A 114,835-nucleotide genomic window follows, 5' to 3' on the forward strand; every position below is an offset into this window, starting at 1 on the left:
TCGCGGGTCATCCGCCGTCCAGGCCGCACCCCTACCGCCTCGGTGCTGGCTGAACCTGTGCATCGGGCCCCTTCAGATCCATTTGTTGTGCCGGAAGGTCAGGTAGAGGGCCGCCCCCATCACCAGCATCAGCCCCAGGGCCATGGGATAGCCGAAGATCCAGTCGAGTTCCGGTATCAGGCGGAAGTTCATGCCGTAGATCGACGCGATCAGGGTTGGTGCGAAGAGGATGGCGGCCCAGGACGAAATCCGTTTGGTCTGTTCGTTCTGGGCGATGCTGGATTCCGTGAGGAGCCGCATTTCGTCGTTCTGCCGCTGGGCCACGAGGGCGGCGTTGACGGCGAGCGCGTTTTGCAGCAGGGCGCGGAAGGCGGCGATCCGTTCACTTAGGCGCAGGACATGGTCCAGGACGTCGCGGAAATGGTCCTGCAGTTCGGGGCCGGGCACGTGGTTGGGCCGGCCGGCCCGGAGCGTCTGGAGGATGCCCGTCAGCGGCGCCGTCGCCCGCTGGAACATGATCACCTGGCGGGAGAGCTCGTAGATCCGGCGGGAGACGCCCGGGTCGGCGGCGAAAAGCTCGTCCTCGATCTCGTCGACGTCGTTCTCCAGGCCGGCGGCCACGGGCTCATACTCGTCCACCACCTGGTCCAGGATGGCGTACAGCACGGCGTCCGGCCCAAGGGCGAGGAACCCGGGCTGGGACTCCATCCGCCGCCGCACCCGCGCCAGGTCCGGGGATTCGGCATGCCGGACGGTGACCACGAAATCGGGGCCGGTGAAGATGTGGATCTCGCCGAACTGGACCTTCTCCGCTTCGTCCAGGTACCGGGCCGGACGCAGCACCAGGAAGTGGGTGTCGCCGTAGTGTTCGAGTTTGGCGCGCTGATGGCCTGCGAGGGCGTCCTCCACCGCCAGATGGTTCAGGTCGAACTCCTCGGCCACCGAGCGCAGTTCCGCTGCGTCCGGACGGTAGAGCCCGATCCACGCCATGCCCTGCCGTTGCCGCAGCACGAAGTAGGTCTCGTCCAGGTCCTCAGGGTCCGCGGTCCGGTACCCGTCCACATACACTGCGTTGTCGACGATTGTCACGGCTGTGCCTCCTCGGCTGAACCGCCCTCTGCAGGCGCCCTTTGACTGTGACGCTATACCGTCCCCCGCCCGCTGCCAACGGCCCGCCCGCTCCGGTGTCCGCAGCTGCGAATGAGGCCACAACGCGCCATCAACCGGCGCTTCCGTCCGCCCTAAGCACGCTTACTATGAAGATGACAGACGGGGCGCCAGGGAAAGCCTGCACGGCCCGCCCGCAAACGAAAGGCACGGCAGCCATGACCCAGACACCACGCGGATTCGATCCCCAGGATCCCAACGACGCCCTGCCCGCGCAGTACCCGACGGCGGGTGCCTCCTCCGAGCCCGTCGAGGAGGGCTACCCCGCCAGCGGGCCGGCGAGCGGCACCGGCCTGGCTACCGGGGCTCCGGCGGACGCCGTCGCGACCCCGGGCGCGGAAACCTCCGGCACCGCGGCCCCCGGAACGTCCGCGCCCGAGCCTGCTGCGGAACCCCGCCAGGTCACCCGCGCGGGGATGGTGTGGGCGGCCGTCGCCAGCGCCCTGGTGGTGCTGGTCCTGCTCATTGTCTTTATCCTGCAGAACCAGGTCTACGTCCAAGTGAAGTACTTCGGCCTTGAAGGCTCGGTCCCGCTCGGCGTCGCGCTCTTCATCGCCGCGGTCGGCGGCGGCATTCTGGTGGCCATCGCCGGAGCGGCACGCATCATCCAGTTGCGCCTCGCCGCGCACCGCCAGCGCGCCCGGCTCGCCGGCCAGCCGGCACGCACGCGCTAGGACGAACGACGCCGGCCGACGCCGACGCTGCCCGGTTGACAGGGCGGTGCCGGCGCCGGCGGGCTGCCCTAGGGCAGCGTGAGGATGACCGGCCCGTCCGCGGTGATCGCCACCGTGTGCTCGCTGTGGGCCGCCCGGCGCCCGTTGGCCGAGCGGAGGGTCCACTCGTCCGCGTCGTGGTAGTAGTCGTCCTTGCCGCCGAGGATCAGCATGGGTTCGATCGCGATGACGAGTCCTTCGGTCAGCTTGATGCCCCGGCCCGGCCGGCCGTCGTTGGGCACATGCGGCTCGGCGTGCATGGTCCGGCCGATGCCGTGGCCGCCGTGGTCGGCGAGCAGCCCGTAGCCGGCGCGGCGGGCGGCCCCGCCGATTGCGTACGCGACGTCGCCCATCTTGTTGCCGATCCGTGCCGCCTCAATGCCGCGGGCCAGGGCATCGTCGGTGGCGGCGATCAGCGCCTGGTCCACCGGGTCCGCGGTCCCCACGATGAAGCTGACCGCGGCGTCCCCGCACCAGCCGGCCAGGAAAGCGCCGCAGTCCACGCTCAGCAGGTCGCCGTCGGCCAGGCGGTAGTCGTTCGGGATGCCGTGCACCACCGCGTCGTTGACGGACGTGCAGATCACGCCGGGGAAGGGCACCGAGGCCCACCGGGGACGGTAGTCAAGGAACGCCGGGGTGGCGCCCGCGTCGGCAATCACCTTCGCTGCCTCGGCGTCGAGCTCCCTGAGGGAGACGCCGACGGCGGCAACCTCGCGCACCCGCGCCAGCGCGTTCGCGACCACCCGCCCGGCCTCGCGCATCAGGGCGATCTCTTCGGGGCTCTTGATCATGGACACGGGGGCTTCCTTCCGGCGCAGGGGCGGGTGGCTGCGGACGCTTAGATGACCGGCCGGGTGGTAACCGGTTCCGTCGGTTTGCTGAACAACTGCTTGGTTTTCGGATCGAGGAAGATCAGGTACAGGGCGAACAGCAGCGCGATGATGGCGGCGGCGTTGCGGGCCAGCGCGAGGGCGAGGCCAAGGTCCTCGGTCTGCAGGTAGGGGAAGACCTCGAGCTGGTCCGAAATGGCGTAGACCATAAAGAAGGACACCATGAAGTACACCGCCTTGACCTGCCAGTCGTCCCGGATGCCGGTGACGGCAAACAGCGGGATCAGCCAGACGACGTACCAGGACTGGATCATCGGCGCCAGGAAGACGACGGCGGCGAAGGCCAGCGTGAGCCGGCGCATCAGACGGTCGTAGTCGCCGCGGAAGATCTGCCAGCCGACGATGCCGAGCGCCAGCAGTTTCCCGGCGTCGTACACCCATTTGGCCATCCCCCAGCCGTCCAGGCTGAACGCGTTGAAGATAGAGGCGACGATCAGCCCCAGCAGGCCCACAGGCGCGTACCAGATCCAGATGCTGCCCGGGGCGGAGAGCCCGTTGATCCAGCCGAAACCGAATCCGTTGACCAGGCTCATGGCGTAGAGCAAGGCCAGGCTGATGCCGGCGGTGAGCGCCCAGAAGACGAATTTGCGCGGCCAGCCGGCGTTCTTGCCGGCCCACAGCAGGCCGATGAACGGCAGGAACACGATCGTGATGGGTTTGACCGAGATGGAAAGTGTGACCAGCACCAGGCCAAGCAGCACCCGCCTGGTGGCGCAGTAGTAGAGGCCGGCGAGGGCCAGGCCAAGCATCAGCGCGTCGTTGTGCACGCTGGCGATGAAGTTGGTCAGGAACAACGGATTGGCCGCGGTGAGCCAGAGGGCGCGGTGCGGATTGACGCCGTGGAGCTCGGCCAGTTTGGGCACATAGATCACGCAGAGCACGATGCCGACGAGGGCGGCGAGCCGGAACAGCATGATGCTCGCTTCCGGGTGCACGTTCGTGGACCAGACCACGAACTGCTCGATCCAGAGGAACAGCTGCCCGTACGGTACCGGGGCCTCGGTCCACATTTTGTCCGCGCCCAGCTGGAAGTAGTTCGACAGCGCCGAGATGCCGTTCTCGTACGGGTTGAAACCCTCCACCATCAGGCGACCCTGGCCGATGTAGGCGTAGACGTCGCGGCTGAAAAGGGGCACGGAGAACATCATCGGCAGCCCCCACGCCGCCACCGCCAGCAGGGTCGCCTTGCGGGCACCGGCGCCCCAGGTGCGCACCCGCTGCCCCAGCCGGAGCCAGGCGCGGACCAGCAGCATTCCGCCGACGGCCAGGAGCACTATGCTCAGCCCGACCCCGACGGCTTCGGTCCGCATCCAGATGAACAGGGGCAGGCGCCGCAGTTCGGAGACCGGGGCGAGCCAGCCGACGCCGAGCGAACCGACCGCCATGAACATGGAACCGACGAACCCGGCAAGAATCGGCGACCTCGCGTTGTCCACATCCGCAACAACCGCCTTGGGGGCGGGGCGGGACGTACCGGCAGCCGTTTCCCCCGCCGCAGGTACAGGGGCCGTCATCTCAGGATCGTCCTATCTGTTGTGGGGCTGGTTCGGCCCGCAACGGGCCGGTCAGCCGGCCATGGGGGCACGCCGCGATGACGAAAATCTTCGACGGCCGCGTACCAAAATCCTAGCACCGGACCGCTCAGCGGCGGCGGAACGGTAGGCTGGGCGGGTGCCTATATCTAATGAACGCATCGTGTGGATCGACTGCGAAATGACCGGCCTGGACTCCAAGAATGACGCCCTCATCGAGGTGGCGGCCCTGGTGACGGACTCGGAACTGAACATCCTCGGCGACGGCGTCGACGTCGTCATCAAACCGGACGACGCCGCGCTGGCCCAAATGAACGACTTCGTCCGCGACATGCACACCCGGTCCGGGCTGCTGGCCGAACTCCCCCACGGCAAGACCATGGCCGAAGCCCAGGACGTCGTGCTGGAGTACATCAAGAAGTGGGTCCCGGATCCGAAGAAGGCGCCGCTGGGCGGCAACTCGGTCGGCACCGACCGCGTGTTCCTGGTCCGTGACATGCCGGAGCTGGTGGAACACCTGCACTACCGCGTGATCGATGTCAGCACCATCAAGGAACTCTCGCGGCGCTGGTACGCCCGGGCGTACTTCCAGTCGCCGGCCAAGCTGGGCGGCCACCGCGCCCTGGGCGACATCAAGGATTCGATCGACGAGCTCCGCTACTACCGGGAGGCGGTCTTTGTGCCCGCACCCGGTCCGGACAGCGCCACGGCGCAGCGGATCGCGAAGTCGATCATGGCCCCCGCCGACGCTCCGGCAGAAGCACCCGCGGAGTAATCTCCACCACGTTTAGGGAAAATTTCGTCGAATTCGACGAAAGTGGCAAAACCACCCCCGAACAGCAGGTAAGCTATTTGTCGTTGCCTTTTCAGCCAGCCGGTTCGCCGGAAGGCATGGCGGGGCACATGGTGGGCGTAGCTCAGTTGGCAGAGCGCCTGGTTGTGGTCCAGGAGGTCGCGGGTTCAACCCCCGTCGCTCACCCTCACAAAGGACGGCAGAATTGTCCGACCTTTTCCAAAGGCCGCACCGGATATCCGGTGCGGCCTTTGTTGTCTGTCCAGTTGTTGCCTGTCCAGTCTTGTCCGTGCGTGGAAGGAACCGCGATGAAGCGCCAGCTCTTTGAAGAAGACCACGAGATGTTCCGTGAGATGGCTGCGGAGTTCAACGCGCGGGCGGTGGCTCCGCACTACGGCCAGTGGGACCAGGACCACATGATGCCCCGCTCGCTCTGGACCGCGGCCGGCGAGCAGGGTCTGCTGGGGCTCGCGGTGCCCGAAGAGTTCGGCGGCATGGGAATGGGCGACTACCGCTTCCGGGCCGTGCTGGACGAGGAATTCGCCAAAAGCAACCACCTGGCCGTGGGCCTGGCCTTCCACCTGCACGATGACATGGTCCTCCCCCACCTGCTGGCTTACGGCTCCGAGGACCTCAAAGCGCGCTGGCTGCCCGGTATGGTCTCCGGCGAGACGGTCACATCGGTCGCCTGGACCGAACCGGGAGCCGGTTCGGACCTGCGCGGTATCCGCACCAAGGCCGTCCGCGACGGCGACGACTGGCTGATCACCGGTCAGAAGACCTTCATCGGCAACGGCATCTCCGGCGACGCATCCCTGGTCCTGGCCCGCACCGACGGCAGCGCCGGCCGCGGCGGCCGCGACTCCTTCTCCCTCTTTATGGTGCGCAAGTCCGAGGGCTACAACACCGGCAATCAGCTGGACAAGATGGGGCTGAAAGCCTCGGACACCGCCGAGCTGTTCTTCGACAACGTCCGGGTGCCGCACGCTGACCTCGTCGGCGAGGAAGGCAAGGGCCTGCAGTACGCCGCCGAGCAGCTCCCCCAGGGCCGGCTCGCGATCGCCGTGGCGAGCTCCGCCGTCGTCCGCGCCGTCTACGAGGCGACCGTGGCCTACACGAAGGACCGCAACGCGTTCGGCGAGCGGATCATCGATTTCCAGCACAGCCGCTTCGAATTGGCCGACATCCTCACCGAGGTCGAGGTCACCGAAACCTACGTTGACCGGGCCATCCAGGCGTTCAACGCGGGCGAGCTCGACGCCGCCGCGGCGGCCCGGGCCAAGCTGTGGGCCTCCGAGCGCGCCAAGTCCGTCACCGACCGCTGCCTGCAGCTGCACGGCGGCTACGGCTACATTTTGGAGTACCCGGTGGCGCAGGCGTACCTCGCCGCCCGGCTGCTGACCATCTTCGGCGGCACGAACGAAATCATGCGCGACGTCGTCGGCCGCAGCATCGCCGGCTGAGCCTCGCCGCAACAACCCTCAGTACCAAAGGAACCCGCCGACATGACAGTCCTGCCCATCACGATCTGGGGCGAACCCGTGCTGCACCGCCGGGCCGCCGAGGTCGAAGTCTTCGACGACGAACTCCGCACCCTGATCGCGGACATGTTCGAGACCAACGACGCCGCCAACGGCGTCGGACTCGCCGCGCCCCAGGTCGGTGTGGGCAAGCGGCTCTTTGTGTACAAATACGTAAACGACGACGGCGCCCCGCCGGCCGGCGTCGTCGTCAACCCGGTGCTGACCCTCTCGAAGGTCTCCGGCGCGCTGCCTGACCCGGACGAGGAAGAGGAAGGCTGCCTGTCCTTTCCGGGCGGCCAGTACCCGCTCAAGCGCGCCGAGTGGGCCCGCGTGCAGGGCTTCGACGGGGACGGTAAGCCCGTTGAATTTGAGGCGACGGGCTGGTTCGCCCGGGTGATCCAGCACGAATACGACCACCTGGACGGCAAGCTGTACGTCAACCGGCTGATCGACCGCTATGCCCGCAAGGCGATGAAGCAGGCCAGGAAGAACGGCTGGGGCGTCCCCGGGCTGACCTGGATGCCGGGCGTTGACCCGGACCCGTTCGGCCACTGAGGACCCGCCGCGGAGTTAGACCCGGTCGACGGCGGCCAGGATGGCGGCGCCCAGCTCGGCCGGTTTGGTGAACTGGGGCCAGTGGCCGGTGGGCAGGTCCACGTAGTCCACGTCGCGGATCCGTGCCAGCTCCGCCACGTACGGGTGGCCGCCGGCAATCATTTCCCGCAGCATCGAGGACGGGAATTCGCAGGCGATCACGGTGGCCGGGACCTCGAAACGGCGTTCGTCCTTGAGCTGCTGCGGGTCCTGGGCCACGCCTCGGGGCTGCGGGAAGGCGCGGGAGCGGAACATGGCGCGCAGCTCGTCGGTCATGTCGGTGAGGTCCGCGTCTTCGAAGAGCTCCCATGGCGGCAACGGCACGTCGTCGCCGTCCGCCGGGAGTTCATCGTTGATGACACCACCGTCGGCGAGAGGTCCGCTGTCCACATAGACGGCCCGGGCCACCCGGTCCGGCCGGGCATCGACGACGCCGTGGATGATGGCTCCGCCGCCGGAGTGGCCCACCAGCACCACCGGTGCATCGAAGGAATCGACCATTGCGACGACGGCGTCGATGTGGGTGCGCAGGCCAATGCCGGCGCGCGGAGCCTCGGCCGATTCGAGGCCCGGAAGCGTCAACGGATACACCCTGTGTCCGGCCGCGGTGAGCGGCGGGGTGACACCCTCCCACGACGAGGCATCCAACCAGAATCCGGGTACAAGGATGATGTCCATGCCGGTACCCTACAGTTCGAGCACCGGCTCCACCACCTGCCCCTAATCCTCCGCCGGCTTCTGCAGCAGCGCGGCGTGGTCCGGGACGTAGCGGAACAGGTCCCGCGGCGGCCGCGTGTAATTGACGGCGCGCGGCCGTTCCGGCAGGGTCACCGGCTCCGTCCGGACTTCGGTGTAGTCGATGCTCGAAAGCAGGTGGGCGATCATGTTGATCCGGGCCCGGCGTTTGTCTTCCGCCTCGACGACAAACCAGGGCGACTCGGCGGTATCGGTCTGCATGAACATGTCGTCTTTGGCCCGCGAGTAGTCCTCCCAGCGCAGGATCGCCTCCCGGTCCATCGGTGAGAGTTTCCACTGCCGCAGCGGGTCCTCCAGCCGGGACTTGAAACGCCGTTCCTGTTCCGCGTGGCTGATCGAGAACCAGTACTTGAACAGCAGGATGCCGTCCTGGATCAGCAGGCGCTCAAAGACCGGGCACTGGGCCATAAAGCGTTTGTGTTCTGCGGGCGTGCAGAACCCCATGACCCGTTCGACGCCGGCACGGTTGTACCAGGAGCGGTCCATCAGGACGATCTCCCCGGCCGCCGGGAGGTGTTCCACGTAGCGCTGGAAGTACCATTCGCCGCGTTCCCGTTCGGTCGGGGCCGGCAACGCGACGATGCGGGCGACGCGCGGATTCAGGTACTCGGTGACGCGCTTGATGGCGCTGCCCTTGCCGGCGGCGTCGCGCCCCTCGAAGATCACCAGGACGCGCGCACCGGTGCTGCGGACCCATTCCTGCAACGCGACCAGCTCCGCCTGCAGCCGGGCGAGTTCGGCTTCATAGACGCCGAGCGGCAACCGCCCCACGGCCTGGCCCCCTGACGCCTTCCGGCGCGCCAAGGCCTTGCCAGCGCCTCCTTTGCCGGCGTCTCCCTTGCCGGTCCCGCTCTTGCCATGTGCCATGGTTCCCGCTTCAGTCGTCGCGACGGACGGGCCGCCGCCCGTGCGGGCGCTCTGTCCTGCCGCGCCCATTCTTGCCGAGCGCCTGATGGCCCACAAGGGGACGTCGGCCCGGGGACACCGGCATCCCGGCGCTCCTATGCTTGGGCTCATGGAAGCCACCCTGCCGGCGCCGGCGCAGCCCATCCTCACCGTCACCGTGAACCCCGCCCTGGATGTCAGCACCACAACCGAGCTGGTGACCAGCGGCCACAAACTGCGCTGCGGCCCCAGCCGGCTGGATCCGGGCGGCGGCGGCGTGAACGTGGCCCGGGTCATCCAGCGGCTCGGCGGCCGTCCGCTGGCCGTCTACACCGCGGGCGGCCCCACGGGCGAGGCTTACCGGCGGCTGATCGAGGCAGAGCGGCTGCCCACCCTGGTGGTCCCGATCCAGGGCAGCACGCGGCAGGACTTTACGGTCGATGAGACGTCCACCGGGAAGCAGTTCCGCTTTGTGCTCCAGGGGCCCGAATTGAGTGAGCCCGAATGGCGGCTGTGCCTGGCCCTCGTGGCCGACTCCATCCAGCCGGGCGGCTACGTGGTGGCCAGCGGCAGCCTCCCTCCCGGGGTACCGGAGAACTTTTACGCGGAGGTGGCCCGGCTGGCCCGGGAGCAGAATGCGCGCTGCGTGGTGGATGCTTCCGGGCCGGCCCTGGCCGCTGCCCTGTCCGAGGGCGTGTTCCTGGTCAAACCCAGCCGGCGGGAACTCGGGCTGCACTTCGGCACCACGCTGGACAGCGAACGAAGCGAGCTCGACGCCGCCATGGCCCTGGTGTCCGACGGATCGGCCGAACATGTGGCCCTGACCCTTGGCGGGCAAGGAGCTGTCCTCGCTTCCAAGGACGGCACGCTCCGCCTGGCCGTGCCGCAGGTTCAGGTGCAAAGCACCGTGGGTGCGGGCGACAGCTTCCTGGCAGCCTTCGTGCTCCGGCTGGCGCAGGGGCGCACGCTGGCCGACGCGTTCCGCTCGGCCGTCGCTGCCGGAAGCGCCACCGTCACGACGCACGCCACCGAACTGTGCCACCGGGTCGACGTCGAACGGTTGGAAGCTGAACTCGCCGGACAGGCGGTCGGGGCTTAGCCCGAAACCTGCACACCGCTGGCATGATGGGCCGCATGGGGGAAACCAGAACACGCTCGCAACCGAAGCCGCGTACTTTCAAGGAGGCATCCAGCAGGGTGGTGTCGCTGCTGGTCTGGGCCGGCGGCGCCACCGCCGTCGGCTGGCTGCTGCTCACGGGCAGGGGCGGCGCCGCCGCAGCGGCCGCGCCGTGGCTGGCTGCAGCGTCGTTGCTGGTCTACCTGACGCAGTGGCAGCCGCGGCTGATCGTGGGAGCCGACGGCTTTGAGCTGGTCAACGGCCTGCGCCGGCACCGGATCCCGTTCGCCGCGGTGGACGACGTCGAGGTCCGGCACTCCGTGACGGTGAAGGCTGCCGGGAAGAGGTATGTCAGCTGGGGCGCCCCGACGCCGCCCAGCGCTTTTGGCGCCGGGTTCGAGCACGCCCGGGACTGGAAACAACGCCCCTTAGGGGTCCTTCCGTCCAATGAGCGCATGGCCCAGTCGCCGACGCCGGGCGGACGGGATGCGATTGTCAGGGCCTGGCAGGATGCCAGGACGGCGAAGGGGGACGCCCGCGGCGCGGCCGTCAAGGCCCCCGGCGGCGCGGTCGTCTCCGAGTGGAACTTCCCCCTGCTGGTTCTCGTGTTGCTCCTTGCCGGCTGGTGCCTGGTCTCGGTGCTCTTCTGACTGGTTCGGCTCCGGCCCGCGTCAGTGTGCCCCCGTCAGCGCGGCCCTTGTCAGCGCGGCACGATGGTCTGCTGCCCCGGACAGGCGCCGAGGACCCGCTTCATCGCATCCTTCTCGGCCGGCGTCACCCAGAGCCCGTAGGCGGCTTTGACCGAAATTTGCCGGGCGACGTAGTGGCAGCGGAACGCCTTGTTCGGCGGCAGCCAGGTGGCGGCGTCGGAGGCGCTCTTGTCCTGGTTGGCTTGACCGTCGACGGCGATCAGGTTCAGCGGATCGTTGGCGAGGTGCTGGCGCTGCACGGCGGTCAGCTGCTGGGCCCCCTTCTGCCAAGCATCGCCCAGCGCCACGACGTGGTCGATTTGCACCGCTTTGCTGGACTCTGCGCCACGCTGGAAAGCGATGGTCTGCCCGGTGTAGGGCTCCTGGAAGGTTCCGGCTCCGATCCGGCAGCGGGAGCCTTCGGTGAACCGGGCGCCGGCGAGGTCACGGCGGAGGATGTCGTTGCGGGTGTCGCAGCCGTTGCGGTCAACGTCGAGCCAGGCCTGGCCAAAGGCGCCGCGGTTGTAGTTACTGCCGGCTGCCCGGCCTTTGACCGGCAGCGCCTCCAGGGCGTCCGCGGCGGTTCCCGGCGGGACGGCGTACACCGGGTTGACGGGTTTCATCCAGCCGGCCGCGAACACGGGAGCCTCGCGGGGCCCGTTGGCCTGCGGTTCGGCCAGGGCGAACTGGCCCACGGTGAAGAACCAGGCCAGACCGCCGGCGAGGGCAAGCAGCGCGGCGGCCAGCAGGGCCCACGCTTGGCGGGACCGGCGTCGGGCCCGCCTGAAGTCGCTCCAGGTGATGCTCACGGAAGCGCCGGGGATGGGTGGGGTTGCTGCACCCCGCCAGCCTAGGCGGCCCCACGGACGTCGGGGCGGTTGTCCACAGTGTGCAGGACAAGTCAAGCACCCGGGTCCGCGGCTGCCGGCGGATCAGCGACGTGCATTCAGCTGGAGTGAAGTGCACTCAGCGTCGTGCAGTTACTGCTCCTTGGTGACCCGACGGAGGTCCTCCTCGGCGAGATTCAGCAGCGCTTCCAGCTGGCTGACCCGCGCGTCGTCGATCTCGCCGGCCTCGCGTTTGGCGCGGGCGTCGTCGAGGAGGCGCTTGGCTTCCTTGGCGTTCCGCCGGGCGACGTCGAGGGCATGTTCCAGGGTGGTTTCGTGCTCCACAGCCGAGTTCTGTTCCATGGCTCCATTGTGGTGCCCTTTCCCGGCCGATTCCAGAGACCCGGCCGGGAAAGGTCGCCAGTGAAGGGCTACCCGACCTCGACCGGCAGCCCGGCAGCCTCGAGGGTCGCGGCAGCGTCCTTGGCCGGGAACGACGGCGGGTTCACGCCGGCCATTTCCTCCATCACGCGGACCACCTGGCAGCTGTAACCGAATTCGTTGTCGTACCAGACATAGAGGACAAGGTTTTTGTCGTTGCTGATGGTGGCCAGTCCGTCGACAATGCCTGCGCGGCGCGAACCCACGAAGTCGGTGGAGACAACCTCGGGCGAATCGATGTAGTCCACCTGCTTGCGCAGTTCCGAGTGCAGCGACATCTCCCGCAGGTAATCGTTGACCTCGTCCTTGGTGGTGCCGTTTTCCAGGCTCAGGTTCAGGATGGCCAGGGACACGTCCGGGGTGGGGACGCGGATGGAGCTGCCGGTCAGTTTACCGAGGAGCTCGGGCAGCGCCTTGGCGACGGCCTTGGCGGCTCCGGTTTCGGTGATGACCATGTTCAACGCGGCGGAGCGGCCGCGGCGGTCACCCTTGTGGAAGTTGTCGATCAGGTTCTGGTCGTTGGTGAAGGAGTGCACCGTCTCGACGTGGCCGTGCACGACTCCGTAGCGGTCGTTGATGGCCTTCAGGACCGGCGTGATGGCGTTGGTGGTGCAGGATGCCGCGGAGACGATCTTGTCCGAGTCCGTGATGCTTGCGTGGTTGATGCCGTGCACGATGTTCTTCAGCTCGCCCTTGCCCGGGGCGGTCAGGAGCACGCGGGAGACACCCTTGCTCTGCAGGTGCTGGGAGAGGCCTTCGGCGTCGCGCCAGCGGCCGGTGTTGTCCACGACCAGGGCGTCGTGGATGCCGTAGGCGGTGTAGTCCACCGTGGCCGGGTTGTCCGAGTAGATGACCTGGATCTGGACGCCGTTGGCGGTGATGGTGTCGTTCTCGAGGTCCACCTTGATGGTGCCTTCGAAGGAGCCGTGCACCGAGTCGCGGCGCAGCAGGCTGGCGCGTTTGGTGAGGTCGTTGTCCGAGCCGCGGCGCACCACGATCGCGCGCAGCCGCAGGCCGTGGCCGCCGCCGGCCTTCTCGATCAGGAGGCGGGCCAGGAGCCGGCCGATGCGGCCGAAGCCGTAGAGGACGACGTCGGTGCTGGTGCGGTCGTCGCCGCCGCGCTTGCCGACAACTTCGGCCAGTTCTTCGCGCAGGAAGTCATCCAGGCTGAGGCCCTCGCCTTCTGCACGGTACTTCTCTGTCAGCCGGGCAATGTCGATGGCCGCCGCGCCGAGATCCAGCTTGGTGAGCGCGTCCAGCAGGGGTGCGGTCTCTTCGAGGCGCAGCTCTTCCTTGCTCATCCGGCGGGCGAAGCGGTGCGCCTTGAGGATGTTCATGGTGGACTTGTTGATCAGGCTCCGGCCGTGGATTGACGTCACCACATTGTTTTCGCGGTACAGCCGGCCGATCACCGGGATCATGGCCTCGGCGAGCGCCTCCCGGCCCATCCACGTATCAAGACAAGAATCTGACGTCTGGCTCACAGAACTACCTTCCTAAAATCCACCACATACGTCCTCGTATGCGGAAGTCGGTTCCCGGCGGATCTCCGGAACCTGGACGCGGCGGGGATTCGGTCCACCCCGGGCGCCTGCATGGAGCGCAAAGAAAAAGCCACCGGCTGCGAACGCAGACCCGGTGGCAGAACATCTACGTTCGCTATCCAGTCTAAAGCGGCGGGCCGGTCCCCGGGGGTCCGGGACGGCGTGAAATCACTCACACGCGGCCAGGGCGCCCGATGTCGTAGGATGTCCGGATGGGACTCATCGTTGCACTACTTGTCATCTGGCTCATTCTTTCGATCCTCGGCTTCGTCGTGAAGGGCCTGCTGTGGCTGGCCGTCATCGGCCTGGTCCTGTTTGTCGCGACGGCGGCATGGGGCTGGGTGAAGCGGAAGGCCAAGGCCTGATCCGAAACCTACGTCTTAAACGCGGGGGCTGGCACCACACGGTGCCGGCCCCTTTTGTGTGAGTGGATGGGTTGACCGATACGCCGGGTTCTGTGTTCCCGCGCTGTTGCCGGCGCGGGAGTAGCGGCCATCCATCTACGGACGCCGTTGCCGACGCCCTGCAGCGGCCTACCCGGACACTCGGGCGGGCAGCCCTCAAACGTGTCCTGTCTGGCCTTGCTCCGGGTGGGGTTTACCTAGCCTCCCCGGTCACCCGGGAAGCTGGTGGTCTCTTACACCGCCGTTTCACCCTTACCTGCTCCCCTGAACGTGCAAGCACGTCCCTGAGGCAGGCGGTCTATTCTCTGTGGCACTGGCCTGCGGGTTACCCCGAGTGGGCGTTACCCACCACCCTGCCCTGCGGAGCCCGGACGTTCCTCGAGCCACTTGCGTGACGCGCGGCCGCCTGGTCAACCCATCCGCTGACCATTCTACGGTCTCCCCCGGCAGCCGGGGCACCGGCGCCTTTTTGGCCCGACGGTGGGAGAATGAAACCAGCAACCCCGCCACGCAAGGAAGCGATTCGGATGGATTTCACCGCCGTCGTCATTTGGCTGCTCATCGCGGCCCTGCTCCTCATTGTGGCCCGGATGTCGATCCGGATTGTGCGCCAGTATGAGCAGGGCGTGCTGTTCCGGCTGGGCCGGGTGATCGGCGTCCGGATGCCCGGCCTGCGCTTCATCATCCCCGTGATCGACCGGCTGCAGCTGGTCAGCCTGCGGATCGTGACCATGCCGATCCAGTCGCAGGGCATCATCACCCAGGACAACGTCAGCGTGGATATCTCAGCGGTGGCCTACTACCGGGTGGTCGACGCCGTGAAGTCGGTCGTGGCGATCGAAAACGTGGCCGCCGCGATCAACCAGATCGCGCAGACCACGCTGCGGAAAGTGGTCGGCCGGCACAGCCTGGACCAGACCCTGTCCGAGACGGAACGCATCAACAGCGATATCCGCGAAATCCTCGACGCCCTCACATTGGAGTGGGGCGTCGAGGTTACGCTCGTGGAGCTCAAGGACATCCAGCTGCCCGACAGCATGAAGCGTGCCATGGCCCGGCAGGCCGAGGCCGAGCGGGAGAAGCGGGCCAAGATCATCGCCGCCGAGGGCGAGTCGATCGCAGCGGCTGCGCTCGGTGAGGCTTCTGACATCATGATGGCGCACCCGCTGGCCCTGCAGCTGCGGAACCTGCAGTCCCTCGTCGAGATTGCGGTGGACAAGAATTCGACCGTGGTCTTCCCGGCGCCGCTGATGAGCACCATTGGGGAGCTGTCCGCGTTCCTGGCCCGGGAGACCCAGGCCGCGGCGGCAACATCCCAAGCGGTAGCGGCCCAGCCGCAGCCCGCCGTTCCGGCACCCGTGGCACCCTCATCCATTCAGGCGGCTTAGTCCGGGCACCGGCGCCAGCCCGGCGTCCGGCGCCGCGCGGCAGGAGCCGCCGGCCCGCCGGTAGGATCGTACGGTGCTGATTCTGCTGCCGCCATCCGAAGGCAAGACCCCCGCGACCGGCGGCGACGCCGTCGACCCGGCATCGCTCAGCTTTCCAGGCCTCAACACCTACCGCGCAAAGGTGCTCGAAGCGCTCGGCACCGTCAGCGCCCACGAGGACGCCCTGGCGCTGCTCGGCGTCGGCGCCTCGCTGAAGGCCGACGTGGAGCGCAACACGCGCCTGCACGCCGAGCCTGCCGCGCCCGCCAACCAGGTGTATTCCGGTGTGCTGTACGACGCCCTGGGCTACCGTTCGCTGAATCCGGCGCAGCGGAAGAAGGCCGACGCGTCTGTGCTGGTGATCTCCGCCCTCTGGGGTGCCATCCGGTTCGCGGACCGGGTACCCGCGTACCGGCTGTCGATGGGCACGGCCCTGCCCGACGTCGGACGGCTGGCCTCCTTCTGGAAACCGCAACTGACCGCTGCCCTGGCCGCCGAAACGGCGGGCGAGCTGCTGGTTGATTGCCGCTCCAGCACCTACGCCGCGGCCTGGGCTCCGCCGCCGGAACAGACCGTGGCGGTGAATGTCTTCACCGAGGTCAACGGGGTACGCAAGGTGGTGAGCCACTTCGCCAAGCACACCCGCGGCGAGCTGGCCCGGCACCTGCTGACCCGGCGCGGCAAGGCCCCGCAGACCCCGGCGCAGCTACGGCAGGCCGCCGCGGAGAAGTGGGCCGCAGAGCTGGTGGAGGGCACGGCGCGGAAGCCGCACACCCTCAACCTCCTCCTGCCCAACTAGCTGGGAGGAGGGTGGCTAGGCCCACTCGGCGGAGCGGACCAGGATGCAGCCGGAGTCGGGGCAAAAGACGATGTCGTCCTCGGCGGCGGCCTTGATCTCGGCGAGGTCGCCGGGGCTCAGCTGCATGCCGGAACCCTCGGAGGTGCCGTGGAAGAGCCGGGCCGCGCCGACGCCGCGCTTGGCAAGCGTCTTCTCGTAGACGGCGAGCATGCCCGCGTCCAGTCCCTCGGCGAACTCGGCACGCTGGCCGCGCACTACGGTCATCTCGGCGGCCACTTCGGCCAGCTGTTCGTCCAGTTCGGCGCGGATGGTGCCGAAGGAGCCCTGGATGTCGTCAACGATCTGCTGCTGCGTGGCCTGGCGCAGGCGCAGCGAGTCCAGCCGTTCCAGGACCTCAAGCTCCACGTCTTCCAGGTCCGAGCGGCGCTTGTTCAGGGACGCGATGTCACGCTGCAGGGCCACGAGGTCCTTGGACAGACCGGTGCCGCTGTTGAGCTTGGCCTCGTCGCGTTCGATCCGGGAGGCGACCTGCTCGACGTCGGCCTCGGCGCGTTTGAGTTCGAGCTCGGCGTCGTGCACCGCCACCTTCGCGGCCCCGAGTTCGCCGTTGGCGACGCTGAGGGCAGCCTCCAGGTCGGTGATCCGGGAGTCGCTTTCAAGGCCGCGGCGGCGGTTGGACAGGGACTTGAGCCTGGCATCGAGTCCCTGCAATTCGAGCAACTTCAACTGTTCCGCCGGTGCTGCCTTGGCCACTATTTCCTCCGCTTTGTTCACTTACCGGCTTAGGCCGGGCACCGTACCGGCGCTCCCTAGACTCTAGCGCCTAGCGTGCTCCCCGGCCTCGCTACGCCCACCCGGAGCCCCTCCCCGCACGCCGGGCTTAGCCCGGAGTCAGAATGAAGTCCCAGGGGTCGCTGTTGGTACTGCTGACCCGGATCTCGATGTCGTGCCCTTGGTCGGTCAGCACATTTCCCAGGGCCTCGGCGGCCGCCGGCAGCCACAGCCACTCGCTGGCGAAGTGCGAGACGTCGATCAGGTAGGGCCGGTCATTGACGGCGGCCTCGCGCGCCTCCGACGCCGGATGGTGGCGCAGGTCCGCGGTGAGGTAGACGTCGGCGTTGCTCGCGCGGACCTCGTTGAAGAGTGAATCGCCGGCGCCGCCGCACAGCGCCACCCGGCGCACCAGGCCGTCCCGGTCGCCGGACACCCGGACACCGCCGGCCACGGACGGCAGGATGCCGAACACCCGCGCGGCGAAGTCACCCAGCGTCTGGACGTCGGCGAGGTCGCCGACCCGGCCGATGCCCTCCTCCGGAAGGCCGTTCGCGGCCGGCGTCAACGGCACCACGTCCTGCAGGCCTAGCGCGTCGGCCAGCACATCGGAAACGCCGCCGACGGCGGAATCACCGTTGGTGTGCACCGTCAGCAGGGCGGTCCCGGACTCGATCAGACGGTGCACGGCCTTGCCCTTGGGCGTGTTGGCCGCGACGGAGGTGACGCCCTTGAGCAGCAGGGGGTGGTGGGTGATCAGCAGTTCGGCGCCCCAGGCGACGGCTTCCTCGATGACCTCGAGGGTGGGGTCGACGGCGAAGAGGATCCTGTGCACCTCGGCGGACGGGTGCCCCGCCACGAGGCCCACCTCGTCCCACCCCTCCGCCAGCGATTCGGGCCAGAGCTCCTCGACGGCCAGCAGGATCATGCCCAGCGTGGCGGCTTCGCCGGGGACGTCGGCTTCGGCGGGCTGTTCTGAAACGTCGGTGTTCGCAGCTTCCATACCCTTATTTTTACCCTATCCGCGGCCCCGGCCACCGTGCCGGGAGTCCCGGATGCGCGTTGAATGCCGGCTTCGGGAATGATCCGGGGCGTTCGTCCATTGAACAGGACATGAGAACTTTCGTCCTCGGCGGGGGCTGCTTTTGGTGCCTCGACGCCGTCTACCAGAAGACCAAGGGTGTCAGCTCCGTCGTTTCGGGCTACACCGGCGGCCATGACCGCAACCCCGACTACTACTCCGTGTGCTCCGGAACCACCGGGCACGCCGAGGTGGTGGCGGTGACGTTCGACGAGGAGGTGATCCCGGCCGACGTCATCCTGGACATGTTCTTCGCCCTGCACGATCCCACCACGCTGAACCGCCAGGGCTACGACGTCGGCACCCAGTACCGCTCGTCGATGTTCTACGAGACCACCGAAGAAAAGATCCTCTTCGAGGAAGCGATCGACCGGAACCAGGGGTTGTGGGCGCAGCCGATCGTCACCGAGGTGAGCCGGCTGCCGGTCTTCCACGTGGCGGAGGATTTCCACCAGGACTACTACGCGAAATACCCCGAGCAGGGCTACTGCCAAGTGATCATCAACCCGAAGCTGGCGAAGGCCAGGAAATATTACTCTGCATGGCTTAATGCTTAGCTAGGGCCTGAGCGCCATCGTTAGGCTGACCTTAGAATTCCCTCTTCACAGATAGGCACATATACCCATGGCACGGATCTATGACGATGTTACCCAGCTGGTCGGCGGCACGCCGCTGGTCCGCCTCAACCGGCTGAGCGAAGGCCTGGACGCCACGGTGGCGGTCAAGCTGGAGTTCTACAACCCGGCCAACAGCGTCAAGGACCGGATCGGCGTCGCCATCATCGATGCCGCGGAGAAGTCCGGTGCCCTTAAGCCCGGCGGCACCATCGTCGAGGGAACCTCCGGCAACACCGGCATCGCCCTGGCCATGGTCGGCGCCGCCCGCGGTTACAAGGTCATCCTCACCATGCCGGAGACCATGTCCACGGAACGCCGCGTGATGCTCCGCGCCTACGGTGCCGAAATTGTGCTGACCCCCGGTTCCGAAGGCATGCGCGGCGCCGTGGAGAAGGCCCAGGAGATCGTCGCCAACACGGAGAACTCCATCTGGGCCCAGCAGTTCGCCAACGAGGCCAACCCCGAGGTGCACCGCCGGACCACGGCCGAGGAAATCTGGACCGACACCGACGGCAAGGTGGACATCTTCGTCGCCGGCGTCGGCACCGGCGGAACCGTCACCGGCGTCGGCCAGGTGCTCAAGGAGCGCAAGCCCGACGTGCAGATCGTCGCCGTCGAGCCCAAGGACTCCCCCATCCTCAACGGCGGCAACGCCGGCCCGCACAAGATCCAGGGCCTCGGCGCGAACTTCGTGCCGGACATCCTGGACACCAACGTCTACGACGAGGTCCTCGACGCCACCCTGGAGGACTCCGTGCGCGTGGCACGCGACCTCGGCGTGAAGGAAGGCATCCTCGGCGGCATCTCTTCCGGCGCGATCGTCTGGGCGGCCCTGGAGCTCGCCAAGCGGCCGGAGAACGCCGGTAAGCTGATTGTTGCCATCGTCTGCGACTTCGGGGAGCGCTACATCTCCACCGTGCTGTACGACGACATCCGCGGCTGATTCCGGCCCGCCACAATTTCGTAGAAAGGTCTTTGTGAGCTTCTTCGCAAGGCTGAAGGAAGACCTCGACGCCGCCAGGTCCCACGATCCGGCGGCGCGGGGTTCTTTCGAAAACTTCTTTGCCTACTCCGGCCTGCACGCGATCTGGGCGCACCGCCTGACGCACCGGCTGTGGCAGAACCCGTCGCTGCGCTTTCCGGCGCGGCTGATCTCCCAGCTGGCCCGTTTCCTGACCGGCATCGAGATCCACCCCGGCGCCACGATCGGCCGCCGCTTCTTCATTGACCACGGCATGGGCGTAGTGATCGGCGAGACCGCCGAGATCGGCGAGGACGTCATGATCTACCACGGCGTCACGCTGGGCGGCCGTTCGCTCGCCAAGATCAAGCGGCACCCCACCATCGAGGACCGTGTGGTCATCGGCGCCGGCGCCAAGGTCCTGGGCCCCATCACCATCGGCCGGGACAGCGCCATCGGCGCCAACGCCGTCGTGGTCAAGGACGCGCCGGCCGAGTCGATCCTGACCGGCGTGCCGGCCACCTGGCGGCACCGCGACGCCCAGCGCGAGACCAAGCCCGCCGTCGACCCGGCCGAGTACCTGATCGAATACCGGATCTAAGGCACGCAGTTATAAGACAGCGGCCGGCGCCCCCAAAGCGGGGGCGCCGGCCGCTGTCGCTTAACCGATACCGGTCCGGACTAGTGCGTGTCCACCGCGGCGATTTCGGACTTGTCCTCGCCCCAGAGGGTGTGGAAGGTGCCCTCGGTGTCGATGCGGCCGTAGGTGTGCGCACCGAAGAGGTCACGCTGGCCCTGGATCACGGCGGCCGGCAGGCGCTTGCGGCGCAGGCCGTCATAGTAGGCGAGCGAGGAGGAGAACACCGGCACCGGGATGCCGAGCTGCACGGCGGTGGCCACCACGCGGCGCCACGCCGGCAGGACGTCGGCGATCGCCTTGGTGAAGGCCGGGGCGAACAGCAGGTTCGCGGGCTTCTCCGCCGCGGCGTAGGCCTTGGTGATTTCCTTGAGCAGCTCGGCGCGGATGATGCACCCGCCGCGCCACAGCGAAGCGATCTCGTCCAGCTTGAGGTCCCAGCCGTATTCCTTGGCGGCGGAGGTGAGCATGTCCAGGCCCTGCGCGTAGGAAACCAGCTTGGACGCGTACAGCGCCTGCCGGACGTCCTCGACGAAGGTTTCGGGGACCTCGACGGCGGCCTCGCCGCCGGCGAGCAGCTCCTGGGCCAGCTTGCGCTGCTCCGCCTGGGAGGACAGCGCCCGGGCGAACACGGATTCGGCGATGCCCGAGGTCGGGGAACCGAGTTCGAGGGCGGAGATGACCGTCCAGCGGCCGGTGCCCTTCTGGCCGGCGGCGTCCACGACGATGTCGACAAACGGTTTGCCGGTCTTGGCGTCAACGTGGCCGAGGACCTCGGCGGAGATCTCGATCAGGAAGGAGGCCAGCTCGCCCTTGTTCCATTCGGCGAAGATTTTGGACTGTTCGGCCGGCTCGATGCCGGCGCCGGAGCGGAGCAGGTCGAAGGCCTCGCCGATGACCTGCATGTCGGCGTATTCGATGCCGTTGTGCACCATCTTGACGAAGTGGCCGGCGCCGTCGGTGCCGATCCAGGCGCAGCAGGGCTGGCCGTCGACGTGCGCGGCGATCTTTTCCAGCAGCGGGCCGAGCGCCTTGTAGGACTCCTTGGAACCGCCGGGCATGATCGAGGGGCCGTTGAGGGCCCCTTCTTCGCCGCCGGAGACGCCGATGCCGACGAAGTGCAGGTCCTTTTCGGCGAGGGCGGCTTCGCGGCGGCGGGTGTCCTCGTAGTGCGAGTTGCCGGCGTCGATGATGATGTCGCCGGGCTCCAGCAGCGGTTCGAGCTGCTCAATCACGGAGTCCACCGGCTTGCCGGCCTTGACCATGATCAGCACGCGGCGCGGCTTCTCCAGTGAGTCAACGAGTTCCTGCAGCGTCTCGGTACGGACGAAGTCGCCGTCCTGGCCGTGCTTTTCGAGGAGCGCGTCGGTTTTCTCCACCGACCGGTTGTGCAAAGCAACGGTGAAGCCGTTACGGGCCAGGTTCCGGGCCAGGTTGGCCCCCATCACCGCAAGGCCGGTGACACCGATGTGTGCTGACATCAAAACTCCAATTCATTCTGTGCATCGAGTGCAATTCGTCCCGCACTTACTGCGGAACACGCTTCTTGGGATCAGTGGCTGTCAATAAACCATATGTATTTCCGCGGCCTGCCGGAAAGCAGCGCCCACGTGGCGGAATACGACGCGTCACAAACAGTCTATGATTTTCCGCGGCCACCGTGCCCGCAGCCGCGGGGATCGCGGTTGGCGCCATTATGCTTACGACTATGTCGACCAGCCTCCATCACCGCGCCATCGAGCATCTGGGCGCCCGCATCGTCGCCGGCGACCTCCCCGCCGGCCACGTCATGCTGGCCGAGCACCTCGAGGACGAGCTGAAAGTCTCCCGCTCGGTGGTCCGCGAGGCGGTCCGCGTCCTGCAGTCGCTGGGGCTGGTGGAGACGATCAAACGCGTCGGCATCCGGGTGCTCCCGGCCAGCCGGTGGAACCCCTTCGATCCGCTCGTGATCCGCTGGCGCCTGGCCGGCGAAGGCCGCGGCGCCCAGCTGCGCTCCCTGGCCGAGCTACGCACCGCGGTGGAGCCGGTGGCGGCGGAACTGGCGGCCGGCAACGCCCCGGACGACCTCCGCAGCGAACTGGTGGAAGTCTCGCACGCCATGCGGGAGGCCGGCGTGGCCGGCGACGTGCCGCGGTTCCTGGACCTGGACATCCGCTTCCATTCGCTGCTGCTGGCCGGCTCGGGCAACGAGATGTTCGCCAACATGGTGGGCCAGGTTGCCGAGACCCTGACCGGCCGCACGGTGCACGGCCTGATGCCGGACCATCCGAGGGCCTCCGCGCTGCAGTGGCACGTGGACGTGGCGGAGGCGATTGCGGCCGGCAACGGCGCGGCCGCCCGCGAGGCCTCCAGCAAGATCATGCGCGAGACGATCGCCGACATGGAGCCCAGCTGGAAAGACCAGCCCCGCGTCTTCGTCCCGGTCCAGCGCCGCTAGGGCTGCCGCGCCGGCGGACCCCGAATTAGTCCCGACGATGGCCAAATTCAACCGCTAGGCGTTTCACATTTGGACGCATTCACGGTATATTTCTTACAAGCCTTCCACCGCGGCATCCCCCAATAGTCGCGGTGGAAGGCTTTTCCATTGCCAGCAGGCTTTTCCATGTGGTCTTCACGCGGCGTCCGCCACGGCTTCCCGGAGCCGCCAGCCCCCGCCCAGGCCGTCCCGGATGATTTCCATTGTGGTCAGGGCCGATCCGGGGTTTTTGCCCAGCCGGGCCTGGACCTGCCACACCTCGACGTCGACCCGGCTCAGGCCCCTGGGCATCCGGCGCTCGGCCTCCCACCAGCTCACCCGCTCAAACCAGCGCACCGGCTCCGCGCCAACCACCCATTCGCGGCCGCTGCGGACCACCGCCAGCGGGTGCCCGTCCGGGCCGGTCTTCACCATCACATGTTCCATGCCCGGAACTGTACGGGCGGCCACCGACATCCTGGGCGGCCGTGAGGGCCGTAGAAAAAGGCGCAGCAAAAAACCCCGCCGCGGCTGGCGTTTAGGCCTGCCGCGACGGGGTTCTCTTTGGTGGGTCCTACCGGGATCGAACCGATGACATCCACGGTGTAAACGTGGCGCTCTACCAGCTGAGCTAAAGACCCAAGGTGTTGTTTCCGCACTTCAGTGCGTCAACCAACGAACAATGACTCTACCGGAAACGGCGGCGGAAACGCCAATCGTCCGCCGCTCCCGCCTGCGGCCTTCAGAGGCCCGGGAGTTCCGCGGCGAGCCAGGTCAGCGATTCGCTGACGCCCGCCTCCAGCTTGATCGTCGCCAGGTCGTCGCCGCGGGTCTGTCCCCGGTTGATGATGACCACGGGCTTGCCCTGCTTGGCCGCGTGCCGGACAAACCGCAGTCCGCTCATCACGGTCAGGGAGGACCCCACCACCAGCAGGGCCGCGGCGGCGTCCACCATGGCGTAGGAGCGTTCCACCCGGTCTTTGGGGACGTTTTCGCCGAAATAGACGAAGTCCGGTTTCAGTGTGCCGCCGCAGGCGGGACAGTTCGCGACGACGAAGCCTGCGATCAGGTCCGAATCCTCCACGGTCGCGTCGGCGTCGGGCGCCATTTCCACCACGCCGGCCGCGAGTGCTTCCGTCAGGAAGTCGGGGTTGAGCTCCTCCAGCACACCGGCCAGCAGCGAACGGCTGTAGCGGCGCTGGCAGGCCAGGCAGACCACCTGGTCGAACCGGCCGTGCAGGTCCACCACGTTGACGCTTCCGGCGTCCTCGTGCAGGCGGTCGACGTTCTGCGTGATCAGGCCGGTGAGGAGCCCGCGGTGCTCCAGGCGGGCGGCGGCCGCGTGGCCGTCATTGGGGTCGGCCCGGCGCAGATGCGACCAGCCGATGTGGTTCCGGGCCCAGTAGCGCCGGCGGTTTTCGGGTTCGCCGATGAATTCCTGGTAGGTCATCGGCGCTCGGGGGGCCGCTCCGGGGCCGCGGTAGTCCGGGATGCCCGAGTCCGTGCTGAGCCCCGCGCCGGTGAGCAGCGCAAACGGCTCCCCCGCGAGCACGCCGTGGATGTCCTGCAGGACCTCGAGGTCGCTCCGCGCCGGTTCGGCGGCAGAGACCGGCGGCAGACTGGCAAAACCAGTCATGCCTACCCCGGGCCGCCGCTGCCTCACGCTGTCTCCCCTGTCAGTTCCCTGCGAGGCCCGCCAGCGCGGCGCGGTACTCGGTAAAATCCCGGGCCTGGCCGCGGGGGTTCACGACGACGTAGCGTACCGTTCCGTGCGCGTCGATGATGAAGGTGCCGCGCTTGGCCATGCCGCTGTCGGGATCAAAAACGCCGTACCGCTGGGCCACGGCTCCGTGCGGCCAGAAGTCCGCGAGGAGGTCGAAGGAGTAGCCTTCCTTTTCCGCGTAGGCGCGCTGCGCGAACTTGCTGTCCACCGAGATCCCCAGCACGGCGGCGTCGGCGTCCTCGAAGAGCGCAAGGTTGTCGCGGATTTCGCAGAGCTCACCGGTGCAAATCCCGGAGAACGCGAACGGGAAGAACACGAGGACCACATTGCGTCCGCGCAGTTCCGAAAGCCGGACCGGCTCGCCAAACTGGTTGGCGAGCTCAAAGTCGGGGGCGGCCTCGCCGATGGCGGGCACGGCGGCCGGCAGCGTCAGCGTTTCCACGCCGGTTGGGGTCATTTGTTCTTCCGCGTGACCAGCCGGGTGGCGCTCCAGTCGCGGGAAACACCCGCGGACGTGGTGCAGTGCAGCCCGGCGGTGGGGGCGGCGTCCTGGATATCCGACGGGGACACGTAACCGTCCCGGCCGTTCTTCGGGGTCAGTACCCAGACCACCCCGCCCTCAGTCAAGGAGGTGAGCGAGTCGACGAGGGTGTCCACGAGGTCTCCGTCGCCGTCGCGCCACCAGAGAATGGCGGCGTCTACTACCTCGTGGTCGTCCTCATCGAAGAGTTCCGAGCCGGTGAGGTCCTCGATGTCGTCACGCAAGTCGAAGTCGACGTCGTCGTCATAACCGAATTCCTGAATCAGATCTCCATTTTTGAAACCCAATTTTTCCGCCACATTTACCGAAGTGGCGGCGTCGGCCTCGCTCACGTGTTACTCCTATGCTGTTGGTGCGTCTGCTGTTTGCATCTGCCGGTGTACTGCCTGGTGGTGCTAGTGATTTCCATTACTACAAGCCAACACCCTTTGAGCCTTTGCTTCAAGCTGCGGACCCCGCGATCCGCCATATTCTGCGTCACACCGGCCGTTCCGGGGATCCCGGAGGGGTCCCGCGTCACAGAACCAGTATGCCCGTGAAATACGGCGGCGGCCCCATGCGGCGGCTACGCATCCGCGGACTCACACGGCTAGAGTGGCTGATGACGACCATGCCTGCGCGGACATCCGCCCGCTGATACAGGCGGGCATGGTTGTGATTGGACCTAGCCCGGCGTACAGGACCGGGCTGCTGTTACCGATATGTCGCACACGTCGCGTTCACGCCAGGCAGTTACCCTGCCGGAGCTGAGGGTGCCGATGAATGCGCTCAAAGAGAGGTTGGACGTGGCTGCAGGAGAAGATACCTCCCATATCCTCAGCGGGTTGACTAACCAGCTGCCTGATCGTGATCCGGAAGAGACCGCCGAATGGCTGGAGTCCCTGGACACACTGATTCAGGAACAGGGCACCGAGCGTGCCCAGTACATCATGCGCAGCTTGCTCCAGCGGGCCGGCGCACAGAGCGTGGGCGTACCGATGGTGACCACCACGGACTACGTCAACACCATCCCGGTGGACCAGGAAGCGCCGTTCCCCGGCGATGAGGAGATCGAACGCAAGTACCGCGCATGGCTGCGCTGGAACGCTGCCGTGATGGTGCACCGCTCCCAGCGGCCCGAAATCGGCGTCGGCGGGCACATCTCCACCTACGCCGGCGCGGCGACCCTCTACGAGGTCGGCTTCAACCACTTCTTCCGCGGCAAGGACCACCCCGGCGGCGGCGACCAGGTCTTCTTCCAGGGCCACGCCTCCCCCGGCATGTACGCCCGCGCCTTCATGGAAGGCCGGCTGACCGAGGAGGACCTGGACGGCTTCCGCCAGGAGAAGTCCAAGGAGGGCCACGCCCTCTCCAGCTACCCGCACCCGCGGCTGATGCCGGAGTTCTGGGAGTTCCCCACCGTGTCGATGGGCATCGGCCCGATGAACGCCATCTACCAGGCGCAGTCGAACCGCTACCTGCACAACCGCGGCATCAAGGACACCTCCGACCAGCAGGTCTGGGCGTTCCTGGGCGACGGCGAAATGGACGAGCCGGAATCCCGCGGCCTGCTCCAGCTCGCCGCGAACGACAAGCTGGATAACCTCAACTTCGTCATCAACTGCAACCTGCAGCGCCTCGACGGCCCGGTCCGCGGCAACGGCAAGATCATGCAGGAGCTCGAAGCGTTCTTCCGCGGCGCCGGCTGGAACGTCATCAAGGTGGTCTGGGGCCGCGAGTGGGACAACCTGCTCGCCAAGGACGAAGACGGCTCGCTCGTGAAGATCATGAACGAGACCGTCGACGGCGACTACCAGACCTACAAGGCCGAATCCGGCGGATTCGTCCGCGAGCACTTCTTCGGCAAGACCCCGCAGACCAAGGACATGGTCGCGGACATGACGGACCAGGAGATCTGGAACCTCAAGCGCGGCGGCCACGACTACAACAAGGTCTACGCCGCGTACAAGGCCGCCACCGAGTTCAAGGGCAAGCCGACGGTCATCCTGGCCCACACGGTCAAGGGCTACGGCCTGGGCACCCACTTCGAGGGCCGCAACGCCACCCACCAGATGAAGAAGCTCACGCTTGCCGACCTGAAGGCCTTCCGCGACCACCTGCGCATCCCGATCACGGACGAGCAGCTCGAAGCGGACCCGTACCAGCCGCCGTACTACCACCCCGGCGCCGACGCCCCGGAGATCCAGTACCTGATGGAGCGCCGCCGCGCCCTCGGCGGGTTCGTCCCCGAACGCCGCTCCAAGCACACCGACGTCACCCTCCCGGGCGACAAGGCGTACGAGGTCGCCAACCGGGGCTCCGGCAAGCAGCAGGCCGCCACCACCATGGCGTTCGTCCGCCTGCTCAAGGACCTGATGCGGGACAAGGACTTCGGCTCCCGGATCGTGCCGATCATCCCCGATGAGGCACGCACCTTCGGTATGGACGCGTTCTTCCCGACGGCCAAGATCTACAACCCGAACGGCCAGAACTACCTGTCCGTGGACCGCGACCTCGTCCTGGCCTACAAGGAATCCATTGCCGGCCAGATCGTGCACGCGGGCATCAACGAGGCCGGTTCGGTCGCCGCCTTCACCGCCGCGGGCACCTCCTACGCCACGCACGGCGAACCGCTGATCCCGATCTACGTCTTCTACTCGATGTTCGGCTTCCAGCGCACCGGGGACTCCTTCTGGGCCGCCGCGGACCAGATGACCCGCGGGTTCATCATCGGCGCCACCGCCGGACGGACCACGCTGACCGGCGAAGGGCTGCAGCACGCTGACGGCCACTCCCCGATCCTCGCCTCGACCAACCCGGCCGTCGTCACCTACGACCCGGCCTACGGTTACGAGATCGGCGTCATCATGCGCGACGGCCTGAACCGGATGTACGGTCCCGGCCCCGCGGACAACGATCCGTCGCGGAACCTGATGTACTACATCACGGTGTACAACGAGCCGATCGTCCAGCCCCCGGCACCGGCCGAGCTCGACACCGAGGGCATCATCAAGGGCATCTACCTGCTGGCACCGGCCAAGATCGACGGCCCTCGCACGCAGATCCTGGCCTCCGGCGTGTCCGTCCCCTGGGCCCTTGAGGCCCAGCGGATCCTCGCCGAGGACTGGGGTGTTTCCGCCGATGTCTGGTCCGTGACCTCCTGGACCGAGCTGCGCCGCGACGCCATGGCCGCCGAGGAAGACGCCTTCCTCAACCCGGGCCAGCCCGCCCGCGTCCCGTTCGTCACCGAACAGCTCGCAGGCGCCACCGGACCGATCGTGGCGGTCTCGGACTACATGAAGGCCGTTCCGGACCAGATCCGGCAGTTCGTCCCGAACGAGTTCGCCTCGCTCGGTGCTGACGGTTTCGGCTTCTCGGACACCCGCGCCGCCGCGCGCCGCTTCTTCAAGAACGACATCCACTCGATCGTGGTCCGTTCGCTGCAGATGCTGGCCCGCCGCGGCGAGGTCGACGCCCAGGCCCCGGCCCAGGCTATCGAGAAGTACCGCCTGCTCAACGTCAACGCCGGCACCACCGGCAACGCGGGCGGCGAGTCCTGACCGAGCGCCGGTAACAGCAGCGCACAGCAGCGCCCGACGGCGGTTCCCACCTGGGTGGGGGCCGCCGTCGGGCGTTTAACCCCGCGGCCCGGCTCCGCACGGGGCCCGGCGCGCCCGCCGCGGCTGTGATGCAGCCCAAAGCGACTTGTAGCCTTTGCACAAATGGAGCTTGGACGACGCGCACCGTATGCTCGATGCATGGCAGAGCCCACCACCACTCCCGCAAAACGCAAACCGTCCGTGCGGGCGCTCACCCCGGAGAAGGCGGAGACGCTGAAGAAGCTCCGCGCCAGCGTGGGCCAGCTCTCCACCACCACGCTGCGCCAGCTGGAAAAGTCGCTGCCCTGGTACAGCCGGCTGAACTCCGACGAGCGCTCCGCCCTGGGCATGGTGGCGCAGAACGGCATCGCCGCCTTCGTCACCTGGTTCGAGCGGCCCAGCTCGCCCTCGTGGATCCTCTCCGATGTCTTCGGCACCGCCCCGACCGAACTCACCCGCTCGATCAGCCTGCAGAAAGCGCTGCAGCTGATCCGGATCGTGGTCGAGGTGGTCGAAGACCAGGTGCCGATCATCGCGCCCGAAGCGGATCAGTCCGCCCTGCGCGAGGCCGTGCTGCGCTACTCCCGCGAGGTGGCCTTCGCCGCGGCCGACGTCTACGCGCGCGCCGCAGAGACCCGCGGGTCCTGGGACACCCGGCTGGAGGCGCTCATTGTCGACGCGATCCTGCGCGGCGAGAACACCGACGCGCTGCGCTCCCGGATCGCCGCGCTGGGCTGGAAAGCACAGGAACGCTTCACCGTGATGGTGGGAAATTCCCCGTCCGAACCCAGCGCCAGCTACGTCAGCGAGCTGCGCCGCACCGCCGGGCGCTTCGCCGAGGACGCGCTCGTGGGCATCCAGGGCGACCGGCTGATCCTGATCCTGGGCGGCGTCCAGGACCGCGAAACGGCCTGCCAGAAGCTCAGTGAACTTTTCGCCCCCGGCCCGGTGGTCTACGGCGCCGAGGCCGGCTCGCTGCTGGAGGCCAGCAGCTCCGCCCAGTCCGCGTTCGCCGGCCTGACCGCCGCCCGGGCCTGGCCCTCCGCGCCGCGTCCCGTGGCGGCCGACGACCTGCTGCCCGAACGGGTGATCTCCGGTGACGACGCGGCCCGCCGCTCGCTGGTTAAGAACATCTACCGGCCCCTGGTCGCGGCGTCCAACGGCCTGGTTGAGACGCTCGGGACCTACCTGGAACTTGGCCATTCGCTTGAGGCGACGGCCCGCGAGCTCTTCGTCCACGCCAACACCGTCCGGTACCGGCTCAAGCGCGTCTGCGACGTCACGGGCTGGGATCCGCTGATCCCCCGCGAGGCGTTTGTGCTCCAGGCAGCGCTCGTGGTGGGCCGGCTTTCGGCCCCGCCCAGGCCCGCCCCGGAACGCCAGCCGTCGCGTAACAACTCCTGACCCGTTGTAGACTTCCTACAATCTGACCCAGTGAGCTTGGTGCATGAAAGTACCGATGAATCACGCGGCAATTTGGAAAGCTGGATACGTGCTTGCAATCGTTTGCCCTGGACAGGGCTCCCAGACCCCTGGTTTTCTGGCCCCCTGGCTGGAACTGCCACCCGTCGCAGGCCACCTGGCCTCCCTTAGCGAAATAGCAGGTATCGACCTCACCGCCCACGGAACCACCTCCGATGAGGAGACCATCAAGGACACCGCTGTCGCGCAGCCCCTGATTGTCGCCGCCGGACTCGTGGCCGCGAAGTCCCTGTTCGACGTCGAACTGGGCACCCTCCCGGTCATCCTCGCCGGACACTCGGTCGGCGAAATCACCGCCTCGGCTCTGGCCGGCGTCCTGACCGAGACCGAAGCCATGACCTTCGTGCGCGAACGCGCCAACGGCATGGCCGCCGCCGCCGCGGCCACCCCCACCGGCATGAGCGCCGTCGTGGGCGGGGAACCCGCGGAGGTCCTGGCCGCGATCGAGGCCTGCGGACTCACCCCGGCCAACGTCAACGGCGCCGGCCAGACCGTGGCCGCGGGCACCCTGGAACAGCTCAAGGCCCTCGCCGACAATCCGCCGGCCAAGGCCCGCGTGATCCCGCTGAAGGTCGCCGGCGCGTTCCACACCTCGCACATGTCCCCCGCCGTCGCCGCGCTGCAGGCCCTCAGGCCCTCGCTGCACCCGCGCAACCCGCAGGTTCCGCTGCTCTCCAACTTCGACGGCGCCGAGGTCACCGACGGCGCGGCCGCCGTCGACAGCCTGATCGCCCAGGTCTCCCGCCCGGTCCGCTGGGATCTGTGCATGGAGACCATGGTGAAGCGCGGTGTGACCGGCGTGATCGAACTGGCCCCGGCCGGGACGCTGGCCGGCCTGGCCAAACGCGGCATGCCCGGCGTGAAGACCGTCACCGTCAAGACCCCGGATGACCTTTCCGCCGCCTTGGCCCTATTCGCAGAACTGGAGGGAGGGGAATGAGCGCTCCTACTCTGAAGCAGGCTCCCCTGCAGGAAAACACCCGCGTGATGGGCGTCGGCGCGTACCGGCCCAGCGTCATCGTCACCAATGAGGATGTCTGCCAGTGGATCGATTCCTCGGATGAGTGGATCCGCCAGCGCACCGGCATCATCACGCGGCACCGGGCCCCGGCCGACGTCAGCGTCATCGACATGGCCGAGGGTGCGTCCCGCGAGGCCCTGCAGAAGGCCGGCATTGACGCCTCCGAACTGGGCGCCGTGATCGTCTCCACCGTAACCCACCCCTACGCGACGCCCTCCGCCGCGGCAAGCCTGGCCGACCGCCTCGGCGCCACCCCGGCGCCGGCGTTCGACATCTCCGCCGCCTGCGCCGGCTACTGCTACGGAATCGCCCAGGCCGACGCCCTGGTCCGCTCTGGCGCGGCCAAGTACGTGCTCGTCGTCGGCGCGGAGAAGCTCTCCGACGTCATCGACAACACCGAGCGCACCATCTCCTTCCTGCTCGGCGATGGCGCGGGCGCCGTCGTCGTCGGACCTTCCGACACTCCGGGCATCGGCCCGTCGGTGTGGGGATCGGACGGCAGCAAGTGGGACGCCATCGGCATGACCCACTCGATGCTGGACGTCCGGGACTTCGAAGCCGCCGGCAAGCGCGGCACCGCCCTCAGCGAGGGCGAGGCCGCGGTGACGGAAGCGGCCCTGTGGCCCACGCTGCGCCAGGACGGCCAGACGGTCTTCCGCTGGGCGGTCTGGGAAATGGCCAAGGTGGCCCAGCAGGCCCTCGATGCCGCGGGTATTCGCGCCGAGGACCTCGCGGCGTTCATCCCGCACCAGGCCAACATGCGGATCATCGACGAGATGGCCAAGAAGCTCAAGCTTCCGGAGACCGTCAAGGTCGCCCGGGATATCGCCGAAGCAGGCAACACCTCGGCAGCCTCCATCCCCCTCGCCACCCACCGCTTGCTGCAGGAAAATCCTGAACTGAGCGGCGGACTGGCCCTGCAGATCGGGTTCGGGGCCGGACTTGTCTTCGGCGCCCAGGTGATTGTGCTTCCGTAGGCGGCCACCGCACTTCCTGAGCCGTTGGTATCCCCAACAGCACTGAATCCCACACCAAGCCGAACCCTCGGTTTGAATCATTTCGCCAGAAGTTCCCGGAACAACCCCCGGACGCCGACGGCAATAACAAGAAAAGGAGCCATCAATGGCTAGCAACGAAGAGATCCTGGCCGGCCTGGCTGAAATCGTCAACGAAGAGACCGGCCTGGCCCCCGAGGCTGTCGAGCTGGACAAGTCCTTCACCGAGGACCTGGACATCGACTCCATCTCCATGATGACCATCGTGGTCAACGCCGAGGAAAAGTTCGGCGTACGCATCCCGGACGAAGAGGTCAAGAACCTCAAGACCGTCGGCGACGCCGTCAGCTTCATCGCCAACGCGCAGGCCTAATCTTCCGCCTGCACCTGGCCCGGCCGGCAACGGCCGCCCCGGTGTCCGGTCCGGGACGCTTCATCGGCGTCCCGGACCGGAACACCACCGCTGGACCCCCAAGTTTTCATGACCACCGAGTTTTCCCTACGCAGGCCCCGGCCGCCTTCACCAGGTTCCGGATACGGCAGGCGCACCGACAGAGAGTGATCCCATGGCACGCAAAGTAGTCATTACCGGTCTGGGTGCCACCACACCCATCGGCGGCGATGTCCCCACGATGTGGAAGAACGCGCTCAAGGGCGTCTCCGGCGCGCACACGCTCGAGGACGACTGGGTGGCCAAGTACGAGCTGCCGGTGCACTTCGCGGCCCGCGCCACCAACCCCGCCACCGAGGTCCTCAGCCGGGTTGAGGCCAAGCGCATGGACCCGTCCACGCAGTTCGCCGTGGTCGCCTCCCGCGAGGCCTGGGCCGACGCCGGCATCACCGACATCGACCACGACCGCCTCGCCGTGGCCTTCGCCACCGGCATCGGCGGCGTCTGGACCCTCCTGGACGCCTGGGACACCCTGCGCGAAAAGGGCCCCCGCCGCGTCCTGCCCATGACCGTGCCGATGCTGATGCCCAACGGCCCGGCCGCGGCGGTCAGCCTGGACCTCGGCGCCCGCGCCGGCGCCCACACCCCGGTCTCCGCCTGCGCGTCCGGCACCGAAGCCGTGCACATGGGCCTGGACCTGATCCGCTCCGGCAAGGCCGACGTCGTCGTCTGCGGCGGCGCGGAAGCCGCCATCCACCCGATGCCGATCGCCGCGTTCGCGTCGATGCAGGCGCTGTCCCGCCGCAACGACGATCCCGAGCACGCCTCGCGCCCGTACGACCGCGACCGTGACGGCTTCGTCATGGGTGAAGGCGCCGGCGCCCTGGTCCTCGAGGCCGAGGAGCACGCCCTCGCCCGCGGCGCCCGGATCTACGCCGAACTCGCCGGCACCTCGGTGACCGCCGACGCCTACCACATCACCGCCCCGGACCCGGAGGGCCTCGGCGCCACCCGCGCGCTGAAGGCGGCCATGTTCGACGGCCGGATCCAGGCCGAGGACGTGGTGCACGTCAACGCGCACGCCACCTCCACCCCGGTGGGCGACAAGCCCGAGTACGCCGCCCTCAAGGCCGCCCTCGGCAAGCACGTGGACGACGTGGCCGTCTCCGCCACCAAGTCGCAGATGGGCCACCTGCTGGGCGCCTCCGGCGCCGTGGAAGCCGTACTGACCGTCATGGCCGTGTACGACCGCAAGGCACCCGTCACGATCAACCTCGAGAACCAGGATCCGGAGATCCCGCTCGACGTCGTCACCTCCGAGCGCGCCCTGACCGGCGGCAGCATCGTGGCGCTGAGCAACTCGTTCGGCTTCGGCGGGCACAACGCCGTCATCGCCGTCCGCAGCGTCTAACCCGCCTGGGCTCAGTCCCGGACTACGCCGAAACGACAGATGGCGGCAATGTTTCTCGTGAACATTGCCGCCATCTGTCATTTGGCGTTGCTATGGAGTGAGTGTTGCGGTGGGCCCAGGCTCCCGCGCCGGGGCCAGCGGGTGCTTAGCCGACCTGGTGCAGCCAGCGCACGGGGGCGCCTTCGGCGGCGTGCCGGAAGGGTTCGAGTTCCTCGTCCCAGGCCTCGCCGAGGGCCAGGGAGAGTTCGTGGTAGACCGCGGAGGGGTCGCCGGCGCCGGATTCGTAGGCGTAGCGGATCCGGTCCTCGGAGACCATGATGTTGCCGTGCACGTCCGTGACGGCGTGGAAGATACCCAATTCGGGGGTGTGCGACCAGCGGCCGCCGTCGACGCCCTGGCTGGGCTCCTCGGTGACCTCGTAGCGCAGGTGCGCCCAGCCGCGGAGCGCAGACGCCAATTGAGCCCCCGTGCCCGGCGTTCCGGTCCACGACAGCTCGGCCCGGAACATCCCGGGCGCAGCAGGCTGGGCAGTCCACTCAAGGTCCGTGCGCTTGTCCACGACAGACCCAATGGCCCACTCAACGTGGGGGCACAGGGCGGTCGGGGCCGAGTGTACGAACAGGACACCGCGGGTTAGTGCAACAGACATTCCATCCTCCATAGCTATAGGTACGTCTTCCCCAACGACCTCTGCCTGGATGCCTGTCTGCTGCGTCAATCCGCGTGCGGGGCGGTTGCCCCTGCCAGACTATTCAGTTTCTTCAAAACTACAGTATGCAAAAAATAGGTCCGGACCTCAGGTGGTAAACCATGCTTTATCGGTTCAAGCACCACTTGAAAGTTGCCGGGCGTGAGTCTCATTGTGCCGTACCCCGACTAATTACGCCAGTGCAATTCGGCGCGTCGCTCCCGGCGAGTCGTGGCGGCTTCCGGCCGGCCGGGTCCCCGCGATGGGGCGCTGGAAGGACGCCTATGGCGGGCCTCATTGGCACTGTGCCGGGCGGTGGGTGGATCCGGTGCCGGGCGCGCCGTGGCACTGTGCCAGGCCCGCGTCGGCGGAGTGCCGGGCGGGGACCGGTCAGGCGCGCGGATGCGCCTGCTGGTAACTTTTCCGCAGCCGGTCGACCGAGACATGGGTGTAGATCTGGGTGGTGGCCAGGCTGCTGTGCCCGAGGATTTCCTGCACAGCCCGCAGGTCCGCACCGCCGTCGAGCAGGTGGGTCGCCGCCGAATGCCGCAGGGCGTGCGGGCCGGTCGCCGAGGTGTCCCCCAGTCCGTCCAACAGGTCCTTCACAACGCTACGGACCTGGCGCTGGTCCACGCGTTTGCCGCGCGCGCCGAGGAAAAGGGCCGGGCCCGAGCCTTCCGCTACCAGGGCCGGGCGACCGCGGCGCAGCCAGTCGTCCACGGCGATGGCCGCCGGGAGGCCGTAGGGCACTGTCCGTTCCTTGTTACCTTTGCCGAGCACCCGCAGGGTCCTTCGGTCCGGGTCGAGGTCGTCGATGTCGAGGCCGGACAGCTCGCCGACGCGGACGCCGGTGGCGTAGAGCAGCTCAAACATGGCGCGGTTGCGCAGGGCCAGCGGTTCTCCTTCAGCGGCGGCCGACTCGGCTCCGGCCACCAGCCGCTGCACCTGCCCCTGGTGCAGCACGCCGGGCAGGGACTTTTCCCGTTTGGGAGCCTTCAGCCTGAGGGCGGGGTCGACGGCGATGAGTTCCTCGCGGACTGCCCAGGCGGTGAAGGCCCGCGCGGTGGCGGCGCGGCGGGCCAACGTCGCGCGGGACATCCCTGCTTCGCTCTGGGCTCCGAGCCAGCGGCGCAGGGTGCCCAGTTCCAGGTCGGCAAGCTCCCCGGCGCTTTCGGTGGCAGCATGCTCCAGCAGGCTCCTGACATCGGAGAGGTAGGCGCGCACGGTGTGGGCGGAGCGCCCCCGTTCGGCCTCCAGGTAGCGTCCGAAGCGGTGGGCGGCCTCGGCGAGCGCTCCGGGCAGTTGCTGTGTTGACACCGTCCCAGTGTCCCAGCATTGGGACCGTCAGCGGCGCAGCCCCACGGTGCGCCGTCACCGCCCGAGTTCGCACCGCCATACCGGCGACCGGAGGGCGGTGTGGCGGGGTGCCACAGCTCGGCGGGCCGCGGGGCCGTGCCGGTGCATCGCTCAGCCCGCCGTCGCGGAGCGTTTCCAGCCGCCGCGGTGGGACTCAGCCAGGCCCATCAGTCCGAGCCGTCCGAGTCCTGCCCTGACGGATTCCGGACTCAGGCCGGCGACCGCGGCGAGCTTCTCGACGGTGCTGGTGATCCGCAGCGGAAGGGCGTCCAGCAGGATCAGGTCCTCGAGGGTGAGCCCGTCGTGGGCCTCCGCCCGGCCGGATTTGGCCTCGGGCAGCGAATCGCCGCTCGGCGAGGCCAGTTCCGCGATCTCGCCGGCGTCCGTGACGCACACCGCACCGCCTTCGCGGAGCAGCCGGTGGCAACCGGCCGAGTTGGCACTGTGCACCGACCCGGGAACCGCGCCGACGGCCCGGCCCAGGGTTTCGGCGTGGTGGGCGGTATTGAGCGCCCCGGACCTCCACCGCGCCTCGACCACTACCGTCACGGAGGCCAGCGCCGCGATCAGCCTGTTCCGTTGCAGGAACCGGTAGCGTGTGGGCGCCGAGCCCGGCGGGACCTCGGCCAGCACGGCACCCTGGTTGGCGACCGCACGGAGCAGGTCCTCGTTGCCGGCGGGGTAGAAGCGGTCGACTCCCCCGGCCATGACGGCGATGGTGGGCAGGCCCCCGGCGGCGCCGGCCAGGGCGGCCCGATGGGCGTGGGCGTCGATGCCGTACGCTCCGCCGGAGATGATCGTGAATCCCCGCTGGGCTAGGGAATAGGCGAGGTCTCCCGTCACCGCCGAGCCGTAGGAGGTGCTGTCCCGGGAGCCCACCAGGGCGATTGCTTTGTTCGCCGGCGGCAGCTCCTGTTCCACACCGCGCCACCAGAGGCACAGCGGCTCCTGCAGTCCCAGGTCCGCGAGTTGGCGGGGCCACAGCTCCTCCGCGGGGATGAGCATGCGGCCGCCCAGGCGTTGGATGGTCGCCAGGTCTCGTTCCGGGGCCAGGTCGGGGACCCGCGGCGCCCAGCGCTTGAGGGCCATGCCCAGGCCGCTCCAGCCGCCTCCTGCGCCGTGTTCCTCCAGCAGCTGTGAGAGTTCCTGTTCCAGCCCGGCGCCGGCCGCCAGTTGCCCGGTCGCGATCCGTAGCGCGTCCTCGCCGCCAACGGCCCGGACGAGGGCCAGGCCGGCGGCGTCCTGCGGTTCCAGGAGCCTGGACAGCGCGGCGCGGGCGGTCCTTTCGTTCTCTGTCATGGTCCTGCTGGTCTCCTCATGCTGTAGGTCTCTTCACGGAATGGAACCGTCGGCCCCGTCAGGCGGCTGCCGCGGTGGTCTGCCGAAGGCTGAGCGCCTGGCCAATGTCATCCGCGCCGGGGGCCTCACGCACATCGAGATCCGCCAGCGTCCAGGCCAGGCGCAGCACACGGTCGTAGCCACGGGCGGTCAGGGCGCCGCGTTCCAGCGCGTGGTCAAGGATGCGGGTGGCAGGTCCGGGCAGCCGCAGCGGTCCGCGGAGCACCCGCCCGGGTACCTGCGCGTTGGTTTCCAGGCCGAGCGGCCGGAGCCTGTCGAGTTGGCGTTCCCGGGCGGCACACACCCGTGCCGCGATCTCTGCTGTACCTTCTTCGGCGCGAGGTTGGCCGAAGTCGGCCAGTGCCACGCGTTCGACCTCCAGCTGGATATCGACCCGGTCCAGCAACGGGCCGGACAAGCGGGCCAAATAGCGGCGCCGCATCGTAGGGGTGCAGGTGCAGTCCACGCCTTTGCCGGACGCCTTGCCGCAGGGGCAGGGGTTGGCGGCGAGGACCAGCTGGAACCGGGCCGGGTAGGCTGCTGTTCCTGCTGCCCTGTGGATGACCAGTTCGCCGCTCTCCAGCGGCTGCCGAAGGGCGTCAAGCACGCGTCGTTCGTATTCCGGAGCCTCATCCAGGAAGAGCACCCCGCGGTGCGCCCGGGAAGCCGAGCCGGGCCGCGGCAGCCCGGATCCGCCGCCGATGATGGCGACGGCGGTGGCGGTGTGGTGCGGGTTCTCGTAGGGCGGCCGGCGGAGCAGGGTGACGGACGCGGACGTGAGCGAGCTGAGCGAATGGATGGCTGTCACTTCCATGGCTTCCCTGTCGCCGAGGTCCGGGAGCAGGCCCGGCAGGCGCTCGGCCAGCATGGTCTTGCCGGCCCCGGGCGGACCGGTCAGCAGCACGTGGTGCGCCCCGGCGGCCGCCACCTCCAAGGCGCGGCGGCCCTCGGCCTGGCCGGAGACATCGCACATGTCCGGGGCCAGGCCGGCCGAAGCGGTCCCGCCGGCGTCGTCCGGTTCCTCTTCCACCGGCTCGAAATCAAGTGCCAGGTCCTGCGGGTCGGCGCCGAAGTCGAACGCCAGCCGGGCCAGGGTCCGGTAACCGCGGACCCTGGCCCCGGGCACCAGCTCGGCCTCGGCGGCGTTGGCCTGCGCGACGACCACGTCCGGGTACCCGGCCTGGACCGCGGCCATCACAGCCGGGAGGATGCCCCGGACGGCGCGCAGCCGCCCGTCCAGGCCAAGCTCCGCGATAAAGACGGTCCGCCCAGTGGGGCGCACGTCGTTGGCGGCGATCAGGACCGCCATGGCGATGGAAAGGTCGAATCCGGAGCCGCGCTTGGGCAGGGATGCCGGGATAAGGTTCGCGGTGATTTTCCGGCGGCTGAGCGGGATGCCGGAGTTCTGCGCGGCGGAGCGGATCCGTTCCTTCGCCTCGTTGAGCGAGGCGTCCGGCAGGCCGAGGATCACGAAGGCGGGCAGCGTCTGCCCGATGTCGGCCTCGACTTCGACGATGTAGCCGTTCAGCCCCACCAGCGCAACGGAATAGGTCCGGCCCAGCGCCACCTACCCCACCCCTTTGAGGTGTTCGATGGCCGGGGCGCCGGTGCCGTCGTCGAGCACGGCGATAACGTCCACACGGCGCAGCGGCATCCGCAGCTCATGGTCGCGGCACCACGCGGAGGCCAGCCGGTGCAGCCGGGCAAGCTTGTCCACACCGACGGCTTCGAAGGGGTGCCCGTAGGCGAGTGATGTGCGGGTTTTGACCTCGGCGATGACCAGCGCGTCGCCGTCGAGCGCCACAATATCGATTTCACCCTCGGGGCAGCGCCAGTTGCGGTCCACAACCCGCATCCCCTGGGCCTCGAGGAAGCCGGCGGCGAGTTCTTCACCGCGCCGGCCCAGCAAGTCCTTAGCTCTCATGCCTCCAGCCTGGGATGCCGCGGCGTCGCAGCACAGGCCCCACGGTTCTCATGTGGAAAAAGTCCGGCTAACTCGCCTGGCCAGCGTCGCCAATTGGAAAGCCGCTTCTTGCCCCCGCAAAAGCACGACGGCCGCCCCGCATGTATTCGAGAACCCAAGAATTTGTCGCCCCACTCCTCTGTCCCTAGGCTTGCAGCAGACAAGCGACCTTTTGACGATCGCCAGGGCGGCAAAGCCTGAGCCACTGGCCCCAGAGCGGGCCACCGTCAAAGCGTGCAACGTAAATGATGCCCCAGGAACCTCCCTTGGCCGACAGAAAGCAGCAACAGTGCTGACAGTGGACTTGACACACGTACCCCCTTCTCCGGACAGCCGCTACATACTGCGGCTCAGGGATCGGGTTTCCCACGCCGGTCAGGCCCTGGGGGTGGTGGCCGGAAAGCGGCTCGAAGTATCCAGTGATGCCCTGCCCGGCCCCATGAACCAGACTGTGGCTTGGGTTGATGAGGTCACCAGTGACGGGGAAACCAGCCCCTTGACACCACGAGTAAGAGCCGATGGTTTGAAGCACGTTGCGCACTTGGAAGTGTGGCTTCGCCAGCCGGCAAAGACCACGACGCACGAAGAAGCAGAAAAGATGCTGCAGACTCTCGTGGCGTGGAAGTACTTCGGTGATTCGGAGTGGGAAAGCAGGGTCATGCGCATCGCAAAGGACGTCCTACGAAAACTCCGACGGATACGACGTCTTCCAGCCAACAGCCGACTGGCGGTCCTTTGCGACCTCTACTCTGCACATGGCGACTTTTCCGATTCGGTGACCGGCAACGTGATGGCGAGCCTCACCGGCATGACCGCATTGCACGGGCTCTTGGAAAGACACGTAGCCCCGGTCCGGAGAGACATTTTCCACGTCACGTCGCCAACAGACAGCGCCGCCTCCGACTCGGTAAAATCCGACTTGCGTCATCTCCTGGCCACTTCGTCCGCCTTCAACGGTTCGAGCACAACCTCCAGCCTGCTCCGCGGCCAGCTTCTCAGCGTCCTCGAAGGCAGGAACGCAGCGCGACGAGAGTTCCAGTCGGCTCTTGCGTCCAACCGCGACCTCGTCAAGTCCCTGTATCTCGACATGGGTAGCTTTACTTACGGGTCGCCGGAAAGCGTCGTCGCTCAAGGTGCGTCGATCACCTGGCACGGAGCCGAGTACTCGCCGGAAAGCACGGCCACCATTCTCTACTCGGCCAATACAGACTTTCTCCGTCGGTTCTTGGCCAGAATTCTTTTCTATGCCATTGCAGAGCCCGAACTCCATCTGCATTTCCACCTCGTAGCGTCGGAAAATGAAGCACTGGCGTTCATCGGCGAAGCCGAAGAACTCTTGAGCACGATTCACACGTTTAGCGGACGACCGTCCACGCCGCCGAAACTCTCTTGGTCGTCTTCGGAAGTGCCGGCAGGCGTGGGCAACCCGATTACTTATTTCGCATGTGCGCGGTATTTGGTCGCAGAGGCTGTCATGGACAAGTTCGGAACCGACGTATGGATCCAGGACGTCGATCTCTACCCGACTGCGCCGATTTCCCAAGCTCACACGCTTATGACCGGGTTCGACGCCGTCGTGGCGGCCTCCTCCGGTATTGATTTGCTCGCGCCGTGGCGACGCTACATTGCCAATAGCGTCTACATCTCGCGGTCCGAAAACGGCAGGACCTTCGCCTCGAACGCGGCAGCATACATTTCGAGCTTCCTCCACGAACCCGATTCGTGGATGCTGGACCAAAACGCGCTGGACTGGGCCGTTGAGATGGCCGCGGCGGGCACCTCAATCGGTAACATGCGCGCCTTGGATGTTCAACTTACCCAGTCGGTCATGAACGGCCCCATCGAATCCTGATCCGCCCGGGGTCAGTTCCCCAGGCCCTCCACCTTGGGCAGGGCGAGCTCCTCGCTGCGCGGCAGCTCCTCGACGTTGACGTCCTTGAAGGTGATAACGCGGACGCTCTTGACGAACCGGGCGGAGCGGTAGACGTCCCACACCCAGGCGTCCTGCAGCGTCAGGTCGAAGTAGACCTCGCCGTCGGCGCTGCGGGCCTGCAGGTCAACGTGGTTGGCAAGGTAGAATCGCCGCTCGGTCTCGACCACGTAGCTGAACAGCCCGACGACGTCGCGGTATTCGCGGTAGAGCTGCAGCTCCATGTCGGTTTCATAGTTTTCAAGGTCCTCGGCACTCATGCTTCCATCTTGCACCATCGGGAGACGGGTGTGCGCCACCTGCCCGCCGGCCGGGCACCGGGCGGCCGCCGGCCGGCCGCCGGGCGCGCGCCACGGCTCAGTCGCCGAGCAGCTGCCAGCTGACGCGGTGGTACGGGGTGGGGCCCTTCGCGCGGAGCGCATCCTTGTGCGCCGCCGTGCCGTAGCCCTTGTTCTCGTTCCAGCCGAAGTCCGGGTATTCGGTGTGCAGGGCGGCCATCTGGCGGTCGCGTTCGACCTTGGCTAGCACGGACGCGGCGGCGACGCTGAGGCACTGCATGTCGGCTTTGACCAGGGTGTGGACCGGCGCGTCGCAGCCGGGCTCCTCCGGGACCTCGTCGAAGAGCGAGGCCTGCGCCGCCGGTGAGAGCCAGTTGTGGCTGCCGTCCAGCAGCACCACATCCGGCGTCACCCCGGACGCCAGCACCGAGAACCAGGCCCGGTTGCCGGCGAGCCGGAGCGCGGCGATGATGCCGAGCGCGTCGATTTCGGCCGCGGACGCGTGCCCCACGGCGGACGCGACGCTCCAGCTGCGCACCAGCGGTTCCAGCCGTTCCCGCTCCGTGACTTTGAGCAGCTTGCTGTCCCGCACGTCCGCGAGCAGCCGCTGTTTGTGCAGGTCCACGACGGCGATGCCGACGCTGACGGGGCCGGCCAGGGCGCCGCGGCCCACTTCATCGATCCCGGCGAGGAGCCGGGCGCCGGAGCCACGGAAGCGGCGCTCGTAGTCGAGGGTGGGTGCTTCGGACACGGTTGCTGTCCTACTTCCCTGCCGGGGCGGGGACGGCGCGGAAGACGTCCGGGTAGTTGTCCAGGGTGGTGATCCGGTTCAGCGGCCACGCGATCACGGCCGCCTTGCCTTCGATGTCGGCCAGGTCGATGAAGCCCCCGTTGCTTTCCCGGTGCGCGCGGGAGTCGGCCGAGTGGTTCCGGTTGTCGCCCATGACCCAGACCTTTCCGGCGGGCACCACGACGTCGAAGTCGCGCACCTGCGGGACCTCGGCGCTGTTGACGTACGCCTCGTCGAGCGGCGCGCCGTTGACGGTGAGCCGGCCGCTGCCGTCGCAGCAGATGACGTGGTCGCCCGGCAGGCCGATGACGCGCTTGACCAGGTGCTGTTCGGAGTTGTCCGGGAGCAGGCCGACGAACGTCAGCGCGTCCTGGACGCCGGTGAGCGGTCCGGCCGGCTTCTCCGGGGTGGGCACCAACCAGCCCTTGGTGTCCCGGAATACGACGACGTCGCCGTGCTGCAGGGCGATCGGTTCCGGCACCAGCAGGTTGACGAAGATGCGGTCGTTGACGTCCAGGGTGTTCATCATCGATTCGGACGGGATGTAGAACGCGCGGAACAGGAAGGTTTTGATCAGGAAGGACAGCACGACGGCGATGGCCACCACCGTCGCGATCTCCTTGAGCCAGAGGAGCACGGGGCTGCGGCCCTCCCGGGCCTTCGCCTTGCGGGCGCGCGCCGACGACGGTCCGGCGTGCGAGGGACCGTCGTGCGGGGTGCCCTCGGCGCGCTCGGGCTGCGTGGTTGGGTGGGCGCTGCCCGGGATGGGCGAGGAGGTCACTCGGGGCTCGTCATGCCCCCGCGGATCAGGAGTCCGGGGTCCGGTCTCGGGCATCTACTGTCCGTTCTTTATCGTCGTGGCGGCCTCGACGGGCCGCGGTATTGCTGCAAATCTATCAAGCGGCCAGATGATCTGGACCGGCCGGCCGATCACCCGTTCCAGCGGCACCATCCCGCCGCCCGGCGCGCCCAGCAGGCTGCGCGAATCGGCCGACTTGGAGCGGTGGTCACCCATCAGCCAGAGCCGTCCGTCCGGGACAACCACGCTGAACTTCAGCTCGCTGGGGGCATCGCCCGCATACAAATAGGGTTCCTCAAGTTTCTGGCCGTTGACTGTGAGCCGGCCGTCGGTGCCACAACAGACCACGTGGTCGCCGGGCATCCCGATGACACGTTTCACGTAGGTGGTGTCGCTGCCGGTGAGGCCCAGCCAGTGGCCCACGCCGGCGAGGACGTCGGCCGCCGGGCCCTGACCGCTGCCCAGCGGGGCGAAGGAGCCGCGGCCGTCAAAGACCACCATGTCGCCGCGGCGGACCGGGTCGAAGGCGAAGCCGGTCCGGGAAACCACGATCCTGTCCCCGTCGCGGAGCAGCGGCTCCATCGACGCGGAGGGGATGAAGTAGACGTCCAGCCACAGCGAGCGGACCAGGCCGCTGATGGCCACAGCCAGGACCAGGCCCAGAAGCACAAAACGCCAGCCCAGTTTCCTGGGCCGGCGTTTTGTTTGTTCCATGATCCGTGTCCTCTGACGCTTTTCTTAGTTGAACGGCGCAGTGGCGGACGGGCCCGGGAGTTGACCGGACCGTCCGTGGATCCGCTGGTAAGTCCGGAGGACTTACTTGGCGGTCTGGAAGTCGCGCTTTTCCTTGATCTTCGCAGCCTTACCGCGCAGTGCACGCATGTAGTAAAGCTTGGCGCGGCGCACGTCACCCTTGGAGACGAGTTCGATCTTGTCGATGATCGGGGAGTGTACCGGGAAGGTACGCTCCACGCCGACGCCGAAGGAGACCTTGCGGACGGTGAAGGTTTCGCGGACGCCGTCGCCCTGGCGGCCCAGGACGAAGCCCTGGAAGACCTGGACACGGGAGTTCTTGCCTTCGATGATGTTCACGTGCACCTTGATGGTGTCACCCGCGCGGAACTCGGGAACATCGCTGCGCAGCGAGGCTGCGTCTACGGAATCGAGGATATGCATTGATCCACTCCTGGTGAACGCCACAGGTCATTCACGTTGGGTCACGGCGGCCAAGCCCGGGTGCTTGCGCACCGGAAATTCCCGCCGAAAGTTTTGTCGTTCCGGCTCCGTCAGGAATTGACGGGGCCGGGGTGCCGCGCTGTTGGTGACGCTCCCCCTGTGGCAGGTTCGCACCCAGCAGGCACAAGGACTAATTTTGCCACATTCCGCCGTGTTTTGGTGAATTGGCCGAGCAGGATCCGCCGGGCTTAGGCGTCGGGTCGGCGCTGTAGGCGGCCGTCGACGACGTCGTAGCCCAGCTCCCCAAAAGCCGTACGGTCCGCGCGGGGCAGTTTGCCGGCGTCGAACGCCTCCAGCAGGTCCGGGCGGCGCTCGGCGGTGCGCCGGTACTGTTCGTGGCGCCGCCACTGCGCGATCTTGCCGTGGTTGCCGCTCAGCAGCACGGCCGGAACCTCGCGTTCCCGCCAGCTGGAGGGCTTGGTGTACACCGGGTATTCGAGCAGGCCGTCCGAGTGGGATTCCTCCACGAGCGATTCGGGGTTCCCGACGACGCCGGGCAGCAGCCTCCCGACGGCCTCGACCATGGCCAGCACCGCCACCTCGCCGCCGTTCAGCACGTAGTCACCGAGGCTCATGGGCCGGACGGTGAAGTGCTCGGCAGCCCATTCCAGCACGCGTTCGTCGATGCCCTCGTAGCGTCCGCAGGCGAAGACCAGCTGGTCCTCTTCCGCGAGTTCGTGCGCAATCGCCTGGCTGAAGCGCTCCCCCGCCGGTGACGGGACGATCAGCACGGGCTTGCGGGCGCCCTCAATGGCGGACGCTTCCGGATCCGAGTCCGGCCTCTCCGCCGCCCCGGACCCCGGCATGGCGCGGGCCACTGCTGTCAGGGCCTGGGCCCAGGGCTCGGGCTTCATCACCATGCCGGCGCCTCCGCCGTACGGGGTGTCATCCACGGTGCGGTGCCGGTCCGTGGTGAAGTCGCGGAGGTCGTGGACGTTCAGCTCCAGCAGGCCGTCCTGCCGCGCCTTCCCGATCAGGGACAGTTCCAGCGGTGCGAGGTACTCCGGAAAGATACTGACGACATCGATCCGCATCCTAGGCGTTGTCCCCTGCGCCGCGTTCGGCTTTCCCGTCGGCGTCAGTGTCGGCGTCGGAGTCGCCGTCGTCGGGGCTAGCGCCCGTCTCGGTGTTGACCTCGAAAAGGCCGGCCGGCGGGGTGACGAGGACGTACTTTTCGCCGACGTTGACCTCGGGCACGATCTGCTCCACGAACGGGATCAGGACTTCCTTGCCGTCCTGGTCGGTCACCACCAGCAGGTCCTGGACCGGCATGGTGTGCAGCCCGGACACCTTGCCGACCACCTGGTCGCCGACGCGGACGTCCAGGCCTACGAGCTCGTGCTCGTACCAGCCCTCGTCGTCGTCCTCGTCCAGTTCCTCGGTTTCGATGTAGAGCTTCGCGCCGCGGAGGGCTTCCGCGTCGTTGCGGGTCTCCACTTCCTCGAAGGCCAGCAACAGGATGTCCTTGTTCCAGCGGGCGCTTTCCACGGTCAGCGGCCCGGCCGACGCCGGTTCCACCACGAACTGTGTGCCCGGAACAAAGCGGTCACCGGGCGCGTCCGTCAGCACCTGGACGGTCACTTCGCCGCGGATGCCGTGGGGCTTGCCGATTCGTGCCACCTGAAGCTGCATCTGTTCCTCTGTTCGGGTTTCTTTGTAAGTCTGGAATTTGGGGGTGTTTACTGCGCAAAACAGTCCGGCCCCTCCACCATAAGCTGGTGGAGGGGCCGGACTAAAGACAAGTACTGCTGGTCGCGCTACCGGCGGCGGTCGGTGTCGACGACGTCGACCCTGACCGGCTCGCCGTCCGCCAGCGCCGCCACCACAGTGCGCAAAGCGCGTGCGGTGCGGCCCTGGCGTCCGATCACCCGTCCGAGGTCGTCCTGATGAACGCGCACCTCGAGGGTGTCCCCGCGGCGGTTGTTCTTCGCACTGACCTTGACGTCCTCGGGACTGTCAACAATCCCGCGGACCAGGTGTTCGAGCGCTTCTGACAGCAATTTACTCAGCCTCGGTGGTCTCTGCTTCGGCGTCGGCGGGAGCCTCGGCTGCGTCGTCCTTCTTGGCCTTCTTGGTGATGGCTTCCGGGATGATCACGGAACCCTTTTCCGGGGTGACGAAGGCTTCCTTGGGAGCCTTGGTCTTCAAGGTGCCCTCCTGGCCCGGGAGACCCTTGAACTTCTGCCAGTCACCGGTGATCTTCAGGATCGCGGCGACCTGCTCGGACGGCTGTGCGCCGACGCCGAGCCAGTACTGGGCACGGTCCGTGTCGACCTCGATGTACGAGGGCTCTTCGGTCGGGTGGTACTTGCCGATCTCTTCGATGGCACGGCCGTCACGCTTGGAGCGTGCGTCCATGACGACGATGCGGTAGTACGGTGCGCGCATCTTGCCGAAGCGCTTAAGGCGAATCTTTACGGCCACTTTTGTGGTCACTCCTGTTTCTGAAACGGGGTCGAGCCCGGCGTTCTGCACCCGTGGGGCGGGCCGTACTAGGGGGTTCTAAAGGACAGGATCCGGACGCGGAGAGAGGGGCCACGCAGATCGAGTACCTGTTTATTGTGCCAGATCACCGCGCGGATTTCGACTTGACACCCGCGGCGGGCATCTTCGGGCACTTTTTCGGCCGGGGCGGGCGTCGCGTCAGGAGGTCCAGACGTACAGTCCGGCCTTCGTGGCAGGGTCGACGCCGGCCGCCAGCTCGGCGAGCTGCCGGACATAGCGGGCGGCCTGCTCGGCACCGAAGGGCATGTCCTCCTCAGCCGCCCAGCTCTCCGCGACATCGGCCAGGACATCGCCCTCGCCTTCCGTCTCGTAGCTGAGCAGGTCCGCGAGGGCCCGGACCATCGCGGCCGGGACGCCCAGCAGCGAGTCGCTGGCAACGTCCACCATCGCCAGCTCGTAGTCGGCGCCCGCGGCATGCACGGCGGTGCCGGCCAGGTCACCCAGACGCTCGACCTCGAAGTCGCTGATGTCGGGAATCCGGACAGCGCCCGGGGCAGCCGCGGCTCCGCCGTCGAGGGCCGACGCGCGCTTCAGGGCGGCGTCATGGGTGGCGACGAAGATTTCAGTAAATCCCAAGGAAGTGCTCCTCATCAGGGGTAGGTCTGGCGTGGTGCCGGCGGCCGCACTGCAGGCAGGAAGCTGCGGCGGCCATCCGGTTTCAGCCTAGCCCAGACGGGGCTGCGGCCCCAGCGGACATGCCCTCCCTAAGCCACGAGCAATGGGCAGAATGCCGCTATGCCCACTCCTTGCCGCGAAGGATGAGCATTCCCCTCGCTCTACGTTGGCCGCGCACTGTGTCGTCCGGTGCCACCGATGGACATGCCCTCCCTTAGCCACGAGCAACGGGCAGAATGCCGCTACGCCCACTCCTTGCAGCGAAGGATGAGCATGTCCCGCGGTCCCGGGACGCCAAGGATGGGCATGTCCCGCGGGCCGTGAGCGATCGGACCCGGCCCGCACCCGACCCGCTCCCCGGCCCCTCGGGCAGCGGACCTTAGCGAACGGCGACGCGGATCCGGTTGCGCCACGGATCATCGAAGCGCAGCTCGGCCCCGGTGTGGTGGGACTCGACGCCGGCGGTCTTGAGCCGGTCGGCGAGGGCGCCGACGTCGTCTCCGGAGGGAACTTCGATGAGCACTTCGCCCAGGCCCAGGGTGTCGTGGCGGGGCCCGGCGCCGCGGCTGTTCCAGACGTTCATGGCCATGTGGTGGTGGTAGCCGCCGGCCGAGACGAAAAGCGCCTGCCCGTGCCAGCCCGCCGTCTTCTCGAAGCCGAGCGTGCCGACGTAGAAGTCGTGGGCGGACTGCACGTCGCCAACCTGCAGGTGGACGTGCCCGACGCCGGCGTCCGCCTCGCGCTGTCCGGCCAGCGACGCTTCGGTGAGGTGCTGCTCGAGGTAGCGCTGCGGCGGCAGGGCGAGGCTGTCCATCACGACGTTCTTGCCGTCCCAGGACCAGGCGTCGCGGGGCCGGTCCCAGTACAGCTCGATGCCGTTGCCCTCCGGGTCGTTGAAGTAGAAGGCTTCGCTGACGAGGTGGTCGGCGCTGCCGGTGAAGAACTGCGGCTCGTACTGCGCGGCGGAGGCTACGGTGGCGGCCAGCGAGGGCTGGTCCTCGAACAGCAGGGCGGTGTGGAAGAGGCCGGCCTCGCCGCGGGAGGGCAGGTTCAGTCCGGGGGCGGGGGCCAGGTGGACCAGGGGCTTGCGCTTGCGTCCGAGGTAGAGCCCGCCGTCCTGCTCGGCCACGATGTCGAGGCCGAGGGCGCGCTGGTAGTAATCGGTCATCAGCTTCATGTCGCCGACCTTGAGCATCACGGTGCCCATGGTGAGTTCGGCGGGAAGGAGATCCTGGGTGCTGGCTTCTGCGGTCATCGAAACGCTCCGGTGGTCCTGTGGCCACCGACCTTCGGTGACCTTTACATAGACTTAAATTACTTGAAGCTTCAATTTATTCCTAATGCGGGACAGGTCCTTGACCGACCATTTCCCCGCGGAGCACGATGCTCCGGGGCTCGCGCAGGGTTGCGAGGTCCCGGCGGGGATCCGCGGCGCAGACGAGCACGTCCGCGCTGGCGCCTTCGGCGATCGATTCGGCGCCGAGCCAGCCGCGGGCAGCCCAGGTTCCGGCGTCGAGGGCCGCCGTGGCCGGAAGTCCGGCGGCGCGCAGGGCCTCGAGTTCATCGGTGATCCGGCCATGCTTGATGACGCTGCCCGCGTCGGTCCCGGCGTAGATGGCCACCCCGGCTTCGTACGCCTCCAGGATGCGCTCGGCGCGGCGCTCCCAGAGCGAGCGCATGTGCGCCGCGTAGCGCGGGAACTTGCCTTCGGCCTGGGCGGCGATGTCCGGGAAGGTGGCGATGTTGATCAGGGTGGGCACGATCGGGACGCCCTGTTCGACGAAGCGGGGCAGGTGCCGGGGCAGCAAGCCCGTTCCGTGTTCGATGCAGTCAATGCCGGCGTCGAGCATGTCATCGAGGGTGTCCTCCGCGAAGCAGTGCGCCGTAACGCGGGCGCCCTCGTCGTGGGCAGCCCGCACCGCGTCCTTGACGGTCCCGGCCGGGAAACTTGCGGCCAGGTCGCCGGCGTCGCGGTCGATCCAGTCCCCCACCAGTTTGACCCAGCCGTCGCCCGCGCGGGCCTGCTTGCGGACGGCCTCCACCAGGTCCGCGGGCTCAACTTCAATGGCGAAGCCCCGCAGGTACCGGCGCGTCCTCGCGATGTGCCGGCCGGAGCGGATGATGCGCGGCAGGTCGGTCCGCTGCTGGATCCATCGGGTGTCATGGACCGCGCCGGCATCGCGGACCAGCAGGGTTCCGGCGTCGCGGTCGGTCAGGGCCTGCCGCTCCGCTACCTCGTCCGGTACATCGCCGCCGGGGCCGAGCCCGATGTGGCAGTGCGCGTCGACCAGGCCCGGGATGACCCAGCCGTCCAGGACCAGGTCCGGCGCGGCCGCGGGCCGGGTGAAGGTCAGCCTGCCGTCGACGGCCCACAGTCCGCGCCGCTCCTGGTCGGCTGCCGTGAGGACGGGGCCGCTGAATTCGATGATGCTGCTCATGGCCTAAAGCTTAATCCGCATCGCGATCCGCCGGCCCAGCTCGTCCAGCCCCGATTGCGCCTCGTGTTCCCGCAAGGCGGCCAGGGCGCCCGAAGGCCCGGCGACCACCTCGAAGCCGCAGCTCGCGTAAAACGGTTCATTGAACGGAACGCCAGCAAAGGTGCACAGCGTCATCGACTGATAACCACGACGGCGGGCCTCGGCGAGGGCTGCCTGCACCAGGGACCTGCCGATCCCGCGCCCGGCAAAATCGGGATGCACCGAAAGTTGTTCAAGATGGGCCTGGCCGCCGACTTCATCGATCCGGGCGAATCCGACCGGCGGGCTTCCGGCGACCAGGAGAAATAGAAAGGCATCCAGCCTCGCCTGCTCCGGAGCCGGGAACGGCCGGCACCCCAGCACCGCTTCGAGCAGGCGGTCGGCCGCGGCCTCCAGCGCCGGCAGGCCCGCGAGGTCTTCAGGTGTCGCGGCCCTGATGCGGGGCAAGACCCTGCGCTGAATCACGATGCCACGCTAGCACGGGGCCGATCCGGGCGTCCCGACGGCTTCCCGGCGCCCTGTGGTAGCTTCGTTTACGACCACACGGGTGCCCCTGCAGGGGCTGAGATCAGGCTGGTGCAGCCTGCGACCGTTGAACCTGTCCGGGTAATGCCGGCGAAGGAAGTGAGCAGTTCTTTGAGCGCAACAAATCCACAGCACAGCCCTGCCCGGAACGGGAACAACGCGGCGCCAACGGAGCCTCCCGTCACCGGTGCAACACCCGTGACGCAGTCCTTGAAGTCCCATACCCTCGCATATGTCGAAGACGGCGGGATCCGCGTCCCGGTGACGGAGATTGCCCTGGAACCTTCCCCGGGCGGCGTCGGAAATCCCCCGTTCCGGGCGTACCGCACCGCGGGACCGGGCAGCGACCCGGTAGTAGGGCTCGCCGCCGTCCGCAGTGAATGGATCGCCGGACGCGGGGACACGGAACCCTACAGCGGCCGGGAACGCAACCTGCTCGACGACGGCAAGTCCGCGGTCCGGCGCGGCGCCGCCTCGGCGGAATGGCGGGGCGCGCCGCCGGAGCCCCGCCGCGCCGTCGAAGGCCGAACGGTCACCCAGATGCATTACGCACGACAGGGCCTCGTGACACCGGAGATGCGCTTCGTCGCACTGCGGGAGAACTGCGACGTCGAGCTCGTCCGCAGCGAAGTCGCCGCCGGCCGGGCCATCATCCCCAGCAACATCAACCACCCGGAGTCCGAGCCGATGATCATCGGAAAGGCGTTCCTGGTCAAGATCAACGCGAACATCGGCAACTCCGCGGTCACCAGCTCCATTGCCGAAGAGGTCGACAAGCTCCAGTGGGCCACGCAATGGGGCGCTGACACGGTGATGGACCTGTCGACCGGCGACGACATCCACACCACCCGCGAATGGATTATCCGCAACTCCCCCGTCCCGATCGGCACCGTCCCGATCTACCAGGCCCTGGAAAAGGTCAACGGCGAAGCAAACGCCCTGACCTGGGAGATCTTCCGTGACACGGTGATCGAACAGTGCGAGCAGGGCGTCGACTACATGACCATCCACGCCGGAGTGCTGCTGCGGTACGTCCCGTTGACCGCCGACCGGGTCACCGGCATCGTGTCCCGCGGCGGTTCCATCATGGCCGGGTGGTGCCTTGCGCACCACCAGGAGAACTTCCTCTACACCCACTTCGACGAGCTGTGCGAAATTTTCGCCCGCTACGACGTCGCCTTCTCACTCGGCGACGGGCTGCGGCCCGGGTCGACGGCGGACGCCAACGACGCCGCCCAGTTCGCCGAACTGGATACCCTGGCCGAGCTCACGCAGCGGGCCTGGGACTTCGATGTCCAGGTCATGGTGGAAGGCCCGGGCCACGTCCCGTTCCACCTCGTCCGGGAAAACGTGGAGCGCCAGCAGGAACTCTGCAAGGGTGCGCCCTTCTACACGCTGGGGCCCTTGGTCACAGACATCGCACCGGGCTATGACCACATCACCTCGGCGATCGGCGCCACCGAGATCGCCCGCTACGGCACGGCCATGCTGTGCTACGTCACGCCAAAGGAGCACCTGGGCCTGCCCAACAAGGACGACGTGAAGACCGGCGTCATCACCTACAAGATCGCCGCCCACGCCGCCGACTTGGCCAAGGGGCATCCCGGTGCGCACGAACGCGACGATGCCCTGTCCAAGGCCCGGTTTGAATTCCGCTGGCGCGACCAGTTCGCACTTTCCCTGGACCCGGCGACCGCGGAAGCCTTCCACGACGAGACCCTGCCGGCCGAACCGGCCAAGACAGCCCACTTCTGCTCCATGTGCGGGCCGAAGTTCTGCTCTATGCGGATCAGCCAGGACATCCGGGACGAATACGGGTCAGCGGATTCCCAGGCAGCGTTGGCACAGATGGCAGCCGGAATGCGCGCGAAAAGCGACGAATTCGTAGCGGCCGGCGGCAAGGTCTACCTGCCCGAGCCCTCCATCGGCGCACCGTCCTAGCCGGGGATTCGGGCACCCGCCTGCGCGGCACCGGCGCGTCAGGAGGCGTGGGCGTGCCGGCTGCGGTTGACGTCGGCTATGAAGGAGCGGATGACCCGGTCGCCTTCCTTCGAATCCTGCGGCCGGTGCCCGCCCGGGGCGGTGCGGTGCAGGGCGCCCGTCTCCCGCAGATAGCCGGCAATCTCCTCGTAGAGCGGTTCCCAGCCGCCGGTCAGGACCAGCGTCGGCACTCCCGGAACGATCTGCAGCGGGGCCTCCCAGGGCGGCGCCTGCAGGCGGAGCCGGCGCGCGGCGCGTCCGTCCTCCACCGCGGGCTCGCCCACACTGCCTCGAACCGGGGCATGGGCGGCGAACACACGGCGCACAAACTCGCGGTGGAAATCGTCGTCGCCAAGGTTGTGCCGGACGTCAAAGAGCGGCTGCATGAGGGCACGGTGCGCGGCGGTCGCCGGCAGTTCGGCCGTGAGCGAGAGGCAGGCCGGTTCCACCAGCGTGAGGGACTGCACCAGATCAGGGCGTTCGACGGCGGCCATCATCGCGGCGATTGCGCCCTGCGAGTGCGCCACGACATGGCCGCCGGCCTCGCCCCGGCCATCGTCCGCCAAGGCCCGCAGCACGATGCCGGCATCGGCGGCGAAGTCCGTTTCCCGCGGTTCGGCGATCGGGTCGAACCCGTGCCGCCGCAGGAACAGCGCGTCGTAACTGAGAGCCATGCCGTGCTGTTTCGGCCACGCCGCGGCACCAAAACTGCCGGCCCCGTGGACGAAAACTACGCGCTGCTTGAACATGCCCTAAGCCTATGGCACCGCCCCGTCAACGGGGCCGACGACATACTGGCTGTCCGTCCGGCTTCAGCTACTTGCCGCCGCCGAGGAACTTGTCGAAGCCCTTGGGCAGGTTCAGCTGGGACGGGTCGAACTCGCCGCCCTGCTGGCCGAAGGCTGCCCCGGTGGGTACGGTCTTGGGGCCGGCGGCGCGCCGTGCCTCCGCGTCCTTGAGCTCCTGCGCAGCCTTGGCCGGATTGCCGGAGCGGGCCTTCTTCTTCGGCGCGCTCTTGGCTCCCTTGCGGGCACCGCCGCCGCCCATCCCGGGCATTCCCGGCATACCGGGCATGCCGCCGCCGGCTGCCATCTTCTTCATCATCTTCTGCGCCTGGGCAAAGCGCTCCAGCAGGCCGTTGACCTCGGAGACATGCACGCCGGAACCGCGGGCGATGCGGGCGCGGCGGGAGCCGTTGATGATCTTGGGGGCCACCCGCTCGTGCGGGGTCATTGACCGGACGATCGCCTCGACCCGGTCGATTTCGCGCTCGTCGAACTGCTCCAGCTGCTGCCGGATGTTCTGCGCACCGGGCATCATCATGAGCATCTTCTTCATCGAGCCCATGTTGCGGATCTGCTGCATCTGGGCGAGGAAGTCCTCGAGGGTGAAGTCCTCCTGGTCGGCGAACTTCTTCGCCATCCGGGCCGCTTCGTCCTTGTCCCAGGACTTTTCGGCCTGTTCGATCAGGGTCAGCACGTCGCCCATGTCGAGGATGCGCGAGGCCATCCGGTCCGGGTGGAAGAGCTCGAAGTCGTCCAGGCCTTCGCCGGTGGACGCGAACATGACCGGCTTGCCGGTGACCGACGCGACGGACAGCGCGGCACCGCCGCGGGCGTCGCCGTCGAGCTTGGAAAGCACGATGCCGGTGAAGTTGACGCCTTCATCGAAGGCCATGGCCGTGTTGACGGCGTCCTGGCCGATCATCGAGTCGATCACGAAGAGGACTTCGTTGGGGACGATGGCGCGGCGGATCTGGCGGGCCTGTTCCATCATTTCGGCGTCGACGCCGAGCCGGCCGGCGGTATCCACGATCACGACGTCGTGCAGGGTCCGCTTCGCTTCCTCGACGCCGGCACGCGCGACGGCGACCGGGTCACCGGCGGGGTGGTCCAGCTCGGTGGAGGTGGCACCCGGGTGCGGGGCGAAGACGGGAACGCCGGCGCGCTGGCCGACCACCTGCAGCTGGGTCACTGCGTTGGGGCGCTGCAGGTCGCAGGCCACCAGCATGGGGCTGTGGCCCTGCGCCTTGAGGAACTTGGAGAGCTTGCCGGCGAGCGTGGTCTTACCGGCGCCCTGGAGGCCGGCGAGCATGATGATGGTGGGACCGGTCTTGGCCAGCCGGATGCGGCGGGTCTCGCCGCCGAGGATCTCGACGAGTTCCTCGTTGACAATCTTCACGATCTGCTGGCTCGGGTTCAGCGCACCGGAGACCTCGACGCCGAGGGCCCGCTCACGCACGCGGCCCGTGAACTCCCGGACCACCGGCACGGCAACGTCGGCGTCCAGCAGGGCACGCCGGATTTCGCGGACCGTGGCGTCAACATCCGCCTCGGTGAGGCGGCCCTTGCCACGGAGGTTCTTGAAGGTTGCTGTCAACCGGTCAGAGAGTGAATTGAACACGCGCCGTGCACTTCTTTCAGTGGATCTACAGCTGGCGGCCAGTGCGGCACGCCAGAGTCGTGACTGTTTCGCCGGAACGAACTGCCTCGACAACGGGACTCGACTATCTAGGGTACCAAGACGCGCCTTCAAGATGGCATGCTGGCTTAGGTGACCAGCCAACCAACTGTAAAAACCCTGCTCATCCTCGGCGCCTCGGGCGATCTGACCGGCCGGCTGCTGCTGCCGGGCCTGGCCCGGCTGGTGGCGAAGGGCCACGCGCCGGGCCTCACCCTGGTGGGTGCGGGCTCGGACGACTGGGCCCCGGAACAGTGGCTGGAGCGCCTTGAGACCTCCTTCGCCGACGCCAACTCGCAGGCCGACACCGGCGGCAAGCGGGAGCTGAACCGGATCCGCGAAAGCACCAGCTACCACCGGCTGGACGTCACCGCCGAGGGGCAGCTGTCCGGGCTGCTGGCCACGCTGGACGGACCCGTGGCCGTGTACTTCGCGCTGCCGCCGAAGATCAGCCAGCTGGCCTGCGAGGCCCTCGCCCCGGAGCAGGTGCCCGCCGGGACCCGGCTGGTGATGGAGAAACCGTTCGGGTCCAGCGAGGAGTCCGCCCGGGACCTCAACCGGACCCTGGCGGCCCTGGTCCCGGAGGACCACATCCACCGGGTGGACCATTTCCTGGGCAAGGCGACGGTGCTGAACATCCTGGGCTTGCGCTTCGCAAACACCTTCCTGGAGCCGGTGTGGAACCGGGACTACGTCGAGAAAGTGGAGATCATCTTCGATGAGGACCTCGCGCTCGAAGGCCGTGCCCGCTACTACGACGGCGCCGGCGCCCTGCGCGACATGATCCAGAGCCACCTGCTGCAAATCATGGCCCTGATGGCGATCGAACCGCCCGCCTCAGTGGACGAGCGGGACCTGCGCGACGCCGTCGCCACGCTCCTGCGGGCCAGCAGCATCAAGGCCCCGTATGCCAAGAACACCCGCCGGGCACACTACACGGCGGGGTCAATCGACGGCCGGAAGGTGCCGGACTACGCCAAGGAAGAGGGCGTGGATGCCTCCCGGAACACCGAAACCCTCGCAGAGGTGCAGGTGGACATCGACAACTGGCGCTGGCAGGGGGTGCCGTTCGTCCTCCGCTCGGGCAAGGCACTGGGCTCCATGCGCAAGGAGGCCGTGGTCACTTTCCGGCCGGTGCCGCACCTGCCCCGGGGCTTCACCGGGGTGGACGCCCCCAACCAGCTGCGGATCGGCTTCGGCCCGGACACGCTGCAGTTCGACGTCGACGTGAACGGCCCCGGCAACGTGCTCAGCCTGGACCGGGCCACCCTGAAGGCCGAACTCAGCGCCTCCGAGCTGCTCCCCTACGGCGAAGTCCTGGAAGGGGTGCTGAACGGGGACCCGCTGCTGTCCGTGCGCGGCGACACCGCGGAAGACTGCTGGCGCATCCTCGAACCCGTGCTCAAGGCCTGGGCCCGGGACAGTGTGCCGCTGGAGGAATACGCCGCCGGGTCCGCCGGCCCGGAGGGCTGGCCGACGTAGCCGCACCACGTAAGGGGCGCTCCCGACGTCGGGGCGCTCCTGCCCGCGGGAGCCGCCCCACCGCGCGCAACAAAAGCGGGCCGGACACATTTTCAGGTATCCGGCCCGCTGTCGCAGCCCCCGATCGCGGTCCGCGTGCGCGGCTGCGGCTGGAGGGCCGCGGCCCTAGATGGCTGCTGCGCCGCGCTCCCCGGTGCGGACGCGTACCGCCTCGAACACATCCATCGTCCAGACCTTCCCGTCGCCGGCCCGGCCGGTGTTGGAGCTGGCGATGATGACGTCCAGGATGTCGTCCGCCTGTTCGTCGGTGGCCAGCACCTCGACCCGGATCTTCGGCAGCAGGTCCACGTTGTACTCGGCGCCGCGGTACACCTCGGTGTAGCCGCGCTGCCGGCCGTAGCCGCTGGCCGCGCTGACCGTCAGGCCCTGCACGCCGTAGGCTTCCAGGCCTTCCCTGATTGTGTCGAGCTTTTCCGGACGGACGATTGCGGTGATCAGTTTCATGCTTCCACACTTTCCTTGCCTGCGGCGGTCTTCTTGCCGTTCGACGTGACGTCCACGGACTCGGTGGCCGGTACTTCCGCGCCCTCATCCAGCTGCCTGCCGGTGATGAGTTCGTGCAGCGGCTGGAAGCTTCCGCCGCGGCCGCTGACGCCGAACTCGTAGGCCGTCTCGGCGTGCAGGCTCAGGTCCACACCCACAACTTCCTGTTCCTGGGAGACCCGGAAGCCCATCAGCTTGTGGATCGGGAAGGCGATGATGAACGTCATGATCGCCGTGAACGCCATGGCGATCAGGGCTGCCAGGACCTGGGCGACAAGCTGCGTGGTGCCGCCGCCGTAGAACAGGCCCGCGGTGCCCTGGGCCGGGGTGGCGAGGAAACCGATCGCCACGGTGCCGACAACGCCGGAGACAAGGTGCACGCCGACGACGTCGAGCGAGTCATCGTAGCCGAACTTGAACTTGAGGCCGACGGCGAGCGCGGACGCCACACCAGCCACGACGCCGAGGGCGATCGCCCCGAGCGGTGAGACGTTGGCGCAGGCCGGGGTGATGGCGACGAGCCCTGCCACGACGCCGGATGCGGCGCCGAGGGACGTCGGGTGCCCGTCGCGGAAGCGTTCGACGGCCAGCCAGCCGAGCATGGCGGCGGCCGGAGCGGCGAGCGTATTGATCCAGATCAGGCCGGCCTGCTCGACCGTGGCGGCGGCGCCGGCGTTGAAGCCGAACCAGCCGAACCAGAGGATGGCTGCGCCCACCATGACGAACGGGACGTTGTGCGGGCGGTGGTTGGGGTCCTTGCCGAAGCCGCGGCGGTTGCCGATGATCAGCACCAGGATGAGGCCGGCGACGCCGGCGTTGATGTGGACCACGGTTCCGCCGGCGAAGTCGATGACCGGAGCGAAGGCCTGGCCGAACCAGCCGTCTGCGGAGAAGAGGCCTCCGCCCCAGACCATGTAGGCCAGCGGCGCGTAGACCAGGGTGGCCCAGATGGGCGTGAAGATGACCCAGGCGGAGAACTTGGCGCGGTCTGCGACGGCGCCGGAGATCAAGGCGACGGTGATGATGGCGAAGGTGGCTGCGTACCCTACCTTGAGCAGGTCAGCCGGTTCGGTGAAGTTGTGCAGCCCGAAGTGGCTGGTGGGGTTCGCGAAGATCTGGAAGAAGTTGTCTTCGTTGCTGGTAGCCATCGAAGCGCCCCAGAGGACCCACATGATGCCTACGGTTCCAATGGCGACGAAGCTCATCATCATCATGTTCAAGGCCGACTTGGCGCGGGTCATGCCGCCGTAGAAGAATGCCAGGCCCGGGGTCATGAACAGCACAAGGGCTGACGCGACCAGGAGCCAAACGAGACCTGCGGTGAGTTCCATGGTCTGCGTCCTCTCTTGCTCTTAGGTGCGGACTTGTCCGCCGGTCCAACGCGTTTTGCGTTCTAAGAAGATTCTGCTGGCGCAGTGTTTCACCGGCAGAGGATTTACATTGCCGGGTTGTTACAAGAACCTCCCGGAAGTAAATGGTGCGTCTCGCACTTGTTACGGTTATGTTTCACGCGTTCAATCACGCCCCAGCCTTCCCCCGGGCACCAGAAGCAGCACCGAAAGCAGCACCATGAGCAAAGCAACCCGTTCCGCCAACGGATCCCGCCCGCTGGCCGGCCTCCGCCGCCCCGGCGGCCCCCGCCTGCCCCGGGACATCAAGGTGATGCTGGTCGCTGCCTTCCTGATCGCGCTGGGGTTCGGCCTCGTCGCGCCGGTGCTCCCCCAGTTCGCCACGACCTTCGACGTCGGCGCCACCGCGGCGGCGGTGATTGTCAGCATCTTCGCGTTCATGCGGCTCATCTTCGCCCCGGCGGGCGGGGCGCTGATCGTGAAGCTGGGCGAACGGCCCGTCTACGTTGCCGGGCTGCTGATCGTCGCTGCATCCACCGCAGCCTGCGCGTTCGCCCAGGACTACTGGCAACTGCTGGTCTTCCGCGGCCTGGGCGGGGCCGGCTCCGTGATGTTCACCGTGGCCTCAATGGCCCTGGTGGTGAGGCTCGCCCCGCCGGAAAGCCGCGGCCGGGTCTCCGGGGCCTACGCCTCGGCCTTCCTGATCGGCAACGTGTGCGGGCCGATCGTGGGCGGGCTGCTGGCCAGCTTCGGCCTGCGGGTGCCGTTCCTTGCCTACGCGGCCGCGCTGGTGCTGGCCGCCGCCGTCGTGCAGACCCAGCTCAGCCACGTCCCCGCTGGGTCCCGTGAGGCAGGCGCGGCGGCGCCGGCGATGCAGTTGCGGGACGCGCTGCGCGACAGTGCCTACCGGGCCGGGCTGGCCTCCAGCTTCGCCAACGGCTGGGCCACGTTCGGCGTCCGGATGGCGACGGTGCCGCTCTTCGCCGTCGCGGCGCTCGGCGCGGGCCCGTCGTCCGCGGGCTGGGCGCTGGCGGTGTTCGCGGGGGGCAATGCCGCGGCGTTGACCTTCTCCGGGCGGCTCGCGGACAACCTGGGCCGGAAGCCGCTGATGCTGGCCGGACTGGCAGTCACCGGCCTCGCCACCGCCGCCATCGGCTTTACCCACGAGCTGCCCTGGTTCCTGCTGGCCTCCACCATCGCGGGCATCGGGTCCGGGCTGCTGGGGCCGGCGCAGCAGGCGGCGATCGCCGACGTCGTCGGCAACGAACGCTCCGGCGGGCGGGTGCTGGCCGTGTTCCAGATGACCGCGGACAGCGGCGCGATCGTGGGGCCGGTCATCGCCGGAGTGCTGGCCGACCGGCTGGGCTACGGCTGGGCCTTCGGCGTGACCGGCGGGGTGCTCCTCGCGGCGGCGGTGGGCTGGCTGCTGGCCCGGGAAACGTTCCAGCGCCAACCCAACTAGACCGCACTAGGCTGGGGCTAACCAAGCGCCACGGCTGGAGAAATTGATATGCCCCGTACTGACCACCAGCCAAACAATGTGGGACCCGTCTCCGCCGGAGCCCGCCCCTCCCGCAAAGTCATCCGACTCCGCATCATCGCAACAATTGCCGGCCTTGCCGTCGTCGCGTTCGTTGCCGCCCTGCTCAGCGTGGCTTGGAACCCTCACCCGACGCCAGGGAAAGCAGAAGCCACCCCGCCGGACAGCCGGACGCAGCCTGTTCCGAAGGCCACGAGCCAGGGTGCTGCTTTCTACAAGCAGGTCCCGCCTCCGCCGGGCTCCCCGCTGGTGACAGCGGCTCCGCTGGAGCTGACAGTCAAGGCCGCGCCGGTCGGAACGGCGCTTAACAAGGGCACCGTTGGATTCTCGCTGGAAGCGACCGACCTGGCGGACCCCGCGCTCAGTGCGGAGAATGCCTCGGTGGTAAAGCTTCTCAAGGACTCGGACAACACTGTCCTGCGGTTTGGGGGTAACTCCGTCGACCGTCGGTTCTTTTGGACCTCGTCCGGCGAAGCACTGCCAAAGAAGTACAAGGGAGACAAATCCCACCCGGCCAAAGTAGTCACACCGGCGGATTTGGGGCGCGTTGCCACTCTCCTTAATGCGACCAATGCCAGGATCAGCCTCACGGTGGACCTCGGACACTACGACCCGGCGCGGGCAGCGGACATGATCAGATACGCCTCCAAGATCTTCGGCCCCCGGCTGCTGAGCTTTACCGTCGGGAACGAACCGAACGGGTTTGCCCCCACGAAACTGCGGCCGGCCAACTACGGCATCGGCAAGTACGTTGCGGAGCTCACAGCCTATGCAAAGGCAATATATGCGGTCGCCCCCCGCGTCACGATTTCGGGTCCCGGCGTTTACGACCAGACATGGTGGAAGCCTTTCGTCGACGCCAAGCTGCCGCAGAAGAAAGTCCTGTCTTTCCACAACTACCGGCTCTCCAGCTGCAAGGACACGAAGTCCCCGAACTTCCCCACAATCTCCAACCTGCTGGGACCACTCAACCGCCAGCGCGCCGCAACTTACCAGCAGAGTGCCCTTAAAGTGGCCAAGGCCGCCCGCTTGGAGACCTGGCTCGCGGAGACGGGCATGTCAGCCTGTCCAGGGTCCAACCAGACCACCGAGACGCATGCGGCGGCCCTGTGGGCAGCGGACTACGCGCTCAATGCCGCCCGCCTCGGCATCACCCGGCTGGGCTTCCACAGTTCCATGATGACCTGCAAAGGTGGGCCTCCGATGTCCGTAATCTGCAGCGGCGGGGCCTACCTCAAGCCGAACGGCGAGATGGTGCCCCGTGCGAACTACTTCGGCATGGCGATGGTCGCTGACCTGGCGCCCGGGAGGTTCCTGGAGCTCAGCAGCAAGGGCGGAGGGTTGTCCAACAGCTACGCACTGCGGAACGCCGACGGCAGCACCACGGTGGTCATCGTCAACGAAAACGACCCCGAGAAGTACGCCCAAACCGAAGTTTCGCTGAAGCTGCCCGGCCGCGCCCGGCGCGGAACCATGACACAGCTCAGCGGCCCGCGCCTGGACGCACAGGACAGCACGGTGATCGACGGGGCCAAGGACGCGCCGGTCCCGGCCGCCAAGCGTCCCACCGTGCCGGGCTTCTCCTACGGATCTCACACGCAGAAGTTCAAGCTGACGGCCGGCACCGTGACGGTGCTGAACTTCAGCTACTGACCGGACGGCCCCGGTTTAACCCAAACCAGCCCGCACCTGTTGTCGTTTCGAGGGCTGAAAACGACAACCCGTGCGGGCTGGTTTGTTGGGGGCGGGCGGCGTTAGTTCAGCAGCGCGTCCACGAAGGTTTCGGCGTCGAAGGGCGCCAGGTCGTCCGCGCCCTCGCCGAGCCCAACCAGTTTGACCGGAACGCCGAGGGACTTCTGGATCGCGACGACGATGCCGCCCTTGGCGGTGCCGTCCAGCTTGGTCAGCACAATGCCGGTGATGTTCACGACCTCGGCGAAGACCCGGGCCTGGTTCAGGCCGTTCTGGCCGGTGGTCGCATCCAGGACCAGGAGCACCTCGTCCACCTCGGCGAGCTTTTCGATCACGCGCTTGACCTTGCCAAGCTCGTCCATCAGGCCGACCTTGTTCTGCAGCCGTCCCGCGGTGTCGATCATCACGACGTCGACTTCCTGGTCGATGCCGGCCTTGACGGCCTCGTACGCGACCGACGCCGGGTCCGCCCCGTCAATGTCGGACTTGACCGTGGGAACGCCGACGCGCTGGCCCCAGGTGGCGAGCTGCTCGGCCGCGGCGGCGCGGAAGGTGTCCGCGGCGCCGAGCAGCACGTCCTTGTCCTCGGCGACCAGGACGCGGGCCAGTTTGCCCACCGTGGTGGTCTTGCCGACGCCGTTGACGCCGACCACCATCATCACCGCGGGCTTGTCCGCGTGGCGTTCGACGTTCAGGCTGCGGTCCATGGTGGGGTCCACGAGCTTGATGAGTTCCTCGCGCAGCAGGGCCTTGACCTGCTCGGGCGAACGGGTCCCCAGCACCTTGACCCGTTCGCGGAGGGCGTCCACCAGCTGCATGGTCGGTTCGGTGCCCAGGTCCGCGAGGAGCAGGGTTTCTTCGACTTCGTCCCAGACGTTCTCGTCGATCTTGTCGGCGGAGAGCAGGGCGAGCAGGCCCTTGCCGAGGATGTTGTTGGACTTGACCAGGCGTTCGCGCAGCCGGGTCAGCCGGCCGGCCACCGGCAGCGGCGTCTCGACCGGCACGGTCTCGAGGCCCGCGACATTGTCCGGCACCTCTACGGTTTCGAGGCCTTCAAGGTCGACGGCGTCCGTCGCCGCGGTCCCGCGCGGCGGGGCCGGGCGGTCCTCCAGCAGCGTGCCACCGCCGGAGCCCTGCACGGGGTCATTCGCGTCGCGCTGCGACGGGTAGTTGGTGATGTTCTTCCGGGTCTTCATAAGCACCGGAATCAGCGCACCGAGGACCACGAGGGCAACGAGGATGGGCAGGATAATGGGGAGGATGTCGTTCACTCCCCTAGCTTCTCATAATCCTTAAACGCGCCGCGGGCGGCACCGTGGGTGCCCGGGGACGCCACGCACCCCTGAACTCAGACGTCGGCGCCCAGCCGCTGGCTGATCACGGTGGAGACGCCGTCGCCGCGCATCGTGACTCCGTAGAGCGCGTCCGCGACCTCCATGGTGCGTTTCTGGTGCGTAATGACGATCAGCTGGCTGGACTCGCGCAGTTCCTCGAAGATCGTGATGAGCCGGCCCAGGTTGGTGTCGTCCAGGGCGGCCTCCACCTCGTCCATGACGTAGAACGGCGAGGGCCGGGCTTTGAAGATCGCCACCAGCAGCGCCACTGCCGTCAGCGACCGCTCCCCGCCGGAGAGCAGGGACAGCCGCTTGATCTTTTTCCCGGCGGGCCGGGCCTCCACCTCAATGCCGGTGGTGAGCATGTCCGAGGGGTCGGTCAGGACCAGCCGGCCCTCGCCGCCCGGGAACAGCCGGGCGAAGACCCGGACGAACTGCGCCGCGGTGTCCTCGAAGGCCTCGGCGAAGACCTTCTGCACCCGCTCGTCGACTTCCTTGATGATGTCCAGCAGGTCCTTGCGGCTGGACTTGAGGTCTTCCAGCTGGGTGCTCAGGAATTGGTGGCGCTCCTCGAGGGCCGCGAACTCCTCCAGCGCGAGTGGGTTGACCCGGCCCAGGGCGGACAGGTCCCGCTCGGCCTTCTTCAGCCGCTTCTCCTGCTCTTCGCGGACGAAGGGTTTGCCTGCCACAATCTCGCGGCCGTCCTCGTCGACCGGGGCGCGGAGGGCCGCCCATTTGTCGCCGGTTTCGCCCGCCGTCACGGGTACCGGCTGGTCGGGGCCGAAGTCGGCGACGAGCTGGTCGGCGGTGAGGCCGAGCTCCTCGACGCTGCGCAGCTCGAGGGCTTCGATCCGGAGGCGCTGCTGCGCCCGGGCCAGCTCGTCCCGGTGCACGGAGTCGGTCAGCTCGGCCAGTTCGCGGGCAAGGGCGTCGTTGCCGGTGCGCACCCCGGCCAGCTCGCGCTCCATCTGCTCGCGGCGCTCCTCCGCGAGGTCGCGTTCGCGGCGGGCCAGTTCCACGGACACGTCAATGAAGCCGATGACCTGTTCGACGGCGGCGGACACGGCGGCGGCCCGGCGCGCCTGCAGCCGGCGGCGGCGGGCCCGTTCGGCGGCTTCTTCCCGGGCCCGGCGTTCAGTTGCGGCGGCCCGTTCCAGCGACGAGGCCCGGTTGCGGATGGCGGTCAGCTGCTCCTCGGCGCTGCGGAGCGAGAGCCGGGCCTCCATCTCGGCCGAACGTGCTGCCGACGCCGCGAGGGCGAGGGCGTCGCGGTGCTCGGGCGAGGGTTCTTCCTCGGCGGGCGCCTCCTGGGCCGCAGCCAGCCGGGCAGCGACTGCCTCCAGCGCCTCCTGGTCCGCCTGGATGTTCGCTTCCGCGCGGGCCAGCGACGCGGCGAGGCGTTCGCTTTCCCCGACGGCGCTGCGCAGCACCGAGTTCAGGTGGCCCAGCCGTTCGGCCACGGCGGCCAGCCGGGCGTCCGAGTCGTGCAGCTTGTCGAGGGCGGCGTCGGCCCGTTCCTGGGCGGCGGCGCGGCGGGATTCCGCGGCGGACCGGGCGAAGCGGTTGCGCTCCAGCTCCGCGCCGACGGCGGCCAGCCGGGCGGCGGCATCGTCCACGGCGGCCTGGACTTCCAGCAGCGAGGGCGCCGTGGACGACCCGCCAGTGACGGTGAGCGCGGTGAACACGTCCCCGGCCCGGGTCACGGCAGTCAGCTCCGGGCGGGCGGCGATGAGCGTGGCTGCGGCGTCGAGGTCCTCGACGACGGCGGTGCCGGCCAGCAGCCGATCCAGCGGCACACTAGCGCGGGCTTTGTCTCCGCCGAACTTGTCTCCGGCCGGGGTGACGAGGTCGGCGGCCCAGCGGGCGCCCGCGGGAAGCCCGCCGTCCTGGCCGTGGGCGGCCGTCCCGGGTGTGCCGGCCAGCAGCAGCGAGGCGCGGCCGGCGTCGTCGTCCTTCAGGAGCTGCACCGCGGCGGCAGCGGAGGCGGCGTCACGGACGACGACGGCGTCGGAGCTGTTGCCGAGGGCGGCGGCGATGGCGGCTTCGTAGCCGGTTTCGACGCTCAGCATGCCGGCGAGGGGGCCGAGCACGCCGGGCAGCTCCGCGGCCAGCACGTACTCCGAGCCGTCCTTGCGGTTCAGGCCCAGCTGCAGGGCATCGCGGCGGGCCACGAGGGCGTCGCGTTCCCGCTCAGCGTCGCGTTCGGCCGCCGTGAGGGCATCGATGTCCGCCACGATCGCGTCGAGGGCCTCGCTCGCGGCCTCGTATTCGGCGTCGAGGGTTTCCTCGCCGTCCTCGACGCCGGCCACCTGCGACTCGAGGGCGGTGAACTCGCTCTGCGCGAGTCGGCGCCGTTCCTCGCCGGCCTTCTGCGACTCCCTGAGCCGGCCCAGTTCGGCCTGGCCGGATTCGACCCGGGACCGCGCTGCGCCAACCTGGCCGGCGAGCCGGGCGAGGCCTTCACGGCGGTCCGCGGCGGCCCGAAGCAGGGCCGCGAGGCGTTTGTCCTCGGCGGCCGCGGCGCTCTCGGCGTCCTGTTTGGCGGCGGTGGCGGCGTCCAGGGCGGTGCGCCGCTCGAGGATCTGGGCTTCGAGCCCGGACTGTTCCGCGCGGACACGGGCTGCTTGCTTTTCGAGCTGCTCGGGGTCCCGGCCGGCGTCCGGGGCCGCTTCGGCGGCGCCGAGCAGGCGGCGGCGTTCTTCGGCGAGCGAGCCCAGCGAGCGCAGCCGTTCCCGCGCGGCGGAGAGCTGGTACCAGTTGTCCCGGGCGGCGTTGAGCTTCGGGGTGGCCTCGGCGGCGAGCTGTTCCAGGGCGGCCTGGCGCCGGCGGCCGGTTTCAAGGTCGCGTTCGACGACGGTGCGGCGCGCCTTCAGCGCGGTCTCGTCGGCGACGTCCTGTTCCAGCACAGACTGCAGCTGGACGAGGTCGTCGGCCAGCAGGCGGCAGCGCGCGTCGCGGACCTCGAACTGGACGGTCTGGGCGCGGCGGGCCACCTCGGCCTGCTTGCCCAGCGGGGTGAGCTGGCGCCGGATTTCCCCGGTCAGGTCGCTGAGCCGGGCGAGGTTGGCCTGCATGGCTTCGAGTTTGCGGACCGTCTTTTCCTTGCGGCGGCGGTGTTTGAGGATGCCGGCGGCCTCCTCGATGAAGCCGCGCCGGTCCTCCGGGGTGGCGTGCAGCACCTTGTCCAGCTGTCCCTGGCCGACGATCACGTGCATTTCGCGGCCCAGGCCGGAGTCGGAGAGCAGTTCCTGGATGTCCAGCAGCCGGCAGCTGGCGCCGTTGATGGCGTATTCGGAGCCGCCGGTGCGGAACAGCGTGCGGGAGATGGTCACTTCGCTGTAGTCGATCGGGAGTGCGCCGTCGCTGTTGTCGATGGTCAGCGAGACGTGGGCGCGGCCCAGCGGCGGCCGGCCGGAGGTTCCGGCGAAAATGACGTCTTCCATCTTGCCGCCGCGCAGGGTCTTGGCGCCCTGTTCGCCCATCACCCAGGACAGCGCGTCCACCACGTTGGATTTGCCCGAGCCGTTGGGGCCCACCACGGCGGTGACGCCGGGTTCGAATTCGAACGTCGTCGCGGAGGCGAACGACTTGAATCCGCGGACGGTCAGGCTTTTGAGGTGCAAGGTGTTTCGGGTCTCCTGCTCGATGCGGACGAAGGCGCGCTGCCGGAAGGGCGCGTTTCGCACGGACGCGGGTGGTGGGGGCGGCGCCGGTACTAACAATCTACTGCGGAGCGCCGTCAATTCCGTGCCCATTCCGCGCAGAACCCCTGCAGAACCCCGGCGGGGCCGCCGCAGGAGCCGCCGGCGGCGACGGGCTCCGTGTGCGGGAATGGAACCGCTCGGGGCATAGTTAAGCTCTTGGGCTTGTGCCCAGCGATGCGGTTAACGTCCCGGAGCGCGGGACGGACACGAACAGGGGCTTGATCTTGGTAGGGAACGCAACATTCAGGCACCGCAACACCGCCTTGCTGTCGGTGAGCAGCGTCGAAGCTCCGACCGTGGTCAGTTCCACGGAGTTCGACCGCCGGCTGGCATCGACCCTGCGGCGGCTGAGGGTTCCGCCGAAACTGCTCGAACGGGTGGCCGGTATCACGCACCGCCGCTGGTGGGCGCCCGGGACCTCGTTCGACGACGCCGCCATCGAGGCGGGCGCAAAGGCGCTGGCCGAGTCCGGCATCGAAGCGTCCGACGTCGGCCTGCTGATTAACACCTCCGTCACGCGGCGCAACCTCGAGCCGTCGGTCGCGGTGAAGATCCACCACGGGCTGGACCTGCCGTCCTCGGCCATGAACTTTGACCTGGCCAACGCCTGCCTCGGCTTCGTCAACGGCATGACCCTGGCCGCCAACATGATCGACTCCGGCCAGATCCGGTACGCCATGATCGTCAACGGCGAGGACGCGCAGGCTACGCAGGAGGCCACCCTGGCCCGGCTGCAGCGGCCGGAGACCACCCGTGAGGACTTCAACCGCGAGTTCGCCACGCTGACCCTCGGCTCCGGAGCCGCAGCAGCCGTCCTGGGCCCGGCGGACCAGCACCCGGGGGCGCACCGGATCCTGGGGGGCGTGATGCGTGCCGGCACCGAGCACCACGAGCTGTGCGTGGGCGGCGTCGACGGCATGGCCACCGACACCAAGGGCCTGCTCGACGGCGGCCTGCAGCTTGTGGTGGACGCCTGGCAGGAGGCGCAGCCGGAGTGGGACTGGGCCTCGATGGACCGCTACGTCACGCACCAGGTCAGTAATGCCTACACCCGGGCCATCATCGACGCGATTGACCTGGATCCGGACAAGGTGCCGATCACGTTCCCGCACTGGGGCAATGTGGGCCCGGCGTCCCTGCCCATGACCCTGGCCGCCGAGGCGCAGACCCTCGAAGCCGGGGACCGCGTGCTGTGCATGGGCGTCGGTTCCGGCCTGAACACCGCCATGATGGAAATCGTTTGGTAGCCGCCGGCTGGCCGGGCGTCGATCCCGAGTGGCCGCGCGAGGTCGACGTCGGGTCCACCTCCGCCGCGGACGCGCCCGGCACCGTGCGCCGCTGGCACCTGCTCGACAACGGGGCCCAGCTCGCCCGCCGGGGGCTGACGCCCGCGGGCACGCTGCTGTGCGTGCACGGCAACCCCACCTGGTCCTACCTGTGGCGGAGCCTGCTGGCCGCCGGATCCAGCCCCGACCATCCGTGGCGCGTGGTGGCCGTGGACCAGCTGGACATGGGCTTCTCCGAGCGCACCGGCACCTTCCGGCGCCTAGCGGACCGGATCAACGACTTGGGCGACCTCACCAAGGCGCTGGGGCTGGAGGGCCCGGTGGTCACCGTCGGCCATGACTGGGGCGGCGTGATCAGCCTCGGCTGGGCCCTGGCCCACCCGCAGCAGCTCGCCGGCGTGGTGCTCACCAACACCGCCGTCCACCAGCCCGCCGGCTCCCCCATCCCGCCGGCGCTGCGGCTCGCCCTGCACCCCGCGGTGCACGGCTGGGGAACCACGACGTCGGATGCGTTCCTGCGGGTGACCCACGCCCTGGCCCGCCCGCCGCTGGCCGCGGACGTCCGCCGGGCCTTTATGGCCCCCTACCGCGGCGCCGCCCGCCGCGCCGGCGTGGGGAACTTCGTCGCCGACATTCCCGCCGACCCGTCCCACCCCAGCTTCCCGGCGCTCACCCGCGTCGCCGAAGGGCTGCGCGGGCTCACGGTTCCGGCGCTGATGCTCTGGGGACCGCGGGACCCGATCTTTTCCGACCGGTACCTCAAGGACCTCATCAGCCGGCTGCCGGCGGCCAAAGTGCACCGCTTCGAGGGTGCCGGCCACCTGGTCGCGGAAGACCGGGACATCGCCGCCCCCGTCTTCGACTGGCTTGCCGGGCAGGGCCGGGACAACGGACCAGGCGTACAGCCGCTCGCGCCCGGCGCCGGGGTTCCGCCGCTGTGGGCGCCCCTGACCGAACTCGCCGCCGGACCAGCCGGCGGGGACACCGCCGTCGCGGAGATGGCCGCTGACGGCAACGTGGCCCGCACGCTCAGCTGGCAGCAGCTGGAACAGGACGTCGCCGCCCTCGCGGCGGGCCTGCAGGAGGCCGGTGTGGCGAACGGCAGCCGGGTGAGCCTGATGGTGCCGCCGGGCGCGGACCTCACCGTCGTGCTCTACGCCTGCCTGCGGCTGGGTGCGGTGGTGGTCGTGGCCGACGCCGGCCTGGGCACCCGCGGCCTGAGCCGCGCGGTGAAGGGCGCCACCCCGGATTTCCTGATCGGCATCGACAAGGCGCTGGCGGCAGCCGCGGCCCTCGGCTGGTCGGGGCGGCGCATCAGCGTGCGGGATCTCCCGGCCGCACAACGCCACCTCCTCGGCGTTGAAACGTCCCTCGCCGCCCTGGCCCGCCGCGGTGCCGCCCTGGACCCGGCAGGCACCGGCCCGGCTGCCGCTGCCCCGGTTCCGGCGCCGGATGCCCCCGCCGCGGTGCTCTTCACCTCCGGCTCCACCGGCCCCGCCAAGGGCGTGCTGTACACGCACCGGCAACTGGCCGCGATGCGGGACACCGTCGCCGCGACGCTGGGCATCCGTCCGGGCGCACGCCTGGTGGCCGGCTTCGCGCCGTTCGCCCTGCTGGGTCCGGCGCTCGGCGCGGTCTCGGTGACGCCCGCCATGGACGTCACCGTACCCCGCAGCCTGACGGCCCGCGCGCTGGCGGACGCCGCCGCAGCAATCGACGCCACGGTGGTCTTCGCCTCCCCCGCGGCGCTGCGCAACGTCGTCGCGACCCGGGCCGGTCTGGGCCGCGCCGGGAATGAGGCCCTGGGCCGCGTGGAACTGCTGCTGTCCGCGGGGGCGCCGGTCCCCGAGCCCCTCCTCGCTGATGTGCAGCGGTTACTGCCGGCGGCCTCGCTGCATACTCCGTACGGGATGACGGAGGCGCTGCCGGTGACTGACATCAGCCTCGAACAGATCCGTGCCGCCGAGGCCGACGCGGCCGCCGGCACCGTGGCGGGGGCCGGCAACGGCGTCTGCGTGGGCCGGCCCGTGCACGGCGCCCGCACGGCCGTCATCCCGCTCGCCGCAGACGGCACGGCCCCGGGGAACGAGCCTGTCACGGACGCGGGAGTGACCGGTGAGATCCTGGTCAGCGCCCCGCACGTGAAGGATGCCTACGACAGGCTCTGGCTGACCCAGCGCGAGAGCGTCCGGACCCCCGGCTGGCACCGCACCGGCGACGTCGGGCACTTCGACGCCGCCGGCCGGCTCTGGGTGGAGGGACGCCTCGTACACGTCGTGACGGCGCCGGGCGCGGCGGTGACGCCCGTGGGCGCCGAGCAGGCCATCGAACGCCTGGACGACGTCGGACTGGCCGCCGTCGTTGGGGTCGGCCCGGCCGGGACGCAGGCGGTCGTCGCCGTCGTCGAAACCGTCCCCCCGGTGCGCCGGGCGGGCCCTGCGGCGCCGCAGCTCGCCGGACGCGTCCGGGATGCGGCATGCCAGGCCGGCGTCAACATCTCCGCGGTGCTCGCCGTCCCTTCCCAGCCGACCGACATCCGGCACAACGCCAAGATCGACCGGACCCGCCTGGCGCGGTGGGCGTCATCGGTGCTGGCCGGCGGCCGGCCGGGCACGCCGTGAGGGTCCTCGTCACCGGCGCCAGCGGCCTGCTCGGCGGCGAAGTCGCCCGGCTGCTGGTCCGGCAGGGCCACAGCGTCACCACCTTCCAGCGCCGGCCGTCCGGCGTCGACGGCGCCGCCGACGTCGCCGGGTCCGTCACGGACGACGGCGCCGTCCGCAGCGCCGTGGCCGGCGCCGAGGGCGTCATCCACCTGGCCGCGAAGGTCTCCTTCACCGGCCGCGCCGCGGACTTCGACGAGGTCAACGTCGAGGGCACCCGCCGGTTGCTGGCGGCCGCCCGCGGGGCCGGCGTGCGCGACCTGGTGTTCGTCTCCTCCCCGTCCGTGGCCAACTCCGGGGCCGCGATCGCCGGCCTGGGCGCCGAGCCGGCGGATCCGGTCCGCGCGCACGGGGACTACTCCCGTACCAAGGCCGCGGCCGAAGTGCTGGCGCTGGCCGAGGATTCGCCGGACTTCCGGGTGGCGGCGATTCGCCCGCACATCGTCTGGGGCCCGGGCGACACGCAACTGGTGGAACGGGTGCTGGACCGTGCCGGCCGGCGCCGCCTGCCGCTGCTCGACGCCGGGGCGGCCCTGATCGACACCACCTACGTGGACAACGCCGCGTCCGCGATCGTCGCCGCGCTGCACCGCATGGAGCACATCCACGGCCGGGCGCTGGTGGTCAGCAACGGTGAACCGCGCCCGGTCGGCGAGCTGCTGGCGGGTATCTGCGCCTCCGGCGGCGTCCCCGCACCGTCGTGGAGTGTCCCGGGCAGGCTAGCGCGGGCGGCAGGAGCGGTGGTGGAGGGGCTCTGGTCCAGGGCCGGCCGCGCGGACGAGCCGCCCATGACCCGGTTCCTCGCCGAGCAGCTTTCCACCGCGCACTGGTTCGACCAGCGCGAGACCCGCGAACTCCTCGACTGGACCCCCGCGGTGTCGCTGGACGAGGGCCTGGCACGGCTGGCCACGCACTACGGCCCACCCGCGTCGATTGCTCCGCAACCGCCCTTTTCGGACCTGAAAACGGCAGTTATGGAGCAGTCGACGGGTTACCAGCGTCCGTTCCGGGGCCGCGGCTGGCAGACCGGGCACGTGTAGGAGGAACGGTTCATGAACTGTTCGCGCTTCATCACGCTCACGATGCCCGCCGCGGCGCAACGCCGGCACTCCTGGCCCACGCGGCCATAGGCGTTGAGGGACCGCTCGAAGTAGCCGGACGCGCCGTTGACGTTGACGTAGAGGGAATCGAAGCTGGTTCCCCCGGCGGCGAGGGCATCCGTCATGACCTGCCGGGCGGCGTCGAGCACCCGCTGCGCCTCGGACCGGCGGAGCGTGTCCGTGGGCCGGGCGTAGTGGAGCTTGGCCAGCCAGAGCGCCTCGTCGGCATAGATGTTCCCGATCCCGGAGACCAGGGCCTGGTCCAGCAGCGCCCGCTTGAGGCCGGTTTTCCGCGCCCTGAGCCGCTGGTAAAACAGGTCAAAGGAAAAATGCGGGTCCAGCGGGTCCCGGGCAATGTGCGCTGCTTCTTCGGCGATCAGCGGCAGCGGCGTTTCCGCGAGGCCGCCGGCATGGCCGTCCAGGGTGGGGACCAGCGCGGTAAGGAACAGCCCGCCGAAGATCCGCTGGTCCACGAACCGCAGCTGTTCGGGCATGCCCGCCGCCGGGCTCAGCCGCAGCCGGATCTTCAGGTGCTTCTCGTCCGCCACGGCGGCGTCCTGCATCAGGAGCTGGCCGGACATGCCCAGGTGCGCCATCAGCGCGACGGCGGGGGCCGGCGCAGCGCTGCCCGGTCCGGCGGGCGTGTCTGCCAGCGGGAGCCACAGGAATTTGCCGCGGCGCACGACGTCGAGGACCCGGGCGCCTTCGAGGTTGCCGGCGAAGTCCTCGGCACCGAGCGCGTGCCGGCGGATGGACCGCCGATCCAGCACGTCCACGGCGGTGATCGTCCGGCCGCGCACCCAGTTCACCAGGCCGCGCCGGACGACTTCCACCTCGGGCAGTTCGGGCAAGGAAGCGCCTAGCTGCCGGTCTGGGTCTTGAGCCGCGCGGCCGCCGCCGGCGCCTCAGCGGCGTCGGCAGTGGCGGCGGGTGCGGCCGCCGGTGCCTCAGCGTCACCGGAAGCGGCCGGGGCGGGCGCGGAGAGCCGGCGCCAGGCGTCGGCGGCCGCTTCCTGCTCGGCTTCCTTCTTGGAGTTGCCCGAGCCGGTGCCGTAGTCGTTGCCGCCGATCCGCAGCACGGCTTCGAACGTCCGCGCGTGGTCCGGGCCGGAGCCCTCCACGGCGTAGTTGATCGTGCCGAGCTGGCGGCTGGCGGCGAGCTCCTGGATGCTGGTCTTCCAGTCGGTGCCGGCACCGAGCGCGGCAGCATCCTGGAGCAGCGGTCCGACCAGGCGCATGACGAGCCGGCGCGCGGTCTCCAGGTCGTTGGACAGGTAGGTCGCGCCGATCAGCGCTTCCATGGTGTCCGCCAGGATGGAGGCCTTGTTCTTGCCCTCGGTGAGCTTTTCGCCCTGGCCGAGGTAGATGTACTCCCCCAGCCCGATGCTGCGGCCGATGCCGGCCAGCGCCCGGGTGCTGACGACGGCGGAGCGGCGCTTGGCCAGGTCCCCTTCGGGCAGCTCGGGGTTGTCGCGGTAGAGCGCGTCGGTGACGGAGAAGCCCAGGATGGAGTCGCCCAGGAACTCGAGCCGCTCGTTGGTGGGGATGCCGCCGTTTTCGTAGGCGTAGGAACGGTGTGTCAGAGCAAGACGAAGCGTCCCGGCGTCAATAGTGACACCGAGACGCTTCAGAAGCTCTTCAGTTGAAGACATCTTGGTCAGCCTGTTGGCGGATTAGACGTCTGCGACCTTGCGGCCCTTGTACTCAAGGAACAGCGCGGTGCCAGCCGAGTCGGTAACGACCTTTGCCTGGTGCGGCAGGCTGTAAACAACCTGTCCGTTTTCCACGGTCTTCACCAGGTGGGGGGCGGTTGCCTTCCACTGGGAGCGGCGGGCGCGGGTATTCGAGCGAGACATTTTCCGCTTCGGGACAGCCACGGCTAACTCATTTCTCTCTAGTCCAACACTTACAAATCAGTTTTGCCGGTCAGGCTTAGCCAGATCAGCTAGGGCAGCCCAGCGAGGATCTACGACCTCGTGGTGGTGCCCCGGCTCGTCTTCCAGGCGAACTCCGCATTCGGAGCAAAGGCCCTGGCAGTCTTCCCGGCACACCGGCTGGAACGGCAGCATAGTGACAACTGCGTCCCGCAACACCGGCTCAAGATCGATTAGATCGTGCTCGACTCGACGTTGCTCTTGTTCGTCTTCTTCATCCGGGAATTCAGCATCCCCGTAGAAGAAAAGTTCTTGCACATTGACCTCAAGGTCATACGCAAGGGGATCCAGGCATCGACCGCATTCGCCAGTTACTTCGACGTTCGCGGTACCTGATACCAGAATTCCTTCGTGTACGGCCTCCAGGCGCAGATCCAGCTCAACATCCGAGCCTTCCTGCACACCAATGAGCGCCACACCAAGGTCACTTGGCGCGGGTACATGTTCCGTCAGTGTCCGCATGCTTCCCGGACTGCGTCCGAGGTCCTTGACGTCGAACGCCAGGGGCGAACTAGCATCTCGTTTAATGAGAACTCCTGTTGAACATATGACCGACGTACCATCTTAGCCTGAACTTCCGGACGGACTCAAACCGGACGGCAGCGCACGGTTCAGCACCGCGCACCGGCCCGGCAGGGGCCGCGCAACCGGCAGCAGGCCGCCGAGTACCGATCAATCCTACCCTCTGCGGGGCGGATCCTGGACCGGCTCGCCGGAACCCAGCCGTTTCAGCACGGACTTCGGCACAAAGTCCGAGACGTCGCCGCCGAGCGTGAAGACTTCCTTGATCAGGGTGGAGGACAGGTGCAGGTAGTGGCCTTCGGCGGGAATGAACACCGTTTCGACGCCGGTCAGCTGCCGGTTCATGGTGGCCATCGGCAGCTCGTAGTCGAAGTCCGAGGAGGAGCGCAGGCCCTTCACGATCGCGTTGGCTCCGCGCTGCCGGCAGTACTCGGCGAGCAGGCCTTCGCCCACGGGTTCCACCACAATGCCGCGCAGCGACGCCAGGGTTTCCCGGGCCATGTCCAGGCGTTCCTCGAGCCCGAAGCGGTACTTCTTGGCGTAGTTGGTGGACACCGCCACGATGACCTCGTCGAAGAGCCCGGCCGCCCGGGCAATGACTTCCAGGTGGCCGTTGTGAATAGGGTCAAAGGAGCCAGGGCATACGGCGCGTCTCATGCTCCGAACCTACCCCATCGGCCTTGCGCGCCGGGATAGCATGGCGGAATGTCAGCATCTAACAGTTCTACTGCCGAGTCAGCGCCCGCGCCGTTCACCGTCTCCGGCGGCACCGTCCTTATCACCGGCGCCGCCATGGGCATGGGCCGGCTGTATGCGCTGCGCGCGGCGCGCGAGGGAGCCGCCGTCGTGATCCTCTGGGACGTCGACGCCGACGGCCTGGCCGGGACGGCCGCCGAGGTCACCGCACTCGGGGCGCGCGCCGTCGTCCGCGAAGTGGACCTGGCCAGCCGGGAGGCGATCGCGGAGGCCGCGCAGGAGGCGGCGTCCGAGGGCCCGCTCACCCTGCTGGTCAACAACGCCGGAATCGTGCGCGGCGCCCTGTTCTGGGACCACGAACCGGCGCGGGACATCGCGCTGACCATGGACATCAACGCCCTCGCCCCGATGTACGTCACGCACGCCTTCCTGCCGGCCATGATGGCCGACGGCGGGCGGCCGCGCCGGATCCTGAACATCGCCTCCGCCGCCGGCACCGTCTCCAACCCGCGGATGAGCGTCTACGCCGCCTCGAAGTGGGCGGTCATCGGCTGGAGCGACTCGCTGCGGCTGGAACTCGAACAGCAGGGCTACGGCCACCTCAAGGTCACCACGTTCTGCCCCAGCTACATCTCCACGGGCATGTTCGCAGGCGCCCGGGGCCCGCTCTTCACTCCCCTGATGACGCCGGACGACGCCGTCAACCGCGCCTGGCGCGCCACGGCAGCCGGCCAGCCGCAGCTGATTGCCCCGGCGACGGCGCAGCTGGGCAAGGTGCTGCGCGGGCTGCTGCCGGTCCGGGCCTGGGACTTCGTGGGCGGGAAGATCTTCGGCATCTACACCACCATGGACAAGTTCACCGGCCGCGGCGGAGCCGCAGCAGAAGAATCCGACAAGGCGGAGACCCGGTGAGCGGGAAGCCGCTTGCCCCGTGGCAGCGGGCGGCCCTCGGGGCCAACCTGCTCTCCCCCGGCGGGGACCTGGGCGTCACCATCTTCGAGGAGATGACCACGCTGGCGCTCAGCACCGGCGCCATCAACCTCGGCCAGGGCTTCCCGGATGAGGACGGCCCGGCGGAGATCAAGGACGCCGCCCAGGCCGCCATCGCCGCCGGCGCCAACCAGTACGCCCCCGGCAAGGGCATCCTGGAGCTGCGGGAGGCCATTTCCCTGCACCAGGAGCGGTTTTACGGGCTGACCCCGGATCCACAGACCGAAATCATCGTCACCACCGGCGCCACCGAGGCCATCGCAGCCGCCCTGCTGGCCCTGGTGGGTCCCGGGGACGAGGTCCTCACCTTCGAGCCGTTCTACGACTCTTACGGCGCCATCATCGGACTTTCCGGCGCGCGGCACGTCACCGCACCGCTGCTGGCTCCGGACTTCATGCCCGACCTCGACGCGCTGGCAGCGGCGTTCAGCGACCGCACCAAGGTGGTGCTGGTGAACAACCCGCACAACCCCACCGGTGCGGTGTTCCCGCGCGAGGTCCTGGAACGCGTCGTCGAGCTCGCCACCGCGCACGACGCCGTGATCATCACCGACGAGGTCTACGAACACCTCACCTTCGGCGCCCGGCACCTGCCGATCGCGACGCTGCCCGGAGCGGCCGGGCGCACGCTGACCATTTCGTCCGCCGGAAAGACCTTTTCCTTCACCGGGTGGAAGGTCGGCTGGCTCAGCGGCCCCCAACACCTCGTGGCCGCGGCCCGGACGGTCAAGCAGTTCCTCAGCTACAGTTCCGGAACCCCGTTCCAGAGCGCCATTGCGGTGGGGCTGGGCCTGCCGGACGAGTTCTACGCCGGTATCGCGGACACGCTGCGGCTCAAACGCGACATCCTCAGCGAAGGGCTGCGTGCGGCGGGGCTGGAGGTCTACACCCCGGAGGGCACCTACTTCGTGAACGTGGACACCGCCCCGCTGGGCATTTCCGACGCGGTGGACCTGGCCCGCCGGCTGCCGGCACTGGTGGGCGTCGCCGCCATCCCGGTCCCGGTGTTCTGCCACCCGGAGGGCGCCGAGCGGACCCGCAGCCTGCTCCGCTTCGCATTCTGCAAGCGCACCCACGTCCTGGAGGAAGCCGCCGAGCGGCTCGCCACCCTCCGGTACGTGCTGTGAGCACGGGCGGCGCCCCGGCGGCCACCCGCTTCCTGCGGACCACCGGCCAGCACGCCGTGATCGAGCCCGACGCGTTCACCGAGGGCGGGTTCGTGCTGAGCATCGGCGGGGCCGAACAATCCCACGTCAACCTGGCCGAGCCGGATGACATCTTCTACGAGTACCTGCGCCGGATCGGCCACGTGGTGGACCTCGCGGCGCCATGGGGCGAACCCATCACCGCCCTGCACCTGGGCGCCGGCGCGCTGACCCTCGCGCGCTACATCCAGGCCACCCGGCCCGGCTCGGTGCAGTACGCGGTGGAGCTGGAACGGGAACTGCTGGACTTCGTGCTGCAGCAGCTGCCGATGCCGGAGGGGACCCAGCTGCACACGGTCATCGGCGACGCCCGCGAATCGCTGGCCGCGCTGCCGGCGGAACTCCGCTTCGACGTCGTGATCCTGGACATCTTCTCCGGGCCGGAGGCACCGGAGCATCTTGCCTGCACCGAGTTCTACCAGGAGGCCGCGGCCCGGCTGACCCCGCGCGGCGTCCTGGTCATCAACGTCGGCGACGAGCCGGGCCTGACCCTGGTGCGCAGCCAGGTGGCCGCGCTGCGCCGGGCGATGGCCGATGTGGCCGCGTTCGCCGAGACCGGCATGTTCGCGGGCCGGCACCCCGGCAACATCATCCTGGCCGGCACACAGGGTCCGTGGCCCGAGGCCTGGACGGCGGCGCTGACGGCCCGCGGCCCGCACCCGGCAAAGGTGTTCTCCGGCGTCGAGCTGGACGTGCTCTCGGCCTGATCAGGCCCTCAGCCGAAGGCGATCTTGCGCAGCAGGACGCGGAGCTGATCCCGTTCGGGACCGTCGAGCGCTGCCAGGGACCGATTTTCGGCCGTCCGGACAGCAGCCGCGGCCCGCTGATACAGCTCCATTCCGGCTGCCGTCGGGCGGATGACCTTGGAGCGGCGGTCCCGGGAATCGGCAGCGCGGGACACCAGCCCGCGCTGTTCCAGCGCGTCAACCAGGGCCACGATCTGGCTGGGATCCAGCCGCAGGAAGTCCGCGAGCTCGCGCTGGGATGGCTCCGAACCGCCACAGACGACTGCCAGGACCGAGTAGGAGCGCACTTTCAGATCCAGCGGGGCCAGCATGGCATTCGCGTGGGCGCTGCCCAGGGCCCGGGCCCGCGCCGCCAGGAATTCAATTTCGTCCACCAGGTCGCCGGCGAGAAGGCGGTCCGGGACGGCCGCTATGGCGACGCCTTCCCAGGGGTTTCCGACGTGCTGGGTTGATTCGGCCACAGGTCCTCGCAGCTTCCGGTTGGCTCCGCAGAGCGCTTGACAGCCTCAACGATACCGCCGGCCGCCGGCCCCCGGTGAATAGTTGAAAAAATTATCATTGACAATCTCAACTATATGGGTTGTCATGTACATACCTTCGGGGCTGCGGTCAGGTTGTTTGCCCGGCAAGGTGCCCCGATCGTCTGATAACTCACCCCAAGGAAGTGGACTGTTATGAAGAGACTCACCTTTGCCGCCGTCGGCGTGGCCGCGGCACTGCTGCTCACCGGCTGCGGCAGCGGGTCGCCGTCCGGATCCACCTCGTCCGCCCCGGCGGCGGGAAGCGACGGCATGCGCAACATCAGCATCGGTGTGATCTCGATTGCCCCGTCAGCTGCCGTGAAACTGGGCATTGATGAGGGCGTCTTCGCCAAGCACAAGCTGAACGTGGAGCTGCAGAGCGGCCAGGGCGGGGCGGCGATGCTTCCCGCCGTCTCCACCGGAACGATGAACTTCGCCGTGGGGAACCCGCTGTCCGTGCTCCTGGCCAAGAACAAGGGCCTGGACATGCGGATCGTCTCGGGCTATTCGAACTCCCTCGCCACCGGCAAGGACATCAATGGCGTCGTCGCCAAGGCGGACTCCGGCATTGCCTCGGCCAAGGACCTTGCCGGCAAGAAGGTGGCGGTGAACACCATCAACGCGCAGGGAGACCTGACCATCAAGGAGGTCGTGTCCAAGCAGGGCGGCGATCCGAACGCGGTCAAGTTCCTCGAGCTGCCGTTCCAGGACATGGGAGCACAGCTGGCCCAGGGCAACGTCGACGCTGTCTGGGTTCCCGAGCCGTTCCTCTCCAAGCTCCTGGGCGAAGGCAACAAGCTGGTGACGTACAACAACCAGGAAGCGCTGCCGGGCCTGCCCACCATGGTGACCTTCACCAGCGGCAGCTATGCACAGCAGAATCCGCAGGTGGTTGCCGACTTCAAGGCGGCCATGACGGAAACCCTGGCACTGGCGCAGAGCAACCCGGACAAGGTCCGGGCCCTGCTCCCCGAGTTCATGAAGATGCCCGAGGCGGTGGCCTCAAAGCTGCGCCTGGAGGACTTCGACGGCAAGCTGAACGAACCCGTCCTGGGCAAGCTCGGCGAGCTGATGGCCAAGTACGGCATTGTGCCCTCGACGCCGGACGTGTCGGGCACAATCCTGAAGTAGCGGCTCCCGGGGATAGAGAAGGGACGACGGCGGGAAGTTCCGCCATCGTCCCTTCTTTATGCGCAGGGTTAGTTCGGGGCGTCGTCCGCCGCGTCGTCCACCCCGGGCTCGGCGAACCAGAGCCGGGTCTCGCCGTATTTCTTCTCCGCGAACCGCTCCAGGCCGTCCGGCCAGGCCGGCTCCGGGGTGCGGGCGGAGCGTTCCACTACGACGACGGCTCCCTCGGCCAGGTGCGGGAGCAGCTTGGCCAGCACGGCGGCCAGCGCCGCCTCGTCTAGCGGGTAGGGCGGGTCGAGGAAGACCAGGTCCCAGCGGGTCGCCTCGGCGGTGCGGTCCAGGAACGACTCGACCTTGGAGCGGTGCACGGAGACCACCTTGTGCCGGGCCACGGTGTTGACCAGGTCCGCGTTGCGCTGGCAGACCTCGCTGGCCTTGCCGTCGAATTCGACCAGGTCCACGGTGAGGGCGCCGCGGCTGGCGCTTTCCACGCCGAGTGACCCGGAGCCGGCGTAGAGGTCCAGCACCCGGGCGTCGGCGATGACCTCGAAGGCGTCCAGCCGGGAAAACAAGGCCTCTTTGACCCGGTCAGTGGTTGGCCGGGTCAAGGATCCGGGCACGCTGACCAGGGGTGTGCCGCCGGCGGCGCCGGCGATGATCCGGCTCATCGCTGCCGCTCCCGTCCGGCCGTGTCCGCCGCCGTGGTGCCGCTCGCTGTGCTTGGTGGGCTAGCCGCGTTCAAGGAACGCCTCCTTCTCGGGGTTGAGGTAGTCGTCAATCGCCGCGGCGAGGCCGGCGTGGCGGGCCAGCTCCGGGTCTGCGCCGACGATCGCCTGGGCGTCCTGCCGGGCCCGGGCGATGATGCCCTCGTGTTCCAGGACGCGCAGCAGCTTCAGGGTGGAGCGGCCGCCGGACTGGGAGGCGCCCAGGATGTCGCCTTCGCGGCGCAGCTTGAGGTCCTCCTGGGAGAGCTCGAAGCCGTCCGTGGTGGCCGCCACCGCGTCCAGCCGGCGCCGGCTGGGATGCCCGGGTTCCAGGGTGGTGACCAGCAGGCAGGTGCCCGGCAGTCCGCCGCGGCCCACCCGGCCGCGGAGCTGGTGCAGCTGGGAGATGCCGAACCGGTCTGCGTCCAGAATGACCATGAGCGTGGCGTTGTGCACGTCCACGCCGACCTCGATCACGGTGGTGGAGACCAGCAATTTGGTCTGGTTGGCGGTGAAGGCGGCCATGGTCTCGGATTTGAGGACCGGGTCCTGCCGGCCGTGCAGCGGCGCCACGGGGACACCGGCCAGCGCCGGTTCGTCGCGCAGGAGTTCGACGACGCCGGTGACCGAGGCGAGCTCCCGCGAGCCGGTCTCGGCCAGGTCGGCGTCGGTGGGTTCGGCCTCCCCGGGGCTGAAGTCGCCGTCGTCGTCGGTGCCGATCTTGGGGCAGACGACGTAGACCTGGTGGCCGGCGTCGATCTCCTCGCGCGAGCGGGACCAGATCCGGGTGGCCCAGGCCGGGTGTTCGGCGAGGCCCACCACGTGCGTGGAGATCGGGGCGCGGCCGGCCGGCAGTTCGTCCAGCACGGAGGTCTCCAGGTCGCCGAACACGGTCATGGCCACGGTCCGCGGGATGGGGGTGGCGGTCATGACCAGCAGGTGCGGCGGTTTACTGGCCTTGGCCCGCAGCGCGTCGCGCTGTTCGACGCCGAAGCGGTGCTGTTCGTCCACCACGATCAGGCCGAGGTCGTAGAAGGAGACGTTTTCGCTGAGCAGGGCGTGGGTGCCGATCACGATCCCGGCGGTCCCGGAGGCGGCGTCCAGCATGGCCTGCTTCCGGGCGGCGGTGGGCATGGAACCGGTCAGCAGCGTGACCTGCACGGAATCCGGGCCGAGGCCGCCCAGCAGCCCGTCCCGGGAGAGCGGTCCCAGGGTGCGGCGGATGGAGTCGTAGTGCTGCGCGGCGAGCACCTCGGTGGGGGCCAGCAGCGCCGCCTGTCCCCCGGCGTCGACCACCTGCAGCATGGCGCGCAGGGCCACAATCGTCTTGCCGGAGCCCACCTCGCCCTGCAGCAGCCGGTTCATCGGCGAGTCCAGCGCCAGTTCCTCGGCGAGGGTTTTCCCGACGGCGGCCTGGCCGGCGGTCAGGGTGAAGGGCAGCTGCCGGTCGAACGCGGTCAGAAGCGCGTTGGGCACCGGACGGCGTGCGGTCGCCTCCTCGGCCGCGAGCTGGGCGCGGCGCCGGGCCAGTGCCGACTGCAGCACCAGGGCCTCCTGGTAGCGGAACCGGTCCCGGGCCCGCTGCCAGTCGGGCTGGGTGTGCGGGACGTGGATCAGCCGGTAGGCGTCCGCGACCGGCAGGAACTTTTCCCGGGACGCGATTTCGGCGGGCAGCGGGTCCTCCAGATCGTCCAGCTCGGCGGTCTCCAGCAGGGTGGCCACCACTTTCTGGATGGACCAGCTGGTCAGCTTCGCGGTGGCCGGGTACACCGGAACGGGCATCGCCGCGAGCTTCTCCGGGTCCATGCCGGGGATGTCCGGGTCTTCGTCGAGCAGCTGGTACTGCGGGTTGGTCAGGCCCAGCGAGCCGCCGTAGCGGGTCACCTTGCCGGAGAACAGGGCGCGCCGGCCCGGCAGCAGCTCGGCCTTGGCACGGAAGGCGTTGAAGAAGCTGACCTTGAGGGTGCCGGCGTCGTCGGTGATCACGACGTCGGTCAGCGTACCCTTGCGGGCGCGCATGGGCCGGGTGCTGCTGGAGACCACCCGCGCGATCAGGGTGACTTCCTCGTCCAGCGGGACCTCGCTGATGGGGGTCAGCTCGCCGCGGTTCAGGTAGCGGCGCGGGAAGTAGTTCAGCAGGCCGCCGACGGTGGTGATGCCCAGGTGCTTTTCAATGACCGCCGCGGAGCGCTTGCCGATCCGGCGGTCCAGGCCCAGGTCAAGTTCAGCGTTCATGTCCGTCGAGGTCCGTGCTGCGGTGCCGGGCGCCGGTAACTGTTTCCCCGGGGAGAGAATCGGGATCGCGCGGAAGGGCAAGATCGCTGACGCTGATGTCGGAGGGCTCGCCGAGCGAGCGGATCAGTGCGACGGCGGGGGCAGGGTCGGGCACGTGGACGTGCACCCGCCACCGGTAGGCGCCGTCGGCGTCGGCGTCGCCGCCCACCTGGCTCATGATCACGGACTCGCCCATTTCATCGAGCCGCTGCCGCATAGTGGCCGCGTCCAGCGGCGAGAGCGTGATGGTGCACATGACCTCCACCCCGTCGTCGCGGGGCATGTCCGCGTGGATGTGCGGGTCCTGGACGTCGTAGCCGTGCAGGCCGTCCAGCAGCTGGTCTTGGAGTTCTTCGCCCAGTACGGCGGAGCGCAGGCAGTCCAGGATCAGGAGCATCCCGACGCCGCCGGCGTCCACCACGTGGGCGGTGTGAAGGGCCTCGAGCTGGTCCTCGGTGTGCACCACGGCAGCCAGTGCCGCTTCCACCGCGGCGTCCAGCGCCAGGCCCAGGGTGTGGTTGCTGTCGTCGCCGTCGTGCTCGGCGTCGACGGCGGCGGCGGCGCGGGCGGCTGCTTCCATGACGGAGAGCATGGTGCCGGGGACCGGGTCGCTCAGCGCGGACCAGGCCCGGATCTGGGCGCGGTTGAGGGCGGCCGCGAGCAGGGGCGAGCTGAGCCGGGGGTGACCGGCCAACGGTTCGGCGGCGGCGCACAGGAACACGGCGAAAAGGGTGCCGGAGTTGCCCCGCGCCTGCTCAATCGCGGCCTGCCCGGCCCGGGCCAGGACCGCTCCGACGTCGTTCTGCGCCGGGTCCGGCAGGCCCGCCACGTGCAGCTGCGTGCCGGCGGTCAGCTGCGGCAGGGCGGCGGTGTCAGTGGCGACGTCCTGGAGCGCCCGGGCGGCGGCACGCACGGTGAGGTAGAGGTTGGTCCCGGTGTCGCCGTCGGCCACGGGAAAGATGTTGATGGCGTTCAGGCGGTCGCTGTGGTTCCCCAGCGTTGTTTCCGCCTTGCCCAACCACCGCTTCATCGCTTGCGCGTTGGCGGCAATTTTAGTCTGCAAAGTGATCCCATCCCACAGTGTCAGCGGGCCTGCCCGCTATGGTGACGCCTGTGCTGTTTGTTGGTGCAGAGGCCTCTACCGAGCCTATCGCAGTGAACCCGTGCGGCAGCTGAACGCCCGGCGGGAAAGCGGCCAGCAGGCTGTGGTCCTCGCCGCCGCCCAGCACCCATTCCATGGGGTCCGTGCCCAGCAGGTCCGCGGCCGGCTGCAGCGGCGCGGCGAGTTCCTTGAGCGCTGCCGTGTCCAGGTCCAGTACGGCATGACTGGCCGCGGCCATCCGCGCGCCGTCCCGGACCAGGCCGTCGGAGATGTCCATCAGGGCCGTGGCGCCGGCGTCCCGGGCCAGCGGGCCGGCGTCGAGCGGGGGCAGGGGCCGGCACTGGGTGTCCATCAGCGAGCGCTGTTCGGCGTTGAGGGTATGGACGGGGTTGCCGGATTCCAGCAGGGCCAGGCCGGCGGCGGCGCGTCCCACGGTTCCGGCGAGCGCCAGGGTGTCCCCCGGCCGGGCGCCGGAGCGCAGCACCGGGGCCTGCCCGTCAAGGGTGCCGAGGATGGCGACGCTGACGGAGAGTTCGCGTCCGCGGCCCAGGTCCCCGCCGGCCACGGCGCAGTCCTCTGCGCCCAGCCCCCGGATCCCGGCGCTCATCCCGTCGGCGAAGTCCTCCACCCAGGACACGAGGGTTTCCGGGGGCATGGTCAGGCTGACCACCATGGAGGTGGCGCGGGCGCCCATGGCGTTGATGTCGCTGAGGTTCTGCGCGGCGGCCTTCCAGCCGACGTCGTAGCCGGACGTGCGGTAGCCGTTGTTCCACTGCAGCCGGAAGTCCTGGTCCGCCACCTGGGTGTCGATGCTGACCACGGTGCGGCCGTCCGGCGCGGCCACAATCGCGGCGTCGTCTCCGGGTCCCAGCAGCAGGGAACGGCTGCTCCCGCCGTGCAGCCGCGGGAAGATCCGGGCGAGGAGTTCCGACTCGGAGAGTCCGGCCACGGTCAGGGGTTCGGGGGTCAGGCTTGCAGGGGTCACGGGTTCAGACACAGCCCTACGCTATCGCGCGCGTGCGACAACGGGGGCTGCGGAACCGCCGCGGCTGGCCCCCGGCGGTGCGCTCAACGGCAGGTCGGCGCTGCATTTCGCGGTTGGCAGGGCGCGTGTAAAACTCTTAGGCATGCCCCGACTGATGCCCTCGCTGCCGCCTGTGGCGGCCCAGGGCCTGGCGTTCACCGCCGGCGCGTTCGTGCTGTGGCTGATCATCGCCGTCCAGCTGTTCGTCAATGTGGACCCCTTGAGCGTGCACCGCACGGACGCCGTCATCATGCTGGGCGGTGCCAGTTCCGAACGCCTCCCGGTGGCCCAGCGGGTCCAGCAGGAAATCGGCGCGCCGGTCCTAGTGCTCTCCCATACGGACACGCCCGGGAACAAGGCGGCGGACGACCTGTGCAATACGGCCCAGCACACCACCCCGGGCCTTGTCTGTTTCCGGCCCGGTGAATACGACACCCGCGGCGAGGCGGAGGCAATCGGCAAGCTCGTCAAACGCAACGGGTGGAAGTCCATTACGGTGGTGACGTCCAGTTACCACGTCGCGCGCGCCGGACGGTTGATGGAGCAGTGCACGACAGCGGACGTCCAGATGGTGCCCTCGCACCCGGACTTATCGCCGAGACAATGGCTGCGGCGCTTTGTCATCGAAACGGGCGGCCTGATCGATGTGTCACTCCGGCCCGAATGCCCCTCCAGCAACGGCTGAGACCGGGCTTGGACCGATCGCCGGCCGGGGCTAGGCCTCGGCCGGCGCGGCCGTCCTCACAGCTGCTTGCTGTACTCGCGGAGCCTCTCCTGGGCCGGTGCCGGCTGGAAGCCCGCAGCGGTGATCCGGCTCAGGTCCAGCACGCTGTTCTCCGGCCGCGGTGAGACAGTTTTCCCCCGGAAGTACTCTTCGGTGCTGACGCCGGTGACGGCGTCCCGCGGCTTGCCCACCAATTCGAACACATCGGCGGCGATGTCCGCCCAGGACTGCGGTTCCCCGGCGTTGCTGAGGTTGTAGGTGCCGTAGGGCGAGCCCGCCTTGAGCAGGTGCCGGATCCCCGCGGCGATGTCCTGGGTGAAGCTCAGGCGCCCAATCTGGTCGTTGACCACCGAGGGTTCGATGCCGCGGGCCGCGAGGGAAGCCATGGTGCGGACAAAGTTGTTGCCGTCGCCAATGACCCAGCTGGTACGCACAATGTAATGCCGGGGCACCACGCTGACGACGGCGTCGCCCGCGGCTTTGGTCTGGCCGTAAACGCCCAGCGGGGAGACAAGCTCCGACTCATCGTGGATGGCGCGGGTACCGTCGAAGACGTAGTCGGAGGACACGTGGACCAGGGTGAGGTCGTACTCAACCGCGGTGCGGGCCAGCCGGGCGACGGCGGTGACGTTGACCGCCCAGGCTGCGGCGCGGCCTTCCGCCGACTCGGCGGCATCCACCGCCGTGTAGGCCGCGGCGTTGATGATGGCGGAGTAGTTCTTCCAATTGCGTCCGGTGAACGAATCCTCGCTGCCGAGGTCAAATTCGGCGCGGCCGGCGAATTCCAGGGACGCGTCGCCGTCGTACGCGCTGCGCAGGGCTTTGCCGAGCTGGCCGTCGGCGCCGAGGACCAGGACCTTCTTTGGCGGCATCGGCGTGACGTCCGCCAGCTGGGGATGCGCCTTGTCCTTGTCCGAGAGCTCGGCCTGCTCCAGCGGGACCGGCCAGCTGATGGCCGCGGTCTCGTCGGCAAGGTTCAGGAACGTGTACTGGCCCTGAGCGTCGGCGGACCAGTGGTCGTTGACCAAATAGGCGTAGGCGGTGTTGTCTTCCAGTGTCTGGAAGGCGTTTCCCACTCCCCGGGGAATGAAAATGGCCTGGCTGGGATCCAGCTCGGCGGTGAAGACGGCGCCGAAGGTCGGTCCCTCGCGCAGATCCACCCAGGCGCCGAAAATCCGCCCGGTGGCCACGGAAACGAACTTGTCCCATGGTTCGGCGTGGATGCCGCGGGTGGTGCCGGCCGACTCGTTGAACGAGATGTTGTTCTGCACGGGACGGAAGTCCGGCAGGCCCAGCGCCACCATCTTTTCCCGCTGCCAGTTCTCTTTGAACCAACCCCGGTTGTCACCGTGGACGGGAAGGTCGTAGAGGACGACGCCGGGAATCGGGGTTTCGTGGGCGGTGAGCTTTTTCGAGAACTCGATCGACATGTCCTACTGGCCCTGTTCCTTGTATTTGGCTTCGGTGGCGGCTTTCTGCGGACGCCACCAGTCCTCGTTGTTCCGGTACCAGGCGATGGTGTCTTCGATGCCCGCCTCGAAGTTGGAGAACTGCGGCTCCCAGCCGAGTTCGTCGCGGAGCTTGGCGGAGTCGATCGCGTACCGCAGGTCGTGGCCGGGCCGGTCCACCACGTGGTCGTAGGCGTCCGGGGTCTCCCCCATGTGCTTGAGGATCAGCTCGACGACGTCCTTGTTGTTCTTTTCGCCGTCGGCGCCAATCAGGTAGGTTTCGCCGATGCGGCCCTTGGCGATGATCGCGAGGACGGCGGACGAGTGGTCATTGGCGTGGATCCAGTCGCGGACGTTTTCGCCTTTGCCGTACAGCTTGGGGCGGATGCCGTCGATCACGTTGGTGATCTGGCGCGGGATGAACTTCTCAACGTGCTGGTACGGGCCGTAGTTGTTGGAGCAGTTGCTGATGGTCGCGCGCAGGCCGAAGGACCGCACCCAGGCCCGGACCAGCAGGTCCGAGCCGGCCTTTGTGGAGGAATACGGGCTGGAGGGGTTGTACGGGGTGTCCTCGGTAAACCGCTCGCGGTCGTCGAGTTCCAGGTCGCCGTAGACCTCGTCGGTGGAGATGTGGTGGAAGCGCTTGTTGTGCTTGCGTGCCGCTTCGATCAGGGTGTAAGTGCCGATGATGTTCGTGTCCAGGAACGGGCGAGGGTCGTGCAGCGAGTTGTCATTGTGCGATTCGGCGGCGTAATGAACCACGACGTCGGCGTCCGCGACCAGGGCGTCCACCGCGGCGGCGTCGCAAATGTCGCCCTGCACGAACCGGAAGCGCTCAATCGGCAGGCCTTTGAGGGATTCCAGGTTGCCGGCGTAGCTGAGCTTGTCCAGGACCGTGACATGGTCGTCGGTGTTTTCCATGACGTAATGGACGAAGTTCGAGCCGATGAAGCCGGCGCCGCCGGTGACAAGGAGTTTCTGCATCCGTACAGCCTAACGCGCGGGAAGATCCGGTTTGCTGGCGGACAAATTGCAGGCAATGATAAAGCCCATGCGTGGAATAATCCTGGCCGGCGGTACCGGTTCCCGACTGCACCCGATCACTCTTGGCTCAAGCAAGCAGCTGGTGCCGGTCTATGACAAGCCGATGATTTATTATCCGCTCTCCACGCTGATCCTGGCCGGCATCCGCGACATTCTCATCATCACCACCCCGCACGACGTCGACCAGTTCCAGCGGCTGCTTGGCGACGGCAGTAAGTTCGGGGTGAACATCACCTATAAGCAACAGCCAAGTCCCGACGGGCTGGCCCAGGCCTTCATCCTGGGCGAGGAGCATATCGGCAACGAGCCGGTGGCGCTGGTCCTCGGGGACAACATTTTCTACGGACAGGGCATGGGCACCCAGCTCCGTCGCTTCGAGAACATCAAAGGCGGCGCGGTGTTCGGCTACTGGGTCTCAGACCCGGGGGCATACGGCGTCGTCGAGTTCGATGAGAACGGCAAGGCCATCTCGCTTGAGGAAAAGCCGCTCCAACCCCGCAGCAACTACGCAGTTCCCGGCTTGTACTTTTACGACAACAACGTCATAGAAATCGCCAAGAACCTCAAGCCGTCCCCCCGCGGTGAGCTCGAAATCACAGACGTTAACCGCGTCTACCTGGACCGGGGCGAACTCCACGTGGAGATCCTGCCTCGCGGCACGGCTTGGCTTGATACCGGCACGTTCGATTCCCTCAACGACGCTTCGAACTTCATCCGCACGGTGGAACACCGCCAAGGCCTCAAGATCGGTGCTCCGGAAGAAATCGCCTGGCGCCTGGGATTCCTCACCGATAGCGAACTCTACGAGCGCGCTGCGCCGCTGGTTAAGAGCGGCTATGGCTCCTACCTCATGGGCCTGCTCGAAGAGCCTGCTGGCGTCGCGGCGGCGAGGTAGATCGCAGGATTCGGAATTCGGTTCGAATGCAGATCCGACGCTTGGTGATGTAAGAATTGAGGATGGCCCGGTAGACGTCGTCGACCAAGGCGACGACCGAGCGAGCGAGGAGGACCGACGTTGGAGCATGACGCCGAGCAAACTCCGCCGCTGGTTGCCGCGCCCAGGCACCTCCGCCGGAAACGCTTTCGTGCCGACATCCCTGATCAACTGCTGGTCACTGCTGCCGATCCTTTCCAGTCGGCCCCCGAGTCAGCACCACGCCCCAAGCCACGGCGGCAGCCGACGGCCGCACGCAGGACCGCCTACCAGCGCAAGCGGCTTGTCGCCCTCGTTGCGGTGATTGTTGTGTGCCTGGCTGTGCCGGCTCTGATTGCAGCACTGCTGCTTGCCGGCTAGCCCCAACAGCCCTGGCGCGGCGATCCAGCACGGAAATTTGCGCCGCCGATTCCGCGAATTGCGCGCATTCCCGTAGCATCGTTGCCGACGTCAACACATAACTTTGGGGGAATTTCCATGCTCAAGATCATGCCGATCTTCGGAACCCGGCCTGAAGCCATCAAGATGGCCCCCATCGTCGCCGAGCTGCAGGAATCCCCGCTCTTTGACTGCGTTGTCACCGTCACCGGCCAGCACCGCGAGATGCTAGACCAAGTCAACGAGCTTTTCGGCATCGTGCCCGACCATGACCTCGACATCCTGCAGCCGCGCCAGTCCCTCTCAGCCATCATGACGCGCACCATCGACGGCTTGGACAGGCTCTTCACGGCGGACAAACCGGACGCCGTGATCGTTCAGGGCGACACCACGACGTCGACGGCGGGCGCGATCGCCGCTTTCTACCACGGCATCCCGGTGGTCCACGTCGAGGCCGGGCTTCGCAGCGGTGATCTTTTCTCTCCGTTCCCGGAGGAGGCCAACCGGAAGATCACCAGCCAGATCGCCAGTCTGCACCTCGCACCCACGCCGGTAAGTAAGGCAAACCTGCTGGCCGAGGGTATCAGCGCCGACGACGTGGTGGTCACCGGGAATTCCGTCATCGATGCCTTATTAACAACTGTCGGCAAGGAAATCCCCTTCACCGACCCGCAGCTCGAAGAACTCGCAACCTCCGGACGGCGGATCCTGCTGGTGACCACCCACCGGAGGGAGAACCAGGGCGACGCCATGCGCAGGGTCGGCAGGGCCCTCGCCCGGCTTGCAGATTCCGAACCTGATCTGACAATCGTCCTGCCGGTGCACAAGAACCCGGCCGTCAGGGAGGCCGTCCTTCCGGCGCTGAAGGGCAAGTCCAACGTCGTGGTGACAGAGCCGCTCCCCTATGGCGAGTTCACCCGGATGCTCTCCCTGGCCCACGTGGTCCTGACCGACTCGGGTGGCGTGCAGGAAGAAGCGCCGAGCCTGGGTAAACCCGTCCTGGTGATGCGGGACAACACCGAGCGGCCCGAGGCTCTCGAGGCGGGCACCGTCAAGCTGATCGGCACGGACGAGGAACAGATCGTCGCCGAGGTGACGCGGCTCCTGCACGACCCGGCGCACTTCGAGGCGATGGCCAACGCGGTAAACCCGTACGGCGATGGCAAAGCCGCCGCCCGCACCGTCGCCGCCATACAGGAACTGCTCGGCGTCGGCTACCGGATCGCGGAGTTCGACGGGGCATTGCAGGTTTCACACCGCTGAAACACTTCCAAGCTGTTCACCTCTGCACCCAATGGTGGGAAGATAAATCTCACCCGGGGGAGAGCGCTCAACTTGGCCACAGCCGAGAGAAGTGAGTCGAAGTGAGCATTGACCGCAGGGACTTTTTACGCCTGTCCTTGGCCGCGTCGGCCAGCGCCGCAATTGCCACCGGTGCGCCAACCGCCGTCGCCGCCCCTCCGGGACCAATCGACCAGCGCAGGGTAGCCGCGGAGCTTCCCCACCCGGTCCGTGAAACCGTCCAGGCCATCCCGCGCGGAGCGCGCAAAGGCATCGGTCTCGGCGTCGGCGATAAATACAGCATCAGCCAACTGGACGCTTTAAACGTGAACTGGTTTTACACGTGGGGCGCCACGTATCCCGACGTCCGAATGACCCCGGGATTCGTCCCGATGATCTGGGGGCGCGGAGGCATCGAGCGTGGCGACGTCGACGAAGTCGTCTCGGAACGTGGCACCACCCGGGCAAGGGAACTGCTCGGTTTCAACGAGCCCGATCATCACGAGCAAGCGGCCATGAGCGTGGCCGAGGCCATCAGCTACTGGCCCGAATTGCAGGCCTCCGGGATGCGGCTGGGCTCGCCGGCATCAGTTCACCCTCAGGGCGTCTGGCTCAAGCAGTTCATGGACCAAGCGGCCTCGAAGAAACTTCGCGTGGACTTCATCACCATGCACTCCTACTCGTCCCCGAACTCCCGGGCCTTCCTGAACAATGTCCAGAGACTCCACGACCGCTACCGTAAACCCATCTGGATTACTGAATACGCCGTCGCGGACTGGAAGGCGAGGCCGGGGTTCCCCAGCCGCTATTCGGAAAGGCAGATCATGGCGTTCATGCGCGAGACGGCCGCCGGACTGCGCCGGATGCCCTTCGTGGAGCGTTTTGCTTGGAAGACGAGGGAAGAAGGGGACCCGGTCATGGGCGCCTCGGCCCTGTTCCGTAAGGACGGTTCCCTGACGCGCACCGGCCAGCTCTATCGGTCCCTCTAAACGACGTCAAGGGGAAGCTACGACAGTCCCAGCGGTAGCTGGTGCTGAAGAAGATAAACCCTTGGCAATTCCTGCGCTTTTGCTTGAGATCTCCTGGGTTCTTGCGTGCTAAATTTGCTCGAGCCTCACTGCCGTGCGGCCGACTTAGCTCCGCCGCCGCCTGGTCTACGGGCAGCCTGGATCCAACCGAAAGGTAACCGTGGAACGCCGTACGTTCTTGACCGTGCCATTGGCGGCCATGGCCGCCCCGGGCGCCCTACTGGCAGCCAACGCAGTTCCGGCCCAAGCCGCTGGCACCATGTCGGTCCCTGCGATCACAACCCCGGCGAATACCCTCAAGGGATTCGGCCACGGGGGTAAAGACGCCCTGGCGCTCCAACAGATCAAGAGCCTCAAACTGGACTGGCATTACACTTGGGGTTCGCACCCAAACGTCACAACCACGCCGCCGTTCATCCCCATGGTTAAGAGCGCCAGGACAATGCTGGAGCAGGACGCCTTGGGATACGTGATGCGCCAGCTATCCCAGACTAAAACGAAGCACCTTCTGGGGTTCAACGAACCCGACGTGACGGCTCAGGCCAACATGACGGTGGATCAGGCCATCAGCCTTTGGCCCAAGCTCCAGGCGACGGGCCTGCGCCTGGGTTCTCCCGCATGCAAGAACCCTGCCAGCCCCTGGCTGGCCGACTTCATGGCTAAGGCCAAGCAGAAAGGCCTTCGCGTCGATTTTGTCACGACGCACGTCTACGCGTGGCCGAACGCTGACGACTTCCTGAACAAGATCACTATGCTCCACGAAAAATACGGCAAGCCGATCTGGGTGACGGAGTACGCAGTGGCCGATTGGAACGCCACCTCCTCCAACCCCTGCCGGTACAGCCGCGCCCAGACCGAAGACTTCATGCGCGCCACGGTAGCGGGACTGCGCGCGATGCCGTTCGTGGAGCGCTTTGCGTGGAAGACGCGCTCAGCAAAAGACATCAAGATGGGATGCTCGGCCCTGTTCCACACGAACGGCAGCCTCACCAGCACGGGCAGGCTCTACGCTTCGCTGTAGGGCCCCGCTGTCGACAAACGACCCCCAACACAGAAAGGATCCCACCAGAGCTCTAAACCTGGTGGGATCCTTTCTCTTGGGTCCGCTGCATCAGCGGCCGGGCTGCCACTTCATCTGGCGGCAGCGAGCTCCAACAGTTCGCTCTTGTGGCCCAAGGAGACGATATCCCAGCCAGCCGCAGTCCATTTCTCGTGATCCAGGACGTTGCGCCCGTCAAACATCCGCTTGTGCGCGACCGCTGCGCCCAACTCATCGGGGTCAACGATCACGAATTCAGACCATTCCGTCAGCAGCATGACCAGGTCGGCATCAGCCACGGCCGTGTCCAGTGAGCCAACATAGTTCAGCCGAGGGTACCGCTTGGCGGCGTTAGCGTTGGCGGCGGGATCGTAGACGCTGACGTCAGCACCGCTGTTATACAACCTCGCAGCCACGTCCAGCGCCGGCGAATCACGGACATCGTCGCTATTGGGTTTGAAGGCGACGCCGAGGACGGCAACGCGCTTGCCCTCCACCTCGCCGAGCAGCGTTTCGGCAACGTAGACCGCACGGTCGCGGCGGCGGAGGTTCACTTCATCCACCTCGTTGAGAAAACGCATGGTGCTGTCCAGGCCCAGTTCGGAGACGCGCGCCTGAAGCGCCCGGATGTCCTTGGGAAGGCAGCCGCCGCCAAAGCCGATGCCAGCGTTGAGGAAGCGGCGGCCGATCCGGGCGTCGAGGCCGATTGCGTCGGCCAGCGTCCGGATGTTACCCCCGACGGTCTCGGTGACTTCGGAGAAAGCGTTAATGAAGGAGATCTTGGTCGCGAGGAAGGCGTTGGCCGCCACCTTGACGAGTTCAGCCGTTTCAAAGTCGGTGGTGATGAACGGGGTGTCGCGGCTGAGGGCGTCCGCGTAGACCTCACGCAGGGTGGTTTCAGCGGAATCGGAATCCACGCCGATAACCAAGCGGTCGGGGCGCAAGGTGTCTTCTACCGCGAACCCCTCGCGCAGGAACTCCGGGTTCCAAGCGAAGTTGACGGTTACACCGTCACGCGCTTCCTCGGCGACGAGGCCCTTGAGGCGGCGCGCCGAGCCCACCGGAACGGTGGACTTTCCGACGATGAGGGAATCTTTGGTGGCTGCCCGGGCGATCGCCGCCACCGAGGCGTCCACATACGTCATGTCCGCCGCGTGTTCGCCGGCCCGCTGCGGGGTGCCTACCGCGATGAAGTGGACGTCCCCGAAAGCGCCCGCCTCCTCGAACGAAGTGGTGAAGCGCAGGCGGCCCGATTCGGTGTGCTTGCGCAACAGCTCGGGAAGGCCCGGTTCGTGGATGGGCAGTTCGCCCCTGCTGAGGCTGTCGATCTTTTCCTTATCGACGTCGACGCCCAGGACTTCGAAGCCCAGTTCCGCCATGCATGCCGCATGGGTTGCGCCGAGGTATCCCGTACCGATCACGGTTAGACGAAGTGTCACTAGTCCCCCAGTAGCTGCTGCAAGTAGATTTCATGGCGTGGGAGCAGATTGCGCGCCCAAACGGGTCTACTATATAAGCTTTGGCCCCAGTATCCGACTTCACGCCGCAACAACGGAACCGACAACAGGCGGCTGAGCGGGTGATGCCTATGGCCCCCGCACAGGGTGCAAGTAGGGACTAGCATCCCAGCCCACTACTTGGAGCCCTCAATCAGGCGGCCGATTCCCAAAACCTTACGGCTGGCAGCGGCTGCCGCACTCGGTACGCCGTAGCTGCGAACGCAGGTATACTCGAGGGCGTCACTGGGGGACATCGCCTCATTGAGGCGGCTGGTTCCCAAATTATAGTAGGGGGACCGCAAATGACCATGGGGAAAGTTCAAACGTCTCGGGTCGCCATACCCCGCCTGGGAAACTTATCGCCCGTAATCTTGAGAGTTGAGCGCGCCCTAGACCTAGGTGGCTACGTCCTCGTCTCGGGTTGGCGTGACGACAATGTAGAAGTGGCACTAAGTAGCGACGGCAGGCCCGTACTAGCGGAAGTGATGTACAAGCGCCGCAGCGACGTAGCTGAAAAACTCAAATTGGCCGACGGAAGCAACTTGGGCTTCATCCTATTGGCACCCTACCGAGCTGACACTCCGCTGGCCATCGAGGTAGACGGGCAGGAGTCCGAGCCCGTAACTCTGAGTGTTTCGGCAATCGAAGCGGACAAGAACAAGTCGCTACCCCTGACAACCGCTGAACGGCTCGAACTGAGTACCCACCTGCCGAGCTACAGCGATGCTTGGGGTGCCATAATTTCAGAATTACCTGCAGTTCCAGGGGTCCGCGGCAAGGCTCGTGCCAACTTCGAATTTGCGAACGCGGCTATCACCGCCGGAGGGGCAGTCGTGTCCGGTTGGGCAATGACGGGATTGGATGTCCGTGCTGTATGGATTCAAAGCAGCAATAGCAAAGCCGTATTCGACCTGACGCAGGCCGTGCGACGAGAGCGGCAAGATGTCATTGATGCACACGGTTCCGAGTTTCCTACCCCGCTTCAGCCCCCCGGTTTTGCTATACATTTGCCTGGAATACGTCCAAATGACACTTTACGTATGCGCATTCTCCTCGACCAGGGTGTCGTTGACGTGGCAGAGACTTTGGTCGGGACTCTCCCGGATGACCCGGCACGGGCGGCCGAGCAGATCTTCAGCCGGAGCCAGCCATCGGCACACAGATTCGGCGAATACGTAAATGCAGTAGCATCTCCGGCCCTTGAGGTAATAGTGGCCCAAGATCGAAAATCCTGGGAACGCCTGCCCGTTCGGGTTCGAACCCAAGGAGCGCTCCCCCCCTCCCCAATTGTCTCCATCATAGTTCCGTTGTATGGACGTATCGATTTTGTAGAGCATCAGCTAATAGAGTTCGCTAAAGACGATTGGATTCTCAACAATGCTGAGATTCTTTATGTAATAGATGATCCTAACATTCTGGACAAATTTATTACCTTAGCGCCACAGCTTTACGAAGCCTATAGGGTCCCTTTTAGGTACGTGTGGGGAGAGCGGAACCGGGGATATTCTGGCGCCAATAATTTGGGTGTCCAACATTCGACCGGCGACTTTCTCCTCTTCCTCAACAGCGATGCTTTCCCCCAGCGCGAAGGCTGGCTGCAAGACTTGGTCATGGCGTTGGACGCGCGACCCGACGCCGGCGCCATCGGACCACGCCTGGTTTTCGCGGACGGGTCCATCCAGCATGCGGGAATGACCTTCCGATACCGTGAGGATCTGGAAATTTGGACTAACCACCATGCCAACATGGGGCTCGACCCCACTCTAGATCCTGCAGGAGACATGGTAGTCGAGGCGCCAGCTGTGACTGGAGCGTGCCTACTCGTGCGGCGCCGCGACTTCGAGGGCGTGGGGGGCTGGGATACCGGCTACATGATCGGCGACTTTGAGGACTCTGACCTCTGCCTCAAACTTCGGGAACGCGGGCTCAAGATTCTCTACACACCCCTCGTCCAACTTACGCACTTGGAACGCCAGTCTTTTACATTACTCGGCAAGTCTGACTTCAGATTTCGGGTCGTTGTCTATAACGCAATACGGCACCAGATACGCTGGGAGCGTATTTTTAAGGAGCAAGTAAGTGTCGGATAAAGTCTCTGAACGTATTCTCGTCATGGCGCACGCACATCCCGATTTCAGCCTAGGGGGTGGTGAGATTGCGGCCTACAACATGTATAAGGCATATCGCCAAGAGGGTCTGGTGGAAGACTGCTGGTTCCTGGGGCGGGTGGACCGGGGTCGCGGCCCAACCGGCATAATTGGCAAGCGCCGAGATCATGAATACATCTGGGAGCAGGGTGTATCAGATTGGACTATGAAGGCAGCAAACCGCGATGCGGTCCATACTCGTTTTGCCGACCTAATTCGAGCACTGCGGCCTACAATTGTGCACGCGCATCACTACGTTCATCTTGGTTTTGATTTCCTTCGGGTTATTAAACAGATTGACCCTACAATCAGGATTTATCTCACCCTGCATGAATATATCGCTATTTGTGCCAATAACGGCCAAATGATTAAAACAGACGGCCGCCTCTGCTCTCGCGAATCTATCGACGAGTGTCGTCTTTGCTTTCCGGAGCGCTCCAGTGAAGACTTCTGGCTGCGTAAACACTTCTTTAAGAGCCATTTTGACTTGATTGATGGGTTCGTCTCTCCTTCGGAGTTCCTTCGGGGTCGCTATATTCAATGGGGTATTCCGGGAGAGAAGATCGTCGTAATCGAGAATGGTCAAGCGGATGAAGACATGCTTCCTCCCAGACCGCTCCCCAATGGCGGAACGCGAAATCGCTTCGGATATTTTGGACAGATCAATCCTCAAAAGGGACTTGAGGTTTTGCTTACCACGCTCCACAACATGCAGCCCGAGGAGCGTGCAGGGCTAGTTCTAGAAGTGCACGGAGCGAATCTGGATTCGCAGAAGGTGGAGTTCCGAGAAAGAATCGAAGCCCTCCGAGCGCCCCTGATTGAAGAAGGTGTGGTGAGATGGGCAGGCTCCTATCAGCCACATGAACTTCGATCCAGGATGGCAGGCGTCGACTGGGTCGTAGTTCCGTCGACTTGGTGGGAGAACTCGCCGATGGTTATTCAGGAAGCACTGACGTGCGGTCGACCTTTGGTAGTCTCGGATATCGGCGGCATGGCGGAAAAAGTCCGCGACGGAGTCACGGGTGTACACGTCCAAGCAGGTAATTCCCTAGCGTGGCGTGAAGCTCTCATCAAACTAAGTGGCTTCACGCAGGAGTGGGATGCCCTGAGAGACGGCATCGTGCGCCCCGCTACACACGCTCAGTGCGCTGAACTGCACCTTCAGGTTTTCAACGGATGGGAAACAAGATGACATTCAATAAAATTGGCTTGATAGACAACCTGGCTAACCCAGACAATCTTGTTCTGACGGAAGCCTATGAAGCGAGCCCAGACCGCTACATGGCTGCAATGGGAGGGAACACAGGCAATCTGGCGTTTGTCTACGGAACACGTAAAGCTATCGATGTCGAGCCCAATCGCGTTGGGTGGGGCTGGGACCGGGGGAACGTCAGAGATCGAGCGGACGTCCTGGTTATCACCTGCGCCAACCAAGTCGGATCTCATACTGACCTCGGAGCCTGGGCCGACGCCATCGAACGCTTTGATCTCCCAGTCGTCCTAGTTGGGTTGGGGGCTCAGACCACCAACTACGAAGCGGAGGTTGAGGTTCCTGAGGGCACCCAGCGCTTCCTCCGAGCGGTAGCAGCGCGTCGACCCGGCTCCGGATCTAATATTGGGGTCCGAGGAGAATTCACACAAAAGGTGCTTTCGACCTTTGGCATCGATTCGGAGCCCATTGGCTGCCCGTCACTGTTCATCTCCCCCGACATGTCACTGGGCCAGTCGATAGTTCGGCGCTCCGCAGTGGCCCCGGCTTCCCGAATAGCGGTCGCATCCGGGAACCCGTTCCATCCGGAGAATCGGAAGATTGAGTCCAAGATGGTGCAACTCTGCAACAGTTACCAGGGAGCCTACATAACGCAGCACCCCGAAGTTATGGTCGCTCTCGCACTAGGGTCCGAAGCCGAAGACCAAGAAAAGGTGGCTTCGATAGCCGAGTCGATGGGATTTGAAAGCGGCAACGCCTGCGAAAAGTGGTTCCACCGGAACGCTTATTCCTTCCACGAAACCCAGACGTGGATGCACTTCCTCCGTCACTATGATGCCGCTATTGGCGCCCGATACCACGGCGTAGCTCTGGGAGTCCAGGCCGGCATACCCGGACTCGTCGTCCACATTGACAACCGTACGCAGGAGTTGGCCAGAACAACGGGCATCCCTTCCGTCTCGGTGAATGCAGTCAACGACATGTCATTGGACGAGATCAGGGAAGCCGCGCGGTGGGAACCGGAGCAGGGCAGGCAATTCGACGCCAATCGAATCTCTCGAGCCGCGTGGATGCGGGACTTCCTCGCAGACAACGGGGTCACTCCTTCCGAGCAACTCAAGAGTCTGGCTGCTCGCGACGTCCGTGTTTCCTAGCGGGCTGCCATAAGACTGCCGGATTCGTCGGCACCCGATGGTCGTGGACTCTGAAAACCACGGTCACCGAGAGCCGATGATTGTATTTGACATCGGCTAACCGGCGAACCACCTCTTAGAAGCCGTTGCATCCGCCACCGCCAACCATCCCGACTGGACTCAAGCCGTCGGGATCGTCACGTTCGGTCAGCGTCGGATTTGGATCGACGTCGAGGCATATTGCTGGTCCAGCGTCATAATCCGCGCCATGGTGCAACCGCGCAGCCCCGGGACTGTGCAGTATTCCAGGAGGTGGCCCCGTTCAAGGATGTTGGATAAAGCACGAATTGTCAGGGATACGTCCACGGGCTCGCGCCAAGACGTTGTCATGGAGTCCCGTGTTCCGCCGGGCCATCGACGTGTCGGCTACGGAGTTCGGTAATGGCAATAACCCGCGGTTGTGAAGTCTTTAGGGGTAGCTAAAGTAGGCCAACCCGGGTTTGCTGGCTGATGTATTAAATAAATACTTTCTGTCTGGCACGATGTCAGCCCCCAGTGTCTGACAACACCGGTCCCACCCGCCAGCACAGACCCTCGTCTGAGAATAGCTGCCCATAGGAGATGCATGAAGCAGCGTCAAGCTTCAATAAGAATTCTGCACGGCGGAATCGTCGCACCATTGTCAAAATTGGTCCCTCCCAAGGATGGGCAGCCAGGACAATTTGATGGCGGTGTTTACAACTCGGAATTTGAGCCTGTATCAGAGGGCGTCCAAGAGAAACAGGGTTACAACAACGTTCCTATTGTGCTTGGACATGAACACTCCGTGATCGGGTCCACCGGACGGCATCTCTTTGCGGGAATGCTTCAGAATAGTCATTTTGGGCACTTCATGGTTGAAAGTACCGCACGACTATGGGCGTTGCAGGTCGTTGAGAAGCCGGACACCATGGTATTCTATTCCCGAATTCCTGGGGGCGTGGTGCCCTCATATGCGAGGGAACTGCTTGAACTGGTGGGGTTCGAAGGAGGCATAACGCTTGTCGACCGCCCCACTACTTTTTCGGAGCTTTGGGTTCCGTCACAGTTGGCGCGATCAGCGTGGGTCTGGGGATACGAGCCGAACAGAAAACTGTTCCACAAGTTACGGGACATTCCCGCAGGTCCGTATAAGAGAGTATATGTTTCACGTTCGCGCCTCAGCGACAATGAGGGTGCCATCCTGTTCGAAGAGCGGATCGAACAGGAACTGTCCCGGGCTGGATATGTGATCATTCATCCTCAGGAACTTTCCCTCCGCGAGCAGCTTTCGATTTACAACGGGGCGCATGAAATAATCTTTTCAGAGGGTTCTTCCCTACATTTGTATGCGCTCATGGCACGTCCAGACCAGCGGGTCTTCGTCATCTGGCGCCGACGCGTGAATGACGGATTTTCAGCTCAAGTGCAGTCATTCGGCGGAGCAACTATCTCAGGCGCCAGCAGTGTCAGGGAGCTCTGGGTTCCAGCTTCTGCCCCAAGCTCCACGGCAAACGCCCGCGCTGCGCTCGATTTCAATGATCTATTCGGTCAATTGAGTGTTTTAGGATTTATAGACAATTGGTCCTCTGCTGGAATTCCTTCTAGGGATGCAATGGAGAGGGAAATTCTTAAGAACAGAGAACGTACCGGGAAGGAATTTGAACCTTATCGGGGCGTTATCTGAGACCCCGCTCCCACATGTGGCCGCGCATGACCTTCTGAGCTCGGTAACAGCGGGGGAAGTCGGCCTGCTGGTCAGCCGGAACTCAACGGGACTCTCATCGGTGGTCTGCACACGAAACTGCCGAGGATACCGCGCTCTTCACGGTTCGTGGGGAAAGCAATTCCCGGATGAGTGCCATGCCGCCGTCCGGCGGCACTCTCATGAGGATAACCGATTTGTAGTTCCCTGCGTTGCGGAAGCCCCGGGCGGTGTGTTTGATGTGTTTGACGGCGGTATTGTCTGCCGCGACCTTGCCGGTGGTGACGCCGGTCACGATGAGGACCTCGATCTCGTTCCACCGCCGGCAAACGGTGCGGTAGAGCTTGTTCTTTTCCGGCCGTCACCGAGATTCTGGGCTTCGGCCAGCGGAAAATCCTGGTCGAGAGCACCGTCGAGTCCGGGTGCCCGGACTGCGGTGTGATCGGTGTCCGGCGACATTCACGCCACCTGCAGCGGATCCGCGACATTCCCGTCGTCGGACCGGTGTAAGTCATCTGGTCCGAGCACCGGTATTTCTGCGATGAATCCGAATGCCCCCGCGGGACGTTCTACGAGGCCACCGTCGAGGTCCCGAGGTGGGCCCGCTCCACCCGGCGGCTGCGGGACATCCTCGTCTCGGCGGTCATGGGACTGCCCCGGGTTTGCTTGACTCCTGGCTTGTGAGGATTCAGTCCTTGCAGCAAGGATGTTCACATGCCCAAGCCTTTCCCCGCTGAGCTCCGCCGTGACGTGGTCGCCGTGGCGCGCAAGCACGAAGCGCCGATCTCGCAGATCGCCAAAGACTTCGGGATCTCCGAAGCAACCCTGCACAACTGGCTCAAGAAAGCCGACATCGAGGACGGCGCCCGTCCCGGAGTGACGGAGAAGGAAGCCGCGGAACTCAGGGATGCTAAAAAGCGGATCCGGCTGCTGGAGCAGGAGAACGAGATCCTGCGCCGTGCTGCGGCTTTCTTCGCCCGGGAGCTACCCCCAAAAATGAAGTTCCCGCTGGTCCTTGACCTTGCCGCGGACGGGATCCCCGTCGCGGTGGCCTGCCGGGTGCTGGGGTTCTCTAAACAGGCGTCCTACGCATGGAGGCGCCGGTCACGGAGGGTGACTGGACCGATCCGCACCTGATCAACGCAGCCCTGGACGTCCACCGGGACGACCCTGCGTTCGGGTACCGGTTCATCGCCTACGAGCTCGAAGACCAGGGGTTCAGCGCCGGAGAGAATCGGGTCGCCCGGCTGTGCAGCAGCCAGCGGATCTTGGTCCGTCTTCGCCAAGAAGCGCGGTCTGACGCGCAAGGCCGGCCCGCCCGTGCACGGATGACCACGTCCGCCGGGACTTCACCGCAACGGCGCCGGATCAGCTGTGGCTGACGGACATCACTGAGCACTGGACCGACGAGGGCAAGCTCTACCTGTGTGCCATCGAAGACGTCTACTCCAACCGGATCGTGGGCTACTCCATCGATTCCCGGATGAAAGCGTCCCTGGCCGTCTCGGCCCTCCACAACGCAATAAGGCTCCGGGATCCGGCAGGGACCCTTGTTCACAGTGACCGCGGTTCCCAATTCCGCTCCAACGCCTTCGTCAGGACGCTGAAGAGCAACGGGCTGAAAGGATCGATGGGGCGGGTGGGCGCGTGTGCCGACAACGCGGCCATGGAGTCGTTCTTCTCGCTCCCGCAGAAGAACGTACTGGACAGCCAACGATGGTCCACGCGGGCTGATCTGCGCCTGGCCATCGTGACCTGGATCGAGACAACCTACCATCGGAAACGCCGTCAACGGCGCCTCGGGCGGCTAACGCCGGTCGAGTTTGAGATACTCAATAGCGGCCTCAAAGCCGCCTGACAACACTAAACTCCGAGAGTCAATGAAATCCGGGGCAGTCCAAGAGACGGCCGCATCCTGGAACACGGGAAATCTATCGTGTCGGAGTCCTCCGTGTCTTACGGCAAAGCTTAGCGTCTGTAGCCGCTTAGACCTTGAAGGCTAGCTCGGGCATGGCGACTGCGACCGTGTCCCGAACGACCTCGATTGAGGCCGTCCACCCAGCGGTTGATTGCCCTTTTCCGTCGTCTTCGAATAGATCGATCCACGCAAGCATTTCCGAAGATTTGCAAAGGGAGAGTGGTCCAGCGTTGGGGTAGCTCAGCTGGCCGAGTTCAATATAGAGCGCTCCTTTACGCCCAAACAAGACGTTCGTCGATCCAGCGCCGTGGGGTGCAATAATCACGGATGCACCTTGAAAGGCTTGGATCTGTTCGCGCAGGGTCATGGTCCCGCCGGTCATCACTTTGAAGCCGTCAAACGCTAGCTCGGTATGTAGCAAATCTTCGTTCACCAAAGGTCGCTTATTGGTGTCTCTTCTGGAGACAACTATCTTTCTTGGCGCCGTATCATTTTGGCCAGCCCAGTTTATGAATATCCGTCTAATTTCGCGTCGATATAGATTATCTGCAAATACAGAGACCCCTGAGAGGAAAGAGCTATAAAGCACAGTTGCCGCACTTGCATGCTGAAACTGATTTATTTCAACTACAGCGGCTCGATCGATGCCCAAGACCAGGAGACTCTCTATCTGCCACTCCTTGAGGGGCTCAGTAAGCACCCCAAACCTAGTCCGCCCGAGTGACTTTCCGAGCTCCCGGCTATGTAAAATTGCCGGAAGGATTTGAGCAAACCAATGCCAATAGTTGCTCTTTGAAGAAGCATTTCCCGCTATGATCCAAGCAATAGAATCATCTAGCACTACTGTTTCATCGCGCAATGACAACTCAATACGCCGTTCGAGGTTGTTTACCAGATAGCGTGACTCACGGACTAGACCGTCCGCAGTTGAGACAATGAAGCCGTTCCCCAGCACGAGCCCATGATGGAACATGAACGCTGTAGCGGCAGGAGCCACCGCAGAAAGACTCTTTTGAAGCCCTACAACCGCGGATCGCTGTTCGTCGTCGATCGACTTCCCTGGCCTTAGCCTGAAGTTGCCGGCGCCCATATCTTCTACGGGCATGCCCGACACGCAGGCAATCGAGGAACCGTCCCTCCAGCCGGTACTCACGATTTTCTTAACCTGGTCCATGCGACATCGATCCTTAGTTTTGAACAGAACTGCGTCCGAACAGCAGCCAATCGATCATAGCGGACGGTGTTGCACAAATTTTGCCCCCATCGAGCGGACGAAATGGCGTCACCCGGACCCACGGCTGGTGTTTGCGGCTGGGCATCCCACTCCCCCTGGGTAACTGCACCTCTGGAAACCACAGGCCACAAAGTGTTCGGTCACCGCGAAGCAAGGCAGGAGATCAGGGCAAGCCCACACCCTGGCATCCCTGTGTCGCCAGCCGGTTTTGCCCTGCGGTCTGCGAACGATAGCAGTGTACTCACCTGAGCATCCTTGTCCGCACGTACCCCGACGGGCGGTCGGTAGGTGTGGCTGTAGCTCAGTCAGGGTCACCGCCCCCGCGTGCCAAACAAGTTATGTGGACTCCCAATTGACAGGTTCGGTTGCTTATTGGGCAGGCCAACTACGTCGAACCGCCTCAAGTAGTGTTGCGGCGCGCTTATCGAAATTGTGTTCCTCCCGCACCATCCGGCTTATCGATGCCATCTCGGCGTCATCGGGGAAACCGTTCGGATCGGTGAGAATGTGGGCAAGTTGCTCCGCGGAAGTATAGGTCCGGACTGCACCCTTGAAGATTTCATCAATGCCATCGACGTAGTCGCTGACCACTCGCGCCCCCGAAGCGACTGCGTCGTACAGGCGATTATTGGCAAATCCCCAGCGTGCCATGTCTTCGAAGTGGTCGTTGAGGACGACTCCCGAAGAACGGTACACCTCGGAGAGATCATCGTTCTTGACGAAGTCGGCCACAACCATTTCCGTCGGAATAAACTGCGCCCAGCGGGGGCCCCAAACGCTGACCCGATGGCCAAGCTCGATGCAATCGGCGACAATCTTGCGTCCGACTGGTTTCCGCGGACCTCCTACGAAAGTCAGGTCGTAGGTAGGTTTCTCGGCGACCTCGCCGGATGGACGAAATCGGCGCGGGTTCGTGGCTTGCGGCAGGTAGTGTGCCTCGATACCCCACTCAGCGCGAACGTGTTCGCACCAGACTCGGGACGCGCCAAAAATAACGTCGAACCCGAGGAGTTCCTCGCGGGTAATCAAGTCGGGCCGGCTGATAGCCCACAAAATATTCGTCTTCCCTGGCTGAGGATCGCAAGGGTGCAGGCCTCGAATCACTAGTACGACGTCGTCCAAGTGATTCGTAGGACGCCCAAAAGCGCCAACCCTGTCCACAACAACTTCCTGGCCGCGGGCAGTCAGTGCCTCTGCAAGATCAGCCGCGTACGGAACGTCACCCCAACGATCACCGCCAGCACTGAAGTCGGCGCCGATCTTGATCGCCCAGCGGAGACTTGGTCCGTGATCGTCCCCGGCACGGGGCCTGACCACCGATGGCTCAGCAGGCTGAAGTTTCGGGTTTCGCGGAGCGGTGAACGCGCGGATGTCCAGGCCGATGTCTCGGTAGTGTTCCCTTATCGACTTGGCAGGCTTGCTTGCCGCCCCCAGCCAGATCGCGTCCGTAGCGGCTAGGGACGGTTGCTCCGCGAAAGCATCTGCTGAATGGTCAACTACCACCGCTGAAGAGTCGCAGACCAGTTCGCCCGCTCCGGCTGCGTTGAATCTCCTCAGGAAATCCGTAACTGATGCTTCGCCCTCAAAGATAGGGTTGAAGCGTCCCATTTGCTCGAACAATCTCGCCCGAACTGCGAAGACTGCTGGTGATAGTTCGTCCAGCGCGCTGCCGTCATGGCGGCAGGCGTCCGCAACATTAAGGCCACGGAACAGGGGAATTGCCACACTGTTCCGGTGTCCTACCGCGCCGGCAGAGACCACGATTCCCGAAGGGTCCGCAACGAGCGGTTGGATGGCAGCCACAGATCCGTCGTCCAGACGCTGCAAAAGCCTCTCAATAGCGCCTCCTCGGACTTCTACGCTCTCCTTGATGAACATCAGGTTCGGTCCGGCTGCGTGAGCGGATGCAATATTGTAGGCGATTGCTTCCGTGTAGCGTCGCGGGAGTTTGATGTACTTCAGATCGGCTAACCCAGTTAGAGCCGACCTCAGGCGAACGGATGTCCGGAAGCCTGGCACTTCGTCTAGGACGATAAGCTCCATCGAACCGGCGTCGACGGTTTCTTGAATCCAGCGGATATTTCGAATAGCCAGGTCGATCTTGTCCGTGACACGCATGATCACTGAAAGGGAAGGCTTCCGAGGACGCTCGGCTACGGCATCCGGAGCAAACCGGTCTTGTACGTTCTTGCCGAGAACTGCATACTCCCAATTCGCCGATTCCCGTCGCGTGATCCTGTCCTCGTTGTGATCGTCCACGTAATCGCAACCAATGAACGGGAAGTACTCAATACTGGCCGTCTTGGTGAGCCGAAGTACCAGGTCGTAGTCGACCCAACGGCGCAAGGAAGTATCGAAGCCGCCCAATTCTCGAACTAGTGACGTCTGCACGACGAGGACATTGAGATCTATGTAGTTTCGAACGAGGAGCTGGCTAGCCGAGACAGGCTGTCCGGTGAACTCATCACGGCTGTTCAGCATCCGAACGGCGGAATATGCGGCTTTGGCCCCGCTTGCGATAAGCCCCGCATACATGTTGCGGAGAAAGTCCGGCCGCCACGTGTTATCGGAGTCAAGGAAAGCAACGAACTCGCCCCGGCAATGCTCGATTCCCCGGTTCCGGGCAGCACAAACGCCCAAGTGGTCTGCTTCGACTAACCGAATCCGGCTGTCCATGTTTGCGAAAGATCGCACGACGTCCCGTGTTCCGTCTGTGCTGCCGTCGTCGACGACGATCAGTTCCCATGATTGCAAGCTCTGCTGGCGCACCGACTCGATGGCACTTCTAATCGCCGACTCCCGGTTCCAGGCAGGCATTACGACGCTGATGACAGTGCCCCGCCGATGTCTGTCAATGGGGACCACCGCAAGGTCTTGAAGCCACTGCTGCTCTTCCGGCTCCGACCACGTCGAAAGGCGTAGCGGTTTCTTACCCAGCTCGTAGGACTTGGCCGTCAGAGCGTGGGCCACGAGGAGCGAGCGAACTGCGGGCCAGGCGGGTGCGGAACCTGGCAGCTTCGTGGGAATGGGCAGAACGCGTTCCTTGTTGGGGCGGTAGCGTGAGAGCAAAACGGACCCGGCCGCGTCTGCTCCCGTGAGCCCCGAGGGGTCAAAAAGCCACGACCATTGGTGCTCCCGCGATGCAGGGCTCCTGAGGTAGGCCAGTAGGAACTCAACATCCCCGGCCTTGTAACGATCGCGCACGTGCGCCGGGAACATACCGATATCGAACAGCGGATGGAAGCTTAGGCCATCCTTCATGCCGTATTGAACGAAATGACGAGCAGCAGTTTGCTTCGACTCGAAATCTTTTCCACACTCCGCGGCGTAGTACTCGGCGTCAAAGATTTCGGTATTGAGGAGTCGTTGACTGCGGGTCGGACCAACTTTGGGGGTGGGGCTAATGGCACTCATCTATTGCCGTTCCTTCTCATAATTCAAAATTGCCGTGGTGCCCGCTGTCCGGCGCTAGCCACAATCTGTTGTCTGACACTGGAGGCTTCTTCTCATCTACCCCGTCCTGACCATGTCGTCGCCCTGCCCGACTTCCGTCTCTTGCCGACCTTCGCGCGCTCAGACGGGCCGAAATCGGGTTAGTCGGGCTGCACAGCCAACTCCACTCCGAAAAACGATGAATGTGCCGCCAAGATATGTGATCTGAATCGTCCTCTGGAGGGAGGTTGGTGTCCTGGCTGGAGGCGCTGCGGCACCAATTCGATGCGCCCAGTCGCATCGTAGCCACCAACAGCTGGGGCAACCCCCAAGGCCTCCGCGAAGGGCACGTAATGCTTGACGTAGTGGTCCGGGTCCCGGGTGTTCTGGACGTACCGCACATAGTTGACGTCGGGCGTCGTCTCATAGAGGTGTCGAAGGTCGAAACGCGCCCGGTGTTCGATCTCGGCCTGCGCATAACTTGGTGCCTCTCCAAAGGCAACGCCCCGGAACTTCTCCACCACAGCTTCATGGTAATCACCGATCCTGGTTTGGGGCGAAAAGCACACGGCCACCGAGCCAGCAATTCTGCGAGAAATTGCCAGTGATGCAAACCCGCCGCCACTGGAACCCGCCAGAAGGACTCTCTCGTACCCAGCGGCCGCAGCGATGTCCTGGACCAGGCTGGTCACATCAGCGGAGAAATCCTGGCCGGAATCGCCAACGTACCAGGCCAAGGCCATGGCACCGTTGAGGTTCAGCGTTGAGTCGGCGATAAACAGCTGGGCTGCATCGAAGGGCGCCAGCGAATTTCTCCACTCGAAACGTGGCAGTTGATACTTGGATCTCTGGAGAGAACCGTGAAAGCTCACTATGAGCGTCTTCGACTGTCTGGGAGCGTACAGGGCAGTGATGTCCAAGTGCCCACCGGACGCAGGCGTTACCACAAACTCGTAAACCTCGGACGCTGAATGGTCTATCTGGCTGGTCGAGGCATACCGATGGATCTCCACCGCATTGCGTTCGTCCCATTCGACTGCGGTCCCTGTGGATGGCAAGTTCACAGTTGTTTTTCCTAACTTGAGGGGAAGATATTGGAACCGGTTGGCAAGAGCAGCGATGCCGGTTCGTTGCCAGCTGTGGCCAGGTCCCCTTCATCCAGCTCCGGGGTTGAAACCTCAACTTGGCGGGACCGCGATATGACTCTAGCAATATACGGGTCGTCGGAAAGCCAGGTGACCGGGGCCTTGAAGACTTCTGCCGCGTTACGTTCCACCGCTTCAACGTCATACTTGTGCTCATCGGATTCGCTCACGTATGGCGGCTGGTCCGCGTGGACAATAACCCGGCCCGCACGATGGCCGCTGCTGAGCGCCCGACTGTACTGAAACGCCGTCGGATCGTAGATGCTGACGGTGCCACAAGAGACGTTGTCCGTCAGCTCCACCCGGTGGAGCTGTCCGGCAGCGAAGGCATCCAGAAGTGCACTGGAGAACGACTTATCAATGGCTTGGGCGTGCAGCAGACTGGGGAAGTGCATGACCCCTATCCGGAAGCCCTGCTCGGTGGCCGCCCGTAGATCTTCGAACATTCGCTGCCCTGTGCCCGAAACATCGCCGAAATCGCCAACAAACAACCTGTCGAGCTGCAGGGATTGGTGCCGATCCGGGAGGAACCGGTATGGCGCAGGAAAGGCCCGCTCAGTCTGAGGAAAGGGCAAATAACCGTTGTGCCTGCCGAGGCGAATTCTGCTGTGCCAGTGTTCGTAGGAGTCGCGGTAGGCGACCCTGTCCGGCGCCCGATAGCCCAAGCGGAAGTCGTCAATCGAGAGATTGGAGTAGCTCACCAGCGACAGCGTCAAGGGTGCCTCGCACACTTCCAACGGCTCGTCGGCCTGCACCAGCGTGCGGTAGCGAAGAATGAACTCAGTGTCTGCCGCCTTGCGCACGGCGTCCCAATGACCCAGCCGTTCCCTGATGGTGTCGACATGGAACATCGTTGAGACGTGCGCGGGGGTAATGAATGCTCCCCTCCATCCCCGGTAGTGAAAGAACAAGTCTTCATCCACCCGAGTCCAAGGTGCGGAGACCAACCTCCTGTCGGCCTGTTGCTCGGCCGCGCGGACCAGTAATTCGATCTTCTGCGGATGCTGCCAATCGTCCCCATCGAAAATCGTCAGAAACTCGCCGGAGGCCATCGAATAGCCTAGGTTACGCGATGTGTAAGCGCCGGAGTTCTCCGGGTTCAACACCACCCTGATGCGTTCGTCCACCTCGGCCCATTTGTTGAGCCGCTCAGCAGCGTCACCGCCGGAGCCATCGTCGACAATAATGATTTCGAGGTTCCGATGACTCTGGTTGACTGCAGATTGGATAGCTAGATCGGTGTATTCATCCGGCCGATAGACAGGCATGACCACCGTGACGAGTGGACCTTGCGTTTCAGGTTCCGGTGTTTCGGCTGCGAGCCTGAGGAAGGCGGATTCAGAACCCTCCCTAAGCGACAATCGGGCGAGTCCAGCTTTCTCGTAAACTGCGTTGATCTCCTTCAGCCACGGCTCGAAGTCGGCAGATGACTCTTTGTGTGGATTCGCGGCATTGGCCCGGAATAGATGCAGGTCGTTCCCGTTCGCCGAAGTCTCGTTGTAAAGGCCCTGCAAGCGGATCACTGCAGAAACCTGCCCGGTCCGTGCCAGAGCGTCCAGGAAGAACTCACCCCGGCGTTTGTGCAGGAACGGCTTGACACCGACTTTCTCATAGACGTAGGCGTACAAGGTCGCAGCGTTGAGAATGTCGTCTTTGAGAATATTCTGCCTGAAACAAAGATCAGCTAAGTGGGCCAACGCCGACGGAGCAGCAGCCTCAAGGACATGCTCGACCCGTTCCCGGGATTTCCCGCCCAACCGGTACATGTCCAAACCGGATGCCATGTCCGCCCAGCCCCAAGCGCCAGAAGTCGCCGAACTGACCAAGACTTCCCGTCCCTCCACCGAGCGAAGCTTGGTCAGCCGCTGAACCAGCATGCGTCTGGGCAAGCTGGACCGTCTCCCCCACGATGCGAGCGCACCAGGTCGCATCTGCGGGACGCTTACATCGACGGCGGGCCCGGTGCCTACTCGTGCTGCGCGGAGCGCCGCACGACGGGCTGCCCTCAGTCGACGGTCAAGGCGCACGACGGCGTACAGCACGGTCACACCAAAAGCGGCTAGAAATGATGTAAGAAGCCAAAGATTCCGTGCATAGGCCGCAGCAACCACCACCGCCAAAAGGAAAACAAAGCCAACGGCTGCCAGCTTCTTTTTCGGCGAAAGTCGCGCATACCTGCGGAGGGTTTGGAGAAAATTCATTTCGACCTAAATTTGCGGACTGGTAGCGGAGCTAAATTGTGCTTGGACGGACGCTGGGGCTCCGGCGAAATGGCTGCGCATGCCTTCTTGCCTTGTTTCCGCTGGGCTTCCTGCGACGGCACCAATCTGCGGGGGCGGCCGGAAGCCGTCCCATTGCTCTGCAACACTCTGCAGGAAAGTGCTATCTTCCGGGTTCCAGGTATGGCCGCCGTGAGAATCCGCGCCGGAGTGGCGGTGCATCATGTAGTTCTGGCCGTGCGAGCGGTAGATGAGTCCGCCGGCGGCCTGGACAGCCTGGAGGAGGCACCGATCCACGGCGCGGTGCACAGGCCTCCATCCGCCAAGCTGGCGAAGCTCGTCCCGGCCCAGCATCATGGTGCCGCCGGCCACGTGGTCCGAGTACTGCTCACCGAGGGGAGGCCTGCGGGTGGTGATATCCAGACTTTCCAGGTACACGAACTCAACCTGCGAGCCCACCAGGGTGGCACCGCTGTAGTCCTTGGCGTGAACGAGGTCGCGCAGGTGGTGCGGGCCGTACCAGTCGTCGTCGTCCATCTTGCAGACCAGATCGCCGCTGGCGGCGTTGACGCCGGCATTCAGGACCTGGCCAAAAATCATGTCGGCCGGGACGGAGCGCACCAACAGCTCGCCGGGATATGTCTGGACGGCACGCCGGACCTCCGGATGTTCCGCGTCGAAGCCGTGCAGCACCACCACCACCTCCACGGATTTCCAGCTCTGGCGGGCCAGCTGTTCCAAGGAGGACGCCAGCTTCTCGGGCCTGCGGGTAGCCAGCACCACGCTCACGGAGGGCAGCGGGAGTAGTGGCTTGCCCAGCTCGCCCAGCACGGTGTTCCAGACGGCCTTCGGGCTGTAAAGATCCAATGCTGTGCGCCGAAGCCCGATCGACTTCGATTCCCTCACTACCGGCGGGTCGGCGGCGTCGAAAGCGTCAAGGTGTTCCAGGAGTTGATCACCGAGCAGGGTCCGGACTTGGGCAGCCAAATTCCGCGCCAGGAGGGGCACTCCGGCGACAGCCAGCTGGCTCAGACGCCGGGCCAGCTCACCGTCCAGGCCGCTGAAGCGGGCGCCGTCCACCTCAACGTAGTTATGCGGCCGCAGGGCGGCGAGGTCCGATTCGTGCAGGACTCCCCCGGCGAGCTCGAACGACTCGAGCGGCCGCGCAGGCTTTTCCGGGTACGGCAGGAAACCCATCGGTGAAACAACCGCGGTGTCAACGGGAGGCAGTACCCTCCCCGTCGGCGTCCAGACCGGCGGAGTTACCCGCCCAGGGTGGACCGCGATGTGTTCGCCCAGCTGCTGCCTGAGCTTGCCGTCCCCCACGAGTACGTCTACGGGATAGATGTCATCCGGCTCGGGCTGCAGCAGCGCCTCGGTCATGAAACTGCCCAGCGTGTCCCCGGCCAGCCAGGCGACGTCAGCCGGCTCCGTGAAGCCCACACGCAGTCCCCCCAGTACAGGCGGACGGTTGGCGGGCGACGCACAGCGCAGTGCCGCGAGGCCGGCAGCATGGACATTCACCCATTTGCCCCCTTCGACTACAACCGCGAGGCCGAGCCCCGGCACGGTCAGAGCGGAGGTGCCTGCCTTGGCCTGGAGGCTCCGCGGAGTCCAGGCCGGCAGTTCGTCCGCCGGGAAGAGTCCCCGTATGACCAGCACAACGCGTTGCGCCCGTCCCTCACTGCGGAACAACGGCAGCAGGCCCCGGGCCTCGGCCAGCGATTCCGCCTGCACAACATAGCTGTCCCACCACAACTGTTCCGCCGGAACGCCGTGCTCCCAGTCGGTAGCTACCGTGGGATCGCGGTGCTCCCAGTCCGTGCGGGCATAGTCCAAACCCAGGTCCAACGCCAGCTTTGCCATAGGGTATGCCGCCGACCCCACCGCCACGCTCTTGATCTGCATGCTGTTAGCTCCCGGCCCGGCCGGTGCGGGCTTTGAGGCGGACCAGGATGTAGGCAGGACCCTTGCGGGCGATCGCCCGTGCCCGTGAAAGGCCGCGGTTCGGTGCAAACCCCTGCTCCAGGCGGCGGCGCTCCATCTCGGACTTCCTCAGCCTTGCTTCGAGCTGCCGAATCCTTTCCTCGTAATCCTGGCGGGTGGCGCTGTCCGAAAGGTCCCTCACCACGATGTTGAGGTCCAGGCTTGCCGCAGCGCCCTTGCGCAAATGCAGTTTGGGTTTGGGCCGGCGGAAGTCGTGCAGGCCCAGCGCGTTGCCCGATACCCAACGCTCGCCACCGGCCTTGCGCGCGGCCTTCTCCGGGTCGCCTTGCTCCGAGAGCCTCCGGAGGATGCCCGTCTCCCAAAATTCGATCGCACCGGCCTGGCCATCCACCAGTGCACGAAGGACCAGCGCCTCCGACTGCTGCAGGCTCTCAATCATTGCCTCGAGCGAATGCAGGCCCAACGCCGTTCCGGCGCCGAGCACCAAAGTGAAGCCCGCCTCGACGAGATCGGTCCGGTCAGTGCCGACGAAGGAAAAACGCCGGTCGGTAGCGAGCCATTGCTCCAGTTGGGGCCGGGTGCCGGCCTCCGCAAGGATGTCGACGGCGAAATCCTGGCTGGCGGAGCCGAAAAGCGATGCGACAGTACCTGCAATCTCCAGGTCCGACGCCTTTGCGGCCCGGACCAGGATCTTGACAAGGGGCGTTTCGCGACGCGGGGTGTGCAGGGTTTTGAGGGCAAAACCAGTCTGGCGCAGTTGCTCTTCGATCGGCTCTGAGAGGCTCTGGACTCCCCTATCCACCGGCGCCGGCTCCCACCGGGATGTGCTGGAGGCTCGCTTCCGCAACATCGGGCTGGTTCCAGATGCCCTTGGTGTCGATGATCTGCTTGCCTTCCAGGGACGCCGGGTCAACGGTCAGGAAGTCATCGTGATCCACCAGGAGCATCACCAGGTCTGCCTCGGCTATCGCCTCGTCCTGGCCGTGGAGCCGCGAGAGGCCGGACCCGGCCAGCGCCGCAGGCAGTTCCTCGACGTTGGGGTCGACAACCAGGATGGTGCTCGCCGGCAACTGCTTCACGAGTTCCTGCACGATCGTCACCGACGGCGACTCGCGGACGTCGTCGATATTGGCCTTGAAGGCCAAACCCAGGACCGCGACGGTGGCGCCCGGTTTATCGGCGAGGGCTTCCACTGCCTGCCGGACCACGTGGAACGGCTTGGAATCATTGACCTCCCGGGCGGTCCGGATCAAGCCGGAGTGCTCCGGGACGGCGTCCACAATGAACCATGGGTCCACGGCAATACAGTGCCCGCCGACGCCGGGACCGGGGCGCAGCACGTTGACGCGCGGGTGGTGGTTCGCCATCTCGATCAGCTTCCACACGTCGATGCCAAGCTTGTCGCAAATGATTGACAGTTCATTGGCGAAGGCGATGTTGACGTCACGGAAAGTGTTTTCCACCAGCTTCGTCATTTCGGCGGTTGTGGCGTCCGTCAGCAGGATTTGGCCCTGGCAGATGACTTCGTAGAGCCGCTTGGCCAGCTGTGCGCCTTCCTCTGTGAGGCCGCCAATGACGCGGTCGTTCGTGACGATCTCAATCATGATGCGTCCGGGCAGCACGCGTTCCGGGGAATGCACCACGTGCACCTGCCCGCGGCCGCCGGCTGCGTCGAGGGACAGATCCGGGCGGAGTTCCATGAGGTAGGCGCCCAAGCGCTCCGTGGTGCCCGGAGGGGACGTCGATTCCAGGACCAACAGCTCGCCGCCCCGCAGCTTCGGTGCCAGCGCCTCAACGGCGCTGCGGAGGTAGGAAAGGTCAGCGCCTTTGCCCTCGGCCAGCGGGGTGGGCACGGCGATGATGTACGCGTCGGCTGCCGGCACCGTGGTCATGGCCACCAAGTACCCTAGGTTGACCGCGCCGGAGACCACCACAGCCATGTCGGGCTCCACAAAGGGCACTTCGCCGCGGTTGACGGCGTCGACGGTCGCCTGCTTCACGTCGATGCCGGCCACGAGCTTGCCCTTGGCGGCAAAACTGGCGGCCGTGGGCAGGCCGATGTAGCCGAGTCCGATGACCGCAACATCAAAAATCGTCTCGTCCATGTTTCCCCTAAACAGAAATGTGGTCTTCGGGCGAACCGAAGAACTGAATCTTTGAAGAAGCCAAGAGCTCTTCATTGGTAATAGGCCAGGTGTGCGAGGACACGTCCGCGCTGCGCATCTGGCAGTAGTTGAATCGGTCCGCCGAATATATCCGGCCGCCCGCCTCAATCACGTCGCTGAGGAAGCGCGAATCTTCTCCGCGTTGCAGCGGCTCGAAAGAAAAACGCCGGAACGTGTCCGTGGTGGCGAAAATCGTGGGACCGGAGACGGCTTCGACGTACCGGTGCTCCAGCTGCGGATTTCGCAGGATGGTCGCCCCGGCACCGGCAAGGTGCATGTAGTGCGCCCGCTTGCCCACCACATCGGCCTCCGAATACATCAAAGCGTGGACCTGGTCGCCCAGGTAGAGCGGGCTGTAGACGTCGTCGTCGTCCCATTTGGTGGCGAACCGGCCGTCCGCGCGCGCCACCAGGGCATTGAGGCACTCACCGAGCGTCGTCAGCTGCGGTTCCTGCAGGACGACGACGTCGGCAAGGCCGGCTGCCAGGCACTGTCGCCGGAACGCGGCGTCGTCCAGCTGGAAACCATGGGCGAGGTAGACCAGCTGGACGTCGACGCCCTGTTGGGCGGCAACACCGGCAAGGACATGGTCCAGCTGTTGCGGCCGGAAACTCGATACCAGTACGGATACCTGGGGCCGGGATGCCGGTGAGGCCAACGCAGGCTGTGCAGCCGCCGCGATGGCCTGCGCCCGATGGCTATACGTGTGCTCGGCCCAGATCCTGCGTTGGGCCTTGTGGACGAGGCGTTGCGCATAGTCCGGGTTGGCGGTGAGGGCTTCCAGCAGGTGGGTGGCGGCCTCGCGGGTCTCTGCCGTGGGAATCTCTCCCTGAGGGAAGAATTCCGTGATGGCCAGGCTGGGGGTTGACACTACGCATGTCCCGGCCGCCGTGATCTCAAAAATCCTCCGGGCGCACATCGATGGCGAGTCCGTAACGGAGTTGACG

At 66.5% G+C, this 114,835-nt stretch carries 101 protein-coding genes, 2 tRNA genes, 1 other RNA gene, 2 pseudogenes and 1 riboswitch (2 of these 107 cut by a window edge); of the genes and pseudogenes, 43 read left to right on the forward strand and 63 right to left on the reverse strand.

Going from position 1 to position 114,835, the window contains the following annotated elements; translation table 11 throughout:
* On the forward strand, positions 1–53 hold the 3' portion of the coding sequence (locus tag AC1MBE_RS02530) for a hypothetical protein (protein WP_479780641.1). Its footprint begins 364 nt before the window's first position; only the last 53 of its 417 coding nucleotides appear in the window; the start codon falls outside the window, past its left edge; it ends in the stop codon at positions 51–53.
* Between the two features lie 19 nt (positions 54–72).
* Here the strand turns inward: AC1MBE_RS02530 and AC1MBE_RS02535 are convergent, their stop codons facing one another.
* Positions 73–1,089 carry a magnesium and cobalt transport protein CorA gene (locus AC1MBE_RS02535; protein ID WP_479780643.1) on the reverse strand — a complete coding sequence of 339 codons (1,017 nt, stop codon included), beginning with the start codon at positions 1,087–1,089 and terminating at the stop codon, positions 73–75.
* Positions 1,090–1,325: 236 nt separating this feature from the next.
* On the opposite strand from AC1MBE_RS02535, the gene AC1MBE_RS02540 reads away from it, so the two are divergent.
* The gene (locus AC1MBE_RS02540; RefSeq protein ID WP_479780645.1) at positions 1,326–1,841 is read left to right on the forward strand and encodes a LapA family protein; all 516 of its coding nucleotides are present in this window, start codon (positions 1,326–1,328) and stop codon (positions 1,839–1,841) included.
* Between the two features lie 68 nt (positions 1,842–1,909).
* Here AC1MBE_RS02540 and map read toward each other — a convergent pair whose 3' ends face one another.
* Complete coding sequence (gene map, locus AC1MBE_RS02545; protein WP_479780647.1) at positions 1,910–2,677, reverse strand: type I methionyl aminopeptidase; 768 nt, start codon at positions 2,675–2,677, stop codon at positions 1,910–1,912.
* A gap of 41 nt (positions 2,678–2,718) precedes the next feature.
* The gene (gene mptB / locus AC1MBE_RS02550; RefSeq protein ID WP_479780649.1) at positions 2,719–4,284 is read right to left on the reverse strand and encodes a polyprenol phosphomannose-dependent alpha 1,6 mannosyltransferase MptB; all 1,566 of its coding nucleotides are present in this window, start codon (positions 4,282–4,284) and stop codon (positions 2,719–2,721) included.
* A gap of 157 nt (positions 4,285–4,441) precedes the next feature.
* Between mptB and orn the strand changes: the two genes are divergently transcribed.
* The 4 genes from orn to def all read left to right on the forward strand — a co-directional run bounded on the left by orn (position 4,442) and on the right by def (position 7,173).
* Complete coding sequence (gene orn / locus AC1MBE_RS02555) at positions 4,442–5,077, forward strand: oligoribonuclease (protein WP_479780651.1); 636 nt, start codon at positions 4,442–4,444, stop codon at positions 5,075–5,077.
* Between the two features lie 131 nt (positions 5,078–5,208).
* Positions 5,209–5,281 (forward strand) — tRNA-His (locus AC1MBE_RS02560).
* A gap of 122 nt (positions 5,282–5,403) precedes the next feature.
* Positions 5,404–6,558: an acyl-CoA dehydrogenase family protein gene (locus tag AC1MBE_RS02565; RefSeq protein WP_479780653.1), complete on the forward strand. Its 1,155-nt coding sequence runs from the start codon at positions 5,404–5,406 to the stop codon at positions 6,556–6,558.
* Positions 6,559–6,600: 42 nt separating this feature from the next.
* Positions 6,601–7,173, forward strand: a complete 573-nt coding sequence (gene def / locus AC1MBE_RS02570; RefSeq protein ID WP_479780655.1) for a peptide deformylase — start codon at positions 6,601–6,603, stop codon at positions 7,171–7,173.
* Positions 7,174–7,188: 15 nt separating this feature from the next.
* Here the strand turns inward: def and AC1MBE_RS02575 are convergent, their stop codons facing one another.
* Both AC1MBE_RS02575 and ppk2 read right to left on the reverse strand, forming a co-directional pair.
* On the reverse strand, positions 7,189–7,890 hold the full coding sequence (locus AC1MBE_RS02575) for an alpha/beta fold hydrolase (protein WP_479780657.1): 702 nt from the start codon (positions 7,888–7,890) through the stop codon (positions 7,189–7,191).
* Between the two features lie 42 nt (positions 7,891–7,932).
* Positions 7,933–8,835: a polyphosphate kinase 2 gene (gene ppk2, locus AC1MBE_RS02580; RefSeq protein WP_479780659.1), complete on the reverse strand. Its 903-nt coding sequence runs from the start codon at positions 8,833–8,835 to the stop codon at positions 7,933–7,935.
* A gap of 148 nt (positions 8,836–8,983) precedes the next feature.
* Between ppk2 and AC1MBE_RS02585 the strand changes: the two genes are divergently transcribed.
* Together AC1MBE_RS02585 and AC1MBE_RS02590 are read left to right on the forward strand one after the other, a co-directional pair.
* Positions 8,984–9,952 carry a 1-phosphofructokinase family hexose kinase gene (locus AC1MBE_RS02585; protein WP_479780661.1) on the forward strand — a complete coding sequence of 323 codons (969 nt, stop codon included), beginning with the start codon at positions 8,984–8,986 and terminating at the stop codon, positions 9,950–9,952.
* 35 nt (positions 9,953–9,987) lie between these two features.
* On the forward strand, positions 9,988–10,620 hold the full coding sequence (locus AC1MBE_RS02590) for a PH domain-containing protein (protein ID WP_479780663.1): 633 nt from the start codon (positions 9,988–9,990) through the stop codon (positions 10,618–10,620).
* A gap of 50 nt (positions 10,621–10,670) precedes the next feature.
* Here AC1MBE_RS02590 and AC1MBE_RS02595 read toward each other — a convergent pair whose 3' ends face one another.
* The 3 genes from AC1MBE_RS02595 to AC1MBE_RS02605 form a co-directional block, all read right to left on the reverse strand.
* Positions 10,671–11,468, reverse strand: a complete 798-nt coding sequence (locus AC1MBE_RS02595; protein ID WP_479780665.1) for an HNH endonuclease family protein — start codon at positions 11,466–11,468, stop codon at positions 10,671–10,673.
* 171 nt (positions 11,469–11,639) lie between these two features.
* The gene (locus AC1MBE_RS02600; RefSeq protein ID WP_175320883.1) at positions 11,640–11,849 is read right to left on the reverse strand and encodes a hypothetical protein; all 210 of its coding nucleotides are present in this window, start codon (positions 11,847–11,849) and stop codon (positions 11,640–11,642) included.
* A gap of 68 nt (positions 11,850–11,917) precedes the next feature.
* Positions 11,918–13,411 carry a glyceraldehyde-3-phosphate dehydrogenase gene (locus AC1MBE_RS02605; RefSeq protein WP_479780667.1) on the reverse strand — a complete coding sequence of 498 codons (1,494 nt, stop codon included), beginning with the start codon at positions 13,409–13,411 and terminating at the stop codon, positions 11,918–11,920.
* A gap of 272 nt (positions 13,412–13,683) precedes the next feature.
* Here AC1MBE_RS02605 and AC1MBE_RS02610 point away from each other — a divergent pair, with 272 nt between their 5' ends.
* The gene (locus AC1MBE_RS02610) at positions 13,684–13,836 is read left to right on the forward strand and encodes a hypothetical protein (RefSeq protein ID WP_175320881.1); all 153 of its coding nucleotides are present in this window, start codon (positions 13,684–13,686) and stop codon (positions 13,834–13,836) included.
* Between the two features lie 63 nt (positions 13,837–13,899).
* On the opposite strand, the gene rnpB is transcribed toward AC1MBE_RS02610, so the two are convergent.
* Positions 13,900–14,293: RNase P RNA component class A (rnpB, locus tag AC1MBE_RS02615), an RNA gene on the reverse strand.
* Positions 14,294–14,402: 109 nt separating this feature from the next.
* Between rnpB and AC1MBE_RS02620 the strand changes: the two genes are divergently transcribed.
* Together AC1MBE_RS02620 and AC1MBE_RS02625 are read left to right on the forward strand one after the other, a co-directional pair.
* Entirely contained in the window at positions 14,403–15,263 is an 861-nt protein-coding gene (locus AC1MBE_RS02620) for a slipin family protein (protein WP_479780669.1), read from the forward strand.
* A gap of 73 nt (positions 15,264–15,336) precedes the next feature.
* Positions 15,337–16,101, forward strand: coding sequence for a YaaA family protein (locus tag AC1MBE_RS02625; protein WP_479780671.1), 765 nt, complete (start codon positions 15,337–15,339; stop codon positions 16,099–16,101).
* 15 nt (positions 16,102–16,116) lie between these two features.
* Here the strand turns inward: AC1MBE_RS02625 and AC1MBE_RS02630 are convergent, their stop codons facing one another.
* On the reverse strand, positions 16,117–16,854 hold the full coding sequence (locus tag AC1MBE_RS02630; protein WP_479780673.1) for a zinc ribbon domain-containing protein: 738 nt from the start codon (positions 16,852–16,854) through the stop codon (positions 16,117–16,119).
* Between the two features lie 127 nt (positions 16,855–16,981).
* Entirely contained in the window at positions 16,982–17,875 is an 894-nt protein-coding gene (locus AC1MBE_RS02635) for a Nif3-like dinuclear metal center hexameric protein (RefSeq protein WP_479780675.1), read from the reverse strand.
* Between the two features lie 110 nt (positions 17,876–17,985).
* Here AC1MBE_RS02635 and msrA point away from each other — a divergent pair, with 110 nt between their 5' ends.
* From msrA to epsC, 3 genes are all read left to right on the forward strand, one after another.
* Positions 17,986–18,510, forward strand: coding sequence for a peptide-methionine (S)-S-oxide reductase MsrA (msrA, locus tag AC1MBE_RS02640; RefSeq protein WP_479780677.1), 525 nt, complete (start codon positions 17,986–17,988; stop codon positions 18,508–18,510).
* Between the two features lie 67 nt (positions 18,511–18,577).
* Complete coding sequence (gene cysK, locus AC1MBE_RS02645; protein WP_479780679.1) at positions 18,578–19,513, forward strand: cysteine synthase A; 936 nt, start codon at positions 18,578–18,580, stop codon at positions 19,511–19,513.
* A 34-nt stretch (positions 19,514–19,547) separates the two neighbouring features.
* Positions 19,548–20,132, forward strand: a complete 585-nt coding sequence (gene epsC / locus AC1MBE_RS02650) for a serine O-acetyltransferase EpsC (RefSeq protein WP_138769044.1) — start codon at positions 19,548–19,550, stop codon at positions 20,130–20,132.
* 80 nt (positions 20,133–20,212) lie between these two features.
* Here epsC and gndA read toward each other — a convergent pair whose 3' ends face one another.
* Positions 20,213–21,649 (reverse strand): NADP-dependent phosphogluconate dehydrogenase, encoded by a 1,437-nt coding sequence (gene gndA, locus AC1MBE_RS02655; protein ID WP_479780682.1) that lies wholly within the window; start codon positions 21,647–21,649, stop codon positions 20,213–20,215.
* Between the two features lie 227 nt (positions 21,650–21,876).
* Here gndA and AC1MBE_RS02660 point away from each other — a divergent pair, with 227 nt between their 5' ends.
* Entirely contained in the window at positions 21,877–22,605 is a 729-nt protein-coding gene (locus tag AC1MBE_RS02660; protein WP_479780684.1) for a FadR/GntR family transcriptional regulator, read from the forward strand.
* A 174-nt stretch (positions 22,606–22,779) separates the two neighbouring features.
* Here AC1MBE_RS02660 and AC1MBE_RS02665 read toward each other — a convergent pair whose 3' ends face one another.
* The 5 genes from AC1MBE_RS02665 to AC1MBE_RS02685 form a co-directional block, all read right to left on the reverse strand.
* Positions 22,780–23,070, reverse strand: coding sequence for a hypothetical protein (locus AC1MBE_RS02665; RefSeq protein WP_479780686.1), 291 nt, complete (start codon positions 23,068–23,070; stop codon positions 22,780–22,782).
* A 118-nt stretch (positions 23,071–23,188) separates the two neighbouring features.
* Positions 23,189–23,264, reverse strand: a tRNA-Val gene (locus AC1MBE_RS02670).
* Between the two features lie 101 nt (positions 23,265–23,365).
* The gene (locus tag AC1MBE_RS02675) at positions 23,366–24,259 is read right to left on the reverse strand and encodes an NAD-dependent protein deacetylase (RefSeq protein ID WP_479780688.1); all 894 of its coding nucleotides are present in this window, start codon (positions 24,257–24,259) and stop codon (positions 23,366–23,368) included.
* Positions 24,260–24,299: 40 nt separating this feature from the next.
* Positions 24,300–24,803, reverse strand: a complete 504-nt coding sequence (locus tag AC1MBE_RS02680; protein ID WP_479780690.1) for a peroxiredoxin — start codon at positions 24,801–24,803, stop codon at positions 24,300–24,302.
* Complete coding sequence (locus tag AC1MBE_RS02685; RefSeq protein ID WP_346960829.1) at positions 24,800–25,219, reverse strand: DUF3052 domain-containing protein; 420 nt, start codon at positions 25,217–25,219, stop codon at positions 24,800–24,802. The genes AC1MBE_RS02680 and AC1MBE_RS02685 overlap by 4 nt, the downstream gene beginning before the upstream one ends.
* 426 nt (positions 25,220–25,645) lie before the next feature.
* Here AC1MBE_RS02685 and aceE point away from each other — a divergent pair, with 426 nt between their 5' ends.
* From aceE to fabF, 6 genes are all read left to right on the forward strand, one after another.
* Positions 25,646–28,426, forward strand: a complete 2,781-nt coding sequence (aceE, locus tag AC1MBE_RS02690) for a pyruvate dehydrogenase (acetyl-transferring), homodimeric type (protein WP_479780691.1) — start codon at positions 25,646–25,648, stop codon at positions 28,424–28,426.
* A gap of 198 nt (positions 28,427–28,624) precedes the next feature.
* The gene (locus AC1MBE_RS02695; protein WP_479780693.1) at positions 28,625–29,869 is read left to right on the forward strand and encodes a PucR family transcriptional regulator; all 1,245 of its coding nucleotides are present in this window, start codon (positions 28,625–28,627) and stop codon (positions 29,867–29,869) included.
* A gap of 88 nt (positions 29,870–29,957) precedes the next feature.
* A complete protein-coding gene (locus AC1MBE_RS02700) occupies positions 29,958–30,887 on the forward strand; it encodes an ACP S-malonyltransferase (RefSeq protein ID WP_479780695.1) in 930 nt (309 codons plus the stop codon).
* Positions 30,884–31,945 (forward strand): beta-ketoacyl-ACP synthase III, encoded by a 1,062-nt coding sequence (locus AC1MBE_RS02705; RefSeq protein ID WP_479780697.1) that lies wholly within the window; start codon positions 30,884–30,886, stop codon positions 31,943–31,945. Before AC1MBE_RS02700 ends, AC1MBE_RS02705 begins: the two co-directional genes overlap by 4 nt.
* Positions 31,946–32,090: 145 nt before the next feature.
* Positions 32,091–32,336: an acyl carrier protein gene (locus tag AC1MBE_RS02710; RefSeq protein ID WP_175320862.1), complete on the forward strand. Its 246-nt coding sequence runs from the start codon at positions 32,091–32,093 to the stop codon at positions 32,334–32,336.
* Between the two features lie 193 nt (positions 32,337–32,529).
* A complete protein-coding gene (fabF, locus tag AC1MBE_RS02715) occupies positions 32,530–33,765 on the forward strand; it encodes a beta-ketoacyl-ACP synthase II (RefSeq protein WP_479780699.1) in 1,236 nt (411 codons plus the stop codon).
* A gap of 145 nt (positions 33,766–33,910) precedes the next feature.
* Here the strand turns inward: fabF and AC1MBE_RS02720 are convergent, their stop codons facing one another.
* The 5 genes from AC1MBE_RS02720 to AC1MBE_RS02740 all read right to left on the reverse strand — a co-directional run bounded on the left by AC1MBE_RS02720 (position 33,911) and on the right by AC1MBE_RS02740 (position 39,071).
* On the reverse strand, positions 33,911–34,414 hold the full coding sequence (locus AC1MBE_RS02720) for a DUF3145 domain-containing protein (protein ID WP_136322385.1): 504 nt from the start codon (positions 34,412–34,414) through the stop codon (positions 33,911–33,913).
* Positions 34,415–34,843: 429 nt separating this feature from the next.
* On the reverse strand, positions 34,844–35,770 hold the full coding sequence (locus AC1MBE_RS02725) for a tyrosine recombinase XerC (RefSeq protein WP_479780701.1): 927 nt from the start codon (positions 35,768–35,770) through the stop codon (positions 34,844–34,846).
* A 150-nt stretch (positions 35,771–35,920) separates the two neighbouring features.
* The gene (dprA, locus tag AC1MBE_RS02730) at positions 35,921–37,108 is read right to left on the reverse strand and encodes a DNA-processing protein DprA (protein ID WP_479780703.1); all 1,188 of its coding nucleotides are present in this window, start codon (positions 37,106–37,108) and stop codon (positions 35,921–35,923) included.
* Positions 37,109–37,166: 58 nt separating this feature from the next.
* Positions 37,167–38,714, reverse strand: coding sequence for a YifB family Mg chelatase-like AAA ATPase (locus AC1MBE_RS02735; RefSeq protein ID WP_479780705.1), 1,548 nt, complete (start codon positions 38,712–38,714; stop codon positions 37,167–37,169).
* On the reverse strand, positions 38,715–39,071 hold the full coding sequence (locus tag AC1MBE_RS02740; protein WP_479780706.1) for a YraN family protein: 357 nt from the start codon (positions 39,069–39,071) through the stop codon (positions 38,715–38,717). It lies immediately after the preceding gene.
* A gap of 337 nt (positions 39,072–39,408) precedes the next feature.
* On the opposite strand from AC1MBE_RS02740, the gene AC1MBE_RS02745 reads away from it, so the two are divergent.
* The gene (locus AC1MBE_RS02745) at positions 39,409–40,962 is read left to right on the forward strand and encodes a hypothetical protein (protein WP_479780708.1); all 1,554 of its coding nucleotides are present in this window, start codon (positions 39,409–39,411) and stop codon (positions 40,960–40,962) included.
* 11 nt (positions 40,963–40,973) lie between these two features.
* Here the strand turns inward: AC1MBE_RS02745 and AC1MBE_RS02750 are convergent, their stop codons facing one another.
* The 13 genes from AC1MBE_RS02750 to AC1MBE_RS02810 form a co-directional block, all read right to left on the reverse strand.
* Complete coding sequence (locus tag AC1MBE_RS02750) at positions 40,974–41,300, reverse strand: DUF2469 domain-containing protein (protein ID WP_056426737.1); 327 nt, start codon at positions 41,298–41,300, stop codon at positions 40,974–40,976.
* Positions 41,301–41,397: 97 nt separating this feature from the next.
* Complete coding sequence (locus AC1MBE_RS02755; RefSeq protein ID WP_479780710.1) at positions 41,398–42,069, reverse strand: ribonuclease HII; 672 nt, start codon at positions 42,067–42,069, stop codon at positions 41,398–41,400.
* Between the two features lie 10 nt (positions 42,070–42,079).
* Entirely contained in the window at positions 42,080–42,943 is an 864-nt protein-coding gene (gene lepB, locus AC1MBE_RS02760) for a signal peptidase I (RefSeq protein ID WP_479780712.1), read from the reverse strand.
* Positions 42,944–43,621, reverse strand: coding sequence for a signal peptidase I (gene lepB, locus AC1MBE_RS02765; RefSeq protein ID WP_479780713.1), 678 nt, complete (start codon positions 43,619–43,621; stop codon positions 42,944–42,946).
* 102 nt (positions 43,622–43,723) lie between these two features.
* Positions 43,724–44,083: a 50S ribosomal protein L19 gene (gene rplS / locus AC1MBE_RS02770; RefSeq protein WP_090953186.1), complete on the reverse strand. Its 360-nt coding sequence runs from the start codon at positions 44,081–44,083 to the stop codon at positions 43,724–43,726.
* 248 nt (positions 44,084–44,331) lie between these two features.
* On the reverse strand, positions 44,332–45,177 hold the full coding sequence (gene trmD, locus AC1MBE_RS02775) for a tRNA (guanosine(37)-N1)-methyltransferase TrmD (RefSeq protein WP_479780716.1): 846 nt from the start codon (positions 45,175–45,177) through the stop codon (positions 44,332–44,334).
* A gap of 1 nt (position 45,178) precedes the next feature.
* Positions 45,179–45,775: a ribosome maturation factor RimM gene (gene rimM, locus AC1MBE_RS02780; RefSeq protein WP_479780717.1), complete on the reverse strand. Its 597-nt coding sequence runs from the start codon at positions 45,773–45,775 to the stop codon at positions 45,179–45,181.
* Positions 45,776–45,900: 125 nt separating this feature from the next.
* A complete protein-coding gene (locus AC1MBE_RS02785) occupies positions 45,901–46,143 on the reverse strand; it encodes an RNA-binding protein (protein WP_479780719.1) in 243 nt (80 codons plus the stop codon).
* A 1-nt stretch (position 46,144) separates the two neighbouring features.
* A complete protein-coding gene (gene rpsP, locus AC1MBE_RS02790) occupies positions 46,145–46,567 on the reverse strand; it encodes a 30S ribosomal protein S16 (protein WP_138769023.1) in 423 nt (140 codons plus the stop codon).
* Between the two features lie 219 nt (positions 46,568–46,786).
* Entirely contained in the window at positions 46,787–47,224 is a 438-nt protein-coding gene (locus AC1MBE_RS02795) for a hypothetical protein (RefSeq protein ID WP_479780721.1), read from the reverse strand.
* Between the two features lie 418 nt (positions 47,225–47,642).
* Positions 47,643–48,518, reverse strand: coding sequence for a VOC family protein (locus AC1MBE_RS02800; RefSeq protein WP_479780723.1), 876 nt, complete (start codon positions 48,516–48,518; stop codon positions 47,643–47,645).
* Between the two features lie 82 nt (positions 48,519–48,600).
* On the reverse strand, positions 48,601–49,701 hold the full coding sequence (locus AC1MBE_RS02805; protein ID WP_479780725.1) for an amidohydrolase family protein: 1,101 nt from the start codon (positions 49,699–49,701) through the stop codon (positions 48,601–48,603).
* 3 nt (positions 49,702–49,704) lie between these two features.
* Positions 49,705–50,205: a GNAT family N-acetyltransferase gene (locus tag AC1MBE_RS02810; RefSeq protein WP_479780727.1), complete on the reverse strand. Its 501-nt coding sequence runs from the start codon at positions 50,203–50,205 to the stop codon at positions 49,705–49,707.
* 68 nt (positions 50,206–50,273) lie between these two features.
* Positions 50,274–50,381, forward strand: a riboswitch (TPP riboswitch).
* Here AC1MBE_RS02810 and thiC point away from each other — a divergent pair.
* Positions 50,350–52,206 (forward strand): phosphomethylpyrimidine synthase ThiC, encoded by a 1,857-nt coding sequence (gene thiC, locus AC1MBE_RS02815; protein WP_479780729.1) that lies wholly within the window; start codon positions 50,350–50,352, stop codon positions 52,204–52,206. It overlaps the preceding riboswitch by 32 nt.
* Before the next feature lie 38 nt (positions 52,207–52,244).
* Here thiC and AC1MBE_RS02820 read toward each other — a convergent pair whose 3' ends face one another.
* Positions 52,245–52,994, reverse strand: a complete 750-nt coding sequence (locus AC1MBE_RS02820; RefSeq protein ID WP_479780731.1) for an alpha/beta fold hydrolase — start codon at positions 52,992–52,994, stop codon at positions 52,245–52,247.
* Between the two features lie 67 nt (positions 52,995–53,061).
* The gene (gene ffh / locus AC1MBE_RS02825; protein ID WP_479780732.1) at positions 53,062–54,648 is read right to left on the reverse strand and encodes a signal recognition particle protein; all 1,587 of its coding nucleotides are present in this window, start codon (positions 54,646–54,648) and stop codon (positions 53,062–53,064) included.
* A gap of 150 nt (positions 54,649–54,798) precedes the next feature.
* Between ffh and AC1MBE_RS02830 the strand changes: the two genes are divergently transcribed.
* Positions 54,799–56,187, forward strand: a complete 1,389-nt coding sequence (locus tag AC1MBE_RS02830) for a glucose-6-phosphate dehydrogenase (RefSeq protein ID WP_479780734.1) — start codon at positions 54,799–54,801, stop codon at positions 56,185–56,187.
* Between the two features lie 165 nt (positions 56,188–56,352).
* Here AC1MBE_RS02830 and AC1MBE_RS02835 read toward each other — a convergent pair whose 3' ends face one another.
* Positions 56,353–56,691 (reverse strand): P-II family nitrogen regulator, encoded by a 339-nt coding sequence (locus AC1MBE_RS02835; protein ID WP_175320845.1) that lies wholly within the window; start codon positions 56,689–56,691, stop codon positions 56,353–56,355.
* The gene (locus tag AC1MBE_RS02840) at positions 56,688–58,061 is read right to left on the reverse strand and encodes an ammonium transporter (RefSeq protein WP_479780736.1); all 1,374 of its coding nucleotides are present in this window, start codon (positions 58,059–58,061) and stop codon (positions 56,688–56,690) included. The genes AC1MBE_RS02835 and AC1MBE_RS02840 overlap by 4 nt, the downstream gene beginning before the upstream one ends.
* Positions 58,062–58,299: 238 nt before the next feature.
* On the opposite strand from AC1MBE_RS02840, the gene AC1MBE_RS02845 reads away from it, so the two are divergent.
* Together AC1MBE_RS02845 and AC1MBE_RS02850 are read left to right on the forward strand one after the other, a co-directional pair.
* On the forward strand, positions 58,300–59,541 hold the full coding sequence (locus AC1MBE_RS02845; protein WP_479780738.1) for an MFS transporter: 1,242 nt from the start codon (positions 58,300–58,302) through the stop codon (positions 59,539–59,541).
* A gap of 48 nt (positions 59,542–59,589) precedes the next feature.
* Complete coding sequence (locus AC1MBE_RS02850; RefSeq protein WP_479780740.1) at positions 59,590–61,272, forward strand: hypothetical protein; 1,683 nt, start codon at positions 59,590–59,592, stop codon at positions 61,270–61,272.
* Positions 61,273–61,373: 101 nt separating this feature from the next.
* Here the strand turns inward: AC1MBE_RS02850 and ftsY are convergent, their stop codons facing one another.
* Positions 61,374–62,582 (reverse strand): signal recognition particle-docking protein FtsY, encoded by a 1,209-nt coding sequence (gene ftsY, locus AC1MBE_RS02855; RefSeq protein WP_479780742.1) that lies wholly within the window; start codon positions 62,580–62,582, stop codon positions 61,374–61,376.
* A gap of 77 nt (positions 62,583–62,659) precedes the next feature.
* Positions 62,660–66,268, reverse strand: a complete 3,609-nt coding sequence (gene smc / locus AC1MBE_RS02860; RefSeq protein ID WP_479782438.1) for a chromosome segregation protein SMC — start codon at positions 66,266–66,268, stop codon at positions 62,660–62,662.
* Between the two features lie 305 nt (positions 66,269–66,573).
* On the opposite strand from smc, the gene AC1MBE_RS02865 reads away from it, so the two are divergent.
* Genes AC1MBE_RS02865 through AC1MBE_RS02875 form a run of 3 tightly spaced genes read left to right on the forward strand, consistent with a single transcriptional unit; the run spans position 66,574 to position 71,335 of the window.
* Entirely contained in the window at positions 66,574–67,596 is a 1,023-nt protein-coding gene (locus AC1MBE_RS02865) for a 3-oxoacyl-ACP synthase III (protein ID WP_479780744.1), read from the forward strand.
* On the forward strand, positions 67,590–70,256 hold the full coding sequence (locus AC1MBE_RS02870; RefSeq protein WP_479780746.1) for an alpha/beta fold hydrolase: 2,667 nt from the start codon (positions 67,590–67,592) through the stop codon (positions 70,254–70,256). The genes AC1MBE_RS02865 and AC1MBE_RS02870 overlap by 7 nt, the downstream gene beginning before the upstream one ends.
* A complete protein-coding gene (locus tag AC1MBE_RS02875; RefSeq protein WP_479780748.1) occupies positions 70,253–71,335 on the forward strand; it encodes an NAD-dependent epimerase/dehydratase family protein in 1,083 nt (360 codons plus the stop codon). Before AC1MBE_RS02870 ends, AC1MBE_RS02875 begins: the two co-directional genes overlap by 4 nt.
* Here AC1MBE_RS02875 and mutM read toward each other — a convergent pair.
* The 5 genes from mutM to coaD form a co-directional block, all read right to left on the reverse strand.
* A complete protein-coding gene (gene mutM, locus AC1MBE_RS02880; protein ID WP_479780750.1) occupies positions 71,287–72,246 on the reverse strand; it encodes a bifunctional DNA-formamidopyrimidine glycosylase/DNA-(apurinic or apyrimidinic site) lyase in 960 nt (319 codons plus the stop codon). The two genes, AC1MBE_RS02875 and mutM, sit on opposite strands and share 49 nt — an antisense overlap.
* Before the next feature lie 8 nt (positions 72,247–72,254).
* The gene (rnc, locus tag AC1MBE_RS02885) at positions 72,255–73,046 is read right to left on the reverse strand and encodes a ribonuclease III (RefSeq protein ID WP_479780752.1); all 792 of its coding nucleotides are present in this window, start codon (positions 73,044–73,046) and stop codon (positions 72,255–72,257) included.
* A 21-nt stretch (positions 73,047–73,067) separates the two neighbouring features.
* Positions 73,068–73,271, reverse strand: a complete 204-nt coding sequence (rpmF, locus tag AC1MBE_RS02890; protein ID WP_056738282.1) for a 50S ribosomal protein L32 — start codon at positions 73,269–73,271, stop codon at positions 73,068–73,070.
* A 36-nt stretch (positions 73,272–73,307) separates the two neighbouring features.
* Positions 73,308–73,832, reverse strand: a complete 525-nt coding sequence (locus AC1MBE_RS02895; RefSeq protein WP_146337283.1) for a YceD family protein — start codon at positions 73,830–73,832, stop codon at positions 73,308–73,310.
* Positions 73,833–74,006: 174 nt separating this feature from the next.
* On the reverse strand, positions 74,007–74,507 hold the full coding sequence (gene coaD / locus AC1MBE_RS02900; RefSeq protein ID WP_479780754.1) for a pantetheine-phosphate adenylyltransferase: 501 nt from the start codon (positions 74,505–74,507) through the stop codon (positions 74,007–74,009).
* Between the two features lie 48 nt (positions 74,508–74,555).
* Between coaD and AC1MBE_RS02905 the strand changes: the two genes are divergently transcribed.
* Genes AC1MBE_RS02905 through AC1MBE_RS02915 form a run of 3 tightly spaced genes read left to right on the forward strand, consistent with a single transcriptional unit; the run spans position 74,556 to position 77,448 of the window.
* A complete protein-coding gene (locus AC1MBE_RS02905; RefSeq protein WP_479780756.1) occupies positions 74,556–75,458 on the forward strand; it encodes an SDR family NAD(P)-dependent oxidoreductase in 903 nt (300 codons plus the stop codon).
* Entirely contained in the window at positions 75,455–76,663 is a 1,209-nt protein-coding gene (locus AC1MBE_RS02910; RefSeq protein ID WP_479780758.1) for an aminotransferase class I/II-fold pyridoxal phosphate-dependent enzyme, read from the forward strand. The genes AC1MBE_RS02905 and AC1MBE_RS02910 overlap by 4 nt, the downstream gene beginning before the upstream one ends.
* On the forward strand, positions 76,660–77,448 hold the full coding sequence (locus tag AC1MBE_RS02915) for a spermidine synthase (protein WP_479780760.1): 789 nt from the start codon (positions 76,660–76,662) through the stop codon (positions 77,446–77,448). Before AC1MBE_RS02910 ends, AC1MBE_RS02915 begins: the two co-directional genes overlap by 4 nt.
* A gap of 8 nt (positions 77,449–77,456) precedes the next feature.
* Here AC1MBE_RS02915 and AC1MBE_RS02920 read toward each other — a convergent pair whose 3' ends face one another.
* A complete protein-coding gene (locus AC1MBE_RS02920; RefSeq protein ID WP_479780762.1) occupies positions 77,457–77,948 on the reverse strand; it encodes a MarR family winged helix-turn-helix transcriptional regulator in 492 nt (163 codons plus the stop codon).
* Between the two features lie 213 nt (positions 77,949–78,161).
* Here AC1MBE_RS02920 and AC1MBE_RS02925 point away from each other — a divergent pair, with 213 nt between their 5' ends.
* On the forward strand, positions 78,162–79,139 hold the full coding sequence (locus AC1MBE_RS02925; RefSeq protein WP_479780764.1) for an ABC transporter substrate-binding protein: 978 nt from the start codon (positions 78,162–78,164) through the stop codon (positions 79,137–79,139).
* A gap of 68 nt (positions 79,140–79,207) precedes the next feature.
* On the opposite strand, the gene rsmD is transcribed toward AC1MBE_RS02925, so the two are convergent.
* The 4 genes from rsmD to AC1MBE_RS02945 are packed head-to-tail and all read right to left on the reverse strand — an operon-like array spanning position 79,208 to position 84,213.
* Positions 79,208–79,804: a 16S rRNA (guanine(966)-N(2))-methyltransferase RsmD gene (rsmD, locus tag AC1MBE_RS02930; protein WP_479780766.1), complete on the reverse strand. Its 597-nt coding sequence runs from the start codon at positions 79,802–79,804 to the stop codon at positions 79,208–79,210.
* A 60-nt stretch (positions 79,805–79,864) separates the two neighbouring features.
* Positions 79,865–82,075, reverse strand: coding sequence for an ATP-dependent DNA helicase RecG (locus tag AC1MBE_RS02935; RefSeq protein WP_479780768.1), 2,211 nt, complete (start codon positions 82,073–82,075; stop codon positions 79,865–79,867).
* Positions 82,065–83,144 carry a DAK2 domain-containing protein gene (locus AC1MBE_RS02940; protein ID WP_479782440.1) on the reverse strand — a complete coding sequence of 360 codons (1,080 nt, stop codon included), beginning with the start codon at positions 83,142–83,144 and terminating at the stop codon, positions 82,065–82,067. Before AC1MBE_RS02940 ends, AC1MBE_RS02935 begins: the two co-directional genes overlap by 11 nt.
* A gap of 22 nt (positions 83,145–83,166) precedes the next feature.
* Positions 83,167–84,213: a thiamine-phosphate kinase gene (locus AC1MBE_RS02945; RefSeq protein ID WP_479780770.1), complete on the reverse strand. Its 1,047-nt coding sequence runs from the start codon at positions 84,211–84,213 to the stop codon at positions 83,167–83,169.
* 130 nt (positions 84,214–84,343) lie between these two features.
* Here AC1MBE_RS02945 and AC1MBE_RS02950 point away from each other — a divergent pair, with 130 nt between their 5' ends.
* A complete protein-coding gene (locus tag AC1MBE_RS02950) occupies positions 84,344–84,925 on the forward strand; it encodes a YdcF family protein (protein WP_479780772.1) in 582 nt (193 codons plus the stop codon).
* 56 nt (positions 84,926–84,981) lie between these two features.
* Here AC1MBE_RS02950 and AC1MBE_RS02955 read toward each other — a convergent pair whose 3' ends face one another.
* The gene (locus AC1MBE_RS02955) at positions 84,982–86,394 is read right to left on the reverse strand and encodes a sugar nucleotide-binding protein (RefSeq protein ID WP_479780774.1); all 1,413 of its coding nucleotides are present in this window, start codon (positions 86,392–86,394) and stop codon (positions 84,982–84,984) included.
* Positions 86,395–86,397: 3 nt separating this feature from the next.
* Positions 86,398–87,396 carry a dTDP-glucose 4,6-dehydratase gene (gene rfbB, locus AC1MBE_RS02960; protein WP_479780776.1) on the reverse strand — a complete coding sequence of 333 codons (999 nt, stop codon included), beginning with the start codon at positions 87,394–87,396 and terminating at the stop codon, positions 86,398–86,400.
* A 67-nt stretch (positions 87,397–87,463) separates the two neighbouring features.
* Between rfbB and rfbA the strand changes: the two genes are divergently transcribed.
* From rfbA to AC1MBE_RS02980, 4 genes are all read left to right on the forward strand, one after another.
* Complete coding sequence (gene rfbA, locus AC1MBE_RS02965; protein WP_479780778.1) at positions 87,464–88,351, forward strand: glucose-1-phosphate thymidylyltransferase RfbA; 888 nt, start codon at positions 87,464–87,466, stop codon at positions 88,349–88,351.
* A 516-nt stretch (positions 88,352–88,867) separates the two neighbouring features.
* On the forward strand, positions 88,868–90,031 hold the full coding sequence (gene wecB, locus AC1MBE_RS02970; RefSeq protein ID WP_479780780.1) for a non-hydrolyzing UDP-N-acetylglucosamine 2-epimerase: 1,164 nt from the start codon (positions 88,868–88,870) through the stop codon (positions 90,029–90,031).
* A gap of 101 nt (positions 90,032–90,132) precedes the next feature.
* Positions 90,133–91,038 carry a glycosyl hydrolase gene (locus AC1MBE_RS02975; RefSeq protein WP_479780782.1) on the forward strand — a complete coding sequence of 302 codons (906 nt, stop codon included), beginning with the start codon at positions 90,133–90,135 and terminating at the stop codon, positions 91,036–91,038.
* A 199-nt stretch (positions 91,039–91,237) separates the two neighbouring features.
* Positions 91,238–92,098 (forward strand): glycosyl hydrolase, encoded by an 861-nt coding sequence (locus AC1MBE_RS02980; protein ID WP_479780783.1) that lies wholly within the window; start codon positions 91,238–91,240, stop codon positions 92,096–92,098.
* Between the two features lie 110 nt (positions 92,099–92,208).
* Here AC1MBE_RS02980 and AC1MBE_RS02985 read toward each other — a convergent pair whose 3' ends face one another.
* Complete coding sequence (locus tag AC1MBE_RS02985; protein ID WP_479780785.1) at positions 92,209–93,555, reverse strand: UDP-glucose dehydrogenase family protein; 1,347 nt, start codon at positions 93,553–93,555, stop codon at positions 92,209–92,211.
* Between the two features lie 503 nt (positions 93,556–94,058).
* On the opposite strand from AC1MBE_RS02985, the gene AC1MBE_RS02990 reads away from it, so the two are divergent.
* The 4 genes from AC1MBE_RS02990 to AC1MBE_RS03005 all read left to right on the forward strand — a co-directional run bounded on the left by AC1MBE_RS02990 (position 94,059) and on the right by AC1MBE_RS03005 (position 99,810).
* Entirely contained in the window at positions 94,059–95,705 is a 1,647-nt protein-coding gene (locus AC1MBE_RS02990) for a glycosyltransferase family 2 protein (protein WP_479780787.1), read from the forward strand.
* On the forward strand, positions 95,695–96,954 hold the full coding sequence (locus tag AC1MBE_RS02995) for a glycosyltransferase (protein WP_479780789.1): 1,260 nt from the start codon (positions 95,695–95,697) through the stop codon (positions 96,952–96,954). The genes AC1MBE_RS02990 and AC1MBE_RS02995 overlap by 11 nt, the downstream gene beginning before the upstream one ends.
* Positions 96,939–98,126: a polysaccharide pyruvyl transferase family protein gene (locus AC1MBE_RS03000; protein ID WP_479780791.1), complete on the forward strand. Its 1,188-nt coding sequence runs from the start codon at positions 96,939–96,941 to the stop codon at positions 98,124–98,126. Before AC1MBE_RS02995 ends, AC1MBE_RS03000 begins: the two co-directional genes overlap by 16 nt.
* Before the next feature lie 604 nt (positions 98,127–98,730).
* On the forward strand, positions 98,731–99,810 hold the full coding sequence (locus AC1MBE_RS03005) for a glycosyltransferase family 61 protein (protein WP_479780793.1): 1,080 nt from the start codon (positions 98,731–98,733) through the stop codon (positions 99,808–99,810).
* A 94-nt stretch (positions 99,811–99,904) separates the two neighbouring features.
* On the opposite strand, the pseudogene AC1MBE_RS03010 reads toward AC1MBE_RS03005, so the two are convergent.
* Positions 99,905–100,168 (reverse strand): annotated as a pseudogene (locus tag AC1MBE_RS03010) (transposase); the annotation flags it as partial.
* Positions 100,169–100,542: 374 nt separating this feature from the next.
* Between AC1MBE_RS03010 and AC1MBE_RS03015 the strand changes: the two are divergent.
* Positions 100,543–101,686: pseudogene (locus AC1MBE_RS03015) on the forward strand (IS3 family transposase).
* Positions 101,687–101,813: 127 nt separating this feature from the next.
* Here the strand turns inward: AC1MBE_RS03015 and AC1MBE_RS03020 are convergent.
* The 8 genes from AC1MBE_RS03020 to AC1MBE_RS03055 form a co-directional block, all read right to left on the reverse strand.
* Complete coding sequence (locus tag AC1MBE_RS03020) at positions 101,814–102,920, reverse strand: glycosyltransferase family 61 protein (protein ID WP_479780795.1); 1,107 nt, start codon at positions 102,918–102,920, stop codon at positions 101,814–101,816.
* 429 nt (positions 102,921–103,349) lie between these two features.
* On the reverse strand, positions 103,350–106,394 hold the full coding sequence (locus AC1MBE_RS03025; protein WP_479780797.1) for a glycosyltransferase: 3,045 nt from the start codon (positions 106,392–106,394) through the stop codon (positions 103,350–103,352).
* A 179-nt stretch (positions 106,395–106,573) separates the two neighbouring features.
* Positions 106,574–107,476 carry a hypothetical protein gene (locus AC1MBE_RS03030; protein WP_479780799.1) on the reverse strand — a complete coding sequence of 301 codons (903 nt, stop codon included), beginning with the start codon at positions 107,474–107,476 and terminating at the stop codon, positions 106,574–106,576.
* An 11-nt stretch (positions 107,477–107,487) separates the two neighbouring features.
* Positions 107,488–109,758, reverse strand: coding sequence for a glycosyltransferase family 2 protein (locus AC1MBE_RS03035; protein WP_479780800.1), 2,271 nt, complete (start codon positions 109,756–109,758; stop codon positions 107,488–107,490).
* 6 nt (positions 109,759–109,764) lie between these two features.
* Positions 109,765–111,684: a glycosyltransferase family 2 protein gene (locus AC1MBE_RS03040; protein WP_479780802.1), complete on the reverse strand. Its 1,920-nt coding sequence runs from the start codon at positions 111,682–111,684 to the stop codon at positions 109,765–109,767.
* Positions 111,685–111,688: 4 nt separating this feature from the next.
* Positions 111,689–112,525 carry a hypothetical protein gene (locus AC1MBE_RS03045; protein ID WP_479780804.1) on the reverse strand — a complete coding sequence of 279 codons (837 nt, stop codon included), beginning with the start codon at positions 112,523–112,525 and terminating at the stop codon, positions 111,689–111,691.
* The gene (wecC, locus tag AC1MBE_RS03050; RefSeq protein ID WP_479780806.1) at positions 112,518–113,828 is read right to left on the reverse strand and encodes a UDP-N-acetyl-D-mannosamine dehydrogenase; all 1,311 of its coding nucleotides are present in this window, start codon (positions 113,826–113,828) and stop codon (positions 112,518–112,520) included. The genes AC1MBE_RS03045 and wecC overlap by 8 nt, the downstream gene beginning before the upstream one ends.
* Positions 113,829–113,835: 7 nt before the next feature.
* On the reverse strand, positions 113,836–114,835 hold the 3' portion of the coding sequence (locus AC1MBE_RS03055; protein ID WP_479780808.1) for a glycosyltransferase family protein. 860 nt of this gene lie beyond the right edge of the window; only the last 1,000 of its 1,860 coding nucleotides appear in the window; its start codon lies off the right edge, out of view — the gene reads right to left on this strand; it ends in the stop codon at positions 113,836–113,838.

It is taken from the genome of Arthrobacter sp. BG5, assembly GCF_056680155.1.

Coding starts and splice junctions, on each gene's coding strand:
- AC1MBE_RS02540 (WP_479780645.1), top strand. CDS start 1,326: ATGACCCAGACACCACGCGGATTCGATCCCCAGGATCCCAACGACGCC.
- mptB (WP_479780649.1), bottom strand. CDS start 4,284: ATGACGGCCCCTGTACCTGCGGCGGGGGAAACGGCTGCCGGTACGTCC.
- AC1MBE_RS02565 (WP_479780653.1), top strand. CDS start 5,404: ATGAAGCGCCAGCTCTTTGAAGAAGACCACGAGATGTTCCGTGAGATG.
- def (WP_479780655.1), top strand. CDS start 6,601: ATGACAGTCCTGCCCATCACGATCTGGGGCGAACCCGTGCTGCACCGC.
- AC1MBE_RS02575 (WP_479780657.1), bottom strand. CDS start 7,890: ATGGACATCATCCTTGTACCCGGATTCTGGTTGGATGCCTCGTCGTGG.
- ppk2 (WP_479780659.1), bottom strand. CDS start 8,835: ATGGCACATGGCAAGAGCGGGACCGGCAAGGGAGACGCCGGCAAAGGA.
- AC1MBE_RS02585 (WP_479780661.1), top strand. CDS start 8,984: ATGGAAGCCACCCTGCCGGCGCCGGCGCAGCCCATCCTCACCGTCACC.
- AC1MBE_RS02590 (WP_479780663.1), top strand. CDS start 9,988: ATGGGGGAAACCAGAACACGCTCGCAACCGAAGCCGCGTACTTTCAAG.
- AC1MBE_RS02600 (WP_175320883.1), bottom strand. CDS start 11,849: ATGGAACAGAACTCGGCTGTGGAGCACGAAACCACCCTGGAACATGCC.
- AC1MBE_RS02610 (WP_175320881.1), top strand. CDS start 13,684: ATGGGACTCATCGTTGCACTACTTGTCATCTGGCTCATTCTTTCGATC.
- AC1MBE_RS02620 (WP_479780669.1), top strand. CDS start 14,403: ATGGATTTCACCGCCGTCGTCATTTGGCTGCTCATCGCGGCCCTGCTC.
- AC1MBE_RS02635 (WP_479780675.1), bottom strand. CDS start 17,875: ATGGAAGCTGCGAACACCGACGTTTCAGAACAGCCCGCCGAAGCCGAC.
- msrA (WP_479780677.1), top strand. CDS start 17,986: ATGAGAACTTTCGTCCTCGGCGGGGGCTGCTTTTGGTGCCTCGACGCC.
- cysK (WP_479780679.1), top strand. CDS start 18,578: ATGGCACGGATCTATGACGATGTTACCCAGCTGGTCGGCGGCACGCCG.
- gndA (WP_479780682.1), bottom strand. CDS start 21,649: ATGTCAGCACACATCGGTGTCACCGGCCTTGCGGTGATGGGGGCCAAC.
- AC1MBE_RS02660 (WP_479780684.1), top strand. CDS start 21,877: ATGTCGACCAGCCTCCATCACCGCGCCATCGAGCATCTGGGCGCCCGC.
- AC1MBE_RS02665 (WP_479780686.1), bottom strand. CDS start 23,070: ATGGAACATGTGATGGTGAAGACCGGCCCGGACGGGCACCCGCTGGCG.
- AC1MBE_RS02675 (WP_479780688.1), bottom strand. CDS start 24,259: ATGACTGGTTTTGCCAGTCTGCCGCCGGTCTCTGCCGCCGAACCGGCG.
- AC1MBE_RS02680 (WP_479780690.1), bottom strand. CDS start 24,803: ATGACCCCAACCGGCGTGGAAACGCTGACGCTGCCGGCCGCCGTGCCC.
- aceE (WP_479780691.1), top strand. CDS start 25,646: ATGAATGCGCTCAAAGAGAGGTTGGACGTGGCTGCAGGAGAAGATACC.
- AC1MBE_RS02695 (WP_479780693.1), top strand. CDS start 28,625: ATGGCAGAGCCCACCACCACTCCCGCAAAACGCAAACCGTCCGTGCGG.
- AC1MBE_RS02705 (WP_479780697.1), top strand. CDS start 30,884: ATGAGCGCTCCTACTCTGAAGCAGGCTCCCCTGCAGGAAAACACCCGC.
- AC1MBE_RS02710 (WP_175320862.1), top strand. CDS start 32,091: ATGGCTAGCAACGAAGAGATCCTGGCCGGCCTGGCTGAAATCGTCAAC.
- fabF (WP_479780699.1), top strand. CDS start 32,530: ATGGCACGCAAAGTAGTCATTACCGGTCTGGGTGCCACCACACCCATC.
- AC1MBE_RS02720 (WP_136322385.1), bottom strand. CDS start 34,414: ATGTCTGTTGCACTAACCCGCGGTGTCCTGTTCGTACACTCGGCCCCG.
- dprA (WP_479780703.1), bottom strand. CDS start 37,108: ATGACAGAGAACGAAAGGACCGCCCGCGCCGCGCTGTCCAGGCTCCTG.
- AC1MBE_RS02740 (WP_479780706.1), bottom strand. CDS start 39,071: ATGAGAGCTAAGGACTTGCTGGGCCGGCGCGGTGAAGAACTCGCCGCC.
- AC1MBE_RS02750 (WP_056426737.1), bottom strand. CDS start 41,300: ATGAGTGCCGAGGACCTTGAAAACTATGAAACCGACATGGAGCTGCAG.
- lepB (WP_479780712.1), bottom strand. CDS start 42,943: ATGCCCGAGACCGGACCCCGGACTCCTGATCCGCGGGGGCATGACGAG.
- lepB (WP_479780713.1), bottom strand. CDS start 43,621: ATGGAACAAACAAAACGCCGGCCCAGGAAACTGGGCTGGCGTTTTGTG.
- rplS (WP_090953186.1), bottom strand. CDS start 44,083: ATGCATATCCTCGATTCCGTAGACGCAGCCTCGCTGCGCAGCGATGTT.
- trmD (WP_479780716.1), bottom strand. CDS start 45,177: ATGCGGATCGATGTCGTCAGTATCTTTCCGGAGTACCTCGCACCGCTG.
- rimM (WP_479780717.1), bottom strand. CDS start 45,775: ATGCAGCTTCAGGTGGCACGAATCGGCAAGCCCCACGGCATCCGCGGC.
- AC1MBE_RS02800 (WP_479780723.1), bottom strand. CDS start 48,518: ATGACCGCAGAAGCCAGCACCCAGGATCTCCTTCCCGCCGAACTCACC.
- AC1MBE_RS02805 (WP_479780725.1), bottom strand. CDS start 49,701: ATGAGCAGCATCATCGAATTCAGCGGCCCCGTCCTCACGGCAGCCGAC.
- thiC (WP_479780729.1), top strand. CDS start 50,350: ATGCCGGCGAAGGAAGTGAGCAGTTCTTTGAGCGCAACAAATCCACAG.
- AC1MBE_RS02820 (WP_479780731.1), bottom strand. CDS start 52,994: ATGTTCAAGCAGCGCGTAGTTTTCGTCCACGGGGCCGGCAGTTTTGGT.
- AC1MBE_RS02835 (WP_175320845.1), bottom strand. CDS start 56,691: ATGAAACTGATCACCGCAATCGTCCGTCCGGAAAAGCTCGACACAATC.
- AC1MBE_RS02840 (WP_479780736.1), bottom strand. CDS start 58,061: ATGGAACTCACCGCAGGTCTCGTTTGGCTCCTGGTCGCGTCAGCCCTT.
- AC1MBE_RS02845 (WP_479780738.1), top strand. CDS start 58,300: ATGAGCAAAGCAACCCGTTCCGCCAACGGATCCCGCCCGCTGGCCGGC.
- AC1MBE_RS02850 (WP_479780740.1), top strand. CDS start 59,590: ATGCCCCGTACTGACCACCAGCCAAACAATGTGGGACCCGTCTCCGCC.
- rnc (WP_479780752.1), bottom strand. CDS start 73,046: ATGTCTTCAACTGAAGAGCTTCTGAAGCGTCTCGGTGTCACTATTGAC.
- coaD (WP_479780754.1), bottom strand. CDS start 74,507: ATGAGACGCGCCGTATGCCCTGGCTCCTTTGACCCTATTCACAACGGC.
- AC1MBE_RS02905 (WP_479780756.1), top strand. CDS start 74,556: ATGTCAGCATCTAACAGTTCTACTGCCGAGTCAGCGCCCGCGCCGTTC.
- AC1MBE_RS02925 (WP_479780764.1), top strand. CDS start 78,162: ATGAAGAGACTCACCTTTGCCGCCGTCGGCGTGGCCGCGGCACTGCTG.
- rsmD (WP_479780766.1), bottom strand. CDS start 79,804: ATGAGCCGGATCATCGCCGGCGCCGCCGGCGGCACACCCCTGGTCAGC.
- AC1MBE_RS02935 (WP_479780768.1), bottom strand. CDS start 82,075: ATGAACGCTGAACTTGACCTGGGCCTGGACCGCCGGATCGGCAAGCGC.
- AC1MBE_RS02940 (WP_479782440.1), bottom strand. CDS start 83,144: ATGAAGCGGTGGTTGGGCAAGGCGGAAACAACGCTGGGGAACCACAGC.
- AC1MBE_RS02950 (WP_479780772.1), top strand. CDS start 84,344: ATGCCCCGACTGATGCCCTCGCTGCCGCCTGTGGCGGCCCAGGGCCTG.
- AC1MBE_RS02955 (WP_479780774.1), bottom strand. CDS start 86,394: ATGTCGATCGAGTTCTCGAAAAAGCTCACCGCCCACGAAACCCCGATT.
- rfbB (WP_479780776.1), bottom strand. CDS start 87,396: ATGCAGAAACTCCTTGTCACCGGCGGCGCCGGCTTCATCGGCTCGAAC.
- rfbA (WP_479780778.1), top strand. CDS start 87,464: ATGCGTGGAATAATCCTGGCCGGCGGTACCGGTTCCCGACTGCACCCG.
- wecB (WP_479780780.1), top strand. CDS start 88,868: ATGCTCAAGATCATGCCGATCTTCGGAACCCGGCCTGAAGCCATCAAG.
- AC1MBE_RS03000 (WP_479780791.1), top strand. CDS start 96,939: ATGGGAAACAAGATGACATTCAATAAAATTGGCTTGATAGACAACCTG.
- AC1MBE_RS03005 (WP_479780793.1), top strand. CDS start 98,731: ATGAAGCAGCGTCAAGCTTCAATAAGAATTCTGCACGGCGGAATCGTC.
- AC1MBE_RS03020 (WP_479780795.1), bottom strand. CDS start 102,920: ATGGACCAGGTTAAGAAAATCGTGAGTACCGGCTGGAGGGACGGTTCC.
- AC1MBE_RS03025 (WP_479780797.1), bottom strand. CDS start 106,394: ATGAGTGCCATTAGCCCCACCCCCAAAGTTGGTCCGACCCGCAGTCAA.
- AC1MBE_RS03035 (WP_479780800.1), bottom strand. CDS start 109,758: ATGAATTTTCTCCAAACCCTCCGCAGGTATGCGCGACTTTCGCCGAAA.
- AC1MBE_RS03040 (WP_479780802.1), bottom strand. CDS start 111,684: ATGCAGATCAAGAGCGTGGCGGTGGGGTCGGCGGCATACCCTATGGCA.
- wecC (WP_479780806.1), bottom strand. CDS start 113,828: ATGGACGAGACGATTTTTGATGTTGCGGTCATCGGACTCGGCTACATC.